The 90951-nt window shown below is 65.3% G+C and carries 88 protein-coding genes; 39 read left to right on the forward strand and 49 right to left on the reverse strand.

The features are described 5' to 3' along the window. Positions 1-196 precede the first annotated feature (196 nt). From H7J73_RS32795 to H7J73_RS32805, 3 genes are all read left to right on the forward strand, one after another. Positions 197-1111: a permease gene (locus H7J73_RS32795; protein WP_435405626.1), complete on the forward strand. Its 915-nt coding sequence runs from the start codon at positions 197-199 to the stop codon at positions 1109-1111. After that, on the forward strand, positions 1108-1821 hold the full coding sequence (locus tag H7J73_RS32800) for a TIGR03943 family putative permease subunit (protein WP_264072031.1): 714 nt from the start codon (positions 1108-1110) through the stop codon (positions 1819-1821). Before H7J73_RS32795 ends, H7J73_RS32800 begins: the two co-directional genes overlap by 4 nt. Before the next feature lie 62 nt (positions 1822-1883). Next, positions 1884-3983, forward strand: a complete 2100-nt coding sequence (locus tag H7J73_RS32805; RefSeq protein WP_264072032.1) for a RecQ family ATP-dependent DNA helicase — start codon at positions 1884-1886, stop codon at positions 3981-3983. 67 nt (positions 3984-4050) lie between these two features. Here H7J73_RS32805 and H7J73_RS32810 read toward each other — a convergent pair whose 3' ends face one another. Continuing rightward, entirely contained in the window at positions 4051-4947 is an 897-nt protein-coding gene (locus H7J73_RS32810; RefSeq protein WP_264072033.1) for an IclR family transcriptional regulator, read from the reverse strand. A 120-nt stretch (positions 4948-5067) separates the two neighbouring features. On the opposite strand from H7J73_RS32810, the gene H7J73_RS32815 reads away from it, so the two are divergent. The 4 genes from H7J73_RS32815 (at position 5068) to idi (ending at position 8895) form a co-directional block, all read left to right on the forward strand. After that, positions 5068-6195: a hypothetical protein gene (locus H7J73_RS32815; protein WP_264072110.1), complete on the forward strand. Its 1128-nt coding sequence runs from the start codon at positions 5068-5070 to the stop codon at positions 6193-6195. A gap of 2 nt (positions 6196-6197) precedes the next feature. Then, complete coding sequence (locus H7J73_RS32820) at positions 6198-6980, forward strand: SDR family oxidoreductase (RefSeq protein ID WP_264072034.1); 783 nt, start codon at positions 6198-6200, stop codon at positions 6978-6980. Between the two features lie 67 nt (positions 6981-7047). After that, entirely contained in the window at positions 7048-8190 is a 1143-nt protein-coding gene (locus H7J73_RS32825; protein WP_264072035.1) for a sulfotransferase family protein, read from the forward strand. A gap of 159 nt (positions 8191-8349) precedes the next feature. Continuing rightward, positions 8350-8895, forward strand: a complete 546-nt coding sequence (gene idi, locus H7J73_RS32830; protein WP_264072037.1) for an isopentenyl-diphosphate Delta-isomerase — start codon at positions 8350-8352, stop codon at positions 8893-8895. Positions 8896-8965: 70 nt separating this feature from the next. Here the strand turns inward: idi and H7J73_RS32835 are convergent, their stop codons facing one another. The 15 genes from H7J73_RS32835 to H7J73_RS32905 form a co-directional block, all read right to left on the reverse strand. Further along, positions 8966-10492: an FAD-dependent oxidoreductase gene (locus tag H7J73_RS32835; RefSeq protein WP_264072038.1), complete on the reverse strand. Its 1527-nt coding sequence runs from the start codon at positions 10490-10492 to the stop codon at positions 8966-8968. After that, a complete protein-coding gene (locus H7J73_RS32840) occupies positions 10489-10821 on the reverse strand; it encodes a lycopene cyclase domain-containing protein (RefSeq protein WP_264072039.1) in 333 nt (110 codons plus the stop codon). The genes H7J73_RS32835 and H7J73_RS32840 overlap by 4 nt, the downstream gene beginning before the upstream one ends. Then, positions 10818-11159, reverse strand: coding sequence for a lycopene cyclase domain-containing protein (locus H7J73_RS32845; RefSeq protein ID WP_264072040.1), 342 nt, complete (start codon positions 11157-11159; stop codon positions 10818-10820). Before H7J73_RS32845 ends, H7J73_RS32840 begins: the two co-directional genes overlap by 4 nt. A 2-nt stretch (positions 11160-11161) precedes the next feature. Next, positions 11162-12109 (reverse strand): phytoene/squalene synthase family protein, encoded by a 948-nt coding sequence (locus H7J73_RS32850; RefSeq protein ID WP_264072041.1) that lies wholly within the window; start codon positions 12107-12109, stop codon positions 11162-11164. After that, positions 12106-13614 carry a phytoene desaturase family protein gene (gene crtI, locus H7J73_RS32855; protein ID WP_264072111.1) on the reverse strand — a complete coding sequence of 503 codons (1509 nt, stop codon included), beginning with the start codon at positions 13612-13614 and terminating at the stop codon, positions 12106-12108. The genes H7J73_RS32850 and crtI overlap by 4 nt, the downstream gene beginning before the upstream one ends. Further along, positions 13614-14702, reverse strand: coding sequence for a polyprenyl synthetase family protein (locus H7J73_RS32860; protein ID WP_435405627.1), 1089 nt, complete (start codon positions 14700-14702; stop codon positions 13614-13616). The genes crtI and H7J73_RS32860 overlap by 1 nt, the downstream gene beginning before the upstream one ends. 221 nt (positions 14703-14923) lie before the next feature. Beyond that, positions 14924-17152, reverse strand: a complete 2229-nt coding sequence (locus H7J73_RS32865) for an MMPL family transporter (RefSeq protein ID WP_264072042.1) — start codon at positions 17150-17152, stop codon at positions 14924-14926. Between the two features lie 142 nt (positions 17153-17294). After that, positions 17295-17759, reverse strand: coding sequence for a hypothetical protein (locus H7J73_RS32870; protein ID WP_264072043.1), 465 nt, complete (start codon positions 17757-17759; stop codon positions 17295-17297). A 2-nt stretch (positions 17760-17761) separates the two neighbouring features. Further along, on the reverse strand, positions 17762-18925 hold the full coding sequence (locus H7J73_RS32875) for a 3-ketosteroid-9-alpha-monooxygenase, oxygenase component (protein ID WP_264072044.1): 1164 nt from the start codon (positions 18923-18925) through the stop codon (positions 17762-17764). Positions 18926-19017: 92 nt separating this feature from the next. Further along, on the reverse strand, positions 19018-19617 hold the full coding sequence (locus H7J73_RS32880; protein WP_264072045.1) for a hypothetical protein: 600 nt from the start codon (positions 19615-19617) through the stop codon (positions 19018-19020). Positions 19618-19746: 129 nt separating this feature from the next. Then, positions 19747-20163, reverse strand: a complete 417-nt coding sequence (locus H7J73_RS32885; RefSeq protein ID WP_264072046.1) for a nuclear transport factor 2 family protein — start codon at positions 20161-20163, stop codon at positions 19747-19749. 96 nt (positions 20164-20259) lie between these two features. Next, the gene (locus H7J73_RS32890) at positions 20260-21150 is read right to left on the reverse strand and encodes a TIGR03619 family F420-dependent LLM class oxidoreductase (protein WP_264072114.1); all 891 of its coding nucleotides are present in this window, start codon (positions 21148-21150) and stop codon (positions 20260-20262) included. Between the two features lie 5 nt (positions 21151-21155). Then, positions 21156-22340 (reverse strand): thiolase family protein, encoded by a 1185-nt coding sequence (locus H7J73_RS32895; RefSeq protein WP_264072047.1) that lies wholly within the window; start codon positions 22338-22340, stop codon positions 21156-21158. A gap of 2 nt (positions 22341-22342) precedes the next feature. Further along, a complete protein-coding gene (locus H7J73_RS32900; RefSeq protein WP_264072048.1) occupies positions 22343-23401 on the reverse strand; it encodes a thiolase family protein in 1059 nt (352 codons plus the stop codon). Positions 23402-23410: 9 nt separating this feature from the next. Next, a complete protein-coding gene (locus H7J73_RS32905) occupies positions 23411-24406 on the reverse strand; it encodes a Zn-ribbon domain-containing OB-fold protein (protein ID WP_264072049.1) in 996 nt (331 codons plus the stop codon). A gap of 64 nt (positions 24407-24470) precedes the next feature. Here H7J73_RS32905 and H7J73_RS32910 point away from each other — a divergent pair, with 64 nt between their 5' ends. From H7J73_RS32910 to H7J73_RS32920, 3 genes are read left to right on the forward strand one after another with little or no spacing between them, the layout of a single operon-like run. Continuing rightward, on the forward strand, positions 24471-25502 hold the full coding sequence (locus H7J73_RS32910) for an LLM class F420-dependent oxidoreductase (RefSeq protein ID WP_264072050.1): 1032 nt from the start codon (positions 24471-24473) through the stop codon (positions 25500-25502). Between the two features lie 43 nt (positions 25503-25545). Next, positions 25546-26283, forward strand: coding sequence for an acetoacetate decarboxylase family protein (locus H7J73_RS32915; protein WP_264072051.1), 738 nt, complete (start codon positions 25546-25548; stop codon positions 26281-26283). Position 26284: 1 nt separating this feature from the next. After that, complete coding sequence (locus H7J73_RS32920) at positions 26285-27508, forward strand: cytochrome P450 (RefSeq protein WP_264072052.1); 1224 nt, start codon at positions 26285-26287, stop codon at positions 27506-27508. A 14-nt stretch (positions 27509-27522) separates the two neighbouring features. On the opposite strand, the gene H7J73_RS32925 is transcribed toward H7J73_RS32920, so the two are convergent. After that, positions 27523-28431 carry a type IV toxin-antitoxin system AbiEi family antitoxin gene (locus H7J73_RS32925; RefSeq protein WP_264072053.1) on the reverse strand — a complete coding sequence of 303 codons (909 nt, stop codon included), beginning with the start codon at positions 28429-28431 and terminating at the stop codon, positions 27523-27525. A gap of 121 nt (positions 28432-28552) precedes the next feature. Continuing rightward, positions 28553-29353: a crotonase/enoyl-CoA hydratase family protein gene (locus H7J73_RS32930; RefSeq protein WP_264072054.1), complete on the reverse strand. Its 801-nt coding sequence runs from the start codon at positions 29351-29353 to the stop codon at positions 28553-28555. A 69-nt stretch (positions 29354-29422) separates the two neighbouring features. On the opposite strand from H7J73_RS32930, the gene H7J73_RS32935 reads away from it, so the two are divergent. Both H7J73_RS32935 and H7J73_RS32940 read left to right on the forward strand, forming a co-directional pair. After that, positions 29423-31075 carry a medium/long-chain-fatty-acid--CoA/3-oxocholest-4-en-26-oate--CoA ligase gene (locus H7J73_RS32935; protein ID WP_264072055.1) on the forward strand — a complete coding sequence of 551 codons (1653 nt, stop codon included), beginning with the start codon at positions 29423-29425 and terminating at the stop codon, positions 31073-31075. Continuing rightward, complete coding sequence (locus tag H7J73_RS32940; protein WP_264072056.1) at positions 31072-32196, forward strand: NAD(P)H-dependent flavin oxidoreductase; 1125 nt, start codon at positions 31072-31074, stop codon at positions 32194-32196. Before H7J73_RS32935 ends, H7J73_RS32940 begins: the two co-directional genes overlap by 4 nt. On the opposite strand, the gene H7J73_RS32945 is transcribed toward H7J73_RS32940, so the two are convergent. Both H7J73_RS32945 and H7J73_RS32950 read right to left on the reverse strand, forming a co-directional pair. Then, positions 32193-33239, reverse strand: coding sequence for a tetratricopeptide repeat protein (locus H7J73_RS32945; protein ID WP_264072057.1), 1047 nt, complete (start codon positions 33237-33239; stop codon positions 32193-32195). The two genes, H7J73_RS32940 and H7J73_RS32945, sit on opposite strands and share 4 nt — an antisense overlap. Beyond that, a complete protein-coding gene (locus H7J73_RS32950; protein ID WP_264072058.1) occupies positions 33236-34447 on the reverse strand; it encodes an ATP-binding protein in 1212 nt (403 codons plus the stop codon). Before H7J73_RS32950 ends, H7J73_RS32945 begins: the two co-directional genes overlap by 4 nt. Before the next feature lie 42 nt (positions 34448-34489). Between H7J73_RS32950 and H7J73_RS32955 the strand changes: the two genes are divergently transcribed. Together H7J73_RS32955 and H7J73_RS32960 are read left to right on the forward strand one after the other, a co-directional pair. After that, entirely contained in the window at positions 34490-36049 is a 1560-nt protein-coding gene (locus H7J73_RS32955) for an acetolactate synthase large subunit (RefSeq protein WP_264072059.1), read from the forward strand. 63 nt (positions 36050-36112) lie between these two features. Further along, complete coding sequence (locus tag H7J73_RS32960) at positions 36113-36508, forward strand: VOC family protein (RefSeq protein WP_264072060.1); 396 nt, start codon at positions 36113-36115, stop codon at positions 36506-36508. Here the strand turns inward: H7J73_RS32960 and H7J73_RS32965 are convergent. The 7 genes from H7J73_RS32965 to H7J73_RS32995 all read right to left on the reverse strand — a co-directional run bounded on the left by H7J73_RS32965 (position 36445) and on the right by H7J73_RS32995 (position 45765). Further along, complete coding sequence (locus H7J73_RS32965) at positions 36445-37167, reverse strand: AraC family transcriptional regulator (RefSeq protein ID WP_264072061.1); 723 nt, start codon at positions 37165-37167, stop codon at positions 36445-36447. The genes H7J73_RS32960 and H7J73_RS32965 overlap by 64 nt on opposite strands. Before the next feature lie 32 nt (positions 37168-37199). After that, entirely contained in the window at positions 37200-38339 is a 1140-nt protein-coding gene (locus tag H7J73_RS32970) for a 3-ketosteroid-9-alpha-monooxygenase, oxygenase component (RefSeq protein WP_264072062.1), read from the reverse strand. Further along, a complete protein-coding gene (locus H7J73_RS32975) occupies positions 38336-39901 on the reverse strand; it encodes an FAD-binding protein (RefSeq protein ID WP_264072063.1) in 1566 nt (521 codons plus the stop codon). Before H7J73_RS32975 ends, H7J73_RS32970 begins: the two co-directional genes overlap by 4 nt. Positions 39902-40214: 313 nt before the next feature. Beyond that, complete coding sequence (locus tag H7J73_RS32980) at positions 40215-41357, reverse strand: hypothetical protein (RefSeq protein ID WP_264072064.1); 1143 nt, start codon at positions 41355-41357, stop codon at positions 40215-40217. 570 nt (positions 41358-41927) lie between these two features. Beyond that, complete coding sequence (fadD17, locus tag H7J73_RS32985; RefSeq protein ID WP_264072065.1) at positions 41928-43442, reverse strand: long-chain-fatty-acid--CoA ligase FadD17; 1515 nt, start codon at positions 43440-43442, stop codon at positions 41928-41930. Between the two features lie 15 nt (positions 43443-43457). Beyond that, the gene (locus H7J73_RS32990; RefSeq protein ID WP_264072066.1) at positions 43458-44555 is read right to left on the reverse strand and encodes an acyl-CoA dehydrogenase family protein; all 1098 of its coding nucleotides are present in this window, start codon (positions 44553-44555) and stop codon (positions 43458-43460) included. A gap of 28 nt (positions 44556-44583) precedes the next feature. Continuing rightward, complete coding sequence (locus tag H7J73_RS32995) at positions 44584-45765, reverse strand: acyl-CoA dehydrogenase family protein (RefSeq protein WP_264072067.1); 1182 nt, start codon at positions 45763-45765, stop codon at positions 44584-44586. 207 nt (positions 45766-45972) lie between these two features. Between H7J73_RS32995 and H7J73_RS33000 the strand changes: the two genes are divergently transcribed. From H7J73_RS33000 to H7J73_RS33055, 12 genes are all read left to right on the forward strand, one after another. Next, complete coding sequence (locus H7J73_RS33000; RefSeq protein WP_264072068.1) at positions 45973-46164, forward strand: ferredoxin; 192 nt, start codon at positions 45973-45975, stop codon at positions 46162-46164. Positions 46165-46177: 13 nt separating this feature from the next. Further along, positions 46178-47092, forward strand: a complete 915-nt coding sequence (locus H7J73_RS33005) for a 3-oxoacyl-ACP reductase (protein WP_264072069.1) — start codon at positions 46178-46180, stop codon at positions 47090-47092. A gap of 278 nt (positions 47093-47370) precedes the next feature. Continuing rightward, positions 47371-48135: an MlaE family ABC transporter permease gene (locus tag H7J73_RS33010; RefSeq protein ID WP_264072070.1), complete on the forward strand. Its 765-nt coding sequence runs from the start codon at positions 47371-47373 to the stop codon at positions 48133-48135. Further along, a complete protein-coding gene (locus H7J73_RS33015) occupies positions 48132-48986 on the forward strand; it encodes an MlaE family ABC transporter permease (protein WP_264072071.1) in 855 nt (284 codons plus the stop codon). Before H7J73_RS33010 ends, H7J73_RS33015 begins: the two co-directional genes overlap by 4 nt. Before the next feature lie 8 nt (positions 48987-48994). Continuing rightward, on the forward strand, positions 48995-50197 hold the full coding sequence (locus H7J73_RS33020; RefSeq protein ID WP_264072072.1) for an MCE family protein: 1203 nt from the start codon (positions 48995-48997) through the stop codon (positions 50195-50197). Next, on the forward strand, positions 50197-51231 hold the full coding sequence (locus H7J73_RS33025; RefSeq protein ID WP_264072073.1) for an MCE family protein: 1035 nt from the start codon (positions 50197-50199) through the stop codon (positions 51229-51231). Before H7J73_RS33020 ends, H7J73_RS33025 begins: the two co-directional genes overlap by 1 nt. Then, on the forward strand, positions 51221-52282 hold the full coding sequence (locus tag H7J73_RS33030; protein ID WP_264072116.1) for a virulence factor Mce family protein: 1062 nt from the start codon (positions 51221-51223) through the stop codon (positions 52280-52282). The genes H7J73_RS33025 and H7J73_RS33030 overlap by 11 nt, the downstream gene beginning before the upstream one ends. Continuing rightward, complete coding sequence (locus H7J73_RS33035; protein ID WP_264072074.1) at positions 52279-53718, forward strand: MCE family protein; 1440 nt, start codon at positions 52279-52281, stop codon at positions 53716-53718. Before H7J73_RS33030 ends, H7J73_RS33035 begins: the two co-directional genes overlap by 4 nt. After that, positions 53718-54902 (forward strand): MCE family protein, encoded by a 1185-nt coding sequence (locus H7J73_RS33040; RefSeq protein WP_435405624.1) that lies wholly within the window; start codon positions 53718-53720, stop codon positions 54900-54902. The genes H7J73_RS33035 and H7J73_RS33040 overlap by 1 nt, the downstream gene beginning before the upstream one ends. Next, complete coding sequence (locus H7J73_RS33045) at positions 54902-56617, forward strand: MCE family protein (protein WP_264072075.1); 1716 nt, start codon at positions 54902-54904, stop codon at positions 56615-56617. The genes H7J73_RS33040 and H7J73_RS33045 overlap by 1 nt, the downstream gene beginning before the upstream one ends. 13 nt (positions 56618-56630) lie before the next feature. Then, positions 56631-57347: an Rv1363c family protein gene (locus tag H7J73_RS33050; protein ID WP_264072076.1), complete on the forward strand. Its 717-nt coding sequence runs from the start codon at positions 56631-56633 to the stop codon at positions 57345-57347. Beyond that, positions 57347-57841 carry a mammalian cell entry protein gene (locus H7J73_RS33055; RefSeq protein WP_264072077.1) on the forward strand — a complete coding sequence of 165 codons (495 nt, stop codon included), beginning with the start codon at positions 57347-57349 and terminating at the stop codon, positions 57839-57841. Before H7J73_RS33050 ends, H7J73_RS33055 begins: the two co-directional genes overlap by 1 nt. Here the strand turns inward: H7J73_RS33055 and H7J73_RS33060 are convergent. The 5 genes from H7J73_RS33060 to H7J73_RS33080 form a co-directional block, all read right to left on the reverse strand. Further along, positions 57828-59324, reverse strand: coding sequence for an alpha,alpha-trehalose-phosphate synthase (UDP-forming) (locus H7J73_RS33060; RefSeq protein ID WP_264072078.1), 1497 nt, complete (start codon positions 59322-59324; stop codon positions 57828-57830). The genes H7J73_RS33055 and H7J73_RS33060 overlap by 14 nt on opposite strands. Beyond that, positions 59325-59489 (reverse strand): hypothetical protein, encoded by a 165-nt coding sequence (locus H7J73_RS33065; protein ID WP_264072079.1) that lies wholly within the window; start codon positions 59487-59489, stop codon positions 59325-59327. Between the two features lie 105 nt (positions 59490-59594). Continuing rightward, complete coding sequence (locus H7J73_RS33070; protein WP_264072080.1) at positions 59595-59975, reverse strand: intersectin-EH binding protein Ibp1; 381 nt, start codon at positions 59973-59975, stop codon at positions 59595-59597. Positions 59976-60064: 89 nt separating this feature from the next. Continuing rightward, on the reverse strand, positions 60065-60433 hold the full coding sequence (locus H7J73_RS33075; protein ID WP_264072081.1) for an intersectin-EH binding protein Ibp1: 369 nt from the start codon (positions 60431-60433) through the stop codon (positions 60065-60067). A 76-nt stretch (positions 60434-60509) separates the two neighbouring features. Beyond that, positions 60510-60863 carry an intersectin-EH binding protein Ibp1 gene (locus H7J73_RS33080; protein ID WP_264072082.1) on the reverse strand — a complete coding sequence of 118 codons (354 nt, stop codon included), beginning with the start codon at positions 60861-60863 and terminating at the stop codon, positions 60510-60512. 261 nt (positions 60864-61124) lie between these two features. Here H7J73_RS33080 and H7J73_RS33085 point away from each other — a divergent pair, with 261 nt between their 5' ends. Both H7J73_RS33085 and H7J73_RS33090 read left to right on the forward strand, forming a co-directional pair. Further along, complete coding sequence (locus H7J73_RS33085; RefSeq protein WP_264072083.1) at positions 61125-62054, forward strand: enoyl-CoA hydratase; 930 nt, start codon at positions 61125-61127, stop codon at positions 62052-62054. Between the two features lie 92 nt (positions 62055-62146). Then, positions 62147-62977, forward strand: coding sequence for an SDR family oxidoreductase (locus tag H7J73_RS33090; protein ID WP_264072084.1), 831 nt, complete (start codon positions 62147-62149; stop codon positions 62975-62977). 12 nt (positions 62978-62989) lie between these two features. Here the strand turns inward: H7J73_RS33090 and H7J73_RS33095 are convergent, their stop codons facing one another. Beyond that, positions 62990-63883 (reverse strand): NAD(P)-dependent oxidoreductase, encoded by an 894-nt coding sequence (locus tag H7J73_RS33095; RefSeq protein WP_264072119.1) that lies wholly within the window; start codon positions 63881-63883, stop codon positions 62990-62992. A 193-nt stretch (positions 63884-64076) separates the two neighbouring features. On the opposite strand from H7J73_RS33095, the gene H7J73_RS33100 reads away from it, so the two are divergent. Next, positions 64077-64694 carry a M15 family metallopeptidase gene (locus H7J73_RS33100; protein WP_264072120.1) on the forward strand — a complete coding sequence of 206 codons (618 nt, stop codon included), beginning with the start codon at positions 64077-64079 and terminating at the stop codon, positions 64692-64694. Positions 64695-64837: 143 nt separating this feature from the next. Here the strand turns inward: H7J73_RS33100 and H7J73_RS33105 are convergent, their stop codons facing one another. The 3 genes from H7J73_RS33105 to H7J73_RS33115 form a co-directional block, all read right to left on the reverse strand. Then, positions 64838-66157 carry a hypothetical protein gene (locus H7J73_RS33105; RefSeq protein ID WP_264072085.1) on the reverse strand — a complete coding sequence of 440 codons (1320 nt, stop codon included), beginning with the start codon at positions 66155-66157 and terminating at the stop codon, positions 64838-64840. Positions 66158-66483: 326 nt separating this feature from the next. Beyond that, positions 66484-67575 carry an NAD(P)H-dependent amine dehydrogenase family protein gene (locus H7J73_RS33110; protein WP_264072086.1) on the reverse strand — a complete coding sequence of 364 codons (1092 nt, stop codon included), beginning with the start codon at positions 67573-67575 and terminating at the stop codon, positions 66484-66486. A 6-nt stretch (positions 67576-67581) separates the two neighbouring features. Then, the gene (locus H7J73_RS33115; RefSeq protein ID WP_264072087.1) at positions 67582-68613 is read right to left on the reverse strand and encodes an aromatic ring-hydroxylating dioxygenase subunit alpha; all 1032 of its coding nucleotides are present in this window, start codon (positions 68611-68613) and stop codon (positions 67582-67584) included. A 126-nt stretch (positions 68614-68739) separates the two neighbouring features. Between H7J73_RS33115 and H7J73_RS33120 the strand changes: the two genes are divergently transcribed. Further along, positions 68740-69363, forward strand: coding sequence for a TetR/AcrR family transcriptional regulator (locus H7J73_RS33120; RefSeq protein WP_264072088.1), 624 nt, complete (start codon positions 68740-68742; stop codon positions 69361-69363). Positions 69364-69389: 26 nt separating this feature from the next. On the opposite strand, the gene phoU is transcribed toward H7J73_RS33120, so the two are convergent. Both phoU and H7J73_RS33130 read right to left on the reverse strand, forming a co-directional pair. Next, positions 69390-70031, reverse strand: a complete 642-nt coding sequence (gene phoU / locus H7J73_RS33125) for a phosphate signaling complex protein PhoU (protein ID WP_264072089.1) — start codon at positions 70029-70031, stop codon at positions 69390-69392. A 105-nt stretch (positions 70032-70136) separates the two neighbouring features. Further along, positions 70137-70580 (reverse strand): cupin domain-containing protein, encoded by a 444-nt coding sequence (locus tag H7J73_RS33130; RefSeq protein WP_264072090.1) that lies wholly within the window; start codon positions 70578-70580, stop codon positions 70137-70139. 132 nt (positions 70581-70712) lie between these two features. On the opposite strand from H7J73_RS33130, the gene H7J73_RS33135 reads away from it, so the two are divergent. From H7J73_RS33135 to H7J73_RS33145, 3 genes are all read left to right on the forward strand, one after another. Further along, positions 70713-71705, forward strand: a complete 993-nt coding sequence (locus tag H7J73_RS33135; RefSeq protein WP_264072091.1) for an Acg family FMN-binding oxidoreductase — start codon at positions 70713-70715, stop codon at positions 71703-71705. 34 nt (positions 71706-71739) lie between these two features. Further along, positions 71740-72732 carry a Gfo/Idh/MocA family protein gene (locus H7J73_RS33140; RefSeq protein ID WP_264072092.1) on the forward strand — a complete coding sequence of 331 codons (993 nt, stop codon included), beginning with the start codon at positions 71740-71742 and terminating at the stop codon, positions 72730-72732. A gap of 66 nt (positions 72733-72798) precedes the next feature. Continuing rightward, positions 72799-73992, forward strand: a complete 1194-nt coding sequence (locus H7J73_RS33145) for a M20 family metallopeptidase (RefSeq protein WP_264072093.1) — start codon at positions 72799-72801, stop codon at positions 73990-73992. On the opposite strand, the gene H7J73_RS33150 is transcribed toward H7J73_RS33145, so the two are convergent. The 3 genes from H7J73_RS33150 to H7J73_RS33160 all read right to left on the reverse strand — a co-directional run bounded on the left by H7J73_RS33150 (position 73989) and on the right by H7J73_RS33160 (position 77036). Then, positions 73989-75014, reverse strand: coding sequence for a cation diffusion facilitator family transporter (locus tag H7J73_RS33150; protein ID WP_264072094.1), 1026 nt, complete (start codon positions 75012-75014; stop codon positions 73989-73991). The two genes, H7J73_RS33145 and H7J73_RS33150, sit on opposite strands and share 4 nt — an antisense overlap. Then, a complete protein-coding gene (locus H7J73_RS33155; RefSeq protein WP_264072095.1) occupies positions 75011-75412 on the reverse strand; it encodes an ArsR/SmtB family transcription factor in 402 nt (133 codons plus the stop codon). Before H7J73_RS33155 ends, H7J73_RS33150 begins: the two co-directional genes overlap by 4 nt. A gap of 64 nt (positions 75413-75476) precedes the next feature. Continuing rightward, a complete protein-coding gene (locus H7J73_RS33160; protein WP_264072096.1) occupies positions 75477-77036 on the reverse strand; it encodes an FAD-dependent oxidoreductase in 1560 nt (519 codons plus the stop codon). Between the two features lie 263 nt (positions 77037-77299). On the opposite strand from H7J73_RS33160, the gene H7J73_RS33165 reads away from it, so the two are divergent. Continuing rightward, entirely contained in the window at positions 77300-77686 is a 387-nt protein-coding gene (locus tag H7J73_RS33165; protein WP_264072097.1) for an ANTAR domain-containing protein, read from the forward strand. 55 nt (positions 77687-77741) lie between these two features. On the opposite strand, the gene H7J73_RS33170 is transcribed toward H7J73_RS33165, so the two are convergent. Further along, the gene (locus H7J73_RS33170; protein WP_264072098.1) at positions 77742-78179 is read right to left on the reverse strand and encodes a DoxX family protein; all 438 of its coding nucleotides are present in this window, start codon (positions 78177-78179) and stop codon (positions 77742-77744) included. A 23-nt stretch (positions 78180-78202) separates the two neighbouring features. Further along, complete coding sequence (locus H7J73_RS33175) at positions 78203-78739, reverse strand: VOC family protein (protein ID WP_264072099.1); 537 nt, start codon at positions 78737-78739, stop codon at positions 78203-78205. 94 nt (positions 78740-78833) lie between these two features. On the opposite strand from H7J73_RS33175, the gene H7J73_RS33180 reads away from it, so the two are divergent. Next, positions 78834-79328, forward strand: a complete 495-nt coding sequence (locus H7J73_RS33180; protein ID WP_264072101.1) for a MarR family winged helix-turn-helix transcriptional regulator — start codon at positions 78834-78836, stop codon at positions 79326-79328. A gap of 13 nt (positions 79329-79341) precedes the next feature. Here the strand turns inward: H7J73_RS33180 and H7J73_RS33185 are convergent, their stop codons facing one another. Next, on the reverse strand, positions 79342-79938 hold the full coding sequence (locus H7J73_RS33185) for an Rv1733c family protein (protein ID WP_264072102.1): 597 nt from the start codon (positions 79936-79938) through the stop codon (positions 79342-79344). A gap of 765 nt (positions 79939-80703) precedes the next feature. Between H7J73_RS33185 and H7J73_RS33190 the strand changes: the two genes are divergently transcribed. The 4 genes from H7J73_RS33190 to H7J73_RS33205 all read left to right on the forward strand — a co-directional run bounded on the left by H7J73_RS33190 (position 80704) and on the right by H7J73_RS33205 (position 85535). Next, on the forward strand, positions 80704-82818 hold the full coding sequence (locus H7J73_RS33190; RefSeq protein WP_264072103.1) for a catalase: 2115 nt from the start codon (positions 80704-80706) through the stop codon (positions 82816-82818). Positions 82819-82820: 2 nt separating this feature from the next. Beyond that, on the forward strand, positions 82821-83546 hold the full coding sequence (locus H7J73_RS33195) for a glycosyltransferase family 2 protein (RefSeq protein ID WP_264072104.1): 726 nt from the start codon (positions 82821-82823) through the stop codon (positions 83544-83546). A 375-nt stretch (positions 83547-83921) separates the two neighbouring features. After that, on the forward strand, positions 83922-84848 hold the full coding sequence (locus H7J73_RS33200; protein ID WP_264072105.1) for a sulfite exporter TauE/SafE family protein: 927 nt from the start codon (positions 83922-83924) through the stop codon (positions 84846-84848). A 9-nt stretch (positions 84849-84857) separates the two neighbouring features. Beyond that, positions 84858-85535, forward strand: a complete 678-nt coding sequence (locus H7J73_RS33205; protein ID WP_264072106.1) for a FadR/GntR family transcriptional regulator — start codon at positions 84858-84860, stop codon at positions 85533-85535. Positions 85536-85581: 46 nt separating this feature from the next. Here the strand turns inward: H7J73_RS33205 and budA are convergent, their stop codons facing one another. The 5 genes from budA to H7J73_RS33230 form a co-directional block, all read right to left on the reverse strand. Next, positions 85582-86391: an acetolactate decarboxylase gene (budA, locus tag H7J73_RS33210; protein WP_264072107.1), complete on the reverse strand. Its 810-nt coding sequence runs from the start codon at positions 86389-86391 to the stop codon at positions 85582-85584. Positions 86392-86406: 15 nt separating this feature from the next. Continuing rightward, complete coding sequence (gene alsS / locus H7J73_RS33215; RefSeq protein WP_264072108.1) at positions 86407-88086, reverse strand: acetolactate synthase AlsS; 1680 nt, start codon at positions 88084-88086, stop codon at positions 86407-86409. A gap of 164 nt (positions 88087-88250) precedes the next feature. Then, entirely contained in the window at positions 88251-89429 is a 1179-nt protein-coding gene (locus H7J73_RS33220; RefSeq protein WP_276032070.1) for a cupin domain-containing protein, read from the reverse strand. Between the two features lie 242 nt (positions 89430-89671). Continuing rightward, positions 89672-90313 (reverse strand): hypothetical protein, encoded by a 642-nt coding sequence (locus H7J73_RS33225; RefSeq protein ID WP_264072109.1) that lies wholly within the window; start codon positions 90311-90313, stop codon positions 89672-89674. Between the two features lie 218 nt (positions 90314-90531). Continuing rightward, positions 90532-90951 (reverse strand): LLM class flavin-dependent oxidoreductase (locus tag H7J73_RS33230; RefSeq protein ID WP_435405625.1); only part of this gene is annotated, 420 nt, incomplete at its 5' end.

Consider the following 90951-nt stretch of genomic DNA (forward strand, 5'->3'; position numbering starts at 1 on the left):
CTGGAAATCAAACGCGAACAACAAGCCGCCACCACCTCCTAACCGAGCCTGAAACCCACCACGCATTTCCTGCCAAACACACCGCCAAACTCACAGTGGGGGCGGGCAGGATAGGTCCGTGACCGCACCGCCTACCGATCGACGGCGACGGGTCGGTTCTCTCGAGGTCCTGCTGCTGGGCCTGCTCGCGTTGGCAATGTCCGCGGGCGCGATCAGCGCCTTCGTCGCCGCCCGGCCGGACCTGAGCACGGCCGCCACCGTGTTCTGCGGCGTCTTCGTCCAGGCATTGCCGTTCCTGGTGCTCGGTGTCGTGGTCAGCGGTCTGATCGCCGCCTTCGTGACCGCCGAACGGCTCTCGCGGTGGATGCCCAGCAATCCGATTTTGGCCGTCGCGGTGGCCGGTATCGGTGGCGCCGCGTTGCCCGGCTGTGAATGCGGCTCGGTTCCGGTGGCCCGCAGGCTGTTCGGACCGGGCACGCGCGGCGCCGCCGCGCTGACGTTCATGCTGTCCGCGCCCGCGATCAACCCCGTCGTGCTCGTCGCCACCGCGGTCGCATTCCCTGGCCAGCCTGCGATGGTCCTGGCACGCTGCGTCGCGTCGCTGGTCACGGCCGTGGTGATGGGGCTGCTCTGGTCGCGGTTCGGCCGAGACGAGTGGGTCACCCGAACACTGCCTGACCCGCCCGCCGAGGGATCCTCACGCTGGACGGTGTTCAGCGAAGCGGCACGCCACGACTTTCTGCAGGCAGCGGCCTATCTCGTCGTCGGAGCCGCGGCCGCTGCGGCGCTGCATGTGCTCGTCCCCGCCTGGGTGTTCGAGCACCTCGCGGGCAACCTCGTCGTCGGAGTGGTGACGATGGCCCTACTGGCGGTCGTGCTGGCGTTGTGTTCGGAGGCCGACGCCTTCGTCGCGGCGAGCCTGACGATGCTGCCGCTGGTGCCGCGCCTGGTGTTCCTGGTGGTCGGCCCCGCGGTCGACGTCAAGTTGGCGGCGATGCAGGCCGGAATGTTCGGGCGGCGGTTCGCGGTGCGCTTCGGGTCCACGACGTTCGTCGTCGCCACGGTCATCGCGACACTCGTCGGACTGGCCATCCTCGGGAGCGGCGGATGAGTCGCGTGACGCAGAACTTGTTACTCCTGCTGGTCGGGCTCAGCACGATGGTGATGCTGGTCAAGGGCACCTATCTGAATTACGTCAGACCTGCGCTCTTCCCGTGGCTGCTTGCGGCGGCCGCGGTCCTGATCGCCCTCGGCGTGGCGGCGATAGTCCGGGACTTGCGGGACGCGGGCGGCCATATCGACCACGAACACGACCATCGGCACCGGCCGTGGTTGGTCTGGCTGCTGCTGATCCCGGTCGCGATGGTCGCTTTCGTCGTGCCGCCGCCGCTCGGCGCGCAAGGAGCAAGCCCGCAGGCAGCCGTCAGTGCCCCGCAACGTCGGGCCTTTCCACCGCTGCCGTCCGGCGACGCGCCGGCGGTGTCGCTGCCAGAGGTGGTCATGCGGGCGGCGGCCGATTCCACCAATTCGCTCGACGGCCGAACGATCACGCTGACCGGTTTCTCCCTGCATCGCCCGGACGGTGGAGTCGATCTCGGCCGCGTCGTCATCGTGTGCTGCGCGGCCGACGCCCAACTGGCGCGAGTGCATCTGACGGGCCCGACCTCCGCGACCGCGGCCGGTTTCCCGGACGACACGTGGCTGCAGATCCGTGGCCAGATTCTGACCGGGTCTGCACACTCGGACGACGGCTTCATCCCCACGTTCGGCGTTACGGATGTCACCCGGATCGACAAGCCGGCCAACACCTACGCCTACTGAAGACCTCGGTAGAACGTGTTCTAGAAAATGCGCTGTCGTAGCCACAGGGCACGATGGTGCGCATGACCCAGCCGGCGGCGACCCGTGAGCATGCCCAGGCCATCCTCGAACAGCTGGCCGGGCCCGCTGCGGTCCTTCGCGACGACCAGTGGACGGCCATCGAGGCACTCGTGGTGCAACGGCGGCAGGCGCTCGTCGTGCAACGCACCGGGTGGGGCAAGTCGGCGGTGTATTTCATCTCGGCCAAGCTGCTTCGTGAGCGGGGCCATGGTGCGACGGTCATCGTGTCACCGCTGCTGGCGTTGATGCGCAACCAGGTGGCCGCGGCGCAACGGGCCGGCGTCCGTGCGGCCACCATCAACTCCGGCAATGTCACCGAGTGGGACGAGATCCACGAGCGGGTCAACAACGGCGACCTCGATGTGCTGTTGGTCAGCCCGGAGCGGCTGAACAACCCCGACTTCCGGGACACCGTGTTACCCGCCCTTGCCGCCGACGCCGGCCTGGTGGTTGTCGACGAGGCGCACTGCGTCTCCGACTGGGGGCACGACTTTCGGCCCGACTACCGTCGGATCCGGACGCTGATCGCCGAACTCGGTTCGGATGTACCGGTTTTGGCGACCACAGCTACCGCCAACGATCGTGTGGTCGACGATGTTGCAGCGCAACTGGGTGTCGGCGGCCGGGACACGCTGGTGCTGCGCGGCGGGCTGGATCGCGAGTCGTTGCGATTGTCGGTGGTCCAGGCCGGCGGTGGTGCGCAGCGCACGGCATGGCTGGCCGAGCACCTGGACGCCTTGCCGGGCTCGGGGATCGTCTACACGTTGACGGTCGCCCAGGCCCACGACGTGGCGGCGCTGCTACGCGAGCGCGGGCACGAGGTCGCGGCCTATACCGGGTCGACGGAAACCGCTGAGCGAGAACAACTCGAGGCTGATCTGCTCGGCAACCGGGTCAAGGCGCTGATCGCCACCTCGGCGCTCGGGATGGGCTTCGACAAGCCCGACCTTGGGTTCGTCGTGCATCTGGGGGCGCCGTCGTCGCCGATCGCCTACTACCAGCAGGTCGGTCGCGCCGGGCGCTCGACGGACAGCGCCGAGGTGGTGCTGTTGCCCGGCCGTGAAGACCAGGACGTCTGGCGCTACTTCGCATCGGTCGCGTTCCCATCGGAATCTATGGTGCGCAACGTGATTCGCGAACTCGATCCGGACCGTCCGCAGTCGACCCCCGCGCTGGAGCCGCTGGTCGACCTCGGCCGCACCCGACTCGAGATGGTGCTGAAGGTCCTCGACGTCGACGGCGCGGTGCGGCGGGTCAAGGGCGGCTGGGTGGGCACCGGCGAGCCGTGGGATTACGACGAGGCCCGCTACCGCAAGCTCGACGAGGCCCGCCGCCGTGAGCAGCAGGCGATGCTCGACTACCAGAGCACCGACGAGTGTCGAATGACGTTTCTGCGCAGGCAACTCGACGACCCGGACCTCAAGAACGGTGAGCGGTGCGGCCGCTGCGACAACTGTGCCGGCGCCCACTTCAGTGCCGCTGTGGATGAAGGGGCCGCGGCGTTGACCGAGGAGCGGCTGATGCGGCCCGGCATCGAAATCACCCCGCGCAAGCAGTGGCCGTCAGGATTGGCGAAGCTCGGTGTCGTGCTCAGTGGCCGCATCGGTGACGGCCCAGCGCCGGGCCGGGCGATCGGACGCCTCACCGACCTGGGCTGGGGTCCTCGGCTGCGGCGACTGCTCGACGAACCAGACGGTGAGGTGCCACCCGAAGTGGTACAGGCGGCAGTAAAGGTCTTGGCCTCCTGGGACTGGGAGATCCGTCCGACCGCGGTGCTGGCGATGGATTCGGATACACATCCGGTCCTGATCGGTTCGCTGGCCCGTGAACTGGCCCGGTTGGGCCGGCTGACCGATCTCGGTGTATTGCAGTACATTCCGGGCCGCCGGCCGGTGGCCGCCGCCAATTCCGCGTATCGTGTTGCCGCGCTTGAGGGTTCGTGGTCGCCGCCGGACTCGTCGGCCATTGCCGCGGTGGGCGGTCCGGTGCTGCTGGTCGACGACAGGGTCGATACCGGCTGGACACTCACGATGGCCGCCCGGGTGGTCAAGCTGGCCGGCGCACCTGCCGTGCTGCCGTTCGCACTCGCCGCCGCCAGCTAGTTCCTCGGTGACGTCGTGCGGGCATGCAGGTCTCGCGGACTGCCGCGCTGACGGTGCTGGCGGACGTCTAAGACGCGGCAGGCTTGGTCCCGCCGAGTTGCGCCGTCAGCGCATCGGCGGTGGCGACGAGGGCGCGCGACTGTTCGACGATCTCGGCGTCGGTCATGGCGCGCCCGATCTGCAGGGATACCACCATCGCCTGACGCCGGTGGTGGTCGTAGACCGGTGCGGAGATCACGCTGACATCATGGCGTTGCCGGTCGCCGGTTTCGGCTTCGCTGTGCAGATAGACGCGCTCGCCGATATCGGAGATCAGCTCGCCGAGGAGTGCCTGCAGCTCGTCGGGCAGGCTGCTCGACATGCCCGCCATCAGCGCGTACAGCCGCCGCCCGCCCGGTGTGAGCCGCTCGACCAGATAACCGCACTCCCGGCATTCGGCGATCACCCGTTCCAGCCGCTCGGTATCGGTGCGCAGCGGAATCGTCGGCTCCTTGGCCAGCCATTCGTGTAGGGCCGCGTCGTCCCACAGCACGAACATCAGCCCGACGGGCGGAGCGAACGGATAGCTCTGCCCGACCCTGACTCCGACGTCGGTCCCGGGCGGACCGATCAGTTCGAGCAGGGTGATGCGCTCGTCGATCACCGCTGACAGCGCGGCCGGCGTGTCGCAGAGCGCCGAGAGGTGGCGTAACTCCTCCCGTGCGGCCGGGTTGACGCGCATCGATTCCTGGGTGGTGTGTCCCAGTGAGATCAACCGGGGGCCCAGCCGATAGGTCTTGTCCTGGCTGTCCCGCACGAGGTATCGCGAATCCGTCAGCGTGGTGAGGATGCCCAGGCAGGTCGGCTTACTCAGGTCGAGGCGGCGGGCCAATTCAGAGAGACCGAACCGGTCGTGCGGGTGCTGGGCGAGGAAATCGAGGATAGCGACGACGCGCGCTGTCGGCGGCGAGGCCCGTTCTGTCATCCGGCATCGCCTCTCTGCGCGCATTGACTCGAAATAGAACACGTTCTAGTGTCAGGTCGGAAACTCTACCAGTACGGTCCATTATTGGAACAGTGCTGGTTTGATGGGAGGACAGTGACTCTGTACAGCCAACCGTTGATCGATGCCATTGCCGAAGCCGAGAGTCTGATTCTGGCTGCACCGTTCATCGAATCCGAGGCCGATCTCCTCGAGGGCCTGCAATATTTCGCCGGCTGCGTCGCGGCCTGCACCCACGTGGCTTTCGACTACGACCGCGACCATCCGTTCCTGCACAGCGGAACCGGGCCATTCACCAAGATGGGTCTCGACAACCCCGACACGATGTATTTCGGCACCCGCGTACAGCCGGGTCACGAGTACGTCGTCACGGGCCGACGCGGCACGACCACGGACGTGAGTTTCCAGCTGCTCGGCGGTGAGTACACCGATGACAACGTGCCCGACAGCGAGACGGCGTTCGATGACCGCAAGCTGGACATCTCCGCCGACGGCACCTTCGAATGGCGATTCACCCCGGCCACTCCCGCCCAACTCGTCATCCGCGAGGTGTACAACGACTGGTCGGCGCAGCGCGGATCATTCGCGATCGCCCGCACCGACACCGAGGGGACCGCCCCGCCCGCGTTGACCCGCGAATTGATCGAAAAGCGTTATGCCATTGCAGGAAAGCAGCTCGTTCAGCGGGTGAAGACGTGGCTGCAGTTTCCCAAGTGGTTCTACGACGATCTGCCGGTGAACACCCTGACGGCGCCACGGCTCACCCCCGGAGGCCTGGCCACCCAGTACTCGTCGGTGGGGCATTTCGACCTGACACCGCAGCAGGCGATCGTCATCACGCTGCCGGTCACCGACGCGCCCTACCTCGGCTTCCAATTGGGCAGTCTCTGGTACATCTCGCTGGACTACATCAATCACCAGACGTCGCTCAATGGCACTCAGGCACAGGCGGATCCGGACGGCAAGATTCGCATCGTGGTGTCCGATGCCAACCCCGGCGTGACGAACTGGGTGGAGACCCTCGGCCACGGTAAGGGCTACCTGCAGTTCCGCTGGCAGCGGGTGTCACGCGAGCTGACCGAGGCCGACGGCCCGACCCTTGAGCTGGTCGACATCGACAAGGTGGCCGCCGTGCTGCCGTACTACGACTCCAACAAGATCTCAGAAGAAGGCTGGCGGGCGCGGATTGCGCTGCGCCAGAAACTCATTGGTGAACGGATGGTGGGATAGTTATGGCCGGACTTCTCGAGGGGAAGGTCGTCGTGATCAGCGGCGTCGGACCCGCGCTTGGCACGACGCTGGCACGCCGATGCGCGGAGAACGGCGCGGACCTGGTGCTCGCCGCCCGCACCGTCGAACGCCTCGACGACGTCGCCAAGCAGATAACCGACCTGGGTCGTCGCGCGGTGTCGGTGGGTACCGACATCACCGACGAAGCGCAGGTGGAGAACCTCATCTCCGAAACCTTGAAGGCCTACGGCAAGGTCGACGTGCTCATCAACAACGCCTTCCGGGTGCCGTCGATGAAGCCCTTCGCCAAGACCGGTTTCGACCATATCCGCGACACGATCGAGCTCACCGTGCTCGGTGCGCTGCGGCTAATCCAGGGCTTCACCCCTGCGCTCACCGAGTCCAAAGGTGCGGTGGTGAACGTCAACTCGATGGTCGTGCGACATTCCGATCCGAAACAGGGCGCCTACAAGATGGCGAAGGCGGCGTTGCTGGCGATGTCGCAGTCATTGGCCAGCGAGCTCGGCGAGCAGGGAATCCGCGTGAATTCGGTTCTGCCCGGTTACATCTGGGGTGGGACACTGCAGGGCTACTTCGAGCACCAGGCCGCCAAATACGGCACCACCGTCGACGAGATCTATAAGGCGGCCGCGGTCAACAGTGACCTCAAGCGGCTGCCGACCGAGGACGAGGTGGCCTCGGCCATCCTCTTCATGGCCAGCGACCTCTCGAACGGGATCACCGGTCAGACACTCGACGTGAACTGCGGGGAGTATCACAACTGATGGGGGGAGCGAGTGAGGATCGCAGCGAGGGACGAGCGAGGACCGGAGCGAGCGAGGTGAAACAATAATGGGCGCGAAGGACTTTCTCTCAGTCGAGGCAGTGCGCGCCTCGGCCGTCAAGGCCACGGGGATGGACGACTTCGGGGTCGACGACGACAACTACGAAGAAGCGCTGAGCGTTCTGCTCGAATCGTTTCGCAACGATGCCGACCTGACCGAACTCGGTAGCAAGATGTCCCGGTTCTTCGTGCGGAATGCTTTGGTGGCCAGGCTGGTTTCCGAGGCTGCGTTCAAGCAGTACCCGCAGCACGTCGACGTGCCGATCAAACGACCGATCTTCGTCACCGGCCTGCCCCGCACGGGCACCACCGCGATCCACCGGCTGCTGACCGCCGACCCGGCGCATCAGGGGCTGCAGTTGTGGCTGGCGGAATTCCCGCAGCCCCGGCCGCCGCGCGAGACCTGGAAGGACAACCCAGTCTTCCAGCAGCTGGACGCGCAGTTCGCCAAGGCGCATGAGGAGAACCCGGATTACACCGGTCTGCACTACATGACTGCCGACGAGGTCGAGGAATGCTGGCAGTTGCTGCGGCAGTCGTTGCATTCGGTGTCGTATGAGACCCTGGCGCACCTGCCCACCTATTCGCGGTGGTTGGCCAACCAGAATTGGACCAAAGCCTATGGGCGGCACCGCAAGAATCTGCAGCTGATCGGGCTCAACGAGCCGGAGAAGCGGTGGGTGCTGAAGAATCCCAGCCACCTCTTCGCGCTCGATGCGATCTTCGCGACCTACCCCGATGCGCTCATCGTGCAATGCCATCGGCCGGCGGAAACCATCATGGCCTCGATGTGCTCGCTGGCCCAGCACACCACCGAGGGCTGGTCGACTACCTTCAACGGCGCGGTGATCGGTGACGATGCGATGGAGACGTGGTCGCGCGGGCTGCGCCTGTTCGATGCCGAACGTGCCAAACACGACCCGGCCCAGTTCTACGATCTCGACTACTTCGAGTTCGTCAAGGATCCGTTCCCAGTCGTCGAGGCGATCTACCGGCAGTTCGGACTGAAGTACACCGACGCGGCCCGTACGGCGATGGAAGAGATGGACGCCGAGAGCAAGAAGGGTCCGCGGGCGCCGAAACACACCTACGCGCTGGAGGACTACGGGCTCACACCCGAGGCGGTCAAGGAGCGCTTCGCGGGCCTCTGACCTTCTCACCGAGGTGCCGTTCGACGACCGTCGAAGCCGGCTCCCCGTTGGTCGGTGAGGGCATTTTCCCGGTTGCACCAATCCGGCGATGCTTCGGCACCGAAACGCTTACTGAGTTCAGCGTTTCCTGTCCGTGCAACCGATCATCGGGTGGTGTCCATGAGTCCGGTAAACAGTTCCGAGTTGGTCGTGCTTCTCGATGAGGCTGGTCAAAGCATCGGCTCGGCCCTCAAATCGGCGGTTCACCATAGTCAGACACCGCTTCACCTGGCCTTCTCGTGTTACCTGTTCGATGAGGGCGGTCGGGTGCTGATGACCCGCAGGGCGCTGGACAAACGGACCTTCCCTGGCGTGTGGACGAATTCCTTCTGCGGGCACCCGGGGCCCGACGAAGCCGTGCCCGACGCGGTGCTCCGCCGCGCGAACCAGGAGTTGGGCCTCGGGATTGCCGACCTGCGTTGCGTGCTGCCGGACTTCCGCTATCACGCGGTCGCCGCCGACGGCGTAGTCGAGAACGAGGTCTGCCCGGTGTTCTGCGGCCGTGCCGTGGGGACAGTGAATGCCGATCCCGCCGAGATCATGGAATCCGTCTGGGTGCCATGGCACCAACTGCGCGCGGTGGCCGACTCCGGGTGGGCGATCAGTCCGTGGTCGGCCGAACAGATCCCCCTTTTGGAGGGAGCCGGTGTGGGGCGCCAGGGTTAGGACTTCGGCCCGAAGAGGGGCCGCGTCGAAGACCGGCTGAAAGAGGCGACCGGCTGAAAGAACAGCCTCCTCAGTGGCGGGCTTGTGCGTGTTCCGCGAACCGGCGCAGCACCGCCGATCTGCCGTGGTTGGGAACGGTGTGCACGGCGTGCCCGGCCAGCCCGAAGCCCTCGAGCAGCTGGTTGGCTGCCATCCACCCCGTTGTCGCGGCCCGTTCCATCAGGGCCACGGGCAGATCGATGCGAATGCCGTCACCCGCCAGGACCATGCGGTGGTCCGGTGTCGTGACAGTGGGCCGCCCCACAAAATCGCCCGGGGCGAAGCGGGGACAGTCGCCGCGGCGAATCAGTCGCTCGTCAACGATCTTCGCGCCGATGGTTTCGGGATACAGCTCGTGCATGCGTGCCAGCAGGGCATTGCGCACGTTGTCGTCGGAATCGGTCACCGAGTAGGCATGCAGTTCGACGACCGAGCCTCCGGTCCGCGCGGCCCATTGCGCGGCCTCGCGTTCGTAACGTTCCACAACGCTGACGTTGTCCAGCGGGGGGCGTCCACCGGTCCCGACGAATGCGGCCCGGTCGGCGCGCACCGGACGGTCCAACCACAACCGCAGCACCACGAACTCCGGTGCGGTGCCCATTGCCGCCACCTGGTTTCGCCAGTGTTCGTCGCCCAGTCGCGGCGAGCGTGCCACGATGTGCCGCAGCCCGTCGACATCGGTCGCGAGTACCACTGCGTCCGCAGCGAATTCGGCGTCTCCACCGCAGTTGACCCGTATCTCGGATTCTATCGAGACATTGTCGACGAGGAGCCCGGTGTGGAATTGCACACCACTGCCTTCCAGGTACTTGCGCAGTGGATTCCACAGTGCGACATCGAAGTTCGCATTGGCGACATCGAAGAGCAGTCCCTCGCTGGAGCCGAGGAAGTAGATGTGGAACATCGTGACGAGCTCGGCCGCCGAGAGCTTCTCCGGTTTGGCAAAGAAGCTTCGTGCGAACACCTCGAACGCCAGATGACGGGCCGCGTCGGGAAAGTTGATTTCCTGCAAGAACGTTTCGGCGTCCTTGTCATCGAGATCGAGGTAGGTGCGCGGTACCGATGCGGTGGCCAGTGGCGCGGCGGCCTTGGCATCGAGCCGAACAAGGTCGCGCAGCCGAAAGGTCGGACTTCGCAGCGCGAATGCCAGTGCGTTCCACGGTGGTACCTGAGGAAGTCCGCGGAACGTGTCGTGCCGGCCGAGCGCATCGATCAAGGGATAGTCCGCGACGGGTGTCAGAGCGGACAGATGCGGGTCGGCCAGGCGCAGGAGCGACCGCAGGTTGTAGTACTGCCGAAAGAAAGCGTGAAACCCCCGGTTCATGGCGGTTGCCGATCCGTCGACCAGGGTGTCGGACCATCCGCCGACCCGGCCGCCGAGGTAGTCGCGCTCCTCCAGGACATCGACTGCGACACCGCGCTCGCTGAGCCCTGCGGCGGCGGCGAGGCCGGCGATTCCGGCCCCCACGACGACCACCCGTGGAACCCGAGAGAGGTCGCGGGCGTCGTGAAGACCCGGCTTCCCGGCCAGCGTCTGCCGCAGTTTGTCGATCGTCACTGCTTCACCTCCTTGGCCGCGGGACGGGGCTTGCGGCGCTCCCACAGCATCAATACCGCTGTCACCATGGCGAATCCGAACAGAAAGTCCTCGATCGGAATATCCCAGGGAAACCGAATGCCGGTGGTCTGCCGGTTGTCGTAGAGCACGATCGGTGCGCTGAGTTTGGTCAGCCAGCCGTCGACCGGAATCTGAAATCCGGTGACGATCACCATCGAGATCCAGTACGCCGGACGGCGGAACAGCCCGGTACGGAACACCGCAATCTCCAACAGGCACACCGCGAGCACGGCGAGCACGGCGGGAAGCGTATAGCCGAGGCCGGTCATCGTTGCCGCGCTTTCGTCAGGAGGGCCCGAAGCACCGCCAGTATGAAGCTCACTGCGGAGTAGGTAAGGAGACCGCAGATCGGAACCACCACGAAGAACAGCAGTTCCTCCAGGGGGAGTTCGCCCGGCGCAACCAGCCCCACCAGGTAGCGCTCGTCATACCACCAGACATCGGCGGCGACGGCGATGGCGTCCCAGGCGATGAAGACAGCCGCGACGGGTAGCACGGCGGCAGCCAACCGCCGGGGTTGGCGGTAGACGCCCCTGCCGAAGAGCTCCAAGGGCAGGGTCACCACCAGGCAGGCGCCCAACACCATCAGGTACTGCCAGCGGTCCATCGTCACCGAATCCCGTGACGCAGCCGCGCCTGCCAAGCCCGAGCGATGCCGGCGGCGGCCATCGTGAGTCGCCGTACCTGCCCGACCGAGGCGCGCTGCCCGAAGATCTCGAAGTCCATGTCCTCGATTCTGTCGAGGATCTCCGAGTAGAGCGTCAACGCCACGGAGACACACGGACGCGAGGCGGGGTGCAGGGTGGGTATGCCGGGTTGAGCCTCGGCGTAGACGGCGCGCGCGATCGCGTGCTGCTCGGCCAGAGCCCGGCGTACGCGGCTATCGATCCGCCGGTTGGACTGGCACCACGTCAGCAGGTCACGGTCGACGCCGTGGGCGGCGAGTTCGTCTGCGGGTAGATAGATCCGGCCCCGACGCAGGTCTTCGTCGACATCCCGAAGGAAGTTGGTCAGCTGGAACGCTTTTCCCAGCGCCGCTGCGTACGGCGCGGCCTCCTCGCGCGGCCCGACAGTGCCGAGCACGGGCAGCAGCTGCAGTCCGATCACCTCGGCCGACCCGTACATGTAGCGCTCCAGTGCCGCCCGGTTCGGGTAATCGGTCACGCTCAGGTCCATCCGCATGGACGCCAGGAAGTCGTCGAAGAGATCCCATCCGATGTCGTACTTGCGCGCCGTGTCCACCACTGCCGTCAACGTCGGATCGTTGCCGCAGCGGTAGTCCCCGTTCACGCTGTCGAACAGTCGGTTGGAGAACTGCTGCAGCTGCTCGGCGCGCAGGTCTTTGCCCCGAGAGTCGTCGAAGTCGTCGAGGATGTCGTCGGCGCGCCGGGCAAACCCGTAGAGCGCGTGCACGGCGGGGCGCTGGCTGGGAGACAGTAGCCGGGTGGCCAGGAAGAAGGTCTTTCCTGCCCGGGCGTTGATCTGGCGGCACTGCCGATAGGCCTCGCGCAGCGCTGGCTCCCTGACACCGGCCGCGTCGAGTTCTGACCGCATCATCGTGGGGTCACCTGGCGACGCGGGTGGCGCGCTGATGCTCCGGTTATCCGGTCGGCGGCGAGTCGGCCGGACATGATTGCGGTGGGCACCCCCACGCCGGGCACTGTCGACGAGCCGGCGAGCACCACGTTGTCCACCCCGCGCACGGTGTTGGCCGGCCGGAAGGGGCCGGTCTGGCCGAAAGTGTGCGCCAGGGCGAACGGACTGCCTGCCGCCATGCCCTGGCGCCGCCAGTCTGCCGGGGTGACCACGGACAAGACCTCCATATCATCACCGAGTTGAGGCAGCCGTGTCTTGACTGTTCTCAACATGTGGTCGGTATAGGCCGATGAGGTGGCGTCCCAATCGATTTGTCCCACATCGGTATTGGGTGCCGGTGCCAGCACGTAGAGCAGATCGCGGCCGGGCGGCGCCAGGCTGGGATCGCCGGCGGTTGGCCGCGTGACCAACAGTGACGGGTCCCCCATGACCTTGCCGTTGTCGATGATGTCTCGGAACGTCTGTTGCCAGGCGTCCCCGAACAGGATCGTATGGTGCCCGAGCCGGTCCCCGACGTCGGCGCAGCCCACGTGGGCGACTACCGCCGACGGCGCCGGCCGCAACCGCAGCAGCCGTCGTGGGGTGCGACCCAGCAGCCGATAGGTGTCGGGCAACTCGGTGGTGAGCACCACGGCGTCTGCGGCTACGCGACGGCCGGCCGCGGTGCGGACTGCGCTCACTCGGGAGCCGTTCCATTCGAACTCAGAAACCGTTGCGCCATAGACGAACTCGACCCCGGCGTCGGCGGCGGCGGCGGCCATGGCGTCCGGCAGTGCCCGCATGCCGCCGCGCGGGAAGTACACGCCGGCGATGGTGTCCATGTACGCGATCACCGCATAGACCGCCAACGCACTCTGCGGTGGCACTCCCGCGTAGAGTGCCTGGAAGGTGAACACCCGAAGCAGTCGCTCGTCACTGAGGAAGCGACGAATCACCTTCTCCCACCGCCGGAATCCGCCCATCGCGACGAGTTTGGCCAGCTGTGGGGTCAGCAGCGACAGGGGGGAATCGAAGTTGGCGCCGATGAAGCCGTCGAATTCGGTCGCGTACAGCTTGGTCAGCCACGCGCGCAACTCCAGGTAAGCATCGGCCTCACCCCGGCCGGCGAACCGTTCGATCTCGTCGAACATCGCCGTCGGCTCGGAGTGGACCGCGATTTCGGTGCCGTCGGCGAACCTGGCGTGGTACGCGGGATGCACCGGTTGCAGCTCGAGGCGGTCGGTGAGCGTTTCACCGACCGCGGCGAAGGCCTCATCGATGATGTCGGGCATTGTCAGCACAGTCGGTCCGGTGTCGATTCGGTAGCCGGCGATATCGGCACGGCCGACGCGGCCACCGGGATGGTCGGCCCGTTCGACCACCGTGACAGCGTGTCCGCGGCCGGCCAGTTGCAGCGCCGCCGACAACCCCGACAATCCGGCGCCTACGACGACCACCCGGTCAGTTCTTCCCTCGACGGTGCGCATCATGCGGCCCTTTCCGTGCAGACGACGGCCATGTCTTCCAGTGCAGCGCGAGTGTTTTGCGGGATACCGGTGGCATCCAGGCAGCGCAGTGCCGCAGCGAGCCGCTCGTGGATGAGTTGCTCGATCCATTGCACCGCTCCGCTGGCGATGATCAGAGCTCGCCAACGTTCCGTCTCGGCCGGACCCGGCGCGGGGCTGCTCATCAGTTCGGTGAGTTGTCGCCGGAGCGTGGAATCGGCCAGTTGATATGCGGCGACGACGACGCTGGTGGCCTTCTGTGCCGCCAAGTCGGTGGTGACCGGTTTGCCCGTCACCAGTGGCGAACCCGATATGGCCAGCACGTCGTCCCGCAGCTGGAACGCTTCGCCGATGACGGCGCCGTAGCCGCCGAGTGCGTCGATGACCTCGGATGAGCAGCCGGCCATCGCGGCTCCGATCTCCAACGGTCGGCGCACGGTGTAATTGCCCGATTTACGTCTGAGCACGTCGAGTACCTCGTCGAAGGTGGGGAAGGAGGGCGAGTCGTTGACCAGATCTGCGAACTGCCCGATCGCCAGCTCGATGCGCATGTCGTCGTAGCGGGGCCACACTCGTACCAATGCATCGGCGCCAATGCCGCTTGTGCGCAGCGCTTTTTCCGCCCACACCAGACAGAGATCTCCGAGCAGTATCGCCGCCGACTCACCGAACCGCTCCGACGAGCCCGGCAGGCCACGATGACGGTGCCACTGTCCGAACAACACGTGCGCGGCCGGCCGGCCGCGGCGTAGTGCCGATTCATCCATGACGTCGTCCTGCATGAGCGCGAATGCGTGCAGGAGCTCGAGGCTGGTGGCGGCACGCAGTGCTGCATCGTCTTCCTGAGCACCGCACAACCAACCCAGGTACATGAATGTCGATCGGACGAACTTGCCGCCGTCGACAAACCGGCTCAGCACCTCACTGGCAGTGTCGACTCCTGTGCCGCCCAGATCTGGCAGGCACTGCTGTTCCACGAAATCGTTCAAATGTGCTCGCACGGCAGCGCGGACGCCGCCCAGCCAGTGGGCGTCGAAGACCGGGTGGGCGCCGCCTCGGTGGGCACCCACATGCTGATGCGCTGTGGTGAGCTCCCGCGTGGTTCCGTTACCCCTGTTCACCTGCGACTCCTTTGCCTGGCCAGCACCGAATGCATCGTGCGAATCCCACGGTCGTCGCGGCGAGCGCCATCGCCTGCGCAGCCACCGCATGAAGTCATTCGAAGCTGCCGGGCAAGCGGCTGGGTTGACGGAGGAGAAAATTTTCGGGAGGCGCGAGTGCCCCGATCCGGCTACGCGCGCTCAGTCAGCCCGATGTGGTCGTGCAGCCGCCTCAGCGGCGAGGGCGCCCACCAGTTCCACCGCCCCAGGATGTGCATGAACGCAGGCACCAGCACCATGCGGACCAAGGTGGCGTCCACCGCCACCGCCAGCGTCAGACCCACACCGAACATTCGCATGAATGACACCTGGGCAGCGATCAGGCCCGCGAACGAAATGCACATGATCAGCGCGGCTGCCGTGACCACCCGCCCGGTGTGGGCCAAGCCGAGTGCGACGCTCTCGTCGTTGTCGGCGTCGCTACCTTCCGACGCCATCCAGTATTCGCGGATCCGGGCGATGAGAAACACCTCGTAGTCCATCGACAGTCCGAATGCGATGCAGAACAACAGCACCGGGATGTTGACGACCAGCACTCCGCTGTGGCTGGTGCCCAGCGCTCCCAGGTGCCCGTCTTGGAAGATCCAGACCAGCGCACCGAACGAGGCTGTCAATGACAAGACGTTGAGGATGAGGGCCTTGACCGGTAGCACCACGCTGCCGGTCAGTAGGAAGAGCAACACGAACGTGATGGCTGCGATCACCGCCAGCACGATCGGCATGCGGGAGGTGATGGCGTCCACGCTGTCGCGGTCGATCTGGGCCATGCCGGTGAACAGGACGGTGCGATCCCCGGGCGTGGCGGTGTCGTGCAGACGATCGAGCAGCACGTCGGAGTCGTCGGAGAGCAGCGATGCGTCGCTACCGACGGTCAGGTAGGCGCTGCCGCCGGAGATACCGGAAGCGCCCGTCGAGGGACCTATCTGTTCGCCGCCGACGAAGGTTCCGGTAGGTGTGCTGACCGCAGATACATCGTGGACGCGCGAGAGCCGGGCCCCGTAGCCGTCGAGGTCGGCCGGCGTCAGGCCGTCGGCGTCGGGTATGACCACCGTCACCGCGGTCTCCGAGTTCGTGGCGAAATCCGATCGCAATCGGTCCCCGACCTGATGAGCCGACGCCGTGGGAGGCAGCACCCGGTCGTCCGGGAAACCCCACTTGACGCCGAGGAAGGGGAGGCCGAGCAGGATCAGCGCCCCGGCCCCCGCCAGGCCGATCACCACTGAGCGTCGCATCACCGTTTTGGTCCAGCGGTACCAGAACGACTGGCTGGCCGGCCGTGGTGGCTGTTCGTCGCGACGCAGTAGCCGGCGTATGCCACGGCGTACGTCCAGGGCGTCGATGCGGGGACCAAGGAGCACGATGGCCGCGGGCGCGACGACAAGCGTGCTCAGCGCGCACAACACCACGGTGGCGACGCCCGCGTAGGCGAACGACCTGAGAAACGGCATCGGGAACAGCGCCATCACCGCAGTCGACAGGGCCACCGTCGTCGCCGAGAACACGACTGTGCGCCCTGCGGTCCGCATGGTTCGGACCAGCGCCTCATCGTGCTCGGTGCCCTCGAAGAGTTCGTCGCGGTAGCGGCTGACGATCAATAACGTGTAGTCGATGGCCAGGGCCAACCCGAGCGCCGCAGAGAGGCTGAGCGCGAAGATGGATACTTCGGTGTACATCGCGATGAGGCGCAGCACCGATATGGACCCGACTATCGCGAGCCCGCCCACCACGATCGGTAGCGCTGCGGTGAGCAGGCCCCCGAACACCCACACCAGCACCACGAAGCTCACCGGTACGGCGATGGACTCCATGACCATCACATCCCGCTCGGTCTGCGAGCTGATCTGCGCGTACACCGTGGCGGGACCGCCCGGTTGAACCGTGACACCAGGGTGGTTCGGGAGTACCGATCCCGAGACCTCGGCGGCCAGCGCCTGCGCGCGCCGAGGGGCGTCCCGCTCACCACCGGCAACATCCGCCACGATCATGCCCGATCGCCCGTCCCCGCTGACCAGGCCGGCGCGCACAGAAGGCGGCGAGGTCCACGGTGACCTGACGTTCGAAACGTGTGGCACTCCCACGAGCTTGTTGACGACATCCAGCCCAGCGGCCCGGGCCGCCGGGCCGAGGGCACCGTCTGCCGAAGTCACCAGGAAAAGCAGCTGGATGTCGCCCTGACCGAACTTCTCTCCCAGTATCCGGGTGGCACGCGAGGATTCCGCCGAAGGATCCTGAAACCCGCCCGAGGACAGGCTGCTCGCCGTCGGGATCGCGAACACCGCGGCAACAGCCAGGAACAGCGCCGCCGCGAGGAGTATTCGTCGGGGCGCTGCGATGGCTAGTAGCGCCATCCGGTGCAGCACGATCGACCTCCCTCGGGGTTTCGGCCATTCGCGTTGGCTCGCGCCCCTGCGCGCACTGCCGACGAGTGTCCTGCCTGAGGCAATCGTGCCCTATGACATCGAGTCGGTCGAACGGCTCTGGTGTCGCTTCAGCGCCGGGACGTCAGCCGTCGCCGGGGGATGGGGCGCTGGACACTTTCTCCAGACAACCCTCGGCGACTGCATGTTTGATGCTGTCGCTCAACTTCGGGCACGACTTGCTGCGGCTACTCTGGCCGCCGCACGCACGCACCTCGGCAAAGTATGCACAGCGTGCCGTCGCCTCGGAATTCCACTGCACCGCAGTGTGTTCCGGCCCGAGTTTCTTGACTTCCACCGTCACATGGCAGAACCGGCAGTCGACCGGCGCCAGCCCTGAGGTGAGATAGCGCTCCCGGTCCCGGGCGGTGGCGGCGCGAACCGCGGCGGCCCGGTCCGGGTCTGATGCGAAATTCGGTGCCTTGCTCCATGGTCCGGCCCGGCCGGCGGCGTGATCATGGTCGTGATCCTCATCGTCATGACCGCCGTGGAGGAGCACCATCGATCGGGCGAGCTCGTCGACGTCCGGTGCGTCCTTCGGCGGGGTCATGACTAAGACACCTCTGTTGGCTGCTGGGCCTTCTCGAGTTCCTGACGCTTGAGGTTCTCCGCGACCTCCACCTGCCACTTCTCGTTGGCGGCGGTGGTGTCGACCTCCACCTCGAAGCGGTCGGTCATGTCGGCGGTCACGTCAGCGACGTCTACATAGAACTGCTGATACCAACGCCGCATCTGGTAGACCGCGCCGTCCTCTTCGACCAGCAGCGGATTGTCGATGCGGGTCTTGTGCTTCCAGATCTCGACGTCCTGCAGGAAGCCCTTGCTGACGCCTTCGGTGAAGACGCGAGCCAGCTTGTCGGTGGTCTTTTCGTCCAGGCCTTTCGGCTTCTCGACGATGACGCCCCACTGCAGCACGAACGAATCCTGACTCACCGGATAGTGGCAGTTGATCAGGATGGACTCGGCCTTGAAACCGCCGTAGTTGTTGTGCAGCCAGTTGATCATGAACGACGGTCCGAAATAGGAGGCCTCGGAGTCGAGATGGGCCTCGCCGTAGGTGGTGCCCATGTCGTTGATATCCGGACGCCCGACGTTGTGTAGGTACTGCGACGCGATGTGGCCTTCGAAGACGTTCTTGAAATACGTCGGTAGGCCGTAGTGGATGTAGAAGAAGTGCGCCATATCGGTGACGTTGTCGATGATCTCGCGGCAGTTGGAGCCCTCGATGAGCATCGTGTTCCACCGCCAGTCGGTCCACTGGTCGTCGGCGAACTCGGGGATCTCGGGGATGCGGACGTCCGGCGTCGGCCCGTTTCCTTCATGGTCATGCCAGACGAACAGCAGGCCACCGCGGACATCGGTCTCCCACGAACGGGTGCGAGCCAGTCGCGGCGTGCGCTTGGCGTAGGGCACCAACTTGCATTTGCCGTCGCCGCCCCAACGCCAGTCGTGGAACGGGCAGGCCACCTCGTCGCCCTTGATGGTGCCCTGGGACAGGTTGCCGCCCATATGCCGGCAGTAGCCGTCGAGGACCTTCAGCTCGCCCTGGGAATCGGCGAAGACCACCAGCATGGTGCCGAAGATCTCGATCCCGTGCGGCTGGCCGTCGAGGAAGTCCTTCACAGGTCCCAGGCAGTGCCATCCGCGGGCAAAGCGATCGGGCAGCGTGCCGGTGTCGATCTCGCGAATTCCGCTGTGGGCTGTTTCAGTGGTCACTTCGCGCCTCCAGTCAGTACTACTAACTAGAACACGTTACAGTTTTTCCCCGGCTATGCGCAATGCGAGGGCTCCTAGCTGGGCATTAACGGTTATGGCGAGTCGTCGAGACCCACCCGCAGGGCGATCTGCTGCATCTTGCCGACGCTGGTGACGAACTTGGCCGTCGTCGGGTCGCCCTTCGCGCTCTGGAATTCCATCCGGACCAGCGCCTTGCCCTCGGTGAAGAGCATCAGGGTGACGTCTTTGTCCTGGTCGGGGTAGGTGCCGGAGATCATGACGCCATCGGTGCCGACGGGGATCGGAGTAGGCGTGCCGCCCTCGACAAGGGTTGTCATGGTGCCGGCCGCCTGATGCAGCGTCGCCGTCGCGGTAGCAGCATCCTGATAAACCAGGAAGGTATCGCTGACCGCCCGGGTGTCTTTGTCGTTGACGTAGAAAGCGCTGGCCCCGGGCAGGCCGTTCGGCTGGGATTCCTGCGATCGCTGCTGGAAGGTGTCCTCTGCATCGCTGAGCTCCGCGGCCGTCAGCAGCAGACGGCGATAGTCGACGGTGTCCGCTGTGCTGGGGGTCTTCGAGGTGGTCGTCGGCGCGTACGGCACGGTCGGCAGGCTCGGGGCGCTGGTCTGTGCGCTGCTGCCACCAGTCTCCGCCGGCGCGCAACCACTGATACCCACAGTGAGAAGGGCCACCGATACTGCGAAACGGACGAATTTACGGGGGAATCGAGGCAAGGTTTCAGATCTACAAATCGGGGGTTTACGAAGCGAACAGGGAACCTCACCAACGGTACGCGGGCGCGGCGAGCGGCCGCAAAGCGACTACACCGGTCGTGCGCTCGCCGTCGCCCGGTCCAACTCCCAAAACGCACGTAGTGCCACGATCTTGCCGGCGTCGTTCACCCGATAGGTGAACACGCCTTCAGCCACCACCCGGAAGCCGCTGGCGACGATGACGATGTTGCCGACATTGGCCTCCTCGTCACCGCACTGGTAGGTCTGGGCGAAGTTGAACTCCAACTGGCTCGGGGCGATCGCCATATCGAAGAACTTCGCGAGCGCTTGTTTGCCGCGGTGCCCCTTGCCTTCCGGATCGAAATGCGACTTTCCGATCGGATCTTCGACGATTGCATCGTCGGCGAAGAGAGCCAGCCAGGCCTCTTTGTCGCCGGCCATCGCGGCTTCCCGGGAGCGCTTCCCGGCCAGGTGTACCGGGGCCTCAGGATTGGTGACAGTCACGCTTCCCGCTCCTACCTCGCTGCGATCCTCACTCACTCCCACCCTCCTGCTCCTACCTCGCTCGCTCCGGTCCTCGCTCGTTCCTCGCTGCGATCCTCACTCACTCCCACCCTCCTGCCAGCCCGAGTGGATATAGGTGTCGGCGAAGCGCTTCATCGAGTCGATCTTCTTGTCGACCGGTGCGTCGAAGGCGAGGCCTTCGAACACCCACGGGATGCCGATGTAGTCGGTGACGCCGGCCGCGACCAGGTCGCGGTGGCCGTCGACGCCGAATTTATCGATGCACACGGCCTGGTATTCGAACGGATCGTCGGCGCGTCCGGCGTCGGCCAGCAGCTTCTTGAGCTGGCTGATGGTCTCGCCCAGTTGGTCACACGTCATCATCGCGCTGGTCCAGCCGTCGCCGATCCGGACGGCGCGCTTCAGCGCTACGTCGGTGTGCCCCCCGACGTAGAACGGCACCGGCGCCGACGGCGCGGGGCTCATCTGCAGCCGGTCGAAATCGTAGAAGTCGCCGTGGAATTCGACCATGCCGCCGGCAAGCACCTGCTTGATGACGTCGATCATCTCGTCGACCCGTTTGCCTCGCTTGGCGTAGGGCACCCCACACCACTCGAATTCCTCAGGAGCCCAGCCAATCCCGACACCGAAGCCGAACCTGTTGTTGGTCAGGTTCGCCACCGAGCCGACCTGGCGGGCCAGCAGCAGCGGATTGCGGGAGCCGAGCTTCATCACGTTGGTGTAGAAACGCAGCTTCGACGTCACCGCCCCCAACGCACCCGCCAGGATCAACGGATCAACCCACGGCGAGTTCTCATCGAACATCCGCTTGCCGTCGGCGGTGTACGGATAGTCGACGGACTGCTTCTCGAAGTAGAAGATCGAGTCCGGGAGCGCGATGCTGTCGAAACCGAGTTCCTCGGCAGCCTTTGCAATTTCGATGAGCTGGTCGAGCGGGCTGAACGCGATGCTGACGGTGTACTGCATGCGGGTCACGACGCCGGCTTGGCTGGTTTTTCGGAGCCGACGACCCACATCGAGTAGTACTGCGAGCCACCACCATAGGCGTGGCCAAGCGCCTTACGGGCCCCCTCGACCTGGTGGTCGCCGGCCTTGCCCATCACCTGGATGGCGGATTCGGCGAACCGGATCATGCCCGATGCGCCGATCGGGTTCGACGACAGCACGCCGCCGGACGGATTGAACGGGATCCGGCCGCCGATGGCCGTCTCACCGGCCTCGGTGAGTTTCCAACCGCTGCCTTCTGGCGCAAATCCCAAATTCTCCAACCACATCGGCTCGAACCAGGAGAACGGCACGTAGACCTCGGCGACGTCGATCTCGTCGATCGGGCTGGTGATCCCGGCGTCGCGCCACAGCGCCTTGGCGGCGTCCCGGCCGGCCTGCGGGTTCACCTGGTCGCGGCCCGAGTAGGCCAGCGGTTCGGTGCGCAGCGCCGTCGCGTGGATCCAGGCGACGGGGTTGCCGTCGGCAAGGTGGGCCTCGGCGGCCTGTTCGTCACCGATCACCAGCGCGCACGCGCCATCCGAGGACGGGCAGGTCTCGTCGAATCGGATTGGATCCCACAGCATCTGGGAAGCCATCACCTTCTCCAGTGTGATGTCGGGCTGATGCAGGTGGGCCAGCGGATTCTTGGCGCCGTTGAGCCGGTCCTTGACCGCCACCATGGCGCCGATGTGCTCGGGCGCGCCGGAGCGACGGATGTAGGCCCGCACGTGCGGGGCGAAGTAGCCGCCCGCGCCCGCGCCGACCGGTTTGGTGAACGGAACCGGAATCGACAACCCCCACATGGCATTCGATTCGGACTGCTTCTCCCAAGCCATCGCCAGCACGCGCTTGTACTTGCCCGACTGGACCAGGCTGGCCGCCACGATCGCGGTCGAGCCGCCGACCGAACCGGCGGTGTGCACCCGGATCAGCGGCTTGCCCGTCGCGCCCACGGCGTCGGCCATGAAGAGCTCGGGCATCATGACACCCTCGAAGAAGTCGGGCGCCTTGCCGACCACGACGGCATCGATGTCGTCGAAGGTCGAGCCCGCGTCGGCCAGCGCCCGGTCGATCGCCTCGCGCACCAGCCCGTTCATGGTGACGTCCTTGCGCTTGGCGACGTACTTGGTCTGCCCGGTGCCGAGGACGGCTGCTAGCTGACCTGCCATGACTATTTCCCGCCTTCCATGACCGCGACCAGATTCTGCTGCAGCGCAGGACCGCTGGTGGCGTGGGCCAGAACCCGCTGCGCGGAGCCGTTGAAGATGTGTTGTGCCGCAAAGCCGATGCGTTCCAGCCCGGCGACGAACATCGGGTTGGCCGCGAGTGCGCCGCCGGATTGGTTAACCTTCGTCGACCCGCCCAGCCCGATCGCCTCGGTGAGGATCAACTGCTGGTGGGTGAACGGAGCGTGCAGCTCGGCGATATCGATGGAGCCGGCGTCGCCACCGGTCGCGGCCGCCGCCGAGGCCGCCGTCGACGGCGATCCGGTCAGATCCCTGGCGCCGAGGATCGGGGTTTCGATTCGATGCTCGATCCCGGTGATCCACGCCGGGTTCTCCCGCAGCTCGCGGGCCTTGTCGCCGGAGGCCAGTACGATCGCGGCCGCGCCGTCGGTGATGGGCGCGATGTCGTGGCGGCGCAGCGGGTCGGCGAAGAACGGCCGATCGAGCAGCTCGTCAATCGATTTCGCCGATTTCTCGCTGTCCACCCGGTCGGAGTAGCCGAAGGAATCCAGTGCGACCTGAGCCATCTGCTCGGCGGTCCACTTGCCCGAGTCCAGGCCGAACCGGGCCTGCAGACCGGCCATCGACACCGAGTCGGGCCATAGCGGCGCAACGGTGTACGGGTCGGTCTGCAGGGTCAGCACCCGGCGCAGGATGCCCGCACTGGATTTGCCGAACCCGTAGACCAGGGCGGTCTCCACCTGGCCGGTCAGCAGTTTGATGTACGCCTCGTAGAGCGCCCAAGCGGCGTCCATCTCGACGTGGGACTCGTTGATCGGCGGCACCGCACCAATCGAGTCGATCGCCGAAATGAACGAGAAAGCCCGGCCGGCAAGGTAATCCGACGATCCGGAGCACCAGAATCCGATATCTGTCTGCTTGATTCCCAGTTCGGCATACAGCTCGGCGAAGCACGGCATCAGCATCTCGACGCCGTTGGTGGTGCCTTCGGTACGGCGGACGTGTGGGGCGTGCGCAAACCCCACCACAGCTACATCGGTCATCGGTCGCCTTTACAGGTGGTGCTTGTAGGAGTCGTACTCGGCGTCGGGCTCACCCGAAGGCCGGAAATGGTCGATGTTGTCGATCCCAAGACCCCACTCCTCCTTGGGTTTCCACACCGCCTCTACCCGCATGCCCATCCGGACGTCGGCGGCTTCGATCTCGGTGACCAGGTGCAGGAAGGCGATATCCGCGCCGTCGAGCAGGATGTACGCCGCCACATAAGGCGGTTTGATGCGCTGCCCGGCGAACGGGATGTTGATGACGGCGAACGTGGTGACCGTGCCCTTGTCCGGCAGTTCGACGTAGTTGTCGAGTTCCTTGCCGGTCGCCGGGTCGGCCTCCTTGGGCGGGAAGTACACCTTTCCGTTCTCTCCGGAACGGGCGCCGAGCAGTTTGCCCTGCTCCAGCGCGCGCAGGAACGTGCTCTCGGGAAGTGAAGCGGTGTGCTGGATCTCGATCCAGGTCGGCACCACCAGCATGGTGACGGGGTCGCGCTCGTCCGGCGCGGCGTCCGGCACTTCCTCTGGGTCCGCACCCAACTCGAAGTAGGCGATGTCCGTGATCGATCCGGTCGGCTCGTCCACCCAGTGCGCGTGCACCCGGGTGCCGGTGCTGATGGCGTCCGACGACTCGGCGCTGACAGCGTGCAGCAACGAGGTGTCGGCCCCGTCGAGTTTGATCAGCGCCCACGCGAACGGGCGGTCCAGAGGCTGGCCCTCTACCGGCGTCGACTGCCAGGTCCACGACTCGATCGTGCCGACACTGCTCACCGGTACGATCTCCGTCAACTGCTCGTAGGTGACGGGGTCGTACTCGGCCGGCGGCACGAATACCCGGCCGTCCGATCCGCGGACTCCGACGATGCGGCGTTCGCGAAGGGCGGTGAAGAACGCGCTAAGCGTCGTACCGACCGAACGGGTGTAGTCGAATGAAAGTTTCAGCGGTGCGGAAAGCGGCGGCTCATGCTGATTCATCAGCGCCGGGCTGCTCTGGCTGGCGGTCACAGCATCGAGTAGAACAGGTTCTAGTAATCGGGGTCAAGGAAGGCTCCCAGAAAGGAAAGCTCGGATGAAACTGGGACTCCAGCTCGGATATTGGGGCGCGCAACCGCCGACCAATCACGCGCAGCTCGTTTCCGCGGCGGAAGCGGCGGATTTCGACATCCTGTTCACCGCCGAGGCGTGGGGCTCGGACGCCTACACGCCGTTGGCGTGGTGGGGGTCGGCGACGCAGCGGATGCGGCTCGGCACGTCGGTGGTGCAGCTGTCGGCGCGTACCCCGACCGCCTGCGCGATGGCGGCGCTGACCCTGGATCACCTCTCCGGCGGCCGGCACGTTCTGGGGCTCGGAGTGTCCGGCCCCCAGGTGGTGGAGGGCTGGTACGGGCAGAAGTTCCCCAAGCCGTTGGCCCGCACCCGTGAGTACATCGACATCATCCGCCAGGTCTGGGCGCGTGAGGCGCCGGTGACCAGTCCGGGACCGCACTACCCACTGCCGTTGACCGGTGAGGGCACGTCTGGCCTCGGCAAGGCGCTGAAGCCGATCGTGCACCCGCTACGTGCGGATATTCCGATCATGCTGGGCGCCGAGGGCCCCAAGAACGTCGCGATGTGCGCCGAGATCTGCGACGGCTGGCTGCCGATCTTCTACAGCCCGCGACTGGCGCCGATGTACAACGAATGGCTCGACGAAGGCTTCGCCCGGCCCGGGGCGCGGCGCAGCCGCGAGGACTTCGAGATCTGCGCCACCGCACAGGTCGTCGTCACCGACGACCGCTCCTCGGTACTGGAGATGATCAAGCCGCACCTCGCCCTCTACATGGGCGGGATGGGCGCCGAGGACACCAACTTCCACGCCGACGTCTATCGCCGGATGGGCTACTCCGACGTCGTCGACGAGGTGACGGCGCTCTTCCGCAGTGACCGCAAAGATGATGCAGCCAAGGTCATTCCCGACGAGCTGGTGGACGACGCGGCGATCGTCGGCGACCTCGACTACGTGCGCAAGCAGATCGTCGAATGGGAAGCCGCGGGCGTCACCACGATGGTGGTGGGTGCGCGCACCGTAGAGCAGATCCAGGAGTTGTCCACCCTGGTGTAGACACTTATTGCAAGTTGTCTAGAACACGTTCTAGATTATTCGGATGACCGATACCGAACCCGTCTCCCAACACACCATTGCCGGGACGGTGCTCACCATGCCGGTCCGGATCCGCAAGGCCGACACCCACGTCGCGATGTTCTCCGTCGCGGCCGACGCCGCTCAGCGGATGATCGATTACAGCGGCCTGCGGGTCTTCGAGTACCGGCCCGGTCGCGCGGTGACGATGCTGATGCTGGTCCGCTACATCGACGGCGACCTGGGCAGGTATCACGAGTTCGGTACCGCGGTGATGGTGCGGCCGCCCGGATCGGGCGCGCGGGGGATCAAGGGCCTCGGCTCGGCGGCGGCATTCATCCACCATCTGCCGGTCAACCAGAGCTTCACGCTTGAGGCTGGGCGGACCATCTGGGGTTTCCCGAAGATCATGGCCGACTTCACGGTGCGCGAGACGCCGAAGTTCGACTTCGACGTCAGCGAGGGCGGCAAGCTGATCGCGGGCATCGAGTACAGCCGCGGCGTGCCCATCCCGTCCGCGCTGACCGCTAAGCCGCAGGTACTCAAGACCTACAGTCACACCGGCGGCGTGACTCGCGAAATCGCTTGGGAGATGCGAAATTCCGGCCTGAGCGCCCGCGTCGGCGGCGCTCGGCTCCGGCTCGGCGACCACCCCTACGCCGAGGAGCTCAGGTCCCTCGGTTTACCGAAACGGGCATTTGCCAGCCAGTCCTCTGCCAATGTCGAGATGACTTTTGGCGACGCGCACGAGATCACGGAGTGACATGACATCCACCATTGCTGACGCTGTCTCAGGGACTGGCCTTGACGTAGACCTGACCGACGGCAACTTCTACGCCGACGGCAACGCGCGCGCGGCCTACCGGTGGATGCGGGCGAACCAGCCGGTGTTTCGCGATCGCAACGGGTTGGCGGCCGCGGCGAGTTATCAGGCGGTGCTCGACGCCGAACGCAATCCCGAACTGTTCTCGTCGACCGGTGGCATCCGGCCGGACACCCCGGGGATGCCGTACATGATCGATATGGACGATCCGGCACATGTGTTGCGGCGCAAGATGGTCAACGCCGGATTCACCCGCAAACGGGTGATGGACAAAGTCCCCTCGATCGGTGTCCTCTGTGACACCCTGATCGATTCGGTCTGCGAGCGCGGTGAGTGCGATTTCGTCCGCGATATCGCCGCCCCGCTGCCGATGGCGGTGATCGGCGACATGCTCGGTGTACTGCCCGAGGAACGCGGCACGCTGCTCAAGTGGTCCGACGACCTGGTGTCCGGGCTCAGCTCCAATATCGACGAAGCGACGATACAAGCGACGATGGAGGCGTTCGGCGCCTACAACGCGTACACGATGGAGATGATCGCCAAGCGGCGCGCCGAACCGACCGAAGACCTGTTCAGCATCCTGGTCAACGCCGAGGTCGACGGACAGCGGATGGCCGACGACGAGATCGTCATGGAGACGCTGCTGATCCTGATCGGCGGCGACGAGACCACCCGGCACACGTTGTCCGGCGGCACCGAACAGCTGCTCCGGCACCGGGATCAGTGGGAGCGACTGGTGGCCGATACTGATCTGCTGCCCGCCGCGATAGAGGAGATGCTGCGCTGGACGTCGCCGGTGAAGAACATGTGCCGGACGCTGACCGCCGACACCGCGTTCCACGGCACCGATCTGCGCGAGGGCGAGAAGATCATGCTGATGTTCGAGTCGGCGAACTTCGACGAGTCAGTCTTCGGTGATCCGGAGAATTTCCGTATTGACCGGAATCCGAACAGCCACGTGGCATTTGGGTTCGGCGCGCACTTCTGCCTCGGTAATCAGCTGGCCCGCCTCGAGCTGTCGATGATGACGAAGCGGGTGTTGCAGCGGCTGCCGGATCTGCGCCTGGCCGACGGCGCTGCGATACCGTTGCGGCCGGCCAACTTCGTCAGCGGCCCCGAGGCGATGCCGGTGGTGTTCACCCCGACGGCCCGGGTGCTCGACTAGATCGAATCGACCAGTCACGTTCGTGAATCCTTGGCGGCTTTGAGGCCCCGATTCCGCCCAGGATTCACAAACGCGGGAACCGCAGCGCCTCGCTGAGCCCAGGCCGCGGCGATCCGACGCCGGATCGTCTCAGGTGTGTCCTCGGCGGTCACCCGGATGACGATCCAGCCGAGTTCCTTCAGTAGTTCGGTCCGTCTGATGTCTGCCGCCAATCTGCGACGGTCTGTCCAATGATGATCACCGTCGTACTCGACCGCGAGCTTCAGCACGGACCAGCCCATGTCGGCCCGCGCGACGGTCTGCCCGAATTCGTCGGTCACTGGGATCTGGGTCTGCGGCCGCGGGTATCCGGCACGAACGATCAACAGCCGCAGCCATGTCTCGCGCGGTGATTCCGCGCCAGGATCGACGAGATCCAGCACTACCCGGGCGTTGCGAATTCCCTTGTCGCCCCTGCGTCGTTCCGTCAGTAGCTCGACATCGGCGACCTTGGTCCGAGTGGCATTCAGCAACGCGTCGATCTCAGCGACCGCCGAGTCGAGCGGGTTGCGTCGGGCAAGGTCAAGTGCGGTTCGGGCTGGGGTGGTCACCCTTATCCCACCAATGGTCACGATCTCGTCTGCATCGATAGCGTCGGCCCAGGTCCGAACTCCCCTCGGCGGACGTCGGTTGGGGTAGAGCATCTCGGCGGGGGCCCGGCCGTCGCACCACTTGGCGCCATGCAGGGCGGCAGCTGATCGTCCCGCGATGACGCCACGGCGTTTGGACCATAACCAGGCTGCTTGTGCTCGTTCGCGAGCCGTGATCCGGGTTCCCGTCACGACGTAGACACCTGGATAGATGGCGTCGAACCGTCTGCGCAGTGCGTGGCGGGTGAGCAGGCCGGAGTCGAGTGCTTCGCGTCCGATGAACGGCGTTTCCATGGTCGGAGTCTGCCGATGCGCACCGACAGTGCCGCTTGTGTGAATCGTGGGTGGGAAAGCGGGCCGAAAACCGACCACATTTCACAAATGCCGAACTGAGACCAGGAGTCAGGGCAGAGCCCTACTTCATCGTGAAGTTGGGTGCGCGCTTCTCCTTGAAGGCCAGCGGGCCCTCCTTGGCATCATCGGACAGGAAGACCTCGATACCGATCTTCGTGTCGATTTTGAAGGCGTCGTTCTCGTGCATGCCCTCGGTCTCGTGGATCGAGCGCAGGATGGCCTGCACAGCCAACGGGCCGTTCTTGCAGATCACTTCGGCGATCTCCAGTGCCTTCTCCAGCGCGCCGCCATCGGGCACCACGTAGCCGATCAGCCCGTAGTCCAGTGCTTCGGCGGCGGTGATGTGTCGCCCGGTGAGCAGGAGATCGCAGGCGATCGTATACGGAATCTGGCGCACCAGCCGGACCGCCGAGCCGCCCATCGGGTAGAGGCTCCACTTGGCTTCGGAGATACCGAACTTGGCGCTTTCGCCGGCGATCCGGATATCGGTGCCCTGCAGGATCTCGGTGCCGCCGGCGATGGCCGGGCCCTCGACCGCGGCGATCAGGGGCTTGGTGAGTCGCCGGCCCTTCAGCAGGCCGTCGATCCGCGTCGGGTCGTAGTTTCCGCTCTTGAATGAATCACCTGGAGGCGCCTTGGTGGCCGCCTTGAGGTCCATCCCAGCGCAGAAGTAGCCCCCCGCACCGGTGAGGATGCAGCACCGGATCTCGGGATCGTTGTCCACGCGGTCCCACGCGTCGACCATTATCGAGAGCATCTCAGTGGAAAGTGCGTTACGAGATTCCGGCCGATTCAGCGTCACGATCAAAATGTGTCCGCGCTGCTCAACGAGGGCGTCGGGTCCTTTTTCCGGCTCACTCACAGGTATCTGCCTTCCAGCATCGTCGCCACAGACTTGTCTCGAAATGTAACACGTTCTAGTTTAGGTCCCGTGGCCCTGAATATCGCCGATCTTGCCGAGCACGCCATTGACGCCGTGCCAGACCGTGTTGCGCTCATTTCGGGCGATCAACAGATCACCTACGCCGAGCTGGAGGAGAAGGCGAACCGCTTCGCCCACTATCTCATCGACAACGGCGTCAAGAAGGACGACAAGGTCGGACTGTACTGCCGCAACCGCATCGAGATCGTCATCGCGATGCTCGGCACGGTCAAGGCCGGCGCCATCCTGGTGAACGTCAACTTCCGCTACGTCGAGGGCGAACTCAAGTACCTCTTCGAAAACTCGGACATGGTCGCCTTGGTGCATGAGCGGCGCTATGCCGACCGGGTGGCCAACGTGCTGCCCGAAACCCCGAACGTCAAGACGATCCTGGTGGTCGAGGACGGTTCCGAGGACGACTACCAGCGCTACGGCGGCGTCGAGTTCTACTCCGCCCTTGAGCAGGGTTCACCTGAGCGTGACTTCGGCCCGCGCAGCGAGGATGACATCTACCTGCTCTATACCGGCGGCACCACCGGATTCCCCAAGGGGGTCATGTGGCGTCATGAGGATATCTATCGAGTGTTGTTCGGCGGCACCGACTTTGCCACCGGGGAGCCGATCGCCGACGAGTTCGATCTGTCCAAGCAGGCCGCGGCCAACGCCCCGATGATCCGGCTGCCGATCCCGCCGATGATCCACGGTGCGACGCAGTCGGCGACCTGGATGTCGCTGTTCTCGGGCCAAACGGTGGTGCTGGCACCGGAGTTCAACGCCGACGAGGTCTGGCGAATGATCCACGAGCACAAGGTGAACCTGCTGTTCTTCACCGGCGATGCGATGGCCCGACCGCTGCTGGATGCACTGCTGGCCCACCAGGACGCCGGTAACGAATACGACCTGAGCTCGCTGTTTCTCTTGGCCAGTACAGCCGCGCTGTTCTCCACCAGCATCAAGGAGAAGTTCCTCGAGCTGCTACCCAACCGCATCATCACCGATTCGATCGGCTCCTCGGAGACCGGCTTCGGCGGTACCAGTGTCGTGGCCAAGGGGCAGTCGCACACCGGCGGTCCGCGCGTCACCATCGACAAGAACACCGCGGTCCTCGACGAGGACGGCAATCCGGTGCAGCCGGGATCCGGGGTGCGCGGGGTGATCGCCAAGCGCGGCCACATCCCAGTCGGCTACTTCAAGGACGAGAAGAAGACCGCCGAGACGTTCAAGACGTTCCATGGTGTCCGCTATGCCATTCCCGGCGATTTCGCCGAGGTCGAAGCCGACGGCACCGTCACGATGCTGGGCCGCGGGTCGGTGTCCATCAACTCTGGCGGCGAAAAGATCTACCCCGAAGAGGTCGAGGCCGCCCTCAAGGGTCACCCCGACGTGTTCGACGCCCTCGTGGTCGGGGTGCCGGATCCGCGCTTCGGCCAGCACGTCGCGGCGGTGGTGCACCCTCGCGAAGGAGCCAAGCCGACATTGGCTGAGCTCGATGCGTTCGTGCGCAACGAGATAGCCGGCTACAAGGTGCCGCGCAGTCTGTGGTTGGTCGAGGAGATCAAGCGCTCGCCCGCGGGGAAGCCCGACTATCGGTGGGCCAAAGACACCACCGAAGAGCGGCCCGCCGATGACGTGCACGCCAAACACGCTGGGGCACAGGCATGAAGACCGAACTCTGCGAGCGGTTCGGAATCGAATACCCGATCTTCGTATTCACTCCGTCGGAGAAGGTGGCCGCCGCGGTCAGTCGCGCCGGCGGCCTGGGAATGCTTGGCTGTGTGCGATTCAACGACGCCGATGACCTGGAAAGCGTCCTGCAGTGGATGGACGAGAACACCGACGGTAAGCCGTACGGCGTCGATATCGTCATGCCCGCCAAGGTCCCGACCGAGGGCACCAGCGTCGACATCAACAAGCTGATCCCGCAGTCGCACCGCGATTTCGTCGACAAGACGCTCGCCGACCTGGGTGTGCCGCCGCTGCCGGTGGACGAGGCGAAATCCGAAGGGGTGCTCGGCTGGCTGCACTCCGTCGCGCGCAGCCATGTCGAGGTGGCGCTCAAGCATCCGATCAAGCTGATCGCCAACGCGCTCGGGTCGCCGCCGAAGGACGTCATCGACCGGGTACACGAAGCCGGTGTGCCGATCGCTGCGCTGGCCGGTTCGGCCACACATGCCCGACGACATGTCGACAACGGCGTTGACATCGTCGTCGCCCAAGGCCACGAGGCCGGCGGGCACACCGGAGAGATCGGATCGATGGTCCTGTGGCCGGAGGTCTGCGATGAGCTGCGCGCCTCGGGCGCGGCAGTACTTGCTGCCGGCGGGATCGGGACCGGTAGACAGGTGGCCGCGGCACTGGCGCTCGGCGCGCAGGGTGTGTGGATGGGCTCTGCCTTCCTGACCGCCGCCGAGTACGACCTCGGGGTCCGGTTGGAGTCCGGCCGGTCGGTGATCCAGGAGGCGATGCTCGCCGCGACGTCGAGCGACACCGTGCGTCGCCGCATCTACACCGGTAAACCGGCGCGGCTGCTCAAGAGTCGCTGGACCGAAGCCTGGGACGCCGAGGGCGCCCCGGAACCACTGCCGATGCCGTTGCAGAACATCCTGGTCAGCGAGGCTCACCAGCGCATGAGTGAATCATCGGATCCGACGACGGTCGCGATGCCGGTCGGTCAGATCGTCGGCCGGATGAACGAGATCCGCCCGGTCGCCGACATCATCGCCGAACTGGTCTCGGGTTTCGACGAGGCGACGAAGCGGTTGGACGGCATCCGCGAGGGCTAGGAGCGCTTGGAGCGTCGGGCGCGCACAGCCAGCAGAACTCGCGAGCCGATCAGCGCCACTGCGCCGATGATTGCCGGCGGCCATCGCCAGGCCGACGGCAGCACGCACATCAGTGCCAGCGCGATCATGCCGAGGGCGAGCAGCCCGATGCTCGCCGTCATCATCCGGTCGCGGTGCGGCAGTAGTCGCAGGTACGGTCCGAGCCGCCCGCGCAGTGCCGGCACCAGGCCGCGCAGCTGCCAGAGCACCAGCCCGATCAATACCGCAAGAGTGGCGAGTCCAGCCCAGACCGCGCCGATTCCTTTGAGCTGCAACGCGATCCGGCCCAGGGTGATCAGCAGGATCCACACCCAGAAGAACAGCCGCGCCACGGCCGAGGTCAACGCGATATCGATGTTGTGCGCAGCCACATCGAGCCGGACGTCGCTGGCGGCGGCCTGGGCGAAATGATCAGCCGCGCCGAAGTGGTCTTTGCGGAGCAGCTGTAGCCGGCCGAGGTCGTTACGGGCCACGGTGTGGTTCGGGTCGAGCCGCAGCGCCTCCCGCAGCGCCAGCTCGGCGGTTTTCTGATCGCCGGATTCCAGGGCCACGCGACCCAGGATTGCGTGGGGATCGGGCTCCAGCGGTGCCCGCTCGATCGCGTTGCGTGCGGCGGCATACGCCACCGACGTCATCCCGAACATGGAGCTGCAGACATGCGCCAACGCATGATGGGTCTGCCAGAGGTCGGGCGCATTCGCGACGGCCGTCCGTGCGGCGTCGTACGCCTCCTGGGGCCGCTTCATCCTCACCAGTGACAGGGCCAGCAGGCGCATCGGCCACTCCGAGGTCGGGGCCGCGACGGCTGCGCGAGCGGCGAAGTCCCTGGCGCGTTCCGGTTCGGCGAGCCCCAGTTCGGCTCGTGCCGCCAGACATAGCGCGGTCACGTTGTCGGGTTCTTGCGCCAGCGTCGCCGACAGGGCTCGCAACGCCTCCTGTGGACGGTTGATCTCCAACAGCTGCTCGGCCTGCCGCACCGCGGCGGCCGAGTGGTCGGGATTCACAGCCGTTTGGCCTTCTTCAAATAGGTGCGCAGTTCGGTGTAGGTGCCGTCTTCGTCGGCGAAGAGCACGACATTGCGGGCCGTCTCCAGCCACGCCCCGATCGACGGGCGCACCTCGCGCAGCGCGGCCTCGATATCGGCCATCCCGATCATCCGGGCCTGCCCGCTGCGGGCGCTGTCCATCAGCGCCAGCTCCGATGCGGACTCGCAGACATGGGCGATATCCGCGCCGGAGAACCCCTCGGTGGCCTTGGCCAGCCGGCGCAGGTCGATGCCCTCGACCGGCCGGTGCCGCAGGTGGTAGCGGAACACCGCCTCGCGCGCCTCGGCGTCGGGCGGTAGGACCAGCAGCGTGCGGTCGAGTCGTCCCGGACGGCGCAACGCAGGGTCGACATCCCACGGCTGGTTCGTCGCGGCGAGGACGAAGACGCCCTCGTTCTGGCCCGCCACCCCGTCGAGCTCGGTCAGCAGCTGGACGACGGCACCGCGCATCGAGGCGTTGTGGGTTCCACTGCGCTTCTGGCCCAGTGCGTCGATCTCGTCGAGAAACAGCACACACGGTGCTTCGCGGCGCACCAGCCTGAACAGTTCGGCGATGTTGCGCTCGGAGTTGCCGATGTACATGTCGAGGATGTCGGCCAGACCGACGCTGACGAACCGCGCGCCCAGCTCACCTGCCACGGCCCTGGCGATGAACGTTTTCCCGCAGCCGGGCGGTCCGTAGAGCATCAGGCCGCCGCGCAGGCTCTTGCCGTAGAGCTTGCGCAGTTCGGGATTGCGCATCGGCGCCAGGAACGCCGCCTCCAACCGGTCCTTGACGGCTCGCATGCCACCGACATCGGCGAGGCTGATCCCGGCGCTCTCGACCTCCCACGCCGAGGTCGCCGGTTCGGCTTGCTCGTCGTCACCGGTCACAAACATCGGTTCGGCGATACCGCTGACCTCGTGCTCGGCGGCCGACCAGTTGAACCCGCCCGTCTCCACGGCAGATTCGGCGGGAGTGGACTGCGCCGGGCCCATCGCCCTGGCCATTAGTGCACGTGCGGGCCCCGAAGCCGGATCCTGGGACAGGACGGTGGCGCAGTGGGTGATCGCGTCGTCGACGTTGCCTGCGGTCAGTAACAGCTCGGCCAGGTGCAGCCGCAGCGCGATGTCGTCGGGGGCACCGTCGACAGCTCGACGCAGGCTGTCGATAAGCGGGTCGGTCATCGGTCAAAAATACGTGAATAGTGCGCTCGGTATGTTGAGGCGATGAATGGCGCGCACGCTCTGATCAACACACTTGTGGACGAGGGTGTCGAGGTGTGCTTCGCCAATCCGGGCACCTCCGAGATGCATTTCGTCGCGGCCCTGGACGGAGTTCCGCGGATGCGGGCCGTGCTGGCGCTGTTCGAAGGCGTTGCCACCGGGGCGGCCGACGGATACGCGCGGATGACCGGCGGCCCCGCTGCGGTGCTGCTGCATCTGGGGCCTGGGCTGGGCAACGGTCTGGCGAATCTGCACAACGCGCGCCGCGCCCACGTCCCCATGGTCGTGATCGTCGGCGACCATGCCACGTATCACAAGAAGTACGACGCCCCACTGGAATCCGATATCGACGCGTTGGCGGGCAGCGTCTCGGGCTGGGTCCATCGCGCATCCCGGACCGAGGATGTCGCCGCGTACACCACCGCGGCCATCGCGGCCAGCCGGTCAGGACACATTTCGACGCTCATCCTGCCCGCGGATGTGTCGTGGACCGAAGGTGTTCAGGCCGACGTCCCAGCCATGGCGGTGATCACACCGCCGACTGTCACCGACGAGGAAATGCAGCTCGCCGCCAACGCTTTTCGCTCCGGTGAGCCGACGGTGCTGATGATCGGCGGCGACGCCACCCGCGGCGATGGGCTGGCCGCGGCCGCCCGGATTGCCGCCGCCACCGGGGCCACGCTGCTCTGCGAGACATTCCCGACCCGGTTGGAGCGGGGCGCGGGAGTTCCCGCCGTCGAGCGGCTGGCCTATTTCGCCGAGGCCGCGCAAGCGCAGCTTGCGGGCGCCAGACACTTGATCCTGGTGGGCGCGCCATCGCCGGTGTCGTTCTTCGCCTATCCGGGCAAACCCAGCGATCTGGTCCCGCCGGGGTGTGCGGCACAGGCTGTCGCCGGTCCTTTCGGTGCGACGGACGCGCTCATCGCCCTGGCCGAGGAGCTGGCCCCTGGCACCGGCGCGCCGGTGGCATCGCTGTCGCGCCCGGCCATCCCGAACGGCCCGCTGACGGCCTTTTCGGCTGCCGATGTCATCGGAGCTCTGCTGCCGGAGAACGCGATCATCGTCGACGAGGCGAACACCTCGGGCGCGACGCTGCCTGCCGCGACAGCCGGGGCGCCGGCTCACGATCTGCTGACCCTGACCGGGGGCGCCATCGGTTTCGGTCTGCCGACAGCGGTCGGTGCCGCGGTGGCCGCACCGCAGCGGCCGGTGCTGTGCCTGCAGTCCGACGGGTCGGCGATGTACACGATCTCAGCGTTGTGGACCCAGGCCAGGGAGAACCTCGACATCACCACCGTCATCTACAACAACGGCGCCTACGACGTCCTGCGCATCGAGCTGCAGCGGGTGGGCGCCCAGAGTGCGGATGCGCCGGGGCCCAAGGCTCGCGACCTGCTCGACTTAGGCCGTCCGGCAATCGATTTCAGCAAGATCGCCGAAGGCATGGGAGTGCCCGCCCGGCGGGTCTCCACCGTCGAGGACTTCGCCGCCGCACTGACCGAAGCGTTCGCCGCGTCGGGCCCCCACCTGATCGAGGCCGTCATTCCGTCGCTGCTGGGCTGACCGCGGCGACCCTGTCCGATTTGTTCACGACAGCGCTCTCCTTGGCTGCATAACCTCAGAGACATGGATATCGCACTGACCTCCACCGTCATCGAGATCGTGCCCGCCGACCTGGGCCGATCACTGACCTTCTACCGCTTGCTCGGGCTGGCGGTCCCCGAACCGGACGGTGCGCACGTCGAGGTCGAACTCCCCGGCGGCAACAAGCTGGCATTCGACACCGAGGAGGTCATCGCCGGTATGCACCCCGGGTGGACCCCGCCGACGTCGGCAGGCCGGCTGGCGCTGGCTTTCGGGCTCGGGTCACCCGCCGCGGTGGACGAACTCTTCGAACGGCTCGTCGACGCAGGCCACCCGGCAACCCTGAAACCGTTCGACGCCCCATGGGGGCAGCGCTATGCGACGGTCACCGACCCGGATGGGACGACGGTCGATCTGTTCGCGGCACTGGAATCCTGACGCAGTTCGGCCACCCCGACGCCGGCGAACTCGCGGATCTCACGGTATAGATGCGGGGCGTCGGAGTAGCCCGCCCTGGCCGCGGTATCGGTCACACTCGTGTCGGCCCGCAGCATCCCGACGGCGTTGCGGAACCGCAATACCCGACGCACCGTAGCCGGGCCGTACCCGTAGACCGCCGCGCACTGGCGTTGCAAACTCCTTGCCGACCAACCCATCTCATCGGCAAGGACGTGCACCGCCGCACCGTGGGCCAGCTTGTCCGTCACCTCGGCGAGCTGAGGCAATGGCCACGGAGTGGTCTCGTCAGCCGGTTCGCCTCGCAGCAGTGTCATGGTGACATCCAGCAACGGACCGCCACCGACATCAGGTCGCAGTTCACGCAACGGAATCCGAGTGTTGCGCAGCTCGGACGCGGGTATGCCCAGCAGTCGTGGCAGTGCGCCAGGGTGGAATCGAATCCCCTTGGCGTGCACAGTGTCCTGGTCGCTGATGAATGCGGTGGTATCCGGTCCGGCGACCAGCACGGCGTCGCCGACCTCGATGAGGTCCATGCAACCGTCCGGAAGAATGCGTGACCCACCACGGCGGTCGGACGTCCACAGACATTCGACCAACTCGCGCAGCGGTGCCTGCACCACAACCTCGCGGTAGCCCATCTCTGCGACGGTACCGGCAGGCCCAGATAACGTCAGTCCTGACTGGTGGTCTGTCGAACCGCGAGATTACCTGCCACTTCTTCGTGCCACACGTCGTAGGCGTGGGTGGTGTCGACCTCCATCTCGAACCGGTCGGTCATATCCGACGAGACGTCAGCCAGATCCACATAGAACTGCTCGTACCAACGGCGGTGTTGGTAGACAGCGCCGTCTTCCTCGGTGAGCAGCGGATTCTCGATCCGGGTCTTGTTCTTCCAGATCTCGACGTCATCGAGGAAACCCTCCCCGAACGACCGGTTCATCCCAGCGGCGAGTTTCTCGGCTTTATCGGCGGGTAGACCGGGCATTTCTCGCACCGCCACACCCCACTGCAGCACGAACGAATTATGGCTGACCGGATAGTGGCAGTTGATCAGCGCCACCTCGACAGTGAACCCGGGGCCGAGGTCGTTGTGAAGCCAATTGATCATGTACGCCGGACCGAAGTACGTCGCCTCCGAGCGCAGATAGGTTCCCTCCCAGAGCTTGTCGAAGTTCGGAGTGAAGTCGGGCCGGGGCTTGGACTCCATGAACTGGCTGGCGGTGTGGCCTTCGATGACGTTCTTGAAGAACGTCGGATAGGCGTGATGGATGTAGAAGAAATGCGCCATATCGACGTTGTTGTCCACGATTTCTCGGCAGTGCGAACCTTCGATGCGGATCGAACTCCACTGCCACGGCGACCAGACGCCGTCGTCGTAACCGTCGATCATCGGAGGCGCCAACTCGGCTGGCGGCATGGACCCTTCCTGGTCGTGCCAGACCAGCAGTTGTCCGTTGACCTCATGGGTCTGCCATTTGCGAGTCCGGGCGAGTCGTGGAGTGCGCTTGGCATAGGGGACCAGTGCGCATTTGCCAGTCGAGCCCTGCCACCGCCAGTCGTGGAACGGACACGCCACGTTGTCGTCCTTGATCGACCCCATCGATAGGTCGCCGCCCATGTGCCGGCAGTACCCGTCGAGCACATGCAGTGCGCCCGTGGAATCGCCGTAGACCACCAGTTTGGTGCCGAACGCCTCGATACCGTGGGGTTGGCCGTCGCGAAAGTTCTCGGCCAGGCCCAGACAGTGCCACCCGCGGGCGAACCGGGTGATCGGCAGACCGGCGTCGATCTCGCGAACCTGAGCAGTCATGAGTTGTCTCCTGATTGGTTGACCATGTCCATCACCGCAAGGTGGCTGAAAACCATGCTGGTGCCGATCGGGTTACCCCCACCCGGGTATGCCGTTCCGCTCGGCGCAGCCATGGTGTTCCCCGCGGCATACAAACCGGGGATCACCCGGCCCGAGGCGTCGAGCACCCGGGCGGCGGTGTCGGTGCGCAACCCACCCTTGGTGCCGAGATCGGACACGCCGAATGCGGCCGCGTGGAAGGGCGGACGGTCGATTGCGTACAGCGGCGGTGCGCCGCCTGAGAAAGCCCGGTCATAAGGTTCGTCGCCACGTCCGAAGTCCGAGTCGACGCCAGCGGCGACGGACTCGTTGAACCGGGCCACGGTATCGATCAGATTCTGCGGCGGGACGCCGATTTTCCCGGCCAGCTCGGCTAATGTGGCTGCGGTGTGCCATAACCCGGCGGCGACGTACTGCTCCGGTTCGACCATCGAGACGCTGGTCGACTGAACCGGCGGCACACCATCGGCATCGCCTCCACTGTCGTCGTAGACCATCCAGTACGGCAGGGTGACCGAGCCGTCGTCCAGTGCAGCCAGGACCTCGCGCCCCAGTCGGTCGTAGGCCTGCGACTCGTTGACGAAGCGCCGACCGTCCGCGTTGATGAAAATGCCGCCGGTAAACCACAGTGAGAACGTCGAACGGCCGTCCGGATGCGTCAGCCCGGGCGACCACCACGCCTGATCCATCAGATCGGTGTCCGCGCCCGCAGCGATACCCGCCAGGTGCGCCAGCCCGGTATTTCCCCAGGGCCCCATGGTGTCTCGGGACGAACCCGGCACCCCGTACTCGGCGCGCAGATCGTCGTTGTTCTCGAAGCCACCCGCGGCCAGCAGGACACCGCGACGCGCCCGGATCGCCCGGCGTTGTCCGTCACGTTCCACAATCGCGCCCACCACAGCGCCGTCGGAGACCACCAGCTCGACCAGCGCAGTACTCAGATGCGTCACGGTATGTTCGTATGCCCTTGTCGCAGTGAGGAACCTGGCGATGAGCGCGCGTCCGCCGATGAAGTAGTCTTCCGGCACCTCGGCGCCGAGCCGGTCGGAGTCGAGCGGACCACGGACCAGTTCCCGCAGGTCCGGGGCGGCCGCTACCTTGAGTCCCTTGGCGGCGATATGCCGCATCCCGTCACCGCGCGCTTTCGGTGCCTTACCGAAGTAGTCCGGCCACGGCATCACCTTGAACTTCAGCTGCTCGTCGGCTTCTAAGTACTCGATCAACGGAGCGCCGCCACGGACGTAGGCTTCCTGCAGGGCCAACGGTGTGCGGTCGCCGACCACCGCGGTGTAGTACTCGAGTGCATCGTCGATGGTGTCATCGGAGCCTGCCCGCTGTAGTACCGCGTTCCCGGGGAACCACATTCCGCCGCCACCGGAGTAGGCGGTGGTACCACCGAACTTCTCGGTCGCTTCGACCAGGATGACGTCGAGACCTTCTCGCGCAGCGGTGTATGCGCCGGTGACGCCGCCCGCTCCCGAGCCGGCGACCAGCACGTCGCATTCCTCATGCCAGTCAGCCATCTCGTCCCTTCACCTAGGCGTCCCGCGCGGCCGTGTCTGGCGAACTCGCGGTCCAGTGCCTGCCGGTCGGCGTCGTCCGTCCGGTGACACTCCGGACACCCACGACTCACCCATTGGTACACCAGATCGGCTGTCTGCCAAGCCTGTTTCTGCAGTTCCAGCTTCAGCTGTCAGTGTCGGTGGCGATCAGCCGGCAGTCGGCATGGCGGATGTCGGCTGGATGGGTCGGCGGACGCACGGGCTCGGCGCTACCAATGACAAACCCGGCGTCCGGACACCACGCATCCGGACGCCGGGCCTGTCGATCTCCTGGTTACCCATTGGCCCCCGCGCTGGCCTTTTCGTGTCTGCTGCCGGACTTGACGGCGCCGCGCTGCTGGCCTGCCTTGCTGATTCCTCCGGTCGTATCCTTCGGCGTATCGCCCGCGCTCGCCGTCTGGAGACCTGGAGCGGCGGCCTGGGCATCGGCGGCGGAGCGGGCGGGGCGTGCCGTGGGGCGGCTGCTCCCGGTGGACTTCGTTGCTTTCGGACCTGCCGTGCGCGTCGGCGTGACCGTGGGCGCTGATTCTTCGTCGGGAGCCGCCTGTCGGATCGACGCCGATTGCGGGGCCGCCTGCTGCTGCGCTTGGGGCTGGTGACCCACGGGAAACAGCGCATTGGCGAATTCGTCACGCAGGGCAAGCGCGATGGCGATGGGACCCGAATCGAATGCGGAGCCGGTCCATGGGCTGAGGAGACCGGCGGGGAAGAACGAGGCGGGATTGCCGTTGAGGAAGGCGTCAGTCAGTGCGGCCGGCGCATTGACGATGGCCCCCAACGCGGCGGCGGCGTCGCCGGCTCCGATTGCTTCGATGACGTCCTGCACGGTCTGCGCGCCCGCAGTGAGGGTGCTAACTACCGGAGCGATCGCGCCGAGCCCGAGTGCCAGTATCGCGTCCGGAACCACGCCGATCGCATTCGCGACATTCTGGACCGTGTTTTGTGCGATCTGGACGACGGCCGTTATCGGCGGGACGAGCCCAAGTGCCGACTCGACGGTGTAGAGGACCAAAGTGTTCCAGGCGTCCACGATTTGGCCGGCTGCCAGCTGTTGGGCGACGGACTGGAGGACGGCCGGAAGCTGTTGCGCGGCATTGATGAGGGTCTGGATGGTCTGCTGGGCGGTGTTGCCGAGCAGAGTGAGATTGGCGACCTGGTTTGTCACCACCTGCGTCACGATCGGCGCTGGATCCGTCGCCACCTGGTTGACCAGCCCCACCGTGTTGTTCACCGCACCTTGGAGGACCTGCACCCAGGCGTCGATCGGGTTGAGCGTGGCGGCCAGCTCAACTGACATCACGTGAGCCGATGGGATGTGTAACTCCGGCAGCGTCGGCTGGATGGGGGCGATGGCGATCGCGGTGGCCCCGATGGCGGCGATCCCGGCAGTGAGATATGAGCAGACAGCTACCTGCATGGAGACTCCTATGACTTAGGTACGAATGCAACCAGCCGAAACGTACCTGAGAAGAACATGTGTAACGAACACATCACGCAAGTTGACACAAACGTTGAACCCGACCGGAAATCCCGGCACACTGCGGATCGTGAAAAATTGCTGTTGAGGGCGAAATCGCAATAGCAATAGCAAACTTCTTTTACTGGTGAATTACTTTCCTATGCAAAGTCAATGAACAGAAAGTAGAACCTGTTCACTTTACCGTATCTTAGATGTGGCGGACAAAAGCGCCGTTAGAGGCATCGCCGGTGATTCTGACCAGCTTGTTGCGGTGAACAAAACTAAGATGATTCGTACGGCCGGCAGCCCCGGTTGAGGTCATTGACAATCAGTTTCGCAACGCCAGTAACTAATTCGAATCGACCTCGAATATGGCGATAATCTACTCTCGGGTAACTTCGGTTAGTGCCCGTTGGCACCCTGAAACGTATTCAGATCGTCGCAGGTCTGGGAGTAAAAATATGGTGGAGACGGTGGCGCTGACGTGACCGACCAACCATTCGGGCGGTAATGGAAATCCAATTCCGGCTATCTGATGGTGCGCTTGATCGGCCAGACTGGATCGTCGCAGTCCACCCCTTCGGCCGATAGTTGGCGCTTGAGGATCTTGAACGTCTCGGTGCGGGGGAGCGCGGTGCCGACCCGCACAAAGGCGGGCCACTGTTTGGGGCCGAGGTCGGACTGCTCGGCGAGGAACGCCAGGAACTTGTCGGCGTCGAAGTCGACGCCGTCGGGCAGCACGAGCGCGGCCATCACCTGATCGCCGACAGCAGGGTCAGGGATCGCGTACACCGCGGCTTCGGTGACATCGGGGTAGCGCATCAGGATCCTTTCGATCGGTGCGGTACCGAGGTTCTCGCCGTCGACCCGCATCCAATCGCCCAGGCGCCCGGCGAAATGCGCGAAGCCAGACTCGTCGAGGTAGGCCAGGTCGCCGCTGTGGTACACCCCGCCGGACATCCGTTCGGCCTCGGCCGCGGGATCTTTGTAGTACCCGCGGAACTGGCCGGGGCCGGCCGTGTTGACCAGTTCCCCGATCACTCCGGGCGGACAGGGCGCACCGGTGTCGACGTCGACGACGGCGATACCGTCGACCAGCGGACCCAGTGCGCCCTCGGGGGTGTCCGGGGTCCGCGCGATCGAGACGCCGCCCTCGCTCGAACCGAACCCGTCGACCACCGTCACCCCGAACCGCCGGGCGAAGCGATCGAGATCCCTTGGCGCACCCTCATTTCCGTAGGCGATCCGCAACGGATTGTCGATATCGTCGGCTCGCGGCGGAGTGGCCAGGATGTAGGACAGCGGCTTACCGACGTAGTTGGCATAGGTGGCGCCGAACCGGCGGATGTCGGGAAAGAACTGCGAGGCGGAGAATTTGCGCCGCAACGCAATCGACGTTGCACCGGCCACCGCGGGACCCCAGCCCGCCATGATCGCGTTCGAGTGGAACAGCGGCATCGACAGATAACAGGTGTCGGCCGGCCCGAGCCCGAACCGCCCCGCCAGCATCTCCCCGGGAAACGCCACTTTCTCGTGTGTGCAGCGGACCGCCTTGGGGTTGCCGCTGGTACCCGAGGTGAAGATCAGGATGAACAGGTCGTCGCTGTCGGCGTCTCGGAAGCGGATCGGCGAACCGCGGTGGGCGGCGAGTTCGTCCGCCCACTGCGATGACTCGACATCGATTGCGACAACAGACTCGCCACATTCCCGCTTACTGTCGCGATCGGCGAGCACGAACTGGCAGTCCGCGTGGTCGATATCGCGTTGCAGCGCGGCTCCGCGCCGGGTGGGGTTCAAGCCGACCGGCACGATGCCGGACAGCGCTGCCGCGACCAACACCGTGGAGAAGAACGGAGTGTTGCCCAGCAGCACACCGACGTGCGGCGGTCGGTCAGGGTCCAGCCGCGCGCGCAACGCCGCCGCGAGGTCGGCGCCGTCCTGAATATGATTGCGCCAGCTCACGAAGGAGTCATCCGCCCGGATGCCGCGATCATCGACCTCGGTCAGACGCTGCACCAGCCGGGTGACGGTCGGCTCATCCAACGGGACAGGTCACGATCAGACCGGCGTATCGGCCAGTTCGCGGCCGATCTGCAGCAGTTGCCCGGTGGCGCCGCCGAGGGTGAACTCGGCCTGCTTGGCCGCCAGGAAGTACCGGTGCACCGGATGATCGGTGTCGATACCGACGCCGCCGTGCACGTGCACCGTGGTGTGTGCGACGCGGTGGCCGGCATCGGCCGCCCAGAACGCGGCCGTCGCGACCTCGGTATCGGCGGGCAGATCCTCGTCGAGACGCCACGCCGCCTGCGTCAACGTCAGCCGCAGTCCCTTGACGTCGATATAACCGTCGGCGAGCCGTTGTGCGACGGCCTGGAAGCTGCCGATCGGCCGGTCGAACTGTTCGCGGGTGCGGGCATATTCGGCGGTGAGCTCCAGTGCGCGTTCCAGCACACCCAGCTGGAATGCGCTGTGTCCCAAGGTGAAATGAGTCTTGATCCAGCTGACGACCTCGCTGCCGCCGACCAGTCGGTCCGCGGCGACCGCGACACTTGACAGGTCGAGTTCACCGACGCTGCCCCTGCCCGTGGTATCTAGGCTGGTGACCGATACTCCCGGGTCATCCGCGGCGACCAGGAAAACCACCGCGCCGGAATCACTCTCCGCCGCCACCAGGAAGGCGTCGGCCACCGACGCAAACCCCACCGGGGTCCTGGTGCCGGTCAGGGTGTACCCGTCACCTGTCGAGGTGGCGCGGACCGGACCCTCGCCCAGTTCGCCGTCCAGCGCGACGGTCAGGACTTTGTCGCCGCTGACGGCCGATGAACCCCAGTTCTGCTGCAGCTCAGTCGAGCCGAAGCGGCCCAGTGCGCCGGCGCCGAGCATCACCGACTCCAGATAGGGCACCGCGGCGAGCTGGCGGCCCAGGGCGGTCAGTACCGCGACCTGCTCCAGCACACCGAAACCGCCGCCGCCGAGCGCCTCGGGCGCGGCGGTGGACAGAATGTCGGCGTCGATCAGCTTGCGCCACAGGTCTTTGTCGAACCGCTGCTCGAGACCGTCGAGCTCCCGCTGGTGCGCGGGGGTGCACACCGAATCGACAATGGTGCCGACGAGGCCCGAGAGATCCTCTACCGCTTCATTTTTGGTGAAATCCATGGAACTTCCTTACGAGTGGGGGGTCGGGTCAGCGGTTGACGCGGGGCAGGCCGAGCCCGACCATGCCGATGATGTCGCGCTGGATCTCGTTGGTGCCGCCGCCGAAAGTCAGGATCAGCGCGGACCGGTGCAGCCGTTCCACCCGGCCGCGCAGCAGGGCGCCGGGCGAATCGGTGCGGACGGTGGCTGACGGTCCGAGGATCTCCATGAGCAGGCGGTAGGCCTCGGTGGCCAGCTCGGTGCCGAACACCTTCGCGGCGGATGCGTCCGCAGGGGAGGGAGCGGCGTCCGTGGCCGAGGCAAGCTCCCAGTTGATCAGTTTGAGCACCTCGGCCTTGGCGAGCACGCGTGCCAGGTTCAGTTGCACCCACTCGTGGTCGATCAGCCGCTCGCCGCGGGCATCCTTGGTGTTCTGCGCCCACTCGCGAACCTGGTTGAGTGCCAGGTAAATCGGCTGCGCCGACACCAGCGCGACGCGCTCATGGTTGAGCTGGTTGGTGACCAGCTTCCAGCCGGCGTTCTCCTCGCCGACCCGGTTGGCGACCGGCACCCGGACGTCTTGGTAGTAGGTCGCGCTGGTGTCCACCCCCGACATGGTGTGCACCGGCGTCCACGAGAATCCCTCGGCGGTGGTCGGCATGATCAGCATCGAGATGCCACGGTGCTTCTTGGCTTCGGGGTTGGTCCGCACCGCAAGCCACACGTAGTCGGCATAGGCGATCAGAGAGGTCCACATCTTCTGGCCGTTGACCACGTAGTCGTCGCCGTCGCGAACCGCGGTGGTGCGCAGTGCCGCGAGGTCGGTTCCCGCACCGGGCTCGGAGTAGCCGATCGAGAAGTGCAGTTCGCCCGCCGCGATCTTGGGCAGGAAGAAGTTCTTCTGCTCATCGGAGCCGAACGCCATGATCGTGGGCGCGACGCTGTTGATGGTGAGAAACGGCACGGGGATTCCCGCGATCGAGGCCTCGTCGTTGAAGATCAGCTGGTCCATCGACGAGCGCGCCTGGCCGCCGTACTCCTTGGGCCAGCCCAATGCGAGCCAGCCGTCCTGGCCCATCTGCGCGACGGTGTCGCGGTAGACGGTACCGCTGCCCATCTCGCCTGCGCTGGCGTTCAGCGCCTCCAGCCGTTCAGGGGTAGCCAGCTGGGTGAAGTACGACCGCAGTTCGCGGCGCAACTCCTCCTGCTCGGGTGTGTACGTGATGCGCATGGGCCGTCCTTTGCTCGGTATGCGTGCCCCGCAAGGCTCTCCGCGTTTCCCAGGGGCTGCCGCTGTCGGCGGGGAGAAACCCCTCTGGGCAACCCTCGTTGTAACACGTTCTAGTCTTGGGGTCCAGACTGGTAATTGGCTGGAGCCGTCTTATCCTGATGCCCAACCTGGTGCGTCTGTGGAGGCGCCGCATGTAAGGAGGCTGTGATGCGGGTGGAAGTCGATCGCGATCGCTGTGAGGGCAACGCTGTGTGTGTGGGAATCGCCCCCGACCTGTTCGAGCTCGACGACGAGGACTATGCCGTGACGCTGGTCGACGAGGTTCCCGCCGACCAGGAGGCACTGGCAGAGCAGTCGATCGCCGAGTGCCCACGAGCCGCATTGACCCGGAAAGACTAGAGGTATTCGTAAGTTGACTGCCAAAACGCAGACCATCGACCTGTCCGGCAAGATCGCCGTGGTGACCGGGGCCGCTGCCGGCCTGGGTCGGGCCGAGGCGATCGGGTTGGCAAAAGCGGGTGCCACCGTCGTCGTCAACGACATGGCCAAGGCCATCGACGCCTCCGACGTGATCGACGAGATTGCCGCCGCGGGATCCAAAGCAGTTGCTGTGGCCGGTGATATCAGTCAGCGCTCGACGGCCGACGAACTGGTCACCACCGCAGACGGACTCGGCGGCCTGGACATCGTGGTCAACAACGCCGGGATCACCAGGGACCGGATGTTGTTCAACATGTCCGACGAGGACTGGGACGCGGTGATTGCGGTGCACCTGCGCGGGCACTTCCTGCTGACCCGCAATGCCGCGACGTACTGGCGCAACAAAGCCAAAGACAACGATGGCACCGTGTACGGCAGGCTCATCAACACGTCGTCGGAAGCCGGGCTGGCCGGGCCGCCCGGGCAGGCCAACTATGGCGCGGCCAAGGCTGGTATCACCGCGCTGACGATGTCCGCCGCCCGTGGCCTCGAGCGCTACGGAGTGCGCGCCAACGCGATTTGCCCGCGTGCCAGGACGGCCATGACAGCCGATGTGTTCGGGGCGGAACCCGACGTCGCCGAGGGTGAGATCGACAGCCTCTCGCCCGAACATGTCGTGACGTTGGTGCGCTTCCTGGCGTCCCCGGCGGCCGAGGCCGTCAACGGGCAGGTCTTCATCGTCTATGGGCCTGATGTCACGCTGGTGGCGGCGCCCACCGCCGAGAAGAAGTTCACCGCCGCCGGCTCGTCCTGGAATCCTGAGGACCTCAGTGGCACACTGCATGAGTACTTTGCTGCCCGCGATCCCGGATTGACCTTTTCCGCGACGGCCCTGATGGGCAACTGACGTTGTCACCCGGTTTGTTTAACGCCATTTAAGGACTAGAACACGTTCTAGAATGATCTTCGTCACATCGGGCGTGACCTGGACAAATTTCCACTTCTTGTCGCATTTGCGCGTTCTTTGACACTCCGAACACGTTCTAGTTAGTATGATCCGGCTCACACAGGTGGGCGGGCGGGTACGGGGTGTCGAGATTTGGCCGTCCAGCTACTGCATGAGCTTCGCCAAGGCAGCGTGAATCGGGAAACCGATGCAATTCCGCAACGAGAGGGGAACCGAGGTTGTTCGAACAGCTTGCGGTTCCGGCTCGGGCCGTGGGCGGGTTCGTGGAGATGTCCCTCGACACCTTCCGGGCGACCTTCCGGCGGCCGTTTCAGTTCCGCGAACTCATCGACCAGATCTGGATGATCGCCCGTGTGTCGCTGGTGCCGACGCTGCTGGTGGCGATCCCCTTCACCGTTCTCGTCGCCTTCACGCTCAACATCCTGCTTCGGGAAATCGGTGCGGCCGACCTGTCCGGCGCCGGCACCGCCTTCGGCACCGTCACCCAGCTGGGACCGGTCGTCACCGTGCTGGTTGTCGCCGGTGCGGGCGCCACGGCCATCTGTGCTGATCTCGGCGCCCGCACCATCCGCGAAGAGATCGATGCGATGCGCGTCCTCGGCATCGATCCCATCCAGCGCCTCGTCGTGCCAAGGGTGTTGGCATCCACATTCGTCGCCCTGCTGCTCAACGGCTTTGTCTGCGCCATCGGTCTCGCCGGCGGCTACGTGTTCTCCGTCTTCCTGCAGGGGGTGAACCCGGGTTCGTTCATCAACGGACTGACGGTGCTGACTGGCCTCGGCGAGCTGGTCCTGGCCGAAATCAAGGCGCTGCTGTTCGGTGTCTTCGCCGGCCTGGTCGGGTGCTACCGCGGACTGACGGTGCAGGGCGGACCGAAGGGCGTGGGCGTCGCGGTGAACGAGACGGTGGTCTACGCCTTCATCTGCCTGTTCGTCATCAACGTGATCATGACGGCCATCGGCGTGCGGGTGCTGGCCCGATGAGCGCCTTCGGCAGTTACGACGCGACGGTGCGGCTGCGGAGATTCCTCGCGAGCGTGCCGAAAGCCGTCGACGGCTTCGGTGAGCAGGCCCTGTTCTACGGCGAGTCCATCCGGTACATCCCGAACGCGCTGACCAAGTACCGCCGCGAGACGGTCCGGCTGATCGCCGAAATGACCATGGGCACCGGGGCATTGGTGATCATCGGTGGCACCGTCGGGGTCGCCGCATTCCTCACGCTCGCCTCGGGCGGCGTGATCGCGGTCCAGGGCTATTCGTCATTGGGCAATATCGGTATCGAAGCCCTCACCGGGTTCCTCTCGGCCTTCCTCAACGTGCGCATCGTCGCTCCCGTGATCGCCGGAATCGCCTTGGCCGCCACGATCGGGGCAGGTACCACCGCCCAGCTGGGGGCAATGCGCGTCGCGGAGGAGATCGACGCCGTCGAGACCATGGCCGTTCACTCGGTGTCGTATCTGGTGTCGACACGGATCGTCGCCGGTCTGATCGCGATCATCCCGCTGTACTCGCTGTCGGTACTGGCCGCGTTCTTCGCCGCCCGGTTCACGACGGTGTTCATCAACGGCCAGTCCGCCGGTCTCTATGACCACTACTTCAATACGTTCCTCATCCCCACCGACCTCCTGTGGTCCTTCCTGCAGGCCATCGTGATGTCGATCGCCGTGATGCTCGTGCATACCTACTACGGGTACAACGCTTCCGGCGGACCGGTCGGCGTCGGGATCGCAGTCGGCAAGGCCGTGCGTACCTCGCTGGTCGTCGTCGTGGTCATCACCTTGTTCATCTCACTCGCCGTGTACGGCGGGTCCGGCAATTTCAACCTCTCCGGGTAGCGGCTGCCATGTCCGATGTCGAAGCCAAGCGCAGCCATGTCCGAGTGGCGGCCGCCATCCTGGCCGCCCTGATGGTCGCCGCGGCGGTATTCACCTACCTCGCCTACACGGCCGCCTTCACCGCCACCGATACCGTCACGGTGATGTCACCCCGCGCGGGTCTGGTGATGGAGACCGACGCCAAGGTCAAGTACCGCGGCATCCAGGTCGGCAAGGTCTCCTCGATCGACTACGCCGGTGATCAGGCGAAGTTGACCCTGTTGATCGACAGCAGCGAGCTGCCCTACATTCCGTCTAACGTGGAGGTCCGCATCGCGGGTAACACCGTGTTCGGTGCCAAGTCGGTCGAGTTCATTCCACCGAAAACCCCCGCCGCCGGGGCAATCCGGCCCGGTAGCACCGTGCAGGCGTCGTCGGTGCAGCTCGAGGTCAACACCCTGTTCCAGACGCTTACCGATGTGCTGCACAAGATCGACCCGGTGAATCTGAACGCGACCATCACCGCCCTGGGAGACGGTCTGCGGGGCAACGGCGACAATTTCGGTGCCACCATGGCCGGGCTGAATACCTATCTGGCACAGCTCAATCCAAAGCTGCCCACCGTGCAGTCCGACTTCCAGAAGACTGCGACCGTCACCAACATCTATGCCGATGCCGCCCCCGATCTGGTGACCGTGCTCAAGAATGTTCCTGCCCTGAGTAAGACGGTCGTCGACGAGCAGGACAATCTCAACGCGACCCTGTTGGCCGCCACGGGCCTGGCCAACAATGGCTACGAAACTCTGGCTCCGGCCGCCGACGACTACATCGCCGCGATCCAGCGGGCCAGGGCGCCCACTAAGCTCCTCGGTGATTACTCTCCGGAATTCGGTTGCCTGCTCAAAGGTTTGGTGACCGCCAACGACAAGTTCGGGCCCATCATCGGTGGCACCAGGCCTGGTCTGTTCGTCTCCTCCAGCTTCATCCCCGGTGCACCCGCCTACACGTATCCGGAAAGCCTTCCGGTGGTGAACGCCTCCGGAGGCCCGAACTGCCGCGGGCTGCCCGACATGCCGAGCAAGCAGCTCGGTGGCTCCTGGTACCGGGCACCGTTCCTGGTCACCGACAACGCGAACATTCCCTACCAGCCGAACACCGAGCTGCAGTTCGACGCGCCGTCGACCCTGCAGTTCCTGTTCAACGGTGCGTACGCCGAGCGGGACGATTTCTGATGAACCACAACAGAAACCTGATCAACGTCAGCATCTTCACCGTGGTGATGCTGTTGGTCGCCGCTGGGCTGGTGGTCGTCTTCGGTGAGTTCCGCTTCTCCTCGAGCAACACCTACCACGCCAACTTCACCACGGCTTCGCGGCTGAAATCCGGTCAGGACGTGCGCATCGCCGGTGTGCCCGTCGGCTCGGTGAAAGAGATCAAACTCGCGCCGGACAACACCGTCGACGTCACGTTCGACGTGAACAAGCGCTACCAGCTGTACAGCTCGACCCGCGCGCTAATCCGGTACGAGAACCTGGTCGGGGACCGGTTCATGGAGATCGCCTCCGGACCCGGCGATCTGCGCAAGCTGCCCCCCGGCGCCACCATCAACAAAGACCACACCCAGCCCGCGCTCGATCTCGACGCACTGCTCGGCGGGCTCAAGCCGGTACTCAAAGGCCTCGACGGCAACAAGATCAACGAAGTGAGCAACGCGGTGATCGAGCTGTTGCAGGGCCAAGGCGGGGCGGTCAACGAGCTGTTGTCCAGCACCAGCTCGTTCACCAGCGATCTGGCTGCGCGTGACCAGCTCATCGGTGACGTCATCAACAACCTCAATACGGTGCTCGGAACGGTCGACGACAAGGGCGCGCAGTTCAACGCCAGCGTCGACCAGCTCCAGCAGCTGATCACCGGACTGGCCCAGGGCAGGGACCCGATCGCCGGCGCGATCGGACCCCTTGCCTCCGCCTCGACCGACCTGACGGACATGTTGGCGCGCAGCCGCCGTCCGTTGCAGGGTGTGCTGGAAAACCTGCATCCGCTCGCCTCCGCCCTCGACGCGCGCAAGGCCGAGGTCAACGACGTCATCGAACCGTTGGCCGAAAACTATCTGCGCCTCAACGCATTGGGTGCCTACGGCTCGTTCTTCAACATCTACTACTGCTCGATCCGGATGAAGATCAACGGTCCGGCCGGCAGCGACATTCTGATCCCGTTCGGCGGACCGCCGGACCCGTCTAAGGGGAGGTGCGCTCCTGCCAAGTAGTCCCGACGGGCACAACCCCGTCCGTACCGGTATCTTCGGCATCGTCCTGGTGGCATGCCTGGTTCTCGTCTCGTTCGGCTACAGCAAGCTGCCGTTCTTTCCGCAGGGCAAGGTCTACAACGCGTTCTTCACCGATGCCGGCGGCATCACCCCCGGCAACGATGTCAACGTGTCCGGCATCAAGGTCGGGCAGGTGCAGTCCGTCGCGTTGGCAGGCGCTGCAGCCAAAGTCACGTTCACCGTCGATCGCACCCTGCGGGTCGGCGATCAGTCGCTCGTAGCGATCAAGACCGATACCGTGCTCGGCCAGAAGTCTCTTGACATCACCCCCCAAGGCGGCGGCACGTCGACGACAATCCCGTTGGGTCGCACCACAACTCCTTACAGCTTGAACACAGCGCTGCAGGATCTGGGTGGCAACGCTGCCGCGCTGGACAAGCCCAAATTCGAGTTGGCGTTGAACACCTTGACCGACACGCTGCGCGACGCGACACCGCAACTGCGCGGCGCACTCGATGGGCTGACCTCGCTCTCGCGCAGCATCAATGCCCGCGACGAGGCATTGGGGCAATTGCTCGATCACGCGCAGTCGGTGACGAAGACGCTGGGCGACCGGGCCAAGCAGGTCAACCAGCTCGTCGTCGACGGAAATCAGCTGTTCGCTGCGCTCGACGAGCGCAGGCAGGCGCTGAGCTCACTGATCTCTGGCATCGACGAAGTCTCCCAGCAGATTTCGGGCTTTGTCGCCGACAACCGCAAGGAATTCGGACCGACGCTGACGAAGCTGAACCTGGTGCTCGACAATCTGAACGAGCGGCGCGACCACATCAGCCAAGCGCTGCACCGACTCCCGGCCTACGCCACCGCACTCGGTGAGGTGGTGGGCTCCGCACCTGGCTTCCAGATCAACCTGTACGGACTTCCGCCGGCCACGCTGTCCGAGGTGCTTTTCGATTCCTATTTCCAGCCGGGCAAACTGCCGGACAGCCTCGCCGATTATCTGCGCGGCTTCATCGGTGAGCGCCTCATTATCAGGCCGAAGTCGCCGTGACCGCGCTCAGGCGGAATCGTGGATTCCTCATCGCCCTCGTCACGGCACTGGTCGTGGCGTTGGCGGTCGGGGCGTTCGTGCTGTGGCCAGGCCGCGGTACACACAAGGTCATCGGTCTGTTCACCACCGCCATCGGCCTGTATCCCGGTGACGACGTCCGGGTGGTCGGCGTTCCGGTGGGCAAGATCGACTCGATCGAGCCCAGGGCGAACGACGTCAAGATCACCATGTCGATCAACGACGACGTCAAGCTCCCAGCCGATGCCAAGGCAATTCTGATCGCGCCCAACCTGGTGTCGGCCCGCTTCATTCAGTTCACCCCCGCCTTCGATGCCGGCGGCCCCAACGGCGGAGGCAAGGTCCTCGCCGACGGTGCCACGATCGGATTGGACCGCACCGGTGTGCCGGTGGAGTGGGACGAGGTCAAGGAGCAGCTGACTCAGCTTTCTGCACAGCTGGGCCCGCAGGCGGGCGGGCTGCAGGGGCCGCTGAGCGCGTTCGTCGACCAGGCCGCGACCACTTTCGACGGCAACGGCGACTCGTTCCGCAACGCGCTGCGCGAGCTGTCGCAGACCGCGGGCCGGCTCGGCGACTCGCGAACCGATCTTTTCGGGACGATCAAGAACCTCCAGATCCTCGTCGACGCGCTGTCGCAGAGCAATGAGCAGATCGTGCAGTTCGCCGGCCACGTCGCCTCGGTTTCGCAGGTGCTGGCCGACAGTTCCAACGGGCTGGACAACACGTTGGGCACGTTGAACCAGGCGCTCAAGGACGTCCGCGGATTCCTCGGCGACAACAACGACGCGCTGATCGGCACGGTGAACAAGCTCACCGCTTTCACCAAGATCCTGTCCGACCAACACGACGATCTCGAGCAGGTTCTGCACATCACGCCGAACGGCCTGGCCAACTTCTACAACATCTACAACCCGGCCCAGGGCACGGTGGCCGGCGTCCTGTCGCTGCCGAACTTCGGCAATCCGGTCCAGTTCATCTGTGGTGGTGTGTTCGATATCGGCACCAATCCGGACAATTACAAGCGCGCGGAGCTCTGCCGCGAGCGAATGGGACCGGTGCTGCGCAGGATCGCGATGAACTACCCGCCGATCCTGTTCCACCCGATCAACAGCATCACCGCATACAAGGGCCAGATCATCTACGACACCCCTGCCACCGAGGCCAAGTCGCAGACACCGTTGCCGTATCTGCAATGGAATCCCGCGCCCGGTGTGACGCCCCCGGTGATCCCGCCAGGTGCCACCCTCGGCGATATGGTGCTGCCGCCGCCTGCCGTCGTGGGTCAGGTCTCGCCTGGGCCCCCATACATCGTGGGCAGCGGGCCTCTGCCCGGACCGGCTCCTGACCCGGCAGCGCCGGCGGCGGCTCCTGATCCCGCGCCGGATGCGCAGCCTCCAGCGCCGGGCGGTGGTGGCTGATGGCACGCCAGATGGTTCTGCCGATCTTTCGGCTGGGGCGCCGGCTGGTGGCACTGGGATCTGGTGCCACCCTGCTGGCGGGGTGTTCGTTCGGTGGGCTGAACTCGCTCGATATGCCCGGCACATTGGGGCATGGCGCGGGTTCGTTCACCATCACCGTGGAACTTCCCGACGTCGCGACTCTGCCGCAGAACTCGCCGGTGATGGTCGACGACGTCACCGTGGGCAGCGTGTCGGGGATCGACGCGGTCCAGCGGGCGGACGGGACCTTCTTCGCGGCGGTCAAGTTGTCGCTGGATTCGAATGTCCATTTGCCGGCCAACGCCACCGCCAAGGTCGCCCAGACATCGCTGCTGGGCTCGCAGCACGTCGAGCTGTCGCCACCGGTGAACACACCGCCTCAGGGCACGTTGGCCGAAGGTGCGAACATCCCGGAGGCACAGACCGGTCGATACCCCACCACCGAAGAGGTACTCGCCTCCCTCGGAGTGGTGGTCAACAAAGGCAATCTCGGTGCGCTGCAAGACATCACCGATGAGGCCTACGCCGCTGTCGCCAACCGGGCGGGAACATTTGCCGGCCTGTTACCGAGACTCGCCGAACTCACCAGCTCGCTCGATCAACAGACCGCTGACATCATCGCCGCTGCGGAAGGGCTGAACCGGTTTGCCGGCATTCTGGCTCAGAACAAGGACAGCCTGGGCCGGGCGCTGGACACGTTGCCCGACGCGCTGAAGGTGCTCAACAAGAACCGGACGACCATCGTCGACGCGTTCGGGGCGTTGCGTAACTTCAGCACCGTCGCCGCCCGGATCCTGTCCGAGACCAAAACGGATTTCGCCGCCGACATCAAGTCCCTCTATCCCGTCATCAAGGCGCTGGCCGACAACTCGGACTATTTGATCTCCGCGCTGCCCCTGATCCCGACATTTCCCTTCTCGAATCACAACATCAAACAGGCGGTGCGCGGTGACTATCTCAACGTCTTCGTCACCTTCGATCTCACCGTCCGTCGGCTGGGCGAAACGGTATTCACCACCTCGCCGCTCGACCCGAACATGAAGCACATGAGCGAAATCCTCAACGCGCCAGACTTTGTCATCGGAGCACAGGCGAACTTGTCGGGCCAGGCCGCCGACCCGTTCAAGATCCCGCCAGGAACCGCACCGGAGGGACCGCCCTGATGCTTGATCGTCTCTCGCGGATCCAGCTCACGATCTTCTCGATCGTCACCTTGCTCACGGTCACCGCCATCGCCGTGTTCTATCTGCATCTCCCTGCTGCGGTCGGCCTCGGCTCCTACAAGGTGAACGCCAATTTCGTGGCGGGTGGCGGTCTCTACGAGAACGCCAACGTGACCTACCGGGGCGTGACGATCGGCCGGGTCGAATCGGTCGGTCTTACCGACGACGGCGTCGTCGCCAACATGCGGCTCAACAGCAACACCCCGGTGCCCGACAATGTCACCGCCACCGTGAAGAGCGTGTCCGCGGTCGGTGAGCAGTACATCGATCTGGTGCCGCCGGCCAAGGCGTCGACGGGGATGCTGCGCAACGGTTCGACGATCGACCGGGACAACACCGCGATCGGTCAGGACATCGCCGGCATGCTGAAACAGGCGGATGCACTGGTCAGCAGCATCGGGAACAGCCGGCTCCAAGACCTGTTGAAGGAAACCTTCAAGGCGTTCAACGGATCCGGCCCGGAACTTGCGCGACTGATCCAGTCGTCGCGGCTGCTGGTGGACGAGGCGAACAGCAACTACGGCCAGACCACGGCGCTGATCGATCAGGCGGGCCCTTTCCTGGATGCGCAGGTGCGCAGCGGCGACGACATCAAATCGCTGGCGGACGGCCTCGCCCGGTTCACCTCCCATGTGCAGCAGGCCGACCCGCAGCTTCGTGACCTGCTGGCCACCGCGCCGAGTGCGGCCGATGCGGCGAACACCGCGTTCACCGGGATCCGCCCGGACTTTCCGATGCTGGCGGCAAATCTCGCCAATCTGGGCCGCATCGGTGTCATCTACAACAAGTCGATCGAGCAGGCGCTGGTCATTTTCCCCGCGCTGATCGCGGCGCTCATCACGGTGGCGGGTGGGGTGCCCGCAGACGAGGGCGGCAAGCAGGACTTCAAGATCGACCTGGGTGATCCGCCACCGTGTGTGACCGGCTTCCTTCCGCCGTCGACAATCCGGTCACCGGCCGACGAGACACTGCGTGAGCTGCCACCTGACCTCTACTGCAAGGTGGCGCAGAACGATCCGAGCGTTGTCCGCGGCGCGCGTAACTACCCGTGCCAGGAGTTCCCCGGTAAGCGCGCGCCCACGGTTCAGCTGTGCCGCGACCCGGTCGGTTACGTGCCGATCGGCACCAATCCGTGGCGGGGCCCGCCGATCCCTTATGGGACGCCGATGGGTACGCAGGAAGACAACCACTACGAGCCTGATAGTCGTAATATCCTGCCGCCCAACAAGTTCCCGTTCATTCCGCCGGGTGCGGATTACGATCCGGGCCCGCCGGTGCAGCTCCCGCCGGGAGTGCCTTCGGGTCCTGGGCCGGCACCCAACGCACCATTCCCGTTGCCGGTTCCGCCGAGTGACAATGGTCCACCGCCTCCGTGGCCGTTCTTCGCGCCGCAGGATCAGATCGTGCCGCCGTACGCGCAGCCTGGCCCGCCGCCACCCCCGGTGGCTCCGCAGGATTCCCCGCCACCGCCTGATGCGCCGCTGCCCGCTGAGGCGCCGCAGCCCCAGGCCAGCGGCCCGGCGTACGCTTCCTACGATCAGAACGGGACGTTTATCGACCCGGCGGGCGGCACGGGTGTCTTCACCCCAGGCAATGCTAAACAGTTACCCGCCGAGAATTGGGTGGATCTGATGCTTGATCCGAGGCCGATGTAATGGCGGAATCGTAATGGCGGAATCTCCACCTGCTGCAACTGCCGCACAGTCCGACGAGACGGCAAAGCAGCGTCGTCGGCGTGCGTCGCGGGCGGCGGGCCCGGCAACCGCGACCACGGACGCCACGGCAACCGCGGTCACCGCACGGGTCGAGTTGCCGGCCGACACCACACCGCGCTCCCTCAAGCCGGCAGCTCCGCCGCCGCGTCGGCAGCCCAATCGACGGCTTTTCGGTTGGCTCGCTGCGGCGTCCGGATTCGTGGTCGCCGCAGTGCTCGCGGCATCGGTCTTCGTACTGGTCGCCCAGCAGCGCAACGGGGACGCGGTGCTGGCCCGCGACCAACGCTTCGTCGACACGGCGTCTCAGACGGTGCTGAACATGTTCAGCTACACCCAGGACAACATCGATCAGAGCGTGAACCAGTTCGTCGACGGCACCAGCGGCCCGCTGCGCGACACGCTGAGCCAGGGCAACAATGTCGACAACCTCAAGGCGATGTTCCGTGATACCCATGCCAGTTCGGAGGCAGTGATCAACGGCGCGGCTCTGGAGGGCTTGGACGACACCAGGGACAATGCTTCTGTGCTGGTGGCGGTGCGGGTGACCGTGACCGATCTCGACGGAGTCAACAAGCCGTCGCAGGCCTACCGGCTGCGGGTGGTCGTGCATGAAGACGACAACGGGCGGATGACCGGTTACGACTTGAAATACCCCGACGGAGGCAACTGATGCGTCGCCTCACCGGCTGGCTGGCTCGCGTCGCTGCCGCCCTCGTGGTCGTGGGAATCGTTGCCCTGGCCGGGATCAGCGGGTCACTGTACTGGAACCGGGTCGAGATGCGGGCCGACCAGGCCACCCGCGCCCAGCTGGCGCCGCTGGCCGCCGCTCAGATTCCCAAGGTGTTCGGGTATGACTACCAGACGGTGGAGCGCAGCCTCACCGACGCGTACACCCTGCTCACCCCGGCGTATCGCCGTGAGTTCGAGGACCGGGCCACCAAGGACATCATCCCGCAGGCCCGGGAGCGCCAAGTTGTCACCCAGGCCAATGTGGTCGGGGTGGGAGTGCTTGAGGCGCAGCGCAATTCGGGATCAGTCATGGTGTACATGAATCGCACCATCACCGACAAGTCCAAACAGCCGGCCTATGACGGCAGCCGGCTGCGCGTCGACTACGAAAAGGTCGACGGGAAGTGGCTGATCAACTACATCACTCCGATATAGTCTCGGTCTTGCCCGCCAGCGCATCGAGGAACGACCTGGCCCACCTGTCGACATCGTGTGCCAGCACCTGGCGTCGCAACGCTCGCATCCGGCGACGGCCATCCTCGGGATCCTGGTTCAGCGCTTCCTCGATACCGTCCTTGACACCCTCGAGATCGTGCGGGTTGACCAGGTAGGACTGTCGCAATTCTGCTGCCGCACCGGTGAATTCGCTGAGCACCAGTGCGCCACCGAGGTCACTGCGGCACGCGACGTACTCCTTGGCCACCAGGTTCATGCCGTCGCGCAGCGGCGTCACCAGCATGACGTCAGCGGCGACGAAGAACGCGATCAGATCATCGCGGGGGATCGGCCGGTGTAGGTACTGCACGACGGGGTGGCCGACCTCGCCGTACTCACCGTTGATGTGCCCGACCTCGCGTTCGATCTCGTCGCGCAGCACCCGGTAGCTCTCCACGCGTTCGCGGCTCGGGGTGGCCAGCTGCACCAGCACGGTGTCCTCACGCTTGACGCGGCCCTCGGCGAGCAATTCCGAAAACGCCTTCAGTCGAACGTCGATGCCTTTGGTGTAATCGAGCCGGTCGACGCCGAGAAGGATTTTCCGGGCACCACCGAGTTCGGTCCTGATCTCGCGGGCGCGACGACGGATGTTTCGGTTGCGAGCTTTCTGATCCAGCTCGGCGGAGTCGATCGAGATCGGGAATGCGCCCACCTTGATGGTGCGGAAGCCGAACTGCACCTCACCGAGCCGGGAGCGGACTCCGATCGTGGCGCGGGAGGTGTTGGCGCCGAGCAACCGCCGGGCCAGGACGAGAAAGTTCTGGGCGCCACCGGGCAGATGGAAACCAACCAGGTCGGCCCCCAGGAGGCCTTCGATGATCTCGGTGCGCCACGGCATCTGCATGAACAGCTCGACGGGCGGAAACGGGATGTGCAGGAAAAAGCCGATGGTGAGATCGGGACGCAGCATGCGCAGCATCTTGGGCACGAGCTGTAGCTGGTAGTCCTGTACCCACACCGTTGCGCCCTCGGCGGCCGCACGGGAGGTCGCATCGGCGAATCGGCGGTTGACCTCCACATACCGGTCCCACCATTCGCGTTGGTAGATCGGTTTGACGATGACGTCGTGGTACAGCGGCCACAGCGTGGCGTTCGAGAAGCCCTCGTAGTACTCGGCGACATCGGTAGACGACAGCCGGACCGGGTACATCCGCAGATCCTCGTCGAGGATCGGCTCGCCACCGCCGGGGACGTCGCCGTCGTCGTCTTCAGCGACGCCGGGCCACCCGATCCACGCGCCATGACGGCGACGCAACAGCGGTTCCAGGGCCGTGACCAGCCCACCCGGGCTGCGCTTCCACGTTGTGGTGCCGTCCGGGTGCCGCTCCATGTCGATCGGCAACCGGTTCGCGACGACTACGAAGTCGGACTCCCCGAACTCGGTTACCGCGGAGGGGGTGAGTGCGTCCTCCTCCGGGGCCACCTACGCCTCTTGCTTTGCCGGTCCGATGCCGAGCATCGACAGGAATACCCGGCACTCGTCGGCGTCGGTCGCATAGGCGGCGACGACGCGCCTGGCCTGGCGTGCAGTGCTGTCAGCAAGGGGCTCGACATCGCCGAGTTCGGCAGGATCAGATTTAGCAGGCATCACACAACTGTAGGTGACAGGACACCGGGGCGTTGACGTCCGGTGGAACGAAAGCAGCTGGGCGGCGCCGAGACGAACCCGGAGCCGCCCAGCTGTGTGGAGCCTTTACGGGCTTGAGGACAGCGTGGAATGCGGTACCACGTCGGGGACTGCGTCCTGCTCAAGTCCGTAGCACGCGGCCGAACTGCGCCCGCCATTGCAGGGGATACCGTCGACCTCGGGAATGCTCTCCGGATCTCCTGGCGTCGATTCGGTGAGCTGACCCGAATCGACAGGCGTGGGAGAGTTTCCACCGGGCACCGTCGGAGACAACTCGGGAATGCAGTTGTCGGTGTACAGATCTTCGGTTTCGCCTGCAGCGCAACTGGCGACGGCCGGTGCCGACGACGAAGGCGAGGCCAACGCCGCGTAGCCGGGGGCCGCCGCTACCGCGAGCGCGAACGCCCCGCAGAGCAGTAGTCGTCTTGGACCAGAAAGAGTGGACATCGGCGCGCTTTCTCTCGTGCGGATCAGGGGCACTCTAGTGCGGTTCACCCGCGGTCGCCGCACAACACTCGCTGGTGGGTCCGAGAGAATTACGGGCTGGAGGAAATACTCGAATGTGGTGTGACGTCGGGGACGTCGGCCTGGTTCTCTTCGAGGCCGAGAATGGTGCCGGAGTTGCCGCCGGTGACCGGAACTCCCGCCACCTCAGGAAGAGTGCCGCCGGGCACCGCGGTTGCATAGTTGCCACCCGGAACGTTGGGCGCCATCTCCGGCGTGCAGTTGTCGGTGTACAGATCCTCGGTCTCGCCTGCGGGGCATGCCGCCACATGTGTTGCGATACCTGCGGAAGGCATCACGGCGAAGGCGACAGCGGGGGCAGCTGCCACGGCCACCGCGAATCCGCCGGCCAGCAGGAGCTGCCGGGCCCGACCCTCAAAAGGGGCCATCAAGTTTGTCATGTCTAGCTTTCTGTCGGAGCTACCACAAGAACCTTAGTAGCAAACCCTGAAATTCGCCTGCAAAGGCTGGGAAGATCTAGGGGCTCGACGACAGCGATGACTGCGGAGCGACATACGGGCTCTGTTCTTGGGATAGGCCGATGCACTTTCCGGTGTCGTGTCCGGTGCACGGGATACCCGCGAGCTCAGGGACGCTGTTCGAATCGCCGGGAGTCGAATAGCTCACGCCGCCAGGCTGATTCGGTGACATCTCCGGTGTGCAGATGTCGGTGTAGAGGTCTTCGGTCTCACCGCTGGGGCAGGCCGCGACGGGTGTGGACGGGCCTGCTGTAGGTGTCGAGAACAGGGCAGCCGCCGGCGCAGCTGCGATCGTGACGGCGAATCCGCCTGCCAGGAGGAGGCGTCGTGCAGGGCTGGAGAGGGCCGCCATCGGCATGTTCCGTCACGCTTTCTGTCAGTTTGCTGTCAATTTGATGTAAGCGCATTGTAGGGACGAGGCGTCAATTTCGCACTTGTCCCCCTGAGTGCCGAGATTTCGCGCCCGGGTAGTCGTTGCCGTGCGCCCGCTCTGCTGTGCACCCCGACACCGCCCCGCGGTCGGATGGCTGATCGTCAGTCGTAATGTGCAGGCCAAGCCGTATGGACAACAGTAGGCAGTTCCAGAGAAGACCCCAGAAAGACAGGTGGCGTGATGGCCAGGCCCGATCCTGCCGGCGACAACACGGTCGACGGTGCCGAGTTCGTGACCTACGAGGAGCTCGACGAAGGCCGGATCGCCCGCATCTGGCTCAACCGGCCGGCTGAGCACAACGCGCAGAACCGCACGCTGCTCGTTCAGTTGGACAACGCGTTCCGCAGGGCCGAGGCCGACGATGTGGTGCGGGTGGTCATCCTCGCCGCCCGCGGAAAGAACTTCTCCTCCGGCCATGACCTGGGTTCGGACGCGGCCATGCAGGAGCGCACGCCAGGGCCCACTCTGCATCCGAGCTTCACCGTCGACGGCGGCACCCGCGCCCCCATCATCGAGAAGCTGTATCTGCAGGAGTGGCACTACTTCTTCGAGAACACGGTGCGCTGGCGCGACCTGCGCAAGATCACCATCGCCCAGGTGCAGGGCAATGCGATCTCCGCCGGGTTGATGCTGATCTGGGCATGTGACCTCATCGTGGCTGCCGACAACGCGAAGTTCAGCGACGTGGTCGCGGCCAGGCTGGGCATGCCAGGAGTCGAGTACTTCGCACACCCGTGGGAGTTCGGGCCGCGCAAGGCCAAAGAGCTGTTGCTGACCGGGGACGCGCTCGACGCCGACGAGGCCTACCGGTTGGGGATGGTGTCCAAGGTGTTCCCGGTTGACGAATTGGAAGACAAGACACTGGAATTCGCCCGCCGGATCGCCAGCACGGCCACCATGGCGTCGCTGCTCATCAAGGATTCCGTCAACGCGGCCTCCGACGCGATGGGCTTCGCCGAGGCGTTGCGGCATGCGTTTCACATCCACGAGCTCGGCCACGCGCATTGGGCTGCTCACAACGAGAACCGGTTCCCGGTCGGACAGCCGCCGGACGTTCAGGACTGGCGCACTGCGGGTAAGACGCAGATCGCCCGCCGCGACACCCCCTGAGAACCGGGGCGCGCCACGGAGCAGGTGACCTCGCATGGTTCCATTGCTAGAACCTGTTCCAGTTTGCGCACTACATCTTCTGAGGGGTTGGCATGCAGCTGTCTGTCGAGGGTCGGACATACCTGGTCACCGGTGGTGGCAGCGGGATCGGTAAGGGAATCGCGGCGGCCCTGGTGGCGTCCGGGGCCAATGTCATGATCATCGGCCGCAGCGCCGACAAGCTCGCCGCCGCCGTCGAGGAGATCAACGCTGCCGGGGGGCCCGGAACGATCCTGTTCGAACCTGCCGACGTCACGAACGAGGACGAGGTGACCAGGGCCGTGGAGGCCACCACCGCCTGGCACGGTCGACTGCACGGCGTGGTGCACAGCGCGGGCGGCAGCCACACCATCGGGCCCGTCACGCAGATCGACTCCGAGTTGTGGCGCAGCACCGTCGACCTCAACATCAACGGCACGATGTACGTGCTCAAGCACTCCGCCCGGGAGATGGTCCGCGGCGGTGGTGGATCGTTCGTCGGGATATCGTCGATCGCGGCGAGCAACACCCACCGCTGGTTCGGCGCCTACGGGGTGACCAAGGCGGGTATCGACCATCTGATGCAACTCGCCGCGGACGAGCTCGGCGCCTCGCGGATCAGGGTGAACAGCATCCGGCCCGGCCTGACGCGCACGGAACTGCTTGGCCCCGTGATCGATTCACCCGAGATCAGTGGTGACTACCGCATCAATACGCCGCTGGAGCGGATCGGCGAGGTGGACGACATCGCCAACGCCGCGATCTTCCTGCTCAGCGATGCCGCCGACTGGATCACCGGTCAGCTGATCAACGTCGACGGCGGTCAGATGCTCCGGCGCGGCCCGGACTTCTCGGCCATGCTCGAACCTGTCTTCGGCGCGGCCGGGCTGCGCGGCGTCGTCTAGGCCGAGGCAAATTCAGCCCTGTATCCCGGCGTCCCGGTCGGAGATCGTCGCCAGTGCCGACCAGTCGAGTTCGCTGCCGCCGGAGGCCAGTAGCGCCAGGAAGCGGTCGCGAAGCAGGCTGGCGACCGGCAGTGGGACCTCGAGACCGTCACCGGCTTCGAGAACCAGTCGGATGTCTTTGAGGCCGAGCCGGGCGGCGAACCCCGCCGGCTCGAACGCGCCGTTGGCGATCAGCCTGCCGTAGGTCGAATAGACGGGCGCCCCGAACAGCGTCGAAGTCAGGATGTCCAGGTACTGGTGTTTGTCCACCCCACCCTTGTGTACCAACGCCATTGCCTCGCCGAGGGATTCGATGACAGAGCCGATCATGAAGTTCCCGCTGAGCTTGACCAGGTTGGCCGCCTCGGGATGATCGGACACCGTGAAGGTCTGCTGGCCGATCGCGTCGAAGAGTGGGGCGACGCGTTCGAGGGTGCTGCCGGCCCCCGCAGCCACGACGAACAATTTCGCGGCCGCGGCTGCTTCCGGTCGGCCGAAGACCGGAGCCGAGACGAACAGCTGACCCGCATCGGCGTGCGCCCTGGCCAGCTGCTTGGCCAGGGCAACGCTGATCGTGCTCGACGAGATGTGCACAGCGCCGGGCGCCAGGGAGTCCACGATTCCGCCGGCGAGGTCCACATCGCCGAATGCCACGTGCTGCACCGCGGCATCGTCGGCCAACATGGTGAACACCACGTCACCGGTGCAGGCGGCAGCGACCGTGTCGGCCGCGGCCGCACCCAGAGCGACCAGCGCGTCGACCTTGGGACGCGATCGGTTGTACACCGTCACCTCATGGCCGGCTTTGAGCAGGTTGGCGGCCATCCCCGCGCCCATGTTTCCGAGTCCGATGAATCCGATTCTCACCCTGTCCACGCACTCCATCTTTACGCCGGCTTCTTAAGAGCGAATCTCGGCCGGTATGAAGGACGGATGACGTTCTCGACGGCGCTGCTGCGGGTGGGCAACGACACCGGTATCGAAGTGCAGCAGAAGAGCCAGGTCAGTGCGGTGCTCGGCAGCTGACATGCATCGCTATGTGGTCGCCGGACTCGCCGGCATGTGGGCAATCGTCGGGGCGAACGGGGTTGGTGCCGCTGCGCCGGACGCCCCGGTGCCGCCCGTCTCGGCGGCAGCGAGTGCTGCCGGTTTCGTCGACGTACTGTCCGTGGTGCCCGACGCGGTCATCGACTTGCGGTATGCCACGGCGGACAACTTCGTCGGGGTCCCGCTGTATCCCGCCGATGCGCGTTGTCTGGTGCACGAATCCCTGGCGCCGGGGCTGGCTACCGCCGCAGCGACTCTGCGGGCAACCGGGGAGCGATTGCAGTTCTGGGACTGCTACCGGCCCCACGACGTGCAGGTGCGGATGTTCGACGCGGTGCCGAATCCGGCCTGGGTGGCCAAGCCGGGGCCGTACTCGCGCAGCCACGAATCGGGCCGGTCGGTGGACGTGACCATCGCCGGGGCCGACATGGGCACTGGTTTCGATGACTTCACGCCGCGCGCAACGGCATTCGCCACCGACGGGGTCAGCGCTGCCGCGCAGGCCAACCGGGCCAGGCTCCGGACCGCGATGAACGCCGGCGGGCTGACGGTCTATTCCGGCGAGTGGTGGCACTTCGACGGACCCGGCGCCGGGGTGCAGCGGCCGATCAGCGACGTGCCGGTGAACTAGGGCGGCTGGTAGACGGGGTACGAGTCAACCGCCGCCCGCACAAAGCGCCCGGCAAGGTTATCCCTGCCGAGCGCTGCGCGAGATCTACTGTCTACCAACCGATGAGCAGTGCCGTAGCGACTCCTGAAGGTCGCCGTTCAGGGCTATCGGCCAGCTTTGACGGATGAAGATTTACCCGTCGTCCGAGCCGCCTGAGCCGAGCCGTCCGAGTTGCCGGCGTTGGCACTGGCGCTTCGTGAGGGCGTCGCGTGGTCGACTGCCGATGGGGTCTCGGTCTGTGTCCCCGGTTGCGTCGGCTTGGCTTTCGCCGAGCTGCCACTGGTCGCACGGCCGTTTACCTCACCCGGTACGGCCTTGTTGCCGTCCTTGGCGTCGATGCCCGGGTCCGGGGCCGCGTCCTTATCGACCTCGCCCGCTGGGGTCTTGTCGACGACGGTTTCCTGGGCGGCCTGCTCGACCACGGTGGGTACCTCGGTGAGGGTGACGCCGCCCTCGGCGTTGACCACGTTCGACACCGGGTGCACCTCGGTTTGCGGTGTCTCTATCACCGTGCCGGTCGGTGCATCGAGGGTGATCGTCGCTGCGGTCGCGTCAGGAACGGCGGAAACGTCGGCGGCGGCCGTCTGCGCGGCTAGACGCGCGGTTGCCGGTGGCGCCAGCGCCGCCGCGATCGCCTGGGGGATCGCCACGAGCAGCGCTCCGATCAGGCCGGCGCCTGGGGCATAGGGAAGGAAGGTGAGAAGGCCCGGGTAGTTGTCCGGGTCTCCATTGAGGAACGCGCCGGTGACGGCGGCGGGAGTGTTGATGATGGCACTGAGCGCGCCCAGCGGATCGCCGGTACCGAGCGCGTCGGCCACGGCTTGGCCCTGCTGCCCGAGCGCCGCGACGACGCTCATGACCGGACTCAGTACGCCGGACAGGAGCGGAAGCACGGTACTGACACTGGTGAGCGCGGTGACGACCCTGGCAATGGAGTCCACGATCTGGCTGGGGATCGCCAGTGCGTCGAAGAGAGGGAAGCCGATCAGCAGTACCGAAACGATGAGGTTGTTGACCTCCTGGGCCGCGTCGATGACGTTGCCCTGTGCGAGATTCGCGGCCACAGCCTGAAGCGCCGCCGGGAGGGTCTCGGTCGCCCAGCTGGCGGCAGCTCCACCGGCACCGGTGAGGCCGGTGACGAGCGTTCCGCCGTAGCCGACCCAGTTGGTGATCAGTTGTCGCAGGGCCGGGGCGGGATCGGACGCGACCGCCGTGCCGATCCCCGCGACGTTGGTGAGCGCGTTTTCGACGACGTTCAGCCACGGTGTGATGGGATCTACCGTCGCCGAGAGGCCGACCTGAGCCGAGTAGATGGCCGGGATCTGAACCTGTGGCGGTGACATCGAGATCGGTGAGGCGATGAGGGCGGTCGCCCCGACCATCGCGACCCCGGCGGTGAGATACGAGCGAACAGCTACCTGCATTCCAGTCCCTAACCTCAGTTGACTCTGTCGGGTTGGCCGAAAACTGCCCTGAGAGGTCAGTGCGCGATGCGGATCTCTCACAGGAACTTCACGGTCAACGAGGAGCAGGTTAGCGGGATAACTAGAACGTGTTCCTGTTTACCCAATGGTAACTTCAGATTCTCTTGCGTTCTCAAATAACTTTGACGAGCGTTGCCGCCTTCAGTAGGCACGATGAGCGTCCACAACGTGGCCATGAAGGGACGAAGGTCGCTCCAGTCGCCTCGGCTGCATCGTCAGCCCTGTCCGGTCCGCTTCGCCTCGAAATGCCGTCCCGGTGTGCTCGGCTAGAGCTTGAACCGTCCGGCGAATCCCCGCAGCGGCAGATCGGCACTCGTCAGTAGTCCCGGTGGCGCGGCCACCACCGAGGTGATGGCGTTGAGTGCGGGCATCCCGGTGACCGTCATACCGATCGAGGCGAAGTTGTCGGGGTTGGACAGATCGACACCGGGTTTCGGGAAGATCATGTGCTTGTTGTAGATATTGGGATCGCCCTTGATCGCAGTGATATAGCAGCCCTTGATATCCCAGCTGGGATCGGTGTGGGGGGTCATCTGCCATTCGAGGTGTGTCTCCACCCTCGGCACGCCGTCGACCATGCCCTGGTACTTGAGGTAGTTGCCACCCAGCGATCCCTTGGGCAGGGTGTACCAGCCCAGGTCGACATCCTTGGTGCAGGCGCCGAGCTCGTGGCTGAACTTCACCTCGTCGAGTTCGAGCCCGAAACAGTCGGCCATCATCAGCACGCTATCGGCGAACACCCGGGTGTACTTCTCCAGCTTGCCGGGGGTGCTCGGATCATCAACGGGCAGTCCGTAACCCACCTCGATCCAGGTGTCCTTGCTGTGGTGGCATGACACGTCGACGGATTCGAGCGTGGTGATGTTCTCGATCTCGGCGACATCGGCCGAGCACACCACGCCGAGGATCTGGTTCACGCCGGGGTTCATTCCCGTGCCGTAGAAGGTCGAGCCGCCCCTCTCGCATGCCTCGGCCAGCAGCTGGGTGACCGGCTTGCCGGAGGGGTGGGGGTGATTCCTGTCGCGATGCCAGCCGGTGATCCAGTCGGCTGTCGTGACGATATTGATTCCGGCCTCAAGGACTTTCACGTACAGGTCCTCGTCGGGGAAGACCCCGTGAAACGTCAGCACATCGGGCTTGGCGGCGATGATCTCGTCGATCGATCCGGTGGCGATCACTCCGTTGGGTGCCAGCCCGGCGATCTCACCGGCATCCCGACCGATCTTTTCCGCTGTGTAGCAATGCAATCCGATCAGTTCGAGATCAGGTTGCTCGGCGATCCGTTTGATCATCTCGGTACCGACGTTGCCGGTCGCGACCTGGAACACCCGGACCGGGCGCTGTGCAGTTGACTTCATCGAAGATCAGCCCTTCTCATTGAGTGACGCGACGCGCAGATCCGCGGCACTGCCGCCGCGGCCGTCGGGGTAGAACTGCATGGCCCATTTCCGGATCGCGGTGAAACCCTCGAATTCCGATGACGACAACGCTGGCGGATCCGAATAGCGTTGGTGTGACCAGATATAGATGTCCTGCCTGAACTGGCGGATGACCTCTTGGCCGAACTCTTGGGCCTTCAGCTCGGCTCTTGGGGTGTCCTTGCCCGGGGTGCGGCCGATGTAGACGGTGAAGCGCACATCCGAGGTGTGGTCGTCGACCGGGGTGACGGCCGAGATGGTCCGGTTGTCGATCATCCCGGAACTCTTGGTGACCGCGATGCCCAGCCCGCCGTTGATCGCTTCCACGCCGCTGCGCACATCGTCTATCGACTGGTTCTCGTCGCCTTCGAAAGTGATGGTGAAGTCGACGTAGGACACGGGTGCGGCGAAGTCGTGTCGGGTGAACACCGGGACTATCGGGGTTTTGTGCACGAACTTGAAGTGAGCGAAATCCACCCCGTTCTCCAGAACGTACTGCGGGTGCAACTCCAGGTTCGGCTCGTAGATGCTGGCTCTGGGGTAATAGTCGGCGGCGCTGCTGCCATCGGCGAAGCTGGCGAATACGTCGGGCGGGTCGAAGAACGGTTCCCGGCGCTCGGTGTCATGCCAGATGTACACCGCGTCGTTGTGCTCGGCGACCGGATAGGTGCGCATCCGCCGCCCCCGGTTGGGGCGACTCTCGTACGGGATGCAGACGTTGTGGCCTTCGTGATTCCACTGCCAGCCGTGGAAGGCGCACTCGATGACCTCGCCTTCGACGTGACCGCCGAAACCCAGGTGGGCGCCGAGGTGTTCGCAGTACGCATCCATCACGGTCAGCCGGCCGGATCGCGCCCGCCAAGCCACCATCTCCTGGCCGAAGTACTTCATGTGGTGGACGTCGCCGACGGCGATCTCACTGCACCAAGCGACCTGAAACCAGCCGGTCGGCGTCATCGACAGCGGCGGTTTCGCCATCGCGGGTGTCCTCTCCGAAGTGTTGCACCTGCGTCGGTTGGAGAATAGTAGAGCCTTCTGTGAAACTACACCAGAGGGTGCAACGGAAAACTCCGAAGCCGGCCGACGGCCACTACTGTCAGTGCGATGAGCCAACCGGGAACCGTGCAGCGGCGTCCCAACCGGCGTGGCCACGCGACCCGGGAGAACATGCTTGAGGCGGCGCTGCGGGCGCTGGCCACCGGGGACCCGGGATCGGTCTCGGCCAACCGCATCGCGCGGGATATCGGTGCCACGTGGGGTGCGGTGAAGTACCAGTTCGGTGACGTCGACGGATTCTGGGCGGCCGTCCTGCACCGGACCGCGGAGCGTCGTGGTGACGTGCCTGCGTTGACCGACTCCACGGCGCCGTTGCGTGAACGCGTCGCACAGATCATCGACATCCTCTACGACGGGCTGACCGCCACCGATTCCAAAGCCATCGAGAACCTGCGAATGGCGCTGCCCCGTGAGAAGTTCGAACTGGAACGGCTCTATCCGCTGACCGCGGCCGAGCTCTCGTCGTGGGGGCAGGGCTGGATCGCGTCGTGCCAGACCGCGTTCGCCGCCATCGACGTCGATCCCGAACGGATCCGCGAAGTCGCGACGTTCATTCCCGGAGCAATGCGGGGGATCGTCTCGGAGCGGCAACTCGGCGCGCTCTACGACCTCGATCTGGCCCGGCGCGGACTCACCAACGCGATCGTCGCTTACCTCGAAGGCTCGCGCTGACGGCGCCCCCTGGCGTGGCAGCCGGGTTAAGCGACGCTTCCGGTGGCCTGGTAGATGACGCGCCGGGCCAGTTCGACGGCATGGTCGGCAAAGCGTTCGTAGTAGCGGCTGAGTAGCGCGACGTCGACGCCGGCCGCGACGCCGTGGCGCCACTCCTGGTCCTTGAGAACCGTGAACAGGTGACTGTGCAACTCGTCGATCGCGTCGTCGTCATGACGGATCTGGGCGGCTTTACGCGGATCGCGGGAGACAACCACATCGCGTGCGCTGTTGCCGAGGTCGACAGCGATCCGGCCCATCTCGGTGAAGTAGGGGGCGACGTCGTCGGGCACTGCGCAGCGCGGATGCCTGCGCCGCGCGATGGTGGCGACGTGCAGGGCGAGCGCGGCCATTCGATCGACGTCGGCGGCGTTCTTCATCGAGCTGACCACCGTACGCAGGTCACCCGCGACAGGTGCCTGCCGCGCGAGTAGAACCAGAGCCCGCTCTTCGGTGGCGACGCCCATCTCGACGATCGCCTCGTGATCGGTGATCACCTCTTCGGCGAGGGTCAGATCGGGGCCGAGCAAGGCCCGCGTCGCGCGCTCCATCGACACCCCGGCGAGCCCGCACATATCGCCCACTTGGGCGAGCAAGGCCGAGAGTTCGTTCTGATACGCCGTGCGCATGACACCAAAGTATGACCTGACCGGCGCAAATGACCTGCTTAGGATGGTTAACAGATGATGAAACGCTGGCGAAAGGTCGGCCGCAGCCGAGATCGCAGAGCCGGCCTACTGGCCGGTGAGCGACGGGAGGTTCACGACGATGGCCTCCTGCGTGCTGCGGGCGATGACGACGACAGCCTCCTGCTGCGGATCGTTGTTCTCCTCGCGGTGTGGCGTGTAGGGCGGGACGAACACGTAGTCGCCCGGGGCGGCCTGGATACGGGATTCCTGTCCGGTGTTCTCGTCGATGAAGACGAACTCCGGGTTGCCGCTGACCACATAGATCGCGGTCTCCGCCTCGCCGTGATGGTGGTCGCCGGACGCTGTCGACGGGCTGACGTGGGTCTGGCCCATCCATAGTTTCTCGGAGCCGACGCTGCTGTTGCTGATCGCCTCGAAACGCTGCATACCCGAGGTCTGGGCGGTGTCGCCGTCGACGTCGTCGCCGCAGATGTGGCGCACGTTGGGATGGGAGCGCGGTAGATCGGGATGGAAACCCTCGGTACTCACAGCGACGACGATAGTCCGGCCGGCCGGGGCTAAAAAGGTCCCAGGAACTGAGGACTTCGGGCTCTGTCCTGGCCACGGTGCCCTCCGCCACGATGACACTGACGAACAGTTCGGCTAACCGAGGGCAGTTCCATGAATCCACATTTCCCGACCGAGGAGACCGTCCGCGCGTCGTTGTCGCTGGCGTCGCGTGCGCCGTCGGTGCACAACTCCCAGCCATGGCGATGGCGCGTCGGCGACGAGAGCCTGCACTTGTACGCCGTCCGCGACTTGCAGTTGCGCCGTACTGATCCCGACGGCCGCGACCTGATGTTGAGTTGCGGGACGGCGTTGAACCACTGCGTGCTCGCTCTGGCCGCCCTCGGCTGGCAATCGAAGATCCATCGCTTCCCCAACCCGGCGGATCCCGATCACCTGGCGTCGGTCTCGCTTCGGCCGTCACGACCGACCGAAACCGATATCGCATTGGCCGCGGCCATTCCGCGGCGGCGCACCGACCGGCGGCTGTACAGCAGCTGGCCGGTACCGCGTGGCGATATCGCGTTGATGGGTGCCCGCGCCGCCCGCGCGGGGACGCTGCTGCGTCAGATCGAGGCGACGGAGTCGCTCAACGCGGTGGTCGCGAGATCCGTCCGAGAGCATGCGACCGATGACGCCTACACCCGTGAGCTGGCCGAATGGAGTGGCCGGTATGCGTCGACAGCCGGCGTGCCTGCCCGGAATACGCCACCGTCGGACCCCGCCGCCACCCCGCCCGGTCGGTTGTTCGCCGGCACGGCCCTGGCCCAGCCTCCCGATGTGGCAGCGGGAACCGACCGTGGCGTCCTGGTGGCGCTGGGTACCGCGGCGGACCACGACATCGACCGGTTGCGGGCCGGTGAAGCCACCAGCACCGTCCTGCTGACCGCGACCGCGCTGGGGTTGGCCAGCTGCCCGATCACCGAGCCGCTGGAAATCGCGCAGACCCGCAAAGACCTGGCCGTGGACGTTTTCGGGGCGACCGCATTTCCGCAGATGCTGCTGCGCATCGGTTGGGCTTCGCTCAACGCCGACCCGCTGCCGGCGACCCCGCGCCGTCCGCTGGCGGAAACCGTTGAATGGCTGCACGGTTCGAGGTCTTTCTAGGGTCGCGGCCAGGCTCTTCGGATAGATTGCGCGGATGGCACGACCACCGATTCGGATCGGCATACTCGGCGCTGCCCGCATCGCGCCGTCGGCGCTGATCGCCCCGGCAGCGGGTAACCGCGAGGTACAGGTGGTTGCGGTGGCCGCGCGCGACGTCGCACGGGCGCAGACCTTCGCCACCAGACATGGCATCGCTCGAGTGCACCCCAGCTATGGCGCGCTGATCGACGCCCCCGACATCGATGCCGTGTACAACCCGCTGCCGAACAGCCTGCATGGCCGGTGGACCCGCGCGGCGCTGGCGGCGGGAAAGCATGTGCTGTGCGAAAAGCCGTTTACCGCCAACGCCGAGGAAGCCCGTGAGATCGCGGAACTGGCAGCCGGCTCGGATCGGGTCGTCATGGAGGCGTTCCATTATCGCTACCACCCGTTGGCGTTACGCGTCGAGGACATCGTCGCCTCGGGGGAGCTGGGCACACTGACCCATGTCGAGTCGGCCATGTGCTTTCCCTTGCCGAAGTTCTCCGATATCCGCTATGACTACGGACTGGGCGGCGGGGCGTTGATGGACGCTGGCTGCTATGCGGTGCACATGGCCCGTATCTTCGGTGGCGCAACTCCGGAAGTCGTTTCGGCGCAAGCGAAATTACGCGATCCGCAGATAGACCGGGCCATCACGGCTCAGCTGCGATTCCCTGCCGGGCACACCGGTCGGGTGCGCGCCTCGATGTGGTCATCGCATGTCCTGCAGATCAGCGCACGGGTGATCGGTGACCGTGGTGAGCTGCGCGTGCTGAACCCGGTCATGCCGTCGCTATTCCATCGGCTGACTGTTCGGACTGCCGAAAGTAAACGCGTGGAACGGCTTTCGAAGCGGCCATCCTATGCCTATCAGCTGGATGCGTTCGCCGGTGCCGTGCTGCGCGGCGAACCGGTCAAGACCTCGCCGCAGGACTCGGTACAGAACATGACCGTCATCGACGCGATCTATCGCGCTGCCGGCCTGCCCCTGCGTGAGCCAAGCTGATCGAACAGCTACGGTTTGGCCAAACGTACCCAGCAGGCCGAGCGCTGACATGCAACGATGCGGGACGTGTTGATCGATGCTGTGCTGCAGGACGCTTTGGCGCAAGTGCAACCCGCTGTCGTCGACTTGCTTCAGGAGTTGGTCCGGTGCCGTTCACTCGGCGCCGACGCGCCGGGAACCGCAGAGGCGCTCGACGTCCTGACCCGTTACCTGCAACGGGCGGGGATAGATGTCGGCGTCAGCAGATCCGCTGGGGGAGTGCCCACGCTGCGGGCGCGCATCCAGGGCGCGCGACCGGGCGCCAACATTCTGTTGCAGGGGCATATCGACGTCGTGCCGGTAGATGTCGGCTGGCGGCGCGATCCGTTTGCGGCCGTCATCGAGGACGGCGAACTGCATGGCCGTGGTGCGTGTGACATGAAGGCAGGCCTGGCCTGTTTCGCCGGGGTGATGGCGGCACTACGTGCCGCGAACGCACTCGATCAGGGCAGCGTCACACTGCTGGTGGACGTAGACGAGGAGACGGGCAGTGACCGCGGGCTGATCCCGTACATCGCCGAGCACGGGCTCGCCGACTACGACTGGGCGATCTGCGCCGAACCTACCGGTCTGCGGCCTTATCTCGGCAACCGAGGGCTGCTGTGGATTCGGGTCACAGTCGACGGGGTGGCCTCGCATGCCGGCATACCGTCAGCGGGCCGCAATCCGATCCCGGTGGCCGCTGAGGTCATCCGATGTCTGCCGCAGGACCCCGGTCCAGCCGGTCCGTACGGCATTCCGGCATCGGCGTTGACGGTAACGACGCTCACCGCCGGCACTGTGGTGAATTCGATTGCCGACAAAGCCGTCCTGACAATCGATCGGCGCCTGGTGCCGGGCGAATCGCCGGCTGAGGTCTTCGGCGACATCGACCGCGCTGTCCGGGCGGTGGCCGAACGACACAGCGATTTCGGGATTTCCACCGAGGTGACCAAGACCTGGCCGCCATGCCTCGTCGACGAGACGAGTCCGTTGGCGCAGGCAGCCCGGAGCGCGACTGAGATGATTTCGGGCGCGACCACTTTCGGATTCGACGAGGCGTGTAATGATGCCTCGTTCCTCAGTGCGGGCGGTGTGCCGACGGTGATCTGGGGTCCCGGCGACCCCGATCTGGCGCACACGTCACAGGAAAAGGTCGTCGTGGCTGATGTGTCGCGCGCGATGCAGATGTACGTACTGGCGATTGCGCAGCTCAAAAGTGTTCGTCAGCAACGTATCTAATGTGAGTGCGCCGGGTGCTCCGCCGGATAGGCGTGAATCAGTGCGCTGGAGAGTCTCGGGACGGCGTGGATGAGGTCATCTTCTGCCTCGTGGGCGATGGTATGTGCCTGCGACAGCGTCAGATCGGGATCGACATCGAGTTCGGCGTCGGCGTGCAGCCGGTGTCCGATCCAGCGCATCCGAAGGCTGCGCACCGCGCGAACCCCGGGACGGCGGGCCAGTGCTGCTTCCGCGGCGTCGACGAACTCGGGATCGACGCCGTCGAGCAGGCGGCGGAACACGTCGCGAACGGCCGTACGCAGGACCGCCAGGATGGCGACAGTGATGATCAGGCCGATGATCGGGTCGGCCAGCGGGAACCCGAGAGCGACACCACCGGCAGCGAACAGGACTGCCAGAGAGGTGAATCCGTCAGTTCGAGCGTGCAGCCCATCGGCGATCAGGGCGGCGGAGCCGATCCGACGGCCCACCCGGATACGGTACAGCGCAACCCATTCATTACCGATGAACCCGAGTAGGCCGGCCGTAGCCACCCAGCCGGTCTGTTCGATCGGCTGTGGATGGATGAGCCGTATCGTGGCCTCGTATCCAGTGATGATCGCCGACAAGGCCATCGTGGCGACGACGAAGACACCGGCCAGGTCCTCGACGCGGCCAAATCCATAGGTGTAGCGGCGGGTTGCCACTTTGGTGCCCAGCGCGAACGCTATCCACAGCGGTACGGCGGTCAGCGCGTCGGAGAAGTTGTGAATAGTGTCCGCTGCCAACGCAACTGACCCCGATATCATGACGATGACGATCTGCGCGACCGCGGTCATCCCGAGTATCAGCAGGCTGATCTTGACGGCGCGAATCCCGGCTGCGCTCGACTCAAGGGCATTGTCGATGCTGTCCGCGGAATCATGCGAATGGGGAGCGAAGATTTCCCTGAGCACCCTGAGCGGGCCCCCCGGGTGTGCGTGGCCGTGTCCGGCATGGTGGTGATGGCCGTGTGGATGGGTGTGGTTGTGGTGGGCAGTCATCGCTGGCTCGCCTTTCGGGACGGGCTCGTCGAATCGACGGTCCGGATGCCGCCGTCCTTGCGGTGGTGGGAGGGCACTCCAGGCCCGGCATGTTCGGCGTTGAACACCGCGTCGCTCACCAGTTGACGAACATGCTCGTTTTCCAGGCTGTAGAAGATGGTGGTGCCGGACCGGCGGGTGCGCACCAGTCGGGCCATCCGCAGCTTGGCCAGATGCTGCGAGACCGACGGTGCGGGTTTGTCGACGCGTTCGGCCAGTTCGTTGACGGAGTACTCGCCGCCGGTCAGCGCCCACAGCACCTGAATGCGGGTCGGGTCGGCGAGCATTCGGAACACTTCGACGATGAGGTTGGCCTGGTCGTCGTCGAGGCGCTCAATCGAATGACTATCTGCATTCATAAGCAGACAATAGCCCACGGCGCGATGTGCGGCGTGGGACAGAGACGACGGTGCTGAGGAGCCCTCAGCCCGTCGGCTCGCCGGTGGCGATGATCCACTGAACAACCATGGCCGAGCTCAGCTGCGTGGCATCAGCGGTGCCCCGGTGCATGGGGATCGACGCCGCCACGAATTGGTCGGGTCGGACCAGATAGAGCCGATCTGACCGCAGCCGTCCGTGCGGGTCGGCGCCGAAAGTGTGTGGGCCCGTCATCCATTCGGGAACCTCAGGTCGGGACACTTCCCCGGCGCCATAGCTGTGGAGTTGCCACGTCATGTCCTGCAGCGATTGCTGGTTGTTCTGCACCGGCGGCAGGCGCCGGCCCACGGCGGGATCGTCCGCCCAGGCCGGCGTCTGCTCCTGTGGTTCGAGGTAGTGGTAGCGGATCCGGTACTGCCCGAGGTATCCCCCAAGGCGTGGCCCCAGGGCGGACTTCAACACCACGGGCGCGAGTTTGGCCAAGACGAAACTGAACCGTCGGCGCAACAGGGCGGTGGCCGGAGTGCGCCGGCCGATGACGCCGAAGGCGCGGTCGGTCACTTTCACCAGATGCACAGCGACCGGGCGTCGTTCGCGCTCGTAGCGGGCCACCGCGCGGTCGTCCAGCCGGCCATCCCGGATGTCGGCGAGCAACATCGCAAGATTGTGCGCATCTTGTAGACCGGTGTTCATGCCTTGGCCTCCCACTGGGGAATGCACGTGCCCGGCGTCGCCGGCCAGAAATACCGATCCGGCCCGAAAGCGGGAGGCCACCCGGTGATGTACCCGGTAGGTAGAGAACCAGTCGACCGCCCCGAGGGTCAGGCCGAGATCGCTCCGCGCCGAGTCGATTGCCCCCTGCTGGGTGATGGTGTCGCGCGGGGCCAGCGCAACGAGTCGGGTATGACCGTCGTCGCCCAGCGGAAAAGCGATGGCAAAGGTGGCGGTGCCGAATCGCATCGCCATGGAACCTTCTGGGACACCGCGCACGTTGCGGACGTCGGCGACCCAAAACGTCGCGTCGTCGGTGACGCCGTCGAAGCGCAGGTCCAATTCCCTGCGCACCGCCGAGGCCGCGCCGTCGGCGCCGATACACCACCGGGCAGTTACCGCGACCAGCCCCTCGGGGCCCTCCAACAGGGCCCGCACTCGACCGCCCGGTTCGGCAGTGCTGTCGACCAGATCGATGAGGCGGTGCTGCCACCGGACGTCGCGGTTGTCGGCGAGAAGTGTGTTGTAGAGCAGCTGTTCGTTGCGGCTCTGTTCGAAGATCTGGACACCGGGAAAGCGGGTGGCACCGTCTTGGAGTGCACCGATCGCGACGCCGTCCACGGCGCCGGTCCGCCCGATCTGCATCCGCTCGGCCTGATAGGCGCCGGCCAAGACGTGCTCGGCCAGTCCGAGCTGGTCGTAGATCTCCATGGTGCGCGCCTGGACGGCCAACGCGCGGGATTCCCGGGTCGGGCCGGTTTTGCGGTCGACTATCACCGCGCGCACGCCGCGTCTGGCGAGCGCCACCGCGGCCATCAGTCCCGTTGGTCCCGCCCCGACGATCAGCACCTCGGTATCGGTCAGTGGAAGATCTTCAGAGTGAACTTCGGTCATCGCCAGCTCCTCGCCGGAACGCGGTCGAACTACACGGTGTAATGCAGGTAGTCGCAGAATAGGCTCGACCTGAGTGACGTGTGCGACAAAATTGGCGCGGGTCCAGGGAAAACCTGTTCAGCAGGTGTAGAGATCGTCATCCTGCGGGTATAGAGCTTCTCGATGTTGGCAGGCGTTGTTGTCGGGCTTACCTGGCCGAGTTCGCTGGTTGCGACTCTCGCGGAGGTCAACGGCGAAAGCGCCGATGGTGTCGAGGAGCGGAGATGAGTGCGGAGACCAACGGACTGAGTCCGTACGGAACCGTCGCAGCCGACGGCCGGGCCGAACGTGCGCGCGAGCACGAGATCTCGGTCAGAGTCACGGAAATCAACGACAACAGGGCTCTGATCGAGCAAGCCAAGGGCATGTTGATGTTCATCTACGGCGTGGACGGTGACGCCGCCTTCCAGATGTTGCGCGTGCACTCGCAGCAGCACAACGTCAAGCTGCGGTTGCTCGCCGAACAGATCGTCAAAGACCTGGTGGCGTTGTCCGATCCCGCCTCGCCGGAACGTCGCGTGCGCTACGACGAGTTACTTGCGAGCGCACATCAGCGCATCGAGCACGCCGCGGTCCGCCAACTGGACGGTGCCGCTAAGACGGCGCGATGAGCGAACTTCCGGATCTGACTGTGCCCCAATGATAATGGGCGACCGTTCGGTCCGGTTACGATGCCGAGCGGTGCGAGAGCTGGGATGCGCCGCGACGGCGGGCATCCACGGCGATGGCGCCGCCGCCGGTGAAGACGAGTAGTAAGAATGCGAAGCAGTACAGGACGGCAGGTTCACCACCATTGGTCATCGGGATGATGCCGGTGGGGAGGTGCTGAGTAAAGAAGGCGAAAGCCATTGTGCCGGAGGCGAAGAAGGCGGCAATACGGGTGAAGAGCCCGAGGGTGATGAGCACCCCGGTGACAAGTTCGATGCACCCGGCGTAGAAGAACGGCCACAGTCCCACCGCGGCGGCGGGGCCGGTCGGCCAACCGAAAAGGTGTGCGGCAGCGTGGCAGAGGAACAGTAGGCCGACGATCACCCGAAACACGCTCAGGACGACGGGTGCGGATGGGGCGAGGCGGGCGTCCAGATTCTGCGTGGGGTTGGGCATGGCGCGGGTCTCCTTCGATTCAGTTACTGCGTTGGGTCGGGCAACGCTGCCCGGGTGCTGTCATGGACGATGTCGCCGGCAGTGCGGATGCCGGACCATTGTGTCAACTCCGCTGTCAGGTCCAGTCTTTCGACGACGGCGGAGTTATCGTAGGGACCCCAGCTGGTGCGGGGGAGCATCCACATGATCTCGAACTGGTTGCCGTCGGGGTCTGCGCCGTAGACGCTTTTGGTTGCCCCGTGATTCGACTCGCCGGTATAGGCGCCGGCGTCGAGCAGGGTCTGACGGGACTCGACGAGCTCGTCGATGGTGTCGAGCTGCCAGGCGAGGTGGTAGAGGCCCACTGAGTGGCGTGGCTGCGCGATCGCGCCGCGAATGCCGAACAGGCCGAGATCGTGGTGGTTGCCAGACCGAGGTAGTCGCAGGAAAGCGGCGCCGCCCAGCGCGGACTCTCGGCTGACGACCTCCATGCCGAACACCTCGGTGTAGAAACGGACGGCGCGCTCGATATCGGCCACGAACAGCACGGCGTGGTTCAGGCGAACAGGGGAGACGGCCATCGGCGAAGCTTTCGTTGTGACGATTGGTTGTAGCTACAACTGAAAACGTAACAGATGATAGTTGTATCTACAACTTTTGTGCGATGATGCCGAGATGGACACCACAGGACTGGATCACGACGAACTGGCGGCCTGGGTGCGGCTGGCGTCAGTTCTCGAACTGTTGCCGGGCGTGCTCGATTCGCAATTGCGCCGGGATGCCGATCTGATGCATTTCGAATACTTCGTACTGGCGATGTTGTCGGAGGCACCGAGGCGTACTTTGCGGATGAGTGCGCTTGCGGCGCAGACTAATGCGACACAGCCTCGGTTGTCTCATGTCGTGAAGCGACTTGAGGAGCGAGGGCTGGTGGAGCGGTTTCAGTGTCCGGAGGACGCCCGCGCCACCAACGCTCGCTTGACGGCGGCGGGCTGGCGCAGAGTGCGTCACGCCGCGCCTGGACACGTCGCCAACGTCCGCGCCAACGTCATCGATGCGCTCACCCCGGAGCAGGTGGGTCAGCTGGCTGTCATTGCCGACGCGATCCTGGGTCGGCTCGACCCCGACGGCGCGATGTCGCCGACCTATCATCGCTACGATCGCGGATGATCGGGGGCGGCGGTCAGGTATGCCGGTTGGCCCAACCGTCGTCGTTGTGCGCCAAAAGTTGCAGTTCACGTTCCCAGGCACGTTCGCGAGATCGATCGAGCCGGATCCGGACGGTGAGAGCCGCCAATGCGCCGAAGGCGACCATGACGCACCAGAGCGTGCATTCGGCGACCAGTGCGGACAACTCCGCGTCCTGGGCCGTCAGCGGGGCAGTGACCACCTTGCCTGTGGCGTCCAGCCAGATGGTCAACTCCTGGCCTGCCTGGACAGTTCCGGGGGTGACGATCTGTTCGGTTCTCAGGCGGCCACCCTCGCGCCACTGCGCCCGCACCGACGCGGGGCTGTCGAAGTCCGCCGGCATGCCGGCGCTCCCCTCGACCGCCACGGCCTCCACCGAGTGACGGCTATGCGACTGTTCGATGGCGTTGCGCACACCCGTATCGCGAATCTGCGAGCCTGTCAGCGCCGCGAGCGGGACGGCGACAAGTGCGGTGGCGAGCACCGCCAGTACGGCAAGCGCTTCAAGCCGATCGCTTCTGCGGGTCAGCGGGTTGGATCCCAGCGCATGAAGGTGCCAGCGGACACATCGAGCAAACAATGTGACGCCCATTACCCTGCCCTACCAGGGGCGATACTGCTATGCGCAAACACTGTTCCGATGGTGACAGGGACGGGCTCAGACCGCCAGTTGTGCACCGCCAGGGCGACGGATATCACAGCGGCTGCACCGTCGCCCCAAGGAATCAACCCCGTGGCGCAGGCCGCACTGTTCACGGGACAAGAGATAACGGAAGCGGCTCACGCCGGGCGATTACCCACTGATGAATCCTGGAAAGCTCTATGCCGCAACGTCATCAACGAGGGCCGGAGCGCAGAGTTCGGTGTGGACGTTGGCGCATCGTCGGCAGGTCACCGTGTAACGCAGTGACCGATCGTCGGCGGCTTCGTGAAACGCGTAGTCCGCTGGCGCCATGCATCGTGGGCACCGGGTCGTGCCGCGTTCGACCACTACTCGCATTGCCGGGCCTTTCATCGAGGCAGGTAGCGCACCTGCGGTGGCTTGCTATTGGTACCCATCCCGTCGGAGCGTCAACCCACCCATTCCCGGCGGCGACCCGAGGTCGGCACGCTGAGGTCAGATTGGTCCGGTCCGCACAGGCTGCGCACATCAGCTGGGGCGCCCGAATGCGCTGCCTAGAAACGTAATTGAGAGACCGTTCGGCTCCGGCTAACGGTCCGTGCGCCGCTGGGGATGTCTTCGCCCGAGCGCACGTGACCATCAGAGGTTTCGCCCTGCTGTGGGAGGGGTAGCCCGAAGCACCATCGCCGCAGCCCCTTGGCGAAGTCATCTTTGTTGACTCGCCAGGAGAGAACGATGCCAACATCTCGTAAGTCCGACCAGGCCGCCCCCAGGGCGGTCGGACCCAGTGGAGCCACCGCCGAATCAGTGTCTGATCCAGATGGGCGCGCCCAGTCAGGGACCTATCTGACGACTGCGCAGGGGTTGCGTCTTCCCGACACCGACCATTCCTTGAAGGCGGGCTCTCGCGGACCGACCTTGTTGGAAGATTTCCACCTGCGGGAGAAGATCACCCACTTCGACCACGAACGCATCCCGGAGCGGGTGGTGCACGCGCGCGGTGCGGCGGCGCACGGGGTGTTCGAGTCCTACGGCACCGCCCGTTCGGTCACCAAAGCCGGCTTCCTCGGGCCAAAGGGCGCCAAAACCGATGTTTTCACCCGATTTTCGACGGTTCTCGGCTCGCGCGGTTCGGCGGACACCGTTCGGGACACCCGCGGATTCGCGGTGAAGTTCTACACAGATGAGGGCACTTTCGATCTGGTTGGCAACAACATGCCGGTCTTCTTCATCCAGGACGGCATCAAGTTCCCCGACATCATCCACGCCGCCAAACCACAGCCGGACCGCGAGATCCCGCAGGCGCAGTCGGCGCACGACACATTCTGGGACTTCGTGTCGTTGCACACTGAAGCCACCCATCACGTGCTCTGGAATATGAGTGACCGGGGCATCCCGCGCTCATACCGGACCATGGAGGGCTTCGGCGTACACACTTTCCGCCTTGTCAATGCCTCGGGAAAGGCAAGCCTGGTCAAATTCCACTGGAAGCCGGTCGCCGGTGTGCACTCGCTGGTGTGGGAGGAGGCGCAGATTGCTGCCGGTTGCGATCCGGACTTCCACCGGCGCGATATGGCAGACGGTATCGAGGCAGGCGCCGTCCTCGAGTACGAGTTGGGCATCCAGGTGATGCCCGACGACGGTACCGACAGCTTCGAGGGGATCGACCTGTTGGACCCCACGAAGCTGGTTCCGGAGGAGCTGTGTCCGGTTCGGCTCATCGGCAAGATGACCCTGAATCGCAATCCCACCAACTACTTTGCCGAGACCGAACAGGTCGCCTTTCACACCGGCAACCTGGTCCCCGGTATCGAACCCACCAACGACCCGTTGATGCAGGCTCGGCTGTTCTCCTACCTCGACACCCAGATCACCCGTCTAGGAGGACCGAACTTCTCGCAGCTCCCGATCAATCGGCCACACTGTCCCGTCAACGACATGCTCCGCGACGGTATGCACCAAAGCGCGATCCACACCGGCACTGCCGCGTATCACCCCAACAGCATCGACGGGGACGAGCCGCACCCTGCCGACGCCAAACATGGCGGCTACGTACAGACAGCGCGGGTGATCGGGGGAACCGCGGTGCGGGCCCAGCCGGCATCGTTTGACGACCATTTCTCGCAGGCCACCATGTTCTTTCGCAGCCTGAGCCCGATCGAGCAGGCGCATATCGTCGAGGCGTTCACGTTCGAGCTCGGCAAGGTCTACGAGAAGGCGATCAAGGAACGTGAACTGCAGGTGCTGGCCAATGTCGACGCCGACCTGTGCGAGCAGGTCGCCGCTGGGCTCGGACTGCCCGCACCGAAAGGCAGTCCCGCCACAAACGTGACCATCTCGCCGGCGCTGGTGCAGGTGCTCGCCGAGCCCGGTCGGATCGACGGCCGCAAGATCGGGATCGTCGCCGATGCCGGCTCGGATCTCGCCGGTATCGCCACACTGATGAAAGCAGCTGCGGCACTGGGTGTTACCGCGCTCGTGATTGCACCGGTCGGTGGGGAGCTCAAGTCCGGTCGTCGCAAGATCACGGTGGACCGCACACTGGCGACCACGCGATCGATCGAGTTCGACGCGCTTGTAGTCGCCGACGGCACGGCCGCCTCCGGCGATATCAAGCTGGTTGTGCTGCTGCAGGAGGCGTTTAGGCATTGCAAGACGATCGCCGCCTGGGGTGACGGTGTCGCTGTCCTCAAGGCCGCGCGAATCCCGGCCAAGGGCGCCGGCATCGAGGTGGCCGACACCGTCGGTAAGCAGTTCACTTCCGACCTTGCGGCCGCGCTGGGCCTGCACCGCGCGTGGGACCGAGCGCCCAAGGTGATGGCCTCGGCAGTACCGCCCGTCACGAACTAGCCATGGGCGGAACACTATTGGGGATTGACCGCATCGGCGTGGTCATCCCGGTGCACGATGAACAGGACACTCTGGTGGAGTGCCTGAGCGCAATGGAAGTGGCTGCGTCACGGGCCGCGGTACCTGTCACCGTCATCGTGGTTCTCGATGCGTGCACCGACCGCTCCGCCGATATCGTCGCCGGTTTCGGTCAGGCGGGGATCGAATCCATCGTGATCGATGAACGCCGAGTGGGGTCAGCCCGGGCGGCGGGTATGGCGGAGCTTCTCGGTCGTCACCGCAGCGCAGGAGTGTGGCTGGCCACGACGGATGCCGATTCCGTAGTGCCCCAGCATTGGCTGCTGGGTCAGTTGAGCCATGCGCATGCAGGCGCACGGGTAGTGGCGGGCACGGTCACCGTCGAGGATTGGGGTGAACGTAGCGCCGACGTGGCGGAGCGGGCCCGCAGTGAGTATCGGGCCGGTCCCCATCGCCATATCCACGGTGCCAATCTGTCCTTCTCCGCCGACGCCTACCGCGCCGCGGGCGGCTTCGCGCCCGTCACCACTGCCGAGGATGTTCGACTGGTGGAAGCCTTCAGCGCCAACGGCGAGCCGATCGCGTGGGCGGTCGACCTCGCCGTCGTGACCTCGGCGCGTCGGGAGGCGCGGGCGCCCAGTGGTTTTGCGCACTACTTATCCAGTCTTGAGGAGCCGCTATCGGAGGGCCATCGAACTGTCGGCCCGTAGCCCTGCGTCGATCTTGCTGGTCGGTGTACGGCGCGCCGTGGGGTCACCCGCCGAGGCGGTTATAGGCCGCGGTGGCCGGACGGGCACCCCCTCGTGCTGAAAGGGCGCGAACCTGCGTGTGAGTGCATCGGCCACCGCGGCTGCACGTCGACTACCCGCTGTACGAGGCGCTGAATCATTCTGTTACGCAGCCTCTTTGAGGCTCACGCAGTCTGGTGTCGAGGCCGCAACGATTTCTTGCCGGCGCGTGCGAGCGGCGTCGGATGCACCATCGACCAGGTCGGCGTGCGTAGGTAACCCACCTCCCAGACGCGCTTACCAGGGGAGAGAATCACGTCAGATGTGTACTTGTCTGACAAGTGCTATGTTCTCGTGGTGGAAATTCGGAAGAGAAGGCGCAATACGACGGTGAAAACCGGTGCGCCAGGAACGACAGGGTCGATCGCAACCGTCAGGACCAGGTCCGTACTGGGGATTGGCTTCACCGGCGGGGTGATCGGCGGCTTGCTCGGCGGCGGAAGCGGAGTGTTTTATGTCCCCGCCTTGGAAAGGTTGACCGCGCTGTCGAGACCGTCGCTGCACGGGACGGCAGGCGCTGCCAACATCGCCGTGACCGGTGTCGGCGCGGCTACCTTTGCCCTGGCGGGGGGCGCCGTCGACCTGCGCGCCGGGCTGGGGTTGGTCGTTGGGGCGACAGCGGGGGCGTTTCTGGGCGCAAAGCTCATCCTGCGGATCCCGCACCAGGTGTTGCGTTGGTTGTTCGTGGTGATCTTGCTGGTCACCGGGGCCAAACTGCTATTGGATGCGGCCGGTGTGGGGTCTCTGAGCGGCGCGACCATCGTGCCGGCGTCGGTGGTCGCCAATCTGTGGTTCACCGGTCCTGTCTCACTGGCCCTCGGCTTCTTCATCGGAGCGTGGGCAGCAGGAATGGGCCTGGGCGGAGGGCTGTTGGCCGTCCCCGTGCTGATGGTGCTGTTCGGGGCAGACCTGCCGACAGCCGAGGGCACGTCGCTACTGATGTTCTTCCCGAACGCCGTTGTCGGCACCATCGTGCACGTCCGACAAGGCACGGCGGACAAACGCCTTGCCGCGGTACTGAACATCGGTGCGTTGCCGGGGGCGATCGCGGGCGTGTTGGTGGCCCTGGCGCTGGACGCGCGGGTCCTCGGCATCGTCTTCGCCGTGTTCGCGCTCCTGGTAGCAGGACGCGAGCTCTACCGCATGTTTCGGGCCCGAGCAGGAACCAGAACTGAGCAGCGAATGCCGTTAGAGTCGTCAGGCAAGCACATGAACGAGGGGTGACATTCGGCGGTGGAGGCAATTACTCGCGTTCCGCTGTCGGAGAAGGCCGCCAACGCTCTGCTGGCCGAGATCGGCGGCGGACGATGGCAGATCGGTGATCAGCTCCCTGGGGAGATGGCCCTTGCTGCCGAGTTGCACGTAGGACGATCGACGATCCGTGAAGCGATCCGACTCCTCGCGGCTCGCGGAGTCCTCAGTACCCACCAAGGCGTCGGCGCCTTCCTGACGGCTACGACTGCTCGCCAACCCTGGGATCACCTGGCCCAAGTGTCAGCGATCACCGAGGTTGTCCAGGTCCGGGTGGCTATCGAAACGCGCGCAGCCGCGCTGGCTGCACAATCCCATGACGATGACGACGCCACCGCGATCGCTGCCGCGCTCTCCGAACGCAACGCCTTGGTCGGTGGTGCTGCAGACAGCCTGGCCGCCGCCGACATCGCACTGCACCGGCGAATCGTCGCCGCCTCGCACAACAGTCTTTTGCTGTCGCTGTTCGACAGCATGCGTGAACGTCTCGTCGCCAGCATGACCGAGCTGAACACGTTGATGCTCATCGATCAACACGACGCCGACGAACACACCGCTGTCGTCAACGCCATTCTCCAACGTCAACCAGGAACCGCCGAAGACCTTACTCGCCAACACCTGCTCGGCCTCGCGAGATCACTTGCCGCGCTGTCGAAGTAGTGCTGGATGTGAGCGTGATGGTTTCTCGTGAATAGCGCGAAATCGCCTACGAGTGGGTGCCGCCTTCGGAGCGATCGATCTGCTCGGAAAGGTCGGCGGCGGCAAGGTTCGCCTGCAGGAACGGGCCCGTTGTCGGTAGGTGCAGGTGCAGGTCCGATGCCTGGCTGACGGCCACCAGACCGCTGTCGAGTACGAAGTCCAGAGCATGTCCGCCGTGGGTGAAGGCACTGTCGAGAAAGTGCAGATGATATCCGGCTACGGAGATACCTTGCTCGAAGTCGGGGGTGCGGAAGCCGACCAGTGTTCCCGTCACCTGCTCGAAACTGGCCTCGGCTTGGCCGGCGGTGGCTTCGGTGAGCGGCGGATACGGTTTCGATTGCGCCATCACCGTCCGCGTGCGTACCGATGCGAACCGCCCCTCGATGCGAATCCCATGGACGAGGTTGGCACTGACCAGTTTGGCATCGATCCTGCGCAGCAGGTCGGCCCGTGTCGTAGCGCCTTCGATGGCGATCTCGACGTCCGGTCTGAACGGCATCACCGCGGCAAAGGGAGTCCGGTCCGTGGCGGATGCCGGCGTGGCCGTCCCGTCAGCGCGCAAGTGGTAGCACCGGCCATCCAGGATCACCATCTCGCCGTCGAGATGGTTGAAAGTGCCGAGCCCAAAGTTGCCGTGGCGCAGTAATTCCCCAATGGTTTCTGCACCGTCGTACACACCGTCGAGCAAGGCGCTGATCGTCGAGACCTGATAGACCTCCGCGGCCGGTGGGTCGGTGGTCTCGGTCGCGGTGCGGTGATGGGCGATCAGGCTCTCCGCCCACCGCCGGAACCTGGTGTGGGCTTCGCTTCTGGTCATCGTTGCGGCTCTGTCCTACTCGAAGGGATCGTCGGGCAGGTGCGCGGCGAGATCGGTGTTGTGGCTATAGTCCACCGGCACGTCGATGATGGATGGGCCTTTTTCCGCCAGCGCCTGCCGCAGGGTCGAGGTGAACTCGTCAAGTGTGTCGACCCGGTGCCCGTGGGCTCCGAACGCGGCGGCATAGCTGACGATGTCATAGTCGGCGAGTCGGACGCCGGACTTGCGGCCATATTTGAGGACCTCCTGGAAGCCCACCATGTCATAGGTGTTGTCCCGCAGGATGATGTGGGTGAACGTCAGGCCCAGGCGGGTGGCGGTTTCGAGTTCCTGCGCGGAGAACAGGAAACCGCCATCACCCGATATCGACACCACATGTGTCCCCGGGCGGACCAGACTGGCTGCCATGGCCCATGGCAGGGCGACACCGAGTGTCTGCTGCCCGTTCGAGAACAACAGTCGCCGTGGTTGGTAGGTGCGGAAGTGGCGCGCCATGTAGATGTAGACCGATCCGATGTCACAGGCAACAGTGGCATCGTCGTCGAGCTCTTCTCGCAGCCGTAGCACCACTGCGGCGGGGTTGAGGCCCGCCCCGGTCGGTGGAGTCTCGCGCGCGGCAGCATCGATATTCGCCAAAGTGTCTCGATGGCGGCTGATTTCGCGCTCGAACTCGGCGGCGATGGTCAGGTCGCCGAGTCCCGTGGTGACGGCGGCGACCGTGGCTGCGATATCGCCGCGCAGCTCGATGCTCGGCTGATAGTTGTTATCGACATCGGCGGGCACGGAGTCGATGTGCACGATCGTCCGGTTGGCGTCGAGGTTCCACAACACTGGGTCGTATTCGACGGCGTCGTATCCGATCGTGATGAGGACGTCGGCGTCCGCGACGACGAGGTCGCCGGGCTGATTGCGGAACAGACCGACGCGGCCCAGGTATCGGTCCTCGAGCTCGCGAGAGACGACGCCGGCGGCTTGGAATGTCTCTACGACGGGAAGCCCTGTCGCGGAGACCAATCCGCGTAGCGCCTGGCAACTGGCGGGCTCGGCGCCGCGCACGCCGACCAGCAGTGCCGGCCGCTTTGCGCGGCGGATCAGGTCGACCGCCCGCCGGATGGCCTCGTCCGGTGCGGGTCCGAGCTCCGGTACCGGCAGACGTTGGGTGATCGCAGCTGAGGTGACGGTGGCCTGGACGTCGGCGGGCAACACCACCGCGGCCGCGCCGCGGGGCTCGGACATGGCGGCACGGAAGGCGTTGACTGTGGCTTCGGCCGCATTGTCGGCGTCGTTGACTTCGCCGGTGAACTTGGTGACGGTCTTGAGGAAGGCTGCGGCGTCCATCGACTGGTGGGTCCGCTTGAGTCTGTCCTCGCGGCGCACGGCCCCGCATAACGCCACCACCGGGTCCTGCTCCGTATTGGCGGTGAGCAACCCGGTGGCCAGGTTCGTGGTACCCGGCCCGGAGGTGACGAGCACGACACCTGTTGTGCCGGTCAGCCTTCCGATCGCCCCTGCCATGAATGCCGCGTTCTGTTCGTGGCGGCACACGACCAGTTGTGGGCCGCCGTCGACAAGAGCGTCGTACACCGCATCGATCTTGGCGCCCGGTACACCGAAAATGTAGCGAACACCTTGCGAGGTTAGGACGTCGACGACTTTTTGCGCGCTCCGGACGGCTTGAGCGCCGATTGTGTTCACGAGACTGCACCTTTCCTGGAGGTGGATATAAATTGGCTACAAGGGATTTCGCCGTGCTCAGCCCGGCAGCGCCGATCAGGTACCCGGAGTTGGCGCCATCAATCGGTCGACGAAAAATCGGCGACGTCTCGTGCGCTCGGCGCCACAGCCGGACCTGTGGTGCATCAGGGCTCCTGGTGCCCATTCGGCATGATGAGCGGCTTGTCTTTGCGCAGGGCGTTCATGGTTGCGCGGTCGAGGTTCAGCGTGGCGCCGACGACGGATTGCGGTGTCAAGCCCAGCCATTGGTTGGCGGAGACGTCTTCGAAGTGGTCGCTGCGGAACAGTTCGAGCATCTGTACCGGCTCGTCGCCGACAGCTTCGAAGTAATGGCCCATGGCCTTCGGGACATAGCCGACATCGCCGGGGTAGAAGTCGAAGGTTCTGGCTTTGCCGCTGGACCCGAACACGGTCATGCGGGCGTGCCCGGAGATCCAGTATTGCCATTCGTCGTTGTTGGGGTGCCAGTGCATTTCGCGCAGAGCTCCGGGTTGGAGTTCGACCCAGGCCGCGGCGATGGTGGAGGCGGAGGGGAAGTTCTTCGAATCGGTGATGCGAACACTGCCGCCGGGGACCTCGATCGGATCCTGGGCGAGCATGCGGTGGCTCATGCGTTCGGCGGTCCCTTTGGGCGACTGCACGGCGGCGATGTCATCGACGAGCGCGCCGGGAACGTCGCCAGGAAAGATATAGCGGCTGTGTTCGATGTCGCCTGCGGTGGGGATGTTGTCGAATGCGGACTCCGGAACCGCGAAGTTCTTGGCCAGCACGTGCTTCGGCGTGTGGGCGAACCAGTCGGTGACGAGGAAGGTCTCGTTCTCGGAGAAGTTCCCGTCGTCGAAGACCAGCAGGAACTCGCAGTCTTCGAGAGCCTGGATCGAGTGGGGGAATCCGGAGCGGAAGTTCCACAGATCGCCGCGGCCGATATCGTCGATGAAGCTGCGGCCCTGCGGATCGATGGCCGCGATGCGGGCACTGCCGGCGAGCATGAACGCCCACTCGGCCTCGCGGTGCCAGTGCAGTTCCCGGTAGGCGCCTGCCTTGAGGCGCATGTTCACCCCGGCCAGCGTCGTCGCGACCGGCAGCTCGCGAACCGTGGTCTCACGCGCCCAGCCTCCGTCGAGCAGCCGATTATGGGATGCGGCGAACGACCACTTCAGGTTCGGCATGCTGCCGGAATCCGTCCTCGGCGCGCCGGGGTTCTGGGCTCCGATGGCCACGTTGTCCGGCCCCAGCACGGTGGCACCCTCCTCGCCGTCGATGGTCGGCACCGCATTGTGGTCGTTGATGTCGATCGTGGTCATGTCTGGCTCCTCTGGTTCGCCGTCGCTGCCGAATGGATCGGATTGAAGTCAGTTGGTGCCTAACCAGAATCGTTGACCGCCCCGCGTGGGTCATCGCTGCTAGCCGCCCTCTCGGTGGCGGAAAAGGCACCACCTGACATACCGGCTAGCACCCAGACCGGCCGTCGACGCAGTGGTATCTCGTGATGGGTGCGATGGCCGCCAGGGGGCTTCGGAAATGGCTGGCGGTCAAGCCAGCGTGATCACAGCCGCGGCGGCGCTCCCGGGTGGCCGGCGTCATAGGCGTCGCCGTCTACGGCGACGCGCGAATCGTCGTCGGGATCGATGCGGACCGGAATCACCAGGCCGACTGCGCCGAGGACGCTGCGGCGGGCCTCGGTGCGGAACGCCGTGCGGGTTCGGGCGGGATAGCTGGTGGCGTCGGCGCGGTGTACGACGAGTTCGAGGTCCCACAACGACGCCTCGGCCCCCGGGAGCATCGCGGCGGGTAACGCGACTCGGGTGGCTCCGGTGATGGTGGCGGTGGCGGGCGTCCCACTGCGGAGCAACTCGGCCGCCTCCGCCGATGACAGGTGGCCACCCCCGCCGGCACGTCCGGTCTTGTGCACGCCGTCGAGATCGATGTCCAATGAGATCGGCGTCCCCAGTGTCGAACCGAGTTGCCGGGCGAGCTTGTCGACCACGTCGAGATCGGTGACGGCGATGCTCAACGAGTCAGCCTCGCCCGGCGCGTGGGTCGCGCACCCCGACCGCATCAGCTCGGCCAGCACCTCGGCTTGGCTCGCGCCCTGAGCAGCAGACTGCAGCCTCTGCTCGTCAGGAGTGCCCCGGTGCACGGTCACGTCGAGCGGCGGACCGACGCTCTTGATGGATGCTGAGAGCATCTCGCCCACCGCGGGAGTTCGGTCGAGGCCGGCCCGCAGTTGATACGAGACCGCCTGGGGTGCAATGCCCTCGGCGTCGAGTAGGCCGGAGACGACGAGCGGCGCAGGGGCGTGCCGTTGACGACCAGTGTGCCGTGCGACGGCATTTCGGTGACGGCCGTCACCCGGTATCTGCCGCGAATGATGCTACGGCGCTTGAACCAGTTCACCGTCCAAAACTACTTGGGGAGCAGTGGTTTCAGTGCTTCGGCAATTGCTGCGACAGCCCCGGGGGTATAGCTCGGCATGTTGAAGATGATCCCGCCGACACCGGCATCGAACACTTTGGCCTTGATCTGTTCGGCGATCGCCTCGGGACTGCCGACCGCCGCGCGTTGGCGCCGGTCTTCGGGAATCTGGTCGATGGTCGCCTTGTCGTCGACGATCACCGTGATGAGCTGGCTGGTCTCCAGAGTGGCGGGGTCGCGGCCGATGTCCTCGCATCGTTGCCTGGCTGCCTTGACCTTGGCTGGGAGGTCGTCAAAGCCGGCAATGATGTTGAGATGGTCGAAGTGCTTGGCTGCCAACGGGATTGTCTTCTTCTCGCCGCTGCCGCCGATCATCAGCGGGATGTGGTCGCGGAAGCGGGGCTCGGCCAT

It is taken from the genome of Mycolicibacterium komossense (assembly GCF_025822605.1).
Taxonomy (GTDB): domain Bacteria; phylum Actinomycetota; class Actinomycetes; order Mycobacteriales; family Mycobacteriaceae; genus Mycobacterium; species Mycobacterium komossense.

What these genes read in the sequence shown, in the direction of transcription:
- H7J73_RS32910 (WP_264072050.1), top strand. Translation starts at nt 24,471, where the DNA reads ATGAAACTGGGACTCCAGCTCGGATATTGGGGCGCGCAACCGCCGACC.
- H7J73_RS32940 (WP_264072056.1), top strand. Translation starts at nt 31,072, where the DNA reads ATGAAGACCGAACTCTGCGAGCGGTTCGGAATCGAATACCCGATCTTC.
- H7J73_RS33150 (WP_264072094.1), bottom strand. Translation starts at nt 75,014, where the DNA reads ATGACTGCCCACCACAACCACACCCATCCACACGGCCATCACCACCAT.
- budA (WP_264072107.1), bottom strand. Translation starts at nt 86,391, where the DNA reads ATGACCAGAAGCGAAGCCCACACCAGGTTCCGGCGGTGGGCGGAGAGC.
- H7J73_RS33175 (WP_264072099.1), bottom strand. Translation starts at nt 78,739, where the DNA reads ATGGCCGTCTCCCCTGTTCGCCTGAACCACGCCGTGCTGTTCGTGGCC.
- H7J73_RS33170 (WP_264072098.1), bottom strand. Translation starts at nt 78,179, where the DNA reads ATGCCCAACCCCACGCAGAATCTGGACGCCCGCCTCGCCCCATCCGCA.
- phoU (WP_264072089.1), bottom strand. Translation starts at nt 70,031, where the DNA reads ATGCGCACGGCGTATCAGAACGAACTCTCGGCCTTGCTCGCCCAAGTG.
- H7J73_RS32995 (WP_264072067.1), bottom strand. Translation starts at nt 45,765, where the DNA reads ATGCGCATCACGTACACACCCGAGCAGGAGGAGTTGCGCCGCGAACTG.
- H7J73_RS33015 (WP_264072071.1), top strand. Translation starts at nt 48,132, where the DNA reads ATGAGCGCCTTCGGCAGTTACGACGCGACGGTGCGGCTGCGGAGATTC.
- H7J73_RS33120 (WP_264072088.1), top strand. Translation starts at nt 68,740, where the DNA reads ATGAGCCAACCGGGAACCGTGCAGCGGCGTCCCAACCGGCGTGGCCAC.
- H7J73_RS32955 (WP_264072059.1), top strand. Translation starts at nt 34,490, where the DNA reads ATGAATGGCGCGCACGCTCTGATCAACACACTTGTGGACGAGGGTGTC.
- H7J73_RS32900 (WP_264072048.1), bottom strand. Translation starts at nt 23,401, where the DNA reads ATGACCGATGTAGCTGTGGTGGGGTTTGCGCACGCCCCACACGTCCGC.
- H7J73_RS32975 (WP_264072063.1), bottom strand. Translation starts at nt 39,901, where the DNA reads ATGGCTGACTGGCATGAGGAATGCGACGTGCTGGTCGCCGGCTCGGGA.
- H7J73_RS33135 (WP_264072091.1), top strand. Translation starts at nt 70,713, where the DNA reads ATGAATCCACATTTCCCGACCGAGGAGACCGTCCGCGCGTCGTTGTCG.
- H7J73_RS32915 (WP_264072051.1), top strand. Translation starts at nt 25,546, where the DNA reads ATGACCGATACCGAACCCGTCTCCCAACACACCATTGCCGGGACGGTG.
- H7J73_RS32820 (WP_264072034.1), top strand. Translation starts at nt 6,198, where the DNA reads ATGGCCGGACTTCTCGAGGGGAAGGTCGTCGTGATCAGCGGCGTCGGA.
- H7J73_RS33050 (WP_264072076.1), top strand. Translation starts at nt 56,631, where the DNA reads ATGGCGGAATCTCCACCTGCTGCAACTGCCGCACAGTCCGACGAGACG.
- H7J73_RS33140 (WP_264072092.1), top strand. Translation starts at nt 71,740, where the DNA reads ATGGCACGACCACCGATTCGGATCGGCATACTCGGCGCTGCCCGCATC.
- H7J73_RS33025 (WP_264072073.1), top strand. Translation starts at nt 50,197, where the DNA reads ATGAACCACAACAGAAACCTGATCAACGTCAGCATCTTCACCGTGGTG.
- H7J73_RS33225 (WP_264072109.1), bottom strand. Translation starts at nt 90,313, where the DNA reads ATGCTCTCAGCATCCATCAAGAGCGTCGGTCCGCCGCTCGACGTGACC.
- H7J73_RS32895 (WP_264072047.1), bottom strand. Translation starts at nt 22,340, where the DNA reads ATGGCAGGTCAGCTAGCAGCCGTCCTCGGCACCGGGCAGACCAAGTAC.
- H7J73_RS33040 (WP_435405624.1), top strand. Translation starts at nt 53,718, where the DNA reads ATGGCACGCCAGATGGTTCTGCCGATCTTTCGGCTGGGGCGCCGGCTG.
- H7J73_RS33160 (WP_264072096.1), bottom strand. Translation starts at nt 77,036, where the DNA reads ATGACCGAAGTTCACTCTGAAGATCTTCCACTGACCGATACCGAGGTG.
- H7J73_RS32980 (WP_264072064.1), bottom strand. Translation starts at nt 41,357, where the DNA reads ATGCAGGTAGCTGTCTGCTCATATCTCACTGCCGGGATCGCCGCCATC.
- H7J73_RS32950 (WP_264072058.1), bottom strand. Translation starts at nt 34,447, where the DNA reads ATGACCGACCCGCTTATCGACAGCCTGCGTCGAGCTGTCGACGGTGCC.
- H7J73_RS32870 (WP_264072043.1), bottom strand. Translation starts at nt 17,759, where the DNA reads ATGACCCCGCCGAAGGACGCACCGGACGTCGACGAGCTCGCCCGATCG.
- H7J73_RS33190 (WP_264072103.1), top strand. Translation starts at nt 80,704, where the DNA reads ATGCCAACATCTCGTAAGTCCGACCAGGCCGCCCCCAGGGCGGTCGGA.
- H7J73_RS32800 (WP_264072031.1), top strand. Translation starts at nt 1,108, where the DNA reads ATGAGTCGCGTGACGCAGAACTTGTTACTCCTGCTGGTCGGGCTCAGC.
- H7J73_RS33115 (WP_264072087.1), bottom strand. Translation starts at nt 68,613, where the DNA reads ATGGCGAAACCGCCGCTGTCGATGACGCCGACCGGCTGGTTTCAGGTC.
- H7J73_RS33070 (WP_264072080.1), bottom strand. Translation starts at nt 59,975, where the DNA reads ATGTCCACTCTTTCTGGTCCAAGACGACTACTGCTCTGCGGGGCGTTC.
- H7J73_RS32825 (WP_264072035.1), top strand. Translation starts at nt 7,048, where the DNA reads ATGGGCGCGAAGGACTTTCTCTCAGTCGAGGCAGTGCGCGCCTCGGCC.
- H7J73_RS32845 (WP_264072040.1), bottom strand. Translation starts at nt 11,159, where the DNA reads ATGGACCGCTGGCAGTACCTGATGGTGTTGGGCGCCTGCCTGGTGGTG.
- H7J73_RS33090 (WP_264072084.1), top strand. Translation starts at nt 62,147, where the DNA reads ATGCAGCTGTCTGTCGAGGGTCGGACATACCTGGTCACCGGTGGTGGC.
- H7J73_RS32850 (WP_264072041.1), bottom strand. Translation starts at nt 12,109, where the DNA reads ATGATGCGGTCAGAACTCGACGCGGCCGGTGTCAGGGAGCCAGCGCTG.
- H7J73_RS32990 (WP_264072066.1), bottom strand. Translation starts at nt 44,555, where the DNA reads ATGGATTTCACCAAAAATGAAGCGGTAGAGGATCTCTCGGGCCTCGTC.
- H7J73_RS32960 (WP_264072060.1), top strand. Translation starts at nt 36,113, where the DNA reads ATGGATATCGCACTGACCTCCACCGTCATCGAGATCGTGCCCGCCGAC.
- H7J73_RS33155 (WP_264072095.1), bottom strand. Translation starts at nt 75,412, where the DNA reads ATGAATGCAGATAGTCATTCGATTGAGCGCCTCGACGACGACCAGGCC.
- H7J73_RS33110 (WP_264072086.1), bottom strand. Translation starts at nt 67,575, where the DNA reads ATGAAGTCAACTGCACAGCGCCCGGTCCGGGTGTTCCAGGTCGCGACC.
- H7J73_RS32965 (WP_264072061.1), bottom strand. Translation starts at nt 37,167, where the DNA reads ATGGGCTACCGCGAGGTTGTGGTGCAGGCACCGCTGCGCGAGTTGGTC.
- H7J73_RS32970 (WP_264072062.1), bottom strand. Translation starts at nt 38,339, where the DNA reads ATGACTGCTCAGGTTCGCGAGATCGACGCCGGTCTGCCGATCACCCGG.
- H7J73_RS32840 (WP_264072039.1), bottom strand. Translation starts at nt 10,821, where the DNA reads ATGACCGGCCTCGGCTATACGCTTCCCGCCGTGCTCGCCGTGCTCGCG.
- H7J73_RS32795 (WP_435405626.1), top strand. Translation starts at nt 197, where the DNA reads ATGTCCGCGGGCGCGATCAGCGCCTTCGTCGCCGCCCGGCCGGACCTG.
- H7J73_RS32810 (WP_264072033.1), bottom strand. Translation starts at nt 4,947, where the DNA reads ATGACAGAACGGGCCTCGCCGCCGACAGCGCGCGTCGTCGCTATCCTC.
- H7J73_RS32925 (WP_264072053.1), bottom strand. Translation starts at nt 28,431, where the DNA reads ATGGAAACGCCGTTCATCGGACGCGAAGCACTCGACTCCGGCCTGCTC.
- H7J73_RS32890 (WP_264072114.1), bottom strand. Translation starts at nt 21,150, where the DNA reads ATGCAGTACACCGTCAGCATCGCGTTCAGCCCGCTCGACCAGCTCATC.
- idi (WP_264072037.1), top strand. Translation starts at nt 8,350, where the DNA reads ATGAGTCCGGTAAACAGTTCCGAGTTGGTCGTGCTTCTCGATGAGGCT.
- H7J73_RS33075 (WP_264072081.1), bottom strand. Translation starts at nt 60,433, where the DNA reads ATGACAAACTTGATGGCCCCTTTTGAGGGTCGGGCCCGGCAGCTCCTG.
- H7J73_RS32805 (WP_264072032.1), top strand. Translation starts at nt 1,884, where the DNA reads ATGACCCAGCCGGCGGCGACCCGTGAGCATGCCCAGGCCATCCTCGAA.
- H7J73_RS33085 (WP_264072083.1), top strand. Translation starts at nt 61,125, where the DNA reads ATGGCCAGGCCCGATCCTGCCGGCGACAACACGGTCGACGGTGCCGAG.
- H7J73_RS33080 (WP_264072082.1), bottom strand. Translation starts at nt 60,863, where the DNA reads ATGGCGGCCCTCTCCAGCCCTGCACGACGCCTCCTCCTGGCAGGCGGA.
- H7J73_RS33100 (WP_264072120.1), top strand. Translation starts at nt 64,077, where the DNA reads ATGTGGGCAATCGTCGGGGCGAACGGGGTTGGTGCCGCTGCGCCGGAC.
- H7J73_RS33055 (WP_264072077.1), top strand. Translation starts at nt 57,347, where the DNA reads ATGCGTCGCCTCACCGGCTGGCTGGCTCGCGTCGCTGCCGCCCTCGTG.
- H7J73_RS33065 (WP_264072079.1), bottom strand. Translation starts at nt 59,489, where the DNA reads ATGCCTGCTAAATCTGATCCTGCCGAACTCGGCGATGTCGAGCCCCTT.
- H7J73_RS33020 (WP_264072072.1), top strand. Translation starts at nt 48,995, where the DNA reads ATGTCCGATGTCGAAGCCAAGCGCAGCCATGTCCGAGTGGCGGCCGCC.
- H7J73_RS33180 (WP_264072101.1), top strand. Translation starts at nt 78,834, where the DNA reads ATGGACACCACAGGACTGGATCACGACGAACTGGCGGCCTGGGTGCGG.
- H7J73_RS33045 (WP_264072075.1), top strand. Translation starts at nt 54,902, where the DNA reads ATGCTTGATCGTCTCTCGCGGATCCAGCTCACGATCTTCTCGATCGTC.
- H7J73_RS33185 (WP_264072102.1), bottom strand. Translation starts at nt 79,938, where the DNA reads ATGGGCGTCACATTGTTTGCTCGATGTGTCCGCTGGCACCTTCATGCG.
- crtI (WP_264072111.1), bottom strand. Translation starts at nt 13,614, where the DNA reads ATGCGCACCGTCGAGGGAAGAACTGACCGGGTGGTCGTCGTAGGCGCC.
- H7J73_RS33000 (WP_264072068.1), top strand. Translation starts at nt 45,973, where the DNA reads ATGCGGGTGGAAGTCGATCGCGATCGCTGTGAGGGCAACGCTGTGTGT.
- H7J73_RS33220 (WP_276032070.1), bottom strand. Translation starts at nt 89,429, where the DNA reads ATGACCACGATCGACATCAACGACCACAATGCGGTGCCGACCATCGAC.
- H7J73_RS33105 (WP_264072085.1), bottom strand. Translation starts at nt 66,157, where the DNA reads ATGCAGGTAGCTGTTCGCTCGTATCTCACCGCCGGGGTCGCGATGGTC.
- H7J73_RS33165 (WP_264072097.1), top strand. Translation starts at nt 77,300, where the DNA reads ATGAGTGCGGAGACCAACGGACTGAGTCCGTACGGAACCGTCGCAGCC.
- H7J73_RS32920 (WP_264072052.1), top strand. Translation starts at nt 26,285, where the DNA reads ATGACATCCACCATTGCTGACGCTGTCTCAGGGACTGGCCTTGACGTA.
- H7J73_RS33195 (WP_264072104.1), top strand. Translation starts at nt 82,821, where the DNA reads ATGGGCGGAACACTATTGGGGATTGACCGCATCGGCGTGGTCATCCCG.